Source organism: Chitinophaga varians (genome assembly GCF_012641275.1).
In the GTDB taxonomy this organism is placed as follows: domain Bacteria; phylum Bacteroidota; class Bacteroidia; order Chitinophagales; family Chitinophagaceae; genus Chitinophaga; species Chitinophaga varians_A.
Genome location: NZ_JABAIA010000001.1, coordinates 230,685 through 346,027, shown reverse-complemented (window position 1 = coordinate 346,027; position 115,343 = coordinate 230,685). Strand labels below are relative to the sequence as shown.

Sequence of the window (115,343 nt, the reverse complement as noted above, 5' to 3'; positions counted from 1 at the left end):
CTGTCAATAGCTTCGCCGAGGTTGCCTTGTTGTTGGTACACCATGGCTGCTTTATAGAGGTATTCGTCGCTGTTGATGGGCTCAGCGGCGGGAGGGGCTTCTTTTTTAGGCTGCGGTGCCGGTTCTTTGACTTCCTGTTTGGGCGCAGGTTGGGGTTCCGGCTTTTTATCGCCGCTGTCATTTCCCTTTTCCTTTTCTTTTTTCAGGGAGTCCTGTTGCTTCTGAAGGGCCTGGGCCTTGCGGATGCTGTCGGCGGCATGCTTTTTCTGCTGTGCTTTCAGTGCAGCGGCTTTGGCTTTGGCGATCGAGTCTGCGGCGGTGGGGCGTGGCGGCGCCGGGGTAGCCGTTGCAGGCGGATTAGCCGTTGTGGCGGCAGGCTTGGTGGCCGGAGTGATGGTGGCAGGGGTGGCGGCTGTCTGCCGACCGGGCGCCGGCGCTGGCTGTTCAGATGTTACAATAGGCTGATTGGTCACTTCTCCGGAAGGGGGAGTGGCCGTGTTCGAGTCTTTTGCGGCAGGCTGGGCGGCCGCCAGCATACGGGGCGGCGGCGGTGGCTGGTTGCGCAGGTGGCCGCGTAATACGTACACGCTGGCTACGCCGATCACCAAAAAGGCGATCAGCCAGAAATATACCAGCAGGCTTTCCTTGGTCTTTTCCTTTTTGGTGTACTGTGCTACCTTATGGACATGAGATACCGGTTGTATACTGTCATGTATAAAACGCTGGAGTTTTCCGGTCAGGTCCTGGTATTGCTCGTTGCCGGTTTCCTGTTCCAGCGCCTGTAGCGCGCCAAAACACAGGTCGCAGTCGGCAAGATGCTGCTCTACGAGGTGTTTTTCAATATCTGTCAGCCTCCCTTCCATATAGCGGGGCAACTGATCTTTACTAAGACAACGGATGCCGGAAAATACCTTTAAAATTTTTTCATTGTTTGGTTTACTACTAAACATATCCCTGATTCATATATAGCTTGGCAAGTTTTCCCTTGGCTGCTTTCAGCTGGTTCCTCAGTTTTTCACGTGTGATTCCCATGGCAGCGGTCAGATCGGCAAAGCTTTTATTATCAATATAGAACTGCGTTATCAGATCACGGTCGTCGGCATTCATCCGCTGAAGGGCCTGTTCCAGCCTTACGGCCAGATCCTGGCGGTCAATTATATTGGTACCTGCTTTTTCGACTTTGTTCTCAATATGCAAAAGGTCCCTGCCATCCCGTGACGGGTAGAAAGGGATATTTTTGTCAGGATTAGTGAAATATCCTTTCTGTATATGCAATATCCATTCGTTGGCTTTGTAGATCGTCTGGGTTTTGAGACTGGCGCTGAGCCGTTGCAAAAGGGTGGGAAAAACGATGTTGGGGTCTGGCTTGGGGGCTTTATCCAGATAAGGCAGTGTAATGGCAACCAGTAAATGACTATACCTGTCCATTAGTACACCTTCTGCTTCCCGGTCTTGTTTCCGGGCACGGGATATAAGTTCCTTGTCTGCTAAATTGGTTAACTGTTGGTGCATAAACTTAATACTCTATATTTACGTATAAAAGCGGAAAAAGTTCATTCAGACGCGAGATTATTGAATTAAAAAACGGAATTATACAATTAATATGCCATACGCGATCGTTGTTGTGCCTGTAGCACCCCTCAGGGCCACCGCCGCACACAGAAGTGAAATGATTTCCCAGCTGCTTTGGGGCGAAGGTGTGGAGATCATCAACACTGCCCCCGACGGATGGGTGGAAGTGGTGAACCAGTATGACGGTTATACCGGCTGGGCTTCCCAGTCTCACCTCGAGGAAGTGTCCGACGAGATATACCAGGCCCCGGCTACCCACTATCTGCCGGAATGGAACAATGAAATCCTGCTCAACGGTCAATCTATGATCGTACCCTTTGGTTGTTTGTTGAAAGGGTATACCAACCTTTCCGCAAAATGGGGAAATACACAGGTGACTTTATTGGAAAAACCACACGCACTGCCTGCAGCTGGCACTCCTGTCAATACGAAACATCTGCTGGCAGATGCTATGAAATTTCTGAATACGGCTTATCTCTGGGGTGGCAGGAATGTCTTTGGGGTGGATTGCTCCGGTTTTGTACAAAATGTATTTAAACTGTCCGGGATACCTTTGCTCCGTGATGCGTCTCAACAGGCTACACAGGGCGCCACGGTTGATTTTCTGCAGGAAGCCAGGCTGGGGGACCTTGCCTTTTTTGATAATCCTGAAGGAAGGATCACGCACGTAGGACTGTTGCTCAATGATCATGAGATCATCCACTCTTCCGGTAAGGTACGCATAGATCCGATCGATAACCAGGGCATCATTAATGCGGATACCCACGTCAGAACGCACCAGCTGCGGATCATCAAAAGACTTTTCTAAAACTTCCGGATTGTTGATGTTGGAATTTCGGGAGATGTCAACAACACCTAAAATTCCAACATCAACAATCCGGAAATTGATTTATTTAGCTCTGTTTGAAGATTTTTCTGTAATCTTCAAAGCTCTGGTTAATGATCTGTTCAGCTTTCTTCTTGTTCTGGAACTCTTCCACGATCACTGATTTTTTCTCCAGTCTTTTGTACTCTTCAAAGAAGTGTCTCATTTCATCGATAAAATGAGGAGGCAGTTCAGATATATCATTGATGTGGTTTACGCTCATATCGTTAGCAGCTACGGCGATGATTTTGTCATCTGCCTCGCCGCCGTCTATCATCTGCATAACACCAATTACTTTGGCTTCAATGATGCACATCGGCACACACTCCACCTGTGACAGTACCAGGATGTCCAGCGGATCATGGTCATCGCAGTAAGACTGGGGAATGAAACCATAATTGGCAGGGTAGTATACAGAGGAATATAAAACGCGGTCCAGCTTCAGCAAGCCGCTTTCTTTGTCCAGTTCGTATTTGGCACGGCATCCCTTTGGAATCTCGATAATGGCATTTACAATGTGTGGTACCTCAGATCCGGGACTCACACTGTGCCAGGGATTTGTCATCATAATAGTCTACTTTTCTGCTTTTAAGGTTTATTGTTCAATATTGTATTAATGTTTGAAAAGTGAATACAGTATTCACTTCACTTTTCATGAAGATATGGTCAGTGGTTTCCCTCGTTGGCCTTTGGAAATCAATCACCCCTGCCCATTCATGCATCGGCAAAATTAAGGCAACTGATGGTTAATAGCTAAAAATTATCCCTTTCTTACGCAAAAAAGCGTGGAAAGCGGCAAAAATCATTTAACTGCAGGAACTCCCATGCCGCCGGCAGTGGTGTCCGGCGTTAGTACAGTAGTGGAGTCCAGGCCCTGGCTGGCCGGGGGAATATAGTTAGGTATGATACTTTCAAATGTCAGTGAAATTTTCCATTGACCGCTTTCCTTTACCAGTTGCAGGATTTCCTGCTGGTTGGCCGAGGAGTTCTGGATGGTCACGGAAGCTTTGTTGCCGTTTTCTTCCACGCCAACGACTTCTATTTTGGCCTTCCGGATTTTTTCCCTTTCCGCATCGCTGCGGCGGCCGTCAAAAATCGAGTAAATCTGTATTACCTGTTGAGACTCTTTGGTGGCATAATCTCTGGCCTGGTCGAAGTTCGAATCCTGTATAGCGTGCATAAACGCCAGCGCTACCTCTTGAGGGGTGGCCCGTTTCTTACAGCTGCTCAGCAGCATCAATCCCATCACTGCCAGTGTCAGAATTCGACGATAATTGGTCATGCGGTCGATAATTATTATATCAGAACAAAAATAGGGTTAAACATTCAAATCTGCAAAGTACTATCACCGCAATGCTGAATCACAGGCTTCCGAACTGAATTATCCCCTTAAAAAACCAGGTAACTTACTGCAAAGACCGTTAAAAAAGCGTTAATATTCAAAAAATTTTTCATTTAGTCATTTATAAATTAAGGCGTAATAATTCAAGCCTTTCAATTTATAAATGACTAAATGAAAAAATTCGTCAATTATCCTTCTCTCTCTTTATCTGCGTCATACGCCCGGATAATGGCCTTCACCAGGCGGTGGCGCACCACGTCTTCTTCATCCAGCTCTACAGACCCGATTCCGTCGATATTACGCAGGATACGGGTGGCTTTTTCAAGGCCCGATTTCTGGTTCTTCGGCAGGTCGATCTGGGTGAGGTCGCCGGTGATGATAGCTTTGGCGGAGGCACCGATACGTGTCAGGAACATTTTGATCTGCAGGTCGGTGGCGTTTTGCGCTTCGTCAAGGATAATAAAGGAATTATCCAGGGTACGGCCGCGCATATAAGCCAGCGGCGCTATTTCTATGACACGGTTGGTCATATAGTAGCTCAGCTTTTCTGCCGGGATCATATCGTCCAGCGCATCATACAATGGCCGCAGATAAGGATCAATTTTTTCTTTCAGGTCGCCGGGCAGGAACCCCAGGCTTTCACCTGCTTCCACCGCCGGACGGGTAAGAATGATTTTTTTAACAGCTTTGTTTTTTAATGCACGTACCGCCAGCGCCACCGCCGTGTAGGTTTTACCCGTACCTGCCGGCCCTATGGCAAATACAATGTCATTTTTGTCCGCCAGTGCGACCATTTTTTTCTGGTTGGCTGTACGGGCCCGTACTGTACGGGCATTCGGACCAAATACCAGCACCTCGTTAGGGTTACGGTCACTGAAATGATCAACTGCCGTTCCCTCTTCATCCCCCAGGATCTGCTCAAAGTAATTCTCTGTCAGATTACCGTTACGTTCGAGATATTTTACGATTTGACTGATTTTTTCCTCCGCCGTGGCCACTTCTTCCGGTGCCCCACTCAATTTTAACTGGGTACCCCTGGACAGGATCTTCAACAGCGGGAATTTTTTCTTCAGCAAATCCAGTTTTCCGTTGTTAACACCGAAAAACTCAATGGGATTAATACTGTCTAAGTTAATAATGGATTCAGTCAATGATTCAACGATTTAAAGTCCGGGAAATTATTCAAAATTCTCACTCCTAATATAGGAATTTAAAGACAACCTGGAGAGCAGTATTGTTAAGCAATCACTAAATTCTGTAATCATTTTGCTTGAAACGCTTCCACTTTTCACGCTCAGGTTCCCCTAATAATCAGAACTTCATTAATTGATATTTTATTTTACTTTATTTGTAGCTCCGGCTCTGCCGGAAAATGAACGCAAAGATATTGATCAATCAACAAAATCTGAAAACTGAAAATCCACAACTGGTGGATAATTCCCTGAACAACAGGCACTACCGGTAAATAGTCCGTCTTGAAAAACACGGAAAATCATGCCGGAAGTTGTACCTTTTAGTATTGTAATGGCGCTTTTTTGTCATATAATGTCTATTTTGAGCTTAAATACACAACGATCTTAGAATCCCGCTAGTAATTAAATGAAGGACGTTATGCTGGAACAGCATTACCGGCATCTGCAGCATTTGGAAGCTGCCATCAATGCCTGCGCATTGTCTGTGAATCTGGATGCCGCTGAATGCATTACTACCCTGAACCCGCGAATGGCCAACGCTTTGCAGCAACCACCGGAACTCACCACCGGACGCTATTTCAGGGAACTGCTCTTGCCCGCCGATGAAAAACAGTGGGTCCGGATCTGGCAACAACTACAGACCGGACAATCCATACAAGAGCAAATCTGCTTTCTGCTGCATGATGGGAACACCCAGCTGTGGCTGGAATCAGCTATCTATCCGGTAATGGGCAACGATGGACGCCTGCAGGAATGCCTCCTTGTAGGCCTCGACATCACCGACCGTAAACTGCCCGAACTCCGGGTCATGGAAGACGAACAATATTTCCGCCAGATACTCGAAAACCTCCCCGTCGGCCTCCAACAGTTCGAACCGGACGGCACCTGCGTGGAGATGAACAGCCGCCAGCGCCAGATATGGGGGCCGCAACACGCCTTCCTTAATAATCCGGAATATAAATGGCTGCAAGACCCGTTCTATCGCCTCAACGGCCTCGCCCGCATGTTTGAAGAGGCCCGCGATACAGGCAAAACACTGAAACGCGAAATCCTCCTCAACTACGCGGAAAAAAACTATGGTAACGTTACCCGCCTCTTTCCGCTGTATTATGAAGCCACTATCTTCCCGGTGACAGACCGCCACAGCAGAATGGCCAACTACTTCCTCATCCTTGATGACATCACGGAGAAAAAGGTAGCAGAAATCAGCCTCCAGAAAAGCGAAAGACTGCTCGACAATATCATCGAAAATCTACCCATCGGCTATATCCAGTTTGACAACTTCGGCTTTATCCGCCGCATCAATCAAACACAAAGATTTTTCTTTAACTCCCCGCACCCCGCGGCCCGCCGCAACTTCAACGTCATGAACGATGACCTGGCCACCCGTTTTGAACTGGACAAACTGTTCCTCCGGGCACTCGAAGAAGGGAAACCGCTGCGCGTGGAAAAGAAAATAGATTTCAGCCAGGATGAACGCTGGACCACCGTCGGCCGCGAAGTATACTTCGACCTCACCGTCTTCCCGGTAATTGAACCGGTGGACAAAGAGATGATCGTGGTTGCGCTGGTAAACGATATCACCGATAAGAAAGTACAGGAACTGGAGAATATTAAAAACCAGGAATTCCTGCTGCAAACAGGCGAAATAGGAAAAATCGGCGGATGGGAAATGGACCTCGACACAGAAGAAGTCCGCTGGTCTTACGAATCCTATAAAATACACGATGTGGAACCGGATACGCCGGTCAACTACCGCACAGCAATGAGCTTTTTCTCGCCGGAATCCCAGCCGGTATTGGAAGGGCTCGTAAAACAATGTATTGAGACCGGCAAACCGTTCGATGCGCAGTTGACTATCATCTCTGCCAAACAGCAAACGAAAAGAGTGCGTTGTATCGGCCAGCCCGGATATGATAACGGCAGGCATACACGCCTGTTCGGCGTAGTGCAGGACGTAACGGAACAATCGGCCATCAGGGAGGCGTTGACCCGCAACACGGAACTGATGCGCCTTTTCTTCGACACGGTAGACATGGGCTACGCTGCCATGGAGAAAGATGGCAAGCTCAATTTCCTCAATCAGAAAGCCGAAAAAATGATCGGCCAGAAAGTGGAGATGGGCAGCAATATTTTCGAAGTGTTCCCCAAACTGTCGGGCACCGTGTTTTACGCACGCCTGCAGGAATGCATTCAGCAGCAACAATCACAATCTTTCGGTATTTATTTCCCTAAACCGGACAAATGGTACGACTTCCTCCTAACGCCCATGGAGGACGGCGGTATCTCGGTCTTCATGCGCGACATCACGGAAAGCCGCAAAATGCAGAAAGACCTGCGCAAAGCCAACGATCAGCTGTCTAACCTTAACAAAAACCTGGTCAACCAGAACAAACAACTGGAAGACTTCGCCCATATCACTTCCCATAACCTGCGTGCGCCCATCGCCAACCTGCGCGCGCTGATGCAGATGCATAACGAAGCCTCGTCCCAGCAGGAAAGAGAATTGTACCTGGGCATGTTGCATGAGGTGATCAAAAAAATAGATGAAACACTCAACGACCTGGTAGAGGTGGTGCAGATACGGAAAGACGTGAATGTGGAGAAAGAAAAACTGTTGTTCGCGGAGCGGGTACAAAAAGTGAAAGATATTCTGTTGGTAGATATTGAAACCAGTAACATCAAAATTACCTATGATTTTGAGCAGGCGCCGCAAATAGAGTATCCGCGGGTGTATCTCGACAGTATCCTGCAGAACTTCATTACCAATGCGATCCGTTACCGTTCACCCGAACGGGAGCCTGAGCTGCATCTACAGACATTTAGGGAGAACGATTACATCGTGCTCACGGTGCAGGACAATGGCATCGGTATCGATATGGAACGTTTCGGTAACAAGCTGTTTGGCTTCCGGAAAACCTTTCACCGTAACAAGGATGCGAAAGGCATCGGGTTGTTTATCACCAAAACACAGGTGGAGGCAATGGGTGGAAGTATAAAGGCGGAAAGCAGGCCGGGACAAGGAACCAAATTTATTATTACATTTAGGCCGGAATAATCCCTTTTATGAAGCTGATCAATATGATTTTTATAGTAGACGACGACCCAATTCACCAGCAAATTGCTAAAATCATGATAGAACGGCAGGGGATATGCACCAATATCAGGGTGTTTTCAGATGCGCAGGATGTATTGGACCATATCCGGCAGCATGCAGATATGGTGGAGGAGCTGCCCGACCTTATTCTGCTGGACCTCAATATGCCGATTATGGATGGCTGGGAGTTTCTGGACGAATACAGTGTTTTCCATGACCAACTGCCCAAACAAATCCGCATCTTCGTGCTGACTTCTTCCATTGATGAGAAAGACAAAGAGCGTGTCCGTCACTATCCGGTGGTAAATGGCTATCTTACCAAACCCCTGTCCAAAGAGATTATTGACCACCTCTCTGCTTAAGTGCTGCTATTGTTTTTTCGGGATCTGCTGAAGCAAAAATGGAGCTGCCTGCCACCAGCACGTTGGCGCCTGCCTGCACCAGCTGGCCGGCATTTTCTATACTGATACCCCCATCCACTTCTATCAGGGCTGTTGCCTGATTGTCTTTGATCAGTTGCCGTACCTGCCTTATTTTCTGATAGGTTTGTTCAATGAATGTTTGTCCGCCGAAACCCGGATTAACGCTCATCACCAACACCACATCTATATCACGTATCACATTTTCCAGCACCACTGCCGGCGTATGCGGATTGAGGGCCACACCGGCTTTCATGCCCAGGCTTTTTATCTGCTGGATGTTGCGGTGCAGGTGTATGCAGGCTTCTGCATGTACTGTAAGGATATCTGCGCCGGCTTTTTTGAATTCAGCGGCATATTTTTCCGGTTCTTCAATCATCAGGTGTACGTCGCACGGTTTGCGCGCCACCTTTTTGATCTGCGCGATCACCGGCAGACCGTAGCTGATATTGGGCACAAAACGGCCATCCATTACATCCAGGTGAAACCAGTCAGCTTCGCTGCGGTTCACCATTTCCACTTCTTTCCCCAGTTCAAGGAAATTGGCCGCCAGTAAGGACGGCGCTATCATTACAGGAGCGTTTTCCAATAGTAATCAGTTTTATATGCTAAATGTAAGCATTGCGAAGGACATAAACGCGGCTGGCCCGCTTAGCGGCTCAGCCGTTGCATGGCTTCTTTTGCTTCTTTAAAATCTTTCCGGAAAGACGCTGCTTTTGCATAATCGTCTATCGCCTCTTTTTTATTGCCCAGCTGTTCCTGGCAGCGGGCCCGCTGATAGTAGGCCTGTGCATCGGTAGGAGCGGCCTTGGCTGCCAGATTATAGAAATTGTATGCTTCTTTCCATTGGTTCCTGCTACTATGGATATTGCCCATCGCCATGTAAGCGGGGGCAAACCCCGGATCTGCCACGATACATTTCCGGTAGGTGTTCATGGCGGCGTTGGTGTCGCCCATTTCTTCCTGTACCTGTCCGGCATCATAGAGGGGAGCTGCATTGAGCGAGTCCTGATGCCACGCTGCTGTATAGTAACGCACGGCTTCCGGAGTTTTGCGGGCACGCAGCAAGTCGGCCAGTTCCATCACGGCTTCGTATTCTGCATGCGGGCCGGCGGCGGCTACGGCTGCCTTCAAATGTTCAATGGCGGCCGTAGTGTCATGACGGTCTTCTGCCATACGGGCTTTCAGGTAGAAAGCTTTGTCCCTTCCTTCGGCGGTGCCGGCCAGCACGTTGGCCAGACTGTCTGCCTGTGTGGTATGTTTGTTCTCCAGCATGGCGGTGGCCAGCTTGTACTGAAGATACGTATAGGTGGGGGCGTTAGCCAACGCTTTCCTGAAATAAAGCTCTGCTTTGTCGTAGTGGCTCTCCAGCAGTGCCGCTTCTCCGGCGCCTGCCCAATAGTCGGGATTGGCCGGCTTCAGGCTGGCTGCTTTTTCAAAGTCGGCCTGCGCAAGGTTCGGATTTGTATTGAACAGCAGTAATGCGCGGCGGTAATACAGCGCGTCCTGGTCCGGGAAATGTTGGATAGAGTCAGTTACCGGCCGGATAATGTCGCTGTACAGCACGGAGTCGGCGCCAGCCTGCTGTTCGGGCTTTTTGTGGTCATTGTTGCAGGCCACGGCGCCAGCCATGGCCACCAGGATAGGTAGATATTTCATACGCCGCCAAAACTAAGAAATCCTTAGCGCATTAACCAGTTTTTGAACGCGTCGTAATCTGCCGGCAGGAGCGTGGCGTTTTTTTCCCTGCCATAGAGCGACATCACGCGGGGCGGTGTGTGAATTTCGTCACGCACGGCTTTGGGCGCGGTGTCTTCAAACTTCACCGGGTGTGCTGTTTCCAGGAATACGCCGGTCAGCTCAGGTGCATCAGCAAGAAACTGCTGCAGGCCCAGATAACCCACGGCGCCGTGAGGGTCCAGCATATAATGGTGTTCTTTCCAAACCTGCTCCATGGTGCGGGCAGTGTCTTTGTCCGTGTATGCGTAAGCGGTAAATTTTTCCTTTAGTGCCGGCAGGCTGTTGCCAAATAACTGTAATACCCGTACGAAATTGCTGGGGTCGGCCACGTCCATGGCGTTGGACAGGGTAGGTACCGCTTTGCCCGGTTCGTACCGGCCGTTTTGCATGAATCGGGGCACGGTATCATTGACGTTGGTGGCGGCAACAAAATGAGATACCGGCAGCCCGATGGCGGCGGCCATCATGCCGGCGCAGATATTACCGAAGTTGCCGCTGGGCACGGCGAATACCAGCCGCGGATGAGCGGCTTTCATCTGTTTGTAGGCCAGGAAATAATAAAACATCTGCGGCAGCCAGCGGGCCACGTTGATGGAATTGGCGGAGGTAAGCTGCCGGTGCGACTGTATGTCTGCATCCAGGAAAGCGCTTTTCACCATGCGCTGGCAGTCATCGAAAGTGCCCTGTACCTCCAGTGCGCGGATGTTGCCGCCGAGGGTGGTCAGTTGTTTTTCCTGTAAGGTGCTTACTTTTTTGGAAGGGTAGAGGATGACCACATCCACGCCGGGAACATTATAAAAACCACTGGCCACGGCGCCGCCGGTGTCGCCGGAAGTGGCTACCAGCACGGTGACCGGCCGGCTGCTGCTGCGCCGGAAGTACCCAAGGCAACCAGCCATGAAGCGGGCGCCTACGTCTTTAAAGGCGAGGGTGGGGCCGTGAAAAAGCTCCAGGGCGTAAGTGTGACCGGTGACCTTTTGTATCGGAAAAGGGAAATGCAGTGTGTCGTTCACAATCTTTTTCAGTGCGGCTTCCGGTATCTCATCGCCGATAAACGGACGGATCACTTCATAGCCGATCTCCTGGTCCGTATAGGTATGCAGCTGACTAATAAATTCCGGGTCGAGTGAAGGAATCTGCGCGGGAAAGTATAATCCTTTGTCTGGCGCAATACCTTGTATAACGGCAGTTTCGAATGATGCTTTGTGCTGTGCGTCCTGTAAACTATAATACTGCATGCGATTTGGATTGGTGAAAAATTAGTCAATGATTTTAACGCCGGCGGTGTTGATGCGAGACACGTATATTTTGTAGTCCACTCCCAGTGGCGCATATACGTTGTTCATCGTGTCCGCGACCTTGCGAGCGTTGGCTTCGCCTTTGCTGAGCATGAACACGGACGGCCCTGAGCCGGAGATGCCGCCACCGAGTGCGCCGGCTTCCTTGCATTTGAGCTTCAGTTCCTGGAAAGCGGGAATGAGGATAGAGCGTACCGGTTCCACGATAACATCTTCCAGTGAACGGCTGATGAGGTCATAGTCTTCCTGGTAGAGCGCGGCTACCATGGCGCCTACGTTGCCCCACTGGCGGATGGCGTCTGTCATTAGCACTTTCTGTTTGAGTATTTCGCGGGCATCGGAGGTTTTGACTTCTATCTGCGGATGGATAACAGTCACCCACAATTCTGCGGGCGTATGCAGGGTAGTGATGTCCAGCGGGCGGTAGCTGCGTACGAGCGTGAATCCGCCGAGGATGGCCGGCGCCACGTTGTCGGCATGCGCGGAGCCACAGGCCAGTCTTTCTCCTTCCATGGCGAAGCGCACCAGTTGTTTTTTGGTGAACGGTTCACCCAGCAGGTGGTTGGCCGCCACGACGGCACCGGCGCTGCTGGCGGCGCTGGAGCCGATGCCGCTGCCGGGGTGGATATGTTTGAATATCTCTATTTCAATACCGGTATCGGGATGGTCATATTTTTGCAGCAATGCCTGAACCGCCACGCTGGCTACGTTTTTAGCCGGGTCAACGGGCAGGTCGGCGCCGTGTACGGCTTTGATGCGGATGCCGGGGGCACTGGTGCGGCGAAGGATCATCTCATCGCCGGGCGCGTCCATGGCAAGACCGATGACATCGAAGCCGCAGGCTACATTGGCAACAGTGCCGGGGGCGAATACTTTTATACTGTCCATATGGGAAGGGTTGCGTTCATTAATTTAATCATTCGGTGTTGCTTATGCAACGAGGTTACAGAGATTTAACAGGTCGTCATAAACGGGCCGACCGGATAATGTCTGCGAAAATTCCGGAGGCGGTCACGTCTGCGCCGGCCCCGGCGCCTTTTACAATCAGCGGTTGTTCCTGGTACCGGTTGGTGGTGTAAAGCACGATGTTGTCTTTGCCTTCCAGTTTGTAGAAAGGATGGTCGGGCGCCACACATTGCAGGCCTACGGATGCCTGGCCATCGGCATAGCGGGCCACGAACTTCAGCCTCTTGCCGGCACTGGCCGCTTCGTGGTACAACTGCTGGAAATGGTCCGCATGTTCGTCCAGCGTTTCATAGAAATCAGCTACGGACGGGGCGTCCAGGCAGGCTTCGGGCAGGAAGGAATGGTTGGTGATATCGTCCATTTCGATAGCGGCGCCACTCTCTCGTGCCAGTATCAGGATTTTTCGCATTACATCTTTGCCGCTGAGGTCAATACGTGGATCGGGCTCAGTATAACCTTCGTCCTGTGCTGCTTTTACTACGCTGCGGAAACTGTTGCCGTTCACAAAGTGGTTAAATACGAAGTTCAGGCTGCCGGAAAGCACCGCTTCAATGCTCTGTACCCTGTCACCGCTCCTTACAAGGTCATTGAGGGTATTAATAACGGGGAGGCCTGCGCCCACATTGGTTTCAAAGAGGAAGGAAGCGTTGTATTTACGGGCCAGGTCTTTCAGCTTTTTGTAATAGGCATAGTCCGATGAACAGGCGATTTTGTTGCAGGTGACCACGGAAATGCCATGTTGCAGGAACTCATGGTACACGGCGGCCACATCGGCGCTGGCGGTGTTGTCTACGAAAACGCTGTTACGCAGGTTCATGGCTTTGATGCGTTCCACAAAGGAGGCCAGGTCCATGGCGTCGCCTTGTGTCAGCTGGTTTTTCCAGTCGTGAAGGCCGATGCCATATTCGCTGAACAGGGCGTTTTTGCTGTTGGCCATACCGGCCACTCTTATTTGTAATCCCAGTTCTTCCTGCAGGTAATGCTGTTGTTGCTGCAGCTGTTCCAGTAATTTACTGCCTACATTGCCTACGCCGGCCACGAACAGGTTGACCTGTTTGAGCGGTGCTTCGAAAAACGCTTCATGTATCAGGTTGAGCGCTTTTTTGAGATCTGCTTTATTGATCACGGCGGAGATGTTTTTCTCCGTAGAGCCCTGGGCGATAGCCCTGACGTTGACGCCGTTGCGGCCGAGGGTGCCGAACAGCTTGCCGCTGGTGCCATGGTGGTTTTTCATTTTGTCGCCCACCACTGCCACGATGCAGAGGTCTTTTTCCACCTGCAACGGATCGATGCGTTTGTCGTGTATCTCCTGGGCAAATTCACTGTCTACCGCTGTTTTGGCTTTTAGCATATCAGCTTCGTGTATGCCCACGGTGATAGAGTGCTCGGAAGAGCTCTGGGTAATGAAAATAACGTTGATGCGTTCCTGTAGGAGCGCTTCAAACAGTCTTTTAGAGAAGCCGGGAATGCCGACCATGCCACTCCCTTCAAGGGTGAGCAGGGATATATGTTGAATGCCGGAGATGCCGGTCACCGGGAAAGAACGCTCTTCTGTGTCCTGTATCAGGGTGCCATAGTCTTCCGGGGCAAAGGTGTTTTTGATCCAGATGGGAATTCGTTTATCCATCACCGGTTGTATGGTGGGCGGATAAATTACTTTGGCGCCGAAGTGTGACAGCTCCATGGCTTCTTCATAAGAGATGTGGGCAATGGGAAGGGCCTGGGACACCAGCCGGGGATCGGCAGTCATCATGCCGCTTACATCTGTCCAGATGTCGAGCAGGTCTGCGTTTACAGCTGCGGCGATGATAGCGGCGGTATAGTCGGAACCGCCGCGGCCCAGGGTGGTAGTGTCGCCATCGGCGGCGGCGGCCACAAAGCCGGGAAGTACGAAATAGTCTGCCGGATGCTGCGCAAAATATTCTGTGATCAGGTGGTTGGTAGCGTGGAAGTTAACAGTGGCGTGGCCATAGTTGTTATCGGTTACAATCAGTTCCCGGCTGTCTTTGCAGGTAGCAGAGAAGCCTTGCTGCCTGAGCTTTTCCGCCACGATCACGCAGGAGATCAGTTCGCCGTAGCTCATGATTTTGTCGAGCGAGCGGGCGCTTAGCTCACCTACCTGGAAGATGCCGTCACACAGGTTTTCAAGGGCGTTGAGTTTTTTCTTCAGTTGGCTGATCATGCTGCTTTGCGCAGTGATAGGGAACAATTCGCGGATAGTGTCCAGGTGCCTGTTTTCTATTTCCTGTAATACGGACTTGTATTGTTCCTGACCTTCACCGGCCAGCTGTCCGCAACGTATAAGCTTGTCCGTAGTGCCGCCCAATGCCGATACAACGATCGCATAACGGCCTGCCGGCTTGTGTTTTTTGAGGATCTGACAAACCTGGTCTATGGCTTTGGCGCTTCCAACGGAAGTACCGCCAAACTTAAGTACTTGCATAGTGAATAAAATTTATACGAATGGATATTCCGGGTTTCCGGTTGTTACCACGGGTGTGGTCGCTGGATGATATGTGAAAACTAACCCCGCGCCGGGGTTGTAATGGTGGTCGTAATAATAGTGCTCAGGCATTCCCCCTGGGAGGAGGGAGTGGCGGAGGAGAGGTGATATGTAGCGATTGCTTGCACTATTATGACGATTGTGTAACAAAAGTCTGGAATTCTACCGGTAAATAAAAGGGTAGTGGGGATATTTATGAATATTCTAAATAATAAGTGTTTAATTAGTTTTTATTTAAAAAAATACATTTAACATGAATTTTTGTACGATATACTGCGTTTTTTTTAATTGGAATATCCTGGCTTAGGATCTGTTTGGATGTCAGAATGAATATTTTAAAGACAATTATGTGACAAATATGGCTAAAAATGAGCCACTAAATGATGTTTTATTTGTCATAGTTCGTATGACAAATAATCTTCGATAAAAAGAGATGGAGAATAACGAGCGGAATGCGGCTGATAAACTGAAACAAATCGTCGCCCAGGGCTTCAGCCCTGGGGACTCAATAATAAATCGTCTCCTTGCATCCCGGAATATGCAGCTGGTTTTCCCCTAATTCAAATTTATCCAGCAGAGGAAGGGTGGTAAACGTATGTTTGTATTGCTGGCGGCTTTTCTTTGGCTGGGTACTGTTCTCTTCGTCACAGCCGCCGTCGGGAACAACGGATACCACCACGTCACCGGTGGAAAAATTGATCTCGAAGATCTGTGCGCCCCAGCAGTTCGTGTTCATCGCGACCCTGGAACCGATCAGGTACCAGTCGTTTTGCTGGAAGCGGAAGATATGGGTGTATTGTGTGAGGTTCCTGCCACCGGGGTACTCTTCCTGTTTGAGCACTATCGTATTGCGATTGATGGCCAGGTCTTTTACCTCGGTGTACTGTGGCATGGAATGGGCGGGCAGCACAGCCAGCACTTTTTGTCTCCAGAGACTTAATCCTCCGTCAGTGACCCGGCAGATATATAATATCCTTTTAAAATTATCTTCCTTGTCCGGTTCCGTGTCATAGATCATCACCTGTTCATCCTTGCCGTCCTTGTCAAGATCGCCTGTGGCCTCAGCCACTTTTTTATAGCTTTTAGGGATGCTCAACGGCTGGTTGGGGCCTTTTGATTGTGCCAAAACAGTAAAGGGCAACAGAAACAATAACAATAAGTATTTCATGATATATATGCTAAAGAACACTAAGATAGTTTTTATAAGAATGACAAGGTAATGGCCAAAAAAACAAAGTGTACGGTTTTAGGTGCTAGTATTTTCCTGCTAAAACAATATTTTACTTGGAAGGAAATAAAATATCCTTAACTTTAGCTGACTAAATTATTTGCCACTTGTCCGTTTCACTGAAATATACAAGCAACAGTCAGCTTAACTACTACTTTCTCATGGCCACCCTCGCCATGGATTCGGCTCTGGCATAACCCTTCCGAAACAGCCCCTTCCGGCTGCTTTTCCTGTTTATATCGCGTAACTTTGTAATGGCTTTCTTATCGCTGTTGCTGCATGTGCGCACATCGTTTTACCTGGCAATTTGTCTTTTAGCATCAGCCTTTATTGTGCTGCGTGATAATATCCAATACAACAGATTTTTTAGCGTCATACACCAATTCAATATTACATACACCAAAACAGTCTTTTAATCAATAACGCGTTATGCCACATTATCATCAACTAGGACAAATCCCACATAAACGGCATACCCAGTTCCGCAAACCGGACGGGGGACTGTATTCGGAACAATTGTTTTCTACAGAGGGTTTTTCTTCCCATTCCAGCCTGCTGTACCACTGCCATCCGCCTACTGAAATCGTGAAAGTGGATGAGCCCTATGTGGTGGCGCCGAAAGTGGCGGAAGAGAAAATGCTGAAACACCGCAGCTTTCAGGGCTTTAATATCCAGCCGGAAGATGATTTCCTGAAAAGCCGCAAAGCCGTACTGGTAAACAATGACCTGCATATCGTACTGGCCGCGCCACGTAAAAGCATGGAAGCCTACTTTTACAAAAATGCCGATGCGGATGAAATGATTTTTGTGCACGAAGGAAGCGGATTGCTGAGAACACAATACGGTCAACTGGAATTCGGCTATGGCGACTACCTGGTGATTCCCCGCGGCACCATTTACCAGATCAGTTTCGCTACGGAAAACAACCGCCTTTTTATCGTGGAATCGTTTAGCCCTATGCGTTATCCAAAGCGGTATCTCAGCAAATACGGACAGCTGCTGGAACATGCACCCTATTGTGAGCGCGACATCAGGCAGCCTAAAAATCTGGAAACAATAGACCAGGAGGGAGACTTCCTGATCAACATAAAAAAGAAAGGGGTGATCTATCCCATTCATTATAAACATCATCCTTTTGATGTAGTGGGATGGGATGGTTGTGAATATCCTTTCGCTTTCTCTATTCATGATTTTGAACCTATCACAGGCAGGGTACACCAGCCACCGCCGGTACATCAGACATTTGAAGGCAACAATTTCGTAGTGTGCTCTTTCTGTCCGCGTCTGTTCGATTATCATCCGCAGGCCATACCGGCTCCCTACAATCACAGCAACATTGACAGCGATGAAGTGCTCTACTATGTGGACGGTGACTTTATGAGCCGCAAACACGTCACCCGTGGCATGATCACACTGCATCCTGCCGGTATACCGCATGGCCCGCATCCCGGAGCGGTGGAGAAAAGCATTGGCGCCAAAGAAACCAAAGAACTGGCGGTAATGGTAGACACTTTCCATCCCCTGCAAATCACCGAGGCGGCACTGGGCATTGAAGACGGCGGTTATGTGATGAGCTGGGCAGAATAAAATACAACAGCAAAACAATCAACAGATACACACCAAAACAACTTAAACAACAAAAATCTAAAACACTGAATTATGGAAACCGCAGTAGCAAACGCTTCCAACCTGACTGGGCAGGATTTTCTGCCATTGAACGGTACTGATTACGTTGAGTTTTACGTAGGAAACGCAAAACAGGCCGCACACTATTATAAGACCGCTTTCGGTTTTCAGTCAGTGGCCTACGCCGGCCCTGAAACCGGCGTGAAAGACCGGGCTTCCTATGTGCTGGTACAAAACAAACTTCGCTTCGTACTGACCACCTCCCTGTTGCCCGATGGCGATATTGCACGCCATGTGGCCAAACACGGCGACGGTGTAAAGGTACTGGCGCTCTGGGTAGACGATGCCCGTTCTGCTTTTGAAGAAACCGTTAAACGTGGCGCTACTCCTTACCTGGAGCCAGTAGTGGAAAAAGATGAATTCGGCGAAGTAGTGCGCAGCGGTATCCAGACTTACGGCGATACCGTACACCTGTTCATTGAACGAAAAAATTATAATGGCCCTTTCCTGCCAGGTTACAAGGAGTGGAAAACCGCCTATAACCCTACCGATACCGGTTTGCAATATGTAGACCACTGCGTGGGCAACGTAGGCTGGAACGAAATGAATACCTGGGTGTCTTTCTATGAGCGCACCATGGGCTTCAAAAACCTGATCTCCTTCGATGACAGCGATATCTCCACCGAATACTCAGCACTCATGAGTAAAGTAATGAGTAACGGTAACGGCCGTGTGAAATTCCCGATCAACGAACCTGCTGAAGGGAAGAAAAAATCCCAGATCGAAGAGTACCTGGATTTCTATGGTGGCCCTGGCGTGCAACACGTTGCCATCGCTACCAACGACATCATTCAGACCGTTTCCGACCTGCAGGGCCGCGGCGTGGAGTTTCTGACCGTTCCTGGTTCCTATTATGATACATTGCTGGAAAGAGTAGGTACCATCGATGAGTCTATAGAACCGCTGCGTAAGCTCGGTATCCTGGTTGACCGCGATGATGAAGGCTATCTGCTGCAGATTTTTACAAAGCCTATCCAGGACCGTCCAACCGTATTTTTTGAAATCATACAGCGTAAAGGTGCCCAGTCTTTCGGTAAAGGAAATTTCAAGGCACTGTTTGAGTCCATCGAAAGAGAACAGGCCCTGCGCGGTAATTTATAATTGTTAAGATAGAAACCCGGCTTTGGTTACAACCTCCATCGCAAGCCTGCTATATTGCTGAAGGCTAAAACAGAAACAACGCCTGCGCCGCACTGTGGAAACACAGTGCGGTTTTTTTATTTCCCCAGAGCAGGGTGGAACGCTTGATGCATCTTCCAGGCGACAAAATGTGGCTTCTGTTGTCTATAGCAAACTCATCAATTATAATCAGCCACTGTATTTATATCTTCTGAAATTATTATAAAAACAAAATATATGTTACAAATCATAATATATATTTATTATCTTCACTAAAACCATTCTGTGTTGTTTTCCGTAGATATACCGGTGAAAAATCAATGCTTTAAATAAAAACCATATTCCTGGCTTTTTTCCCTATTTGTATATATAATATTTTAAAATATTTAGATAGATAATTTTTTAAATATATACACCTATGCTACATTATGCCAAAGCCCAATGGGCTACCTGTGCCTTGTTGTTAACATCAATGGCCTTTGCAACAGCTTTCCGGGCAGACAAAGACACGCCCGGAGGCACTTATCTGCACAAAATATCCTCCCCGGCAGGCAACACGTCGCTGGAGTACAACCCGGATAAAACGCTCCGGAAAATCATCCAGGTACATCAGGCAGAAGACGGTACCACCTGGCAGGACATACAGCTGCCGGTATATGAAAACGGCCGCCTCGTCAGGGCACTCTCCACAGACGATGCCACGGCCCTCACCGGCGACCTGAACGCGACTTTCAGCTACATGCCCGGCAGCAGTCAATTGCAAACGATCAGCTACTACCGGAACAATGTGCTATATACTGTAGACTCCCTCGTATACAACGCCGACGGGAAAATCAGCGCCCGCTATCATCTGGCCGTACAGCCGGCTAAAACTGAAGTATCCGGCTATCAGCAGTACACCTGGGACAAGGAAGGTAATGTGGCCCGGATGGACAACTACGGCAAACAGCCCGGCCAAAACCGCTTTAACCTCACCTCCACCGTCACCTACACCTACGACCGCCAGCAGAACCCGCAACAGCTCTGCCCGGAACTGGCTTACCTGATGGATGTGACACCTGCCAACCTCTCAGCCCATAACGTACTGTCCGAAAGCATCAGTACTGCCTATTCCTCCCGTACTTACACCCATACCTATAGCTACGCCTACAACGCCAGCAGGTACCCGGTACGCGGCACATTCCGCAATGGTATGGACGAAGGAACTGTTAAACTGGAATGGACAAAACTCTGAGGATAACAATATTCGCGTAACTTTACAGTACAATATTCATATTAACTGTTTCGTTTTTTTTATGAGCATACAAACACTGTTTGGCGTACTGTTTTTATTAGGTGGGATTTTTCAGGCATTTACGGCGATATTGATCTATCAGGGGCACAAGCACTATATACTGAAGATAGCCAACAGAAAAGTAAGTATGGTGATATATTTCATTTTGTCATTCTTATTGTTTTATCTTGCTTACATAAATCTGGTGTAATTCTTAAAATTTTGTGAAAATCTGATATGAAGCGACTTGTTGTTTTGACTATGTTGTTGTTGGGGGTAGGAACCCTTTCAGCTCAACAGTCTTTCCTGGATAACCAGAAAATGTTCCCTAAAGTAGGGGAGGCGTACCGGGAAAAAGAAGAACTACTAAAGAAGGAATTTGAGAAAAAAGGCCTTACTTATCCCGCCAAATACATTTTCGTCCGCTCTTTCAAGCTGGACAGTGAAATGGAAATTTGGGTAAAGAACAGTGTGGCCGATACGTTCCGCCTGTTTAAATCGTACCGGGTGTGTACCCTGTCGGGTAAAATGGGGCCTAAAAGAAAAGAAGGCGACCGCCAGGTACCGGAAGGGTTCTATTATATCAACGACTTCAACCCAAACAGCAACTATCACTTGTCGCTGGGTATCAACTACCCTAATTTTTCTGACCGCATCCTGAGCGATCCGAAAAAACCGGGCGGCGAAATCTACATCCATGGCGATTGTATCACCGTGGGCTGTATACCGCTGACCAACGAATTCATCGATGAGGTGTACATTCTGGCCGTAAACGCCAAGAACGCCGGCCAGGACTTTATTCCCGTACACGTATTCCCGGTAAAATTCGGTAACAGCCGGTCACTGGAGTACCTGGGCAACTTCTCCCTGACCGACAACTCCTCCAAACAGTTCTGGACAGAGCTGCGGAGTGCGTACGATTATTTTGAGAAACACCACCGTCTGCCGGTCGTAATGGTAGACGACAGGGGCAAGTATATTATGTAGGCCGGGGCTATCCTGACCACTGGTAAAAATAAAACGAAGATCCGGGCATATAATAAATTGCCCGGATCTTCGTTTTTTTCAACGATTCGGTATCTATCACGCGTATTTCATCATTATTCTATTTGTTTTTTAGATTTTTTTTTTGAAACTTGTCCAAAGGTCAAATCAATATACTATTTATGCACAGAAGAGACGCAATCAGGAATGTGGCGATTTTGTTGGGGACTGCCATTTCCGCTTCCACGTTATCAGCATTAGAAAGCTGCACCGGTTCCGCACCGAAAAACTATGATTTGCACAAGCCTGAAACCAAAGCGTTACTGGCTGAAATAGCGGAAACCATCATACCCACCACCAGTACACCTGGTGCCAAAGCCGCCAAGGTTGACGATTTCATTGTAGTGATGATGAACGATTGCTACAAAAAAAGTGACCAGGAGGTATTCCTCGATGGCCTGAAGAAAATTGATGCTGCCAGTCAGAAACAGTTCAAAAAGAACTTTATGGACATTACCCCTGAGCAGCGTACCGAATTACTCACCCAGATCGATAAAGAGCGGGTGGAGTACAACAAACGGAAAGACAAGAAAGAAGGCGATCCTACCCATTACTTCCAGTACCTGAAGGAACTGACCCTGCTGGGTTATTTCACGTCCAAGGAAGGCGCTACCCAGGCATTGCGCTATGTGCCGGTACCTGGTAAGTACGAAGGCTGCATCCCCTACAAAAAAGGTGATAAAGCCTGGGCTGTTTAAGCCGTCATTACAGACAGGCGGAATGGCTGGCCCGCGCCGGCCGGTATCTTTCTTTTCAAACCCATAATGACATTCCATGAACTTAAATATCAAAGCACAGGAGCAGAACACCTATGACGCTATCGTCATCGGCTCCGGTGTAAGCGGTGGCTGGGCTGCCAAAGAACTGACAGAAAAAGGCCTGAAGGTACTGATGCTGGACCGTGGCAAGAAACTGGAACACGTGAAAGACTACGAAACAGCGACCAAAGACCCATGGGAATTTACCCATCGTGGCCGCATCACCGTAGACCAGCGCGAAACCCATCCCAAACTGAGCCGCGACTACCCTTATAGTGAGCACAACGAAAAATACTGGATCAACGACTCCCAGAGCCCATATAACGAAGTAAAACGCTTCGACTGGTACCGTCCTGACATCGTGGGTGGTAAGTCCATCATGTGGGGCCGCCAGTCCTACCGTTTGAGCGATATTGACTTTGAAGCCAACCTGAAAGACGGTATCGCCGTTGACTGGCCGATCCGTTATAAAGACATTGCGCCCTGGTACGACTATGTAGAGAAATTTGCCGGTATCAGCGGTCAGAAAGAAGGACTGCCCCAGCTGCCTGATGGCCAGTTCATGCCCGCCATGGAAATGAACTGCGTGGAAAAAGACGTGAAAAAAGCCGTTGAAAGCAAATATAAAGGCCGTATTATCACCATGGGCCGTGTGGCAAACATTACCAAGCCACTGCCCGGCCGTGAAAGCTGTCAGTTCCGTAACCTGTGCAGCCGCGGATGTCCGTTTGGCGCCTACTTCAGCACGCAGTCGTCTACGTTGCCTGCCGCCATGGCAACCGGTAACCTGACGCTCCATCCGGACGCCATCGTAAATTCCGTTATCTACGACGAAAAACAAGGCAAAGCAACCGGTGTAAGGGTGATCGACAAAAACACCAAGGAAATGGTGGAATACTACGCCAAGATCATCTTCATCAACGGTTCCACCCTCGGCTCCACCTTCGTGATGCTCAACTCCACTTCTTCCCGCTTCCCTAACGGATTGGGCAACGACAGTGGCGTACTGGGCAAATACCTGATGGACCATCATTTCCGTACAGGCGCCTCCGGTACCGCTGAAGGCTATGACGATAAATACTTCTTCGGTCGCCGTGCCAACGGTATCTATGTGCCCCGCTACCGCAATATCGGTAACGACAAACGCGATTATCTCCGCGGTTTCGGTTACCAGGGCGGCGCCGGCCGTGGCGGATGGAGTCGTGGCATCGCTGAAATGGGCGTGGGCAAAGACTTCAAGGAAATGCTCACCGAACCAGGCCAATGGAGCATGGGCCTCGGTGGCTTCGGCGAATGCCTTCCGTACGAAGACAACGTGGTGACCCTCGATACTTCCGTAAAAGACGCATGGGGCCAGCCAGTGTTGAAATTCGACGCCGAATTCAAAGAGAACGAAAAGAAAATGCGCGTGGATATGATGAACGATGCCGCCGAAATGTTGGAAGCGGCCGGTCTCAAAAACGTGAAAACATACGATAACGGCTCTTATCCGGGCATGGCCATCCATGAAATGGGTACCGCCCGCATGGGTCGCGATCCGAAAACTTCCGTGCTCAACGGCTTCAACCAGATGCACGCAGTGAAAAACGTGTTCGTAACAGACGGCGCCTGCATGACCTCCGCGGCCTGCGTAAACCCGTCCCTCACGTACATGGCCCTCACCGCACGCGCTGCCGATTATGCCGTGAAAGAACTGAAAAAAGGCAACATCTAATTATTTGATTATCGACATATTGATCATTTAATTTTTGATTTAGTAAAATTTAGGGAAACTGAAATGCAGCGGTGTCACTCGCTGCATTTCAATTTTTGATTCTGGACCACACATCAACATATCATGAACCTCAATATAAAAGCGACAAAGGAAAATACCTACGATGCCATCGTGGTTGGCTCCGGTATCAGCGGCGGCTGGGCTGCCAAAGAGCTCACAGAGAAAGGACTTAAAACACTGGTGCTGGAAAGGGGACGCAACGTAGAGCATATCAAGGACTATACTACCGCTACCATGGACCCCTGGGAGTTTAAACACCACCTGCAGACCAGCAACGAGATGCGGGAAAACCATCCCATCCAGAGCCGTTGTTATGCCTTTGACGAAGCTACCCAGCAGTTCTGGGTGAATGATAAAGAAAATCCGTACAACGAAGTAAAACCGTTCAACTGGCTGCGCGGATACCATGTAGGCGGCCGCTCCATCATGTGGGGCCGTCAGGTGTACCGCTGGAGCGACCTGGACTTCGAGGCCAACGCGAAGGACGGTCACGGTGTGGACTGGCCTATCCGTTACAAAGACATTGCGCCCTGGTACGCTTATGTAGAGAAGTATATCGGGGTAAGCGGCCAGGCGGAAGGACTGCCGCAATTGCCTGATGGCGTTTTCCTGCCTCCCATGGAAATGAACTGCCTGGAAAAGCACGTGGCTGCCCGTATCAAAGAGAAATATAATGATCGTATCATGACCATCGGTCGTGCTGCGCACCTGACCAAAGGCCTCAATAACCGCGGCCCTTGTCAGTACCGCAGCATGTGCGCCCGCGGATGTCCGTTCACCGGCTATTTCAGCAGCAACGGCGTTACTCTGCCGGCTGCCGCCGCTACAGGCAATCTCACCCTGCGCCCAGATTCCATCGTGCTGGAGGTACTGTACGATAAGGACAAAGGCAAAGCGACCGGCGTTCGTGTAATGGACGCGCATACCCTGCAAACAGTAGAATACTACGCGAATATCATCTTCCTCAATGCTTCTACGCTGGGCACTGCCTGGATCATGCTCAATTCCGTGTCTGACCGTTTCCCTAACGGCTTCGGCAATGCCAGCGGACAACTGGGCCATAACCTGATGGACCACCACTACGGCGTAGGGGCCGGCGGTGAATTTGACGGTTTTGAAGACCAGTATCATGGCGCAGGCCGCAGGCCCAATGGCATCTACATTCCCCGCTTCCGTAACGTCAACGATCAAACGAAACAGAAAGATTATGTGCGTGGGTTCGGTTACCAGGGAGGCGCCGGCAGAGGAAGAGGCGAGACCTTCGAAGGCATCGGCGTAGCATTAAAAGAAGCACAGACAGGCCTTGGCAAATGGAGCATGGGCATCGGTTCCTGGGGTGAGCACTTGCCATACTTTGAGAATAAAGTATCGCTCAACAAAGACAAAAAAGATAAATACGGCCTCGCTACCCTTGATATCGACTGTGAATTCAAGGAGAACGAAAAAGCTATGCGCAAAGACATGCAGCAAAGCGCCATCGAAATGCTGGAAGCAGCAGGACTGAAAAACGTACATGGTTACGACGGTGCGCCACCTCCCGGCCACTGTATCCATGAAATGGGCACCGCCAGAATGGGCAGAGACCCGAAAACCTCGGTACTCAACGGTTTCAACCAGGTACATGAAGCCCAAAACGTGTTCGTCACTGATGGTGCATGTATGACCTCTTCTTCCTGTGTAAATCCGTCAATCACCTACATGGCGCTCACTGCAAGAGCCTGTGACCATGCCGTAAGTGAACTGAAGAAAGGAAACATCTAAAAAAATAATGGTATAAAAAGCGAAGACCCTGGCAGGAAACATTTGCCTGGGTCTTCGCTTTTTTTATACTTTGCAACAGTTTAACAGTGAACCAATGAAAAAGACAATACTCGCACTGGCTTTGTCCTGCACCCTGGGACAGGCCGCCTTTGCACAACAAAAACACACTTTCGCTCTCAGCCAATCGGAGTTCCTGCTGGATGGCAAACCCTTTCAGATGATCAGCGGAGAAATGCACCCGGCGCGTATCCCGCATGAATACTGGCGTCACCGCATTAAAATGACCAAAGCCATGGGCTGCAACACCATTGCCGCTTATGTGTTCTGGAACTATCACGAGCAGACAAAAGGGCAGTTCGATTTCAGTACCGGCAATCACAATATTGCGGAATTTATCCGCATTGCCCAGGAAGAAGGCATGTGGGTGATACTGCGCCCCGGTCCGTACGTATGCGCCGAATGGGAGTTTGGCGGATTACCGCCTTATCTGTTACAGACGCCTGATATCAAGGTACGGTGTATGGACCCGCGTTATATGGAAGCCGTCACACGTTATGTAACGAACCTGGCTGCTGAAGTGAAACCCATGCTGGTGACCAACGGTGGCCCGGTAGTGATGATGCAGATAGAAAACGAATACGGCAGTTATGGCAATGACAAAAATTACCTGCATACGCTCAAAGACCTGTGGGTGAAGAATGGCATTGACATACCTTTTTATACCGCCGACGGCCCTACCGCCTTTATGCTGGAAGCCGGCACCGTTGACGGCGCCGCTATCGGCCTGGATTCCGGCGGGTCGGAAGCTGACTTTGCAGCAGCTAAAAAACAAAACCCTGACGTGCCGGCTTTCAGCAGTGAGTCGTATCCCGGCTGGCTGACACATTGGGGCGAAGCCTGGCAACGGCCGGGCACCGAAGGTATCCTGAAAGAAGTGAAATTCCTGATGGACACCAAACGTTCCTTCAACCTGTATGTGGTCCACGGCGGCACCAACTTCGGTTATACCGCCGGCGCCAACTCCGGTGGCAAAGGCTATGAGCCGGACGTCACCAGTTACGATTATGATGCGCCGATTAACGAGCAGGGAAGGGTTACGCCCAAATACGAAGCCTTACGCCAATTACTGGCGTCCTATCTCCCCAAAGGCAAAAAATTACCTCCTGTGCCGGCGCCTGTTCCCGTGATCAGTTTTCCGGAGGTGACCCTGACACCCTTCACCAGCCTGTGGGACCATCTGCCGAAGGCGGTACACGACGTACAGCCACGCCCATTTGAGGCCTATGGGCAGGATTATGGCTTTATGCTGTATAAAACAACGCTCATCGGCCATAAAAGCGGGAAACTGGTGATCAGGGACCTGCATGATTACGCGACAGTGTTCCTCAACGGACAATATGTTGGTAAAATAGACCGCAGGCTGGGAGAAAAGTCAATAGAGCTGCCTAAAACAAATGTGGCCAATCCTGTACTGGAAGTGCTGGTAGAAGGAATGGGACGTATCAACTTCGCTGACGCGATCATTGACCGTAAAGGCATCACCGAACGCGTGACACTCAATGGCATGACCCTGATGAACTGGGACGTATATGGATTGCCGCTGACAGAAAAAGAGGTGGCCGGCCTGACAGCTTCCTCCGGAAATACCGGCAGGCCCGGGCAGTTCTTCAAAGGCACATTTGCCCTGGCGCAAACCGGCGATACTTATATCGACGTGTCAGCATGGAAAAAAGGCCAGATCTGGGTAAACGGGCATAACCTGGGCCGTTACTGGGAAATAGGGCCGCAGCATCGTTTGTATTGCCCCGCTTCCTGGCTGAAAAAAGGCAATAATGAGATCGTGGTGCTGGACTTGCACCAGGACAAGCCCGCTATAGTCAAAGGCGTAGAGACGCTGTATTAACCATATGCCATCTTGCTTATTTATATAGGACCCCAGACCATCGTCCGGGGTCTTTTCATAAAAACAGCCTGAATAACATCATAGCCCAGGGGCTTCAGCCCCGGGAGCGCGGGCATATTTCATCCTTCCCGCCGGAGCCGGCGCCTACAGGGCTGTTTGAATTCTCCCTTGATATTCCCGGTTAAATTGCTTAACTTAGGTAAACAAGGTTTTTCATATTTCTTAACTCTCTAAAACAGGCTTGCCATGGGAAAAGTACGTAATATCCTGCAGGGCAAGGGTCACGCGGTTTACTCTATCCGCCCGGACAACACCGTTTTTGAAGCCCTGCAAATGCTGGTTGACCGTAATGTGGGCGCGCTCACTGTAGTAGACGAAAATGACAGATTCCTCGGGATTTTTTCTGAACGGGATTATGCCCGCAGAGTTATTTTAAAAGGTCGTGCTTCCAAGGAAACACTGATCCGTGAAATTATGACAGAGCGTCCTATTACTGTTACAGAAGAGGACTCTATTGAAGACTGTATGGTGAAGATGACAGACAAACGTATCCGTCACCTGCCTGTTACTGATGAGCAGGGAAGACTGATAGGCCTTATTTCTATCGGTGACGTAGTGAAATTTATCATAGACGATCAGCGCCATATCATCACCAGTCTGGAGTGTTATATAACCGGCACGCATACATGACGCAGTGAAAACATTTTTGTTTTATTGACGGATTAATTGTAATTTCAAATTAGCATATAGCCTATACCGTTATGAGGTTTCTGACGTTATGATAACTAACTACCGAAACAATATTTTCTTCCTGCCCCAAAACGGTTTTGATTAAAGACACAATTCTTCAAAAGCAGACTCAAAAGATTGGTAATAAACGGAACTTTAAAGTCAATCGCTCGGGAGGGCGAACACCTTGCAAAGCGCTGTTAATGATACCATCCCTGTTTGGCCATTTGTAGCATATGGCGGCATAGTATTGATACTGGTTAGTCTCATACTGGGGCTGTCTTATGTACTTGGGCAACGGCATAAAGACCGTGCTACCGGCGAAGCATATGAATCCGGTATAGTGTCCACGGGCTCTGCACGACTTCGCTTCCCTTCTCAATTCTACCTGATAGCCATGCTGTTTGTCATTTTTGACATTGAAACAGTAATGATCATTTCCTGGGCCATCGCCTACCAGGAAGTGGGATGGGTAGGCTTCGCAGGCGTATCCGTATTTATTCTCATCCTACTGGCCGTGTTGATATATGAGTGGCGGAATGGTGCGCTGGACTTCGGTCCGGATGGCCGGAAAATTTTACGCGCATACAAGAAACGAAAAAAAGAAAGCCAGGCACACAACGATTCTTTTACGCCGCTTCAACAGCAACAGGCCATGATGTAACACCGTATGCTCCGTGCTCATTGTTCAACAATAACACCTGCATAATATGAAATGGTGGTTAACAAAAGCCGGGGACCCCGCTGGTAAAATAGCTGGCAACACCTCCATGGAAGACGTGGTGCAACAAAGCGTGTTGTTCTCCAGCGTAGAACGCCTCCTCGGCTGGGGACGGCAGAATTCCATGTGGCCCTTTCACTTCGGTCTGTCCTGTTGTTTTGTGGAAATGGCCACTGCCATGACCCCCAAATACGACCTCGCCCGTTTCGGTGCTGAGGTGATCCGCGGCACTCCCCGTGAAGCAGACGTGATGATCATAGCTGGTACCGTATTCATCAAAATGGCGCCTGTCATCAAACGCCTCTATGAACAAATGATGGAGCCCCGATGGGTCATATCTATGGGCTCCTGCGCCAATTCCGGCGGTATGTACGATATCTACAGCGTAGTGCAGGGGGTGGACAAGTTCCTCCCGGTAGATGTGTACGTGCCCGGCTGCCCGCCACGCCCAGACGCTTTTATGCAGGGACTGCTCCTGCTGCGCGACAGCGTAGGCAAAGAACAACGGCCGCTCAGCTGGGTAATCGGCGACCAGGGCGTGATACGCCCCGAAAAAACATCTCAGCGGGAACGGCTACACGATCACAGGCAACAAATGACACAGTTTAAAACACCTGACGAAATATAAAATTGTTTACTAACAGTAACGGTTATATGAATAATACCTAAGCAAGAACGAACCAACAACAATCCTGTCCCTCACAGTCAAACTTAATACGCCATGCCAGAGAGCATTGTAGCGGAATTAAGCTCCCGTTTCGGCGAAGATATCATCACGCCGCTCACTACACGGGATGAGACGCCCACCCTCAGGACGCCACAGGAGAAGATTGTGGCCATACTGCAATACCTCAAACACGATATCAAAATGCCCTTTCGTATGCTCTATGACCTTACGGCCATCGATGAGCGTGCGTACAAAAAAGAGCAAAACGGCCACAAGCCATATGATTTCACGCTGGTATATACACTCTTCTCCTTTGACAGAAATCAGTTCTTACGCCTGAAAGTCGGCCTCCACGGCGAATTCCCTTCCCAGGACACCATCACCCACCTATGGCCTGCTGCCAACTGGTATGAACGGGAAGTGTTCGATATGTTCGGTATCCGGTTCAACGGCCACCCACACCTGCAACGTATTCTCATGCCCCGCACCTGGCAGGGGCACCCGCTCCGAAAGGAGCACCCCGCCCGCGCCACTGAAATGGGGCCATTTAAACTCTTCGATGAAAAAGTTGACCGTGAACAGCACGCCTTGCAATTCAGCCCCGAAGAATGGGGACTGAAGCGCCATAGCGACGATGCCGATTTTATGTTCCTGAACATCGGGCCCCAGCACCCGGGCACACACGGTGTGTTACGCATCATCCTGCAACTGGACGGGGAAAACATCATCGATGCGGTGCCGGATATCGGCTTCCACCACCGCGGTGCCGAAAAAATGGGCGAACGGCAGTCATGGCATACCTATATCCCTTACACCGACCGTGTCGATTACCTCGGCGGCGTCAATAACAACCTGGCTTATCTGCTGGCGGTGGAAAAACTGGCCGGTATTGAAGTGCCGCTGCGCGCACAGGTCATCCGCATCATGCTGTGCGAACTGTTCCGCATTGCCAGCCACCTGGTATGGTATGGCACGTTTGCGCAGGACCTTGGCCAGTTGTCGCCCGTCTTCTATATGTTCACCGACAGGGAACGTGTATTTGAAATCATTGAGGCCATCTGTGGCGGCCGCATGCACCCCAATTGGTTCCGCATCGGCGGCGTGGCACAGGACCTGCCCAAAGGATGGGACACGCTGGTTAAGAATTTTGTGGAATACTTCCCGCGTAAACTACGGGAGTATGATAAAATGGTCATGAAAAACTACCTGTTTAAAGTACGCACCAAAGGTATTGGTATTTATACACTGGAAGAAGCCATAGAATGGGGCGTTACGGGTCCCGGCCTGCGCGCCTGCGGCCTGGAATGGGACATGCGCAAGAAAAGGCCCTATGGCGGCTACGAAAACTTTGCTTTCGAGATCCCGGTCGCCCATAATGGTGATTGTTACGACCGCGCGGTAGTACGGGTGGAAGAAATGCGGCAGAGCCTCCGCATTGTGCAACAATGCCTGGAATACATGCCTGCCGGCGATTTTAAATCGCACCACCCGCTGGCTACCCCGCCGGTGAAACAACACACTATGCATGACATCGAAACGCTCATACACCATTTTCTGAATGTCAGCTGGGGACCGGTCATCCCGTCGGGAGAAGCCATGGTATGTACCGAAGCGACTAAAGGATGGAACAGCTATTACCTTATCAGCGATGGTAATACCGCTTCCTACCGTACCCGTATCCGGACGCCGTCATTCCCCCACATGCAGATGATACCGCTCATCAGCAAAGGGTACACTGTGGCCGATCTGTTGTCAATATTGGGAGGAATGGATTATGTGCTGGCGGATATAGACCGATGAAATTTTACTATTGGACTATTTGATTATTTCACTAATAAACGGCACCGTGGCCACGCAACAAAATATCAAAATAACAAAATATCAAAACCCGAAAATGATATGTTGTCTGCTATCGAAATAGAAAAGATCACACACGAGCTCCAACAGGTGCCTGTTAAAAAGGCGGCCTGTATTGAAGCGCTCAAGATCGTACAGCAGGAACGCCGCTGGGTGTCTGACGAAAGTGTGGCCGATATCGCTGCGATGCTGGAGATGAGCACCGCTGAAGTAGATAGCGTGGCAACGTTCTATAACCTCATTTTCCGCCAGCCGGTGGGCCGCCATGTGATATTGCTGTGTGACAGCATCAGCTGTTACGTGATGGGATATACGGTATTACGGCAGCGGTTACACGAAATACTGCTGATCGGTTACGGGCAGACAACAGCCGATGAACGGTTTACCCTGCTGCCCAACGCCTGCCTCGGTACCTGCGATCATGCGCCGGCGCTGATGATAGACGACGATCTGTACCGCGATATCCAGCCGGCCGACCTGGAACAGATACTGGAAAAATATCACTAACCCAATTTTATATACAATGGAAAGACCACTCACACAACATATTCCTGAAAACGGCGCTGCCCTGCATCTCCGGGAGTACGAGGCCGTGGGTGGTTATACCGCCCTGCGTAAAGCGTTGCGTGATATGGAGCCGGCGCAGGTCGGCGCCCTGGTCAAGGACGCTAACCTGAAAGGCCGTGGTGGCGCCGGTTTCGCTACCGGTGTGAAATGGAGTTTTGTGCCCATGAACGTGCCCGGTCCCAAATACCTGATCGCTAACGCAGACGAAATGGAGCCGGGCACCTTTAAAGACCGCTGGCTGCTGGAAGGCAATCCTCATCAGCTGCTGGAAGGCATGATCATCGCGGCTTATGCCATCCAGGCTACGGATGCGTTTGTGTTTCTGCGCTGGGCTTACAAGGACGCCGCCCGTGAAATGCGCCGTGCTATCGCCGACGCCTATACGGCAGGGTATCTCGGGAAAAACATCCTGGGCAGCGCCTTCAGCCTGGAAATGCAGCTGCACACCGGAGTGGGCAGGTATATGTGCGGAGAGGAAACCGCGCTGCTCAACTCCCTCGAAGGCAAACGCGCCACCCCTCGCGCCAAGCCGCCATTTCCGCAGGTAAGCGGACTATTCGGAAAACCGACCATCGTCAATAACGTAGAAACCCTCAGCTGGATTTCGCATATCGTCAATAACGGCGAAGCATGGTTTAAATCACTGAGTTACACAGCCGACGGAGGTACGAAAATTTATGGCGTCAGTGGCAGGGTCAATAAACCCGGTGCATGGGAGCTCCCAATGGGTATTACTATGCGCGAACTATTGGAAGAACATGCAGGCGGTATGCGGAACGGCTATCGCTTCCGCGGGGCCTTGCCAGGTGGCGCGTCCACCGATTTTCTGACTGATGCCCACCTGGACGTGAAAATGGATTTTGCAGGTGTGGCTGCCGCAGGCAGCAGGCTGGGCACCGGCACGATGGTGGTACTCGACGACCACACGTGTCCCGTCGGTTTTGTACATAACCTCGAACACTTTTTCGCACAGGAGTCCTGCGGCTTCTGTACCCCGTGCCGGGAAGGACTGCCCTGGACAGAGAAGATATTATGGTCGCTGGAAAACGGCACCGGTGAGCCGGCCGACCTGGAATTGCTGGAAAGACATACCAAACTGCTGGGACCCGGCAACACCTTCTGCGCCCTGGCGCCCGGGGCCATGGAGCCCCTGCAGAGTGCCCTGAAATATTTCAGGGAAGATTTTGAACAACATATCAAAGAAAAAAAATGTCCGTATGCCCATCATCAACATTGATAATATTCCATATGAGGTGAAAGAAGGGAAAAACCTGCTGGAAGCATGTTTGTCGCTCGGCCTCAACCTGCCTTACTTCTGCTGGCATCCGGCCCTCGGTTCGGTAGGCGCCTGCCGCCAGTGTGCTGTCAAAATTTTTAAAGACGAACAGGATACCCGCGGCAAACTGATGATGGCCTGTATGGAGCCGGTGAGAGACGGTATGCGTTTATCCGTTAACGATAGTGAGGCCGTAGCTTTCCGCGGCCATGTCATCGGCTGGCTGATGACCAACCACCCGCATGATTGCGCTGTATGCGATGAAGGCGGTTCCTGCCATCTGCAGGACATGACCGTTATGACCGGCCATGCCTACCGCGATTATCATTTCTCTAAAAGGACCTACCGCAATCAGCATCTCGGCCCTTTTATCAACCACGAAATGAACCGTTGCATCCAGTGTTACCGCTGCGTGCGTTTCTATAAGGATTTTGCCGGTGGCAAAGACCTCGATGTTTTTGCAGCGCATAACCATGTCTATTTTGGCCGTCAGCAGGACGGTACGCTCGAAAATGAATTCAGCGGCAACCTGGTGGAAGTTTGTCCTACCGGCGTGTTCACGGATAAAACGCTCAAACAGCATTATACCCGTAAATGGGACCTGACCACAGCGCCGTCTGTCTGCCAGGGCTGCGGGCTGGGCTGTAACATCATTGCCGGCGAACGTTACGGTTCCCTGCGGCAGATCACCAACCGGTACAACGGTGCGGTAAATGGTTATTTCCTGTGCGACAGGGGCCGCTACGGATATGAGTTTGTCAACAGCAAAGACCGTATCCGGGAGCCGCTGGTGGTACATGGTCCGAATGATAAAGCCAACGGCCTTCCCGTGCTGCAACACGTACGGAACCGCATGAAACCGGGAAAAACGATTGGCATCGGATCTCCGCGGGCTTCTGTGGAATCGAACTACGTGTTGAAAGAACTGGTGGGAGAAAATAATTTTTACCTGGGCATTGGTGAGATAGAACATGAGCTGGTGCAGCTGATGCTGAAGTTATTGAAAGAAGGTCCTGTGCGTTCCGCTTCCATGCAGGAAGCTGCCGCCGCCGATGCGGTGGTGATATTGGGAGAAGACCTGACCAATACCGCCCCTATGATGGCGCTGTCTGTACGGCAGGCGGTACGCCGTATGCCGGTGGAAAATGTGATCAGCAATATACACATGCCGGCGTGGCAGGATGCAGCGGTGCGGGAAGCCGTACAGGAAGACAAAGGGCCGCTTTTCATCCTCAACGTAGTGGAGACCAAACTTGACGAAGTGGCTACCGGTGCCTATCATACCGCGCCGGACAATATTGCGCGTATAGCCTTTGCTGTTAGTCATCTGTTGGACGGTACCCTACCGGAGGTGACGGGTATGTCTGATGAAGGGAAACAGGCCGCTGCTACCATCGCTGCTGCGCTCAAGGGGGCGAAGAGACCGCTGGTAATAGCCGGCTACGGAGGCGGTAGTGAACAGGTGATCAGGGCTGCGGCCAACCTGGCCTGGGCCCTGAAACAGCAAGGCGCCGACGCGATGCTCTCTTTCACCGTGCCCGAATGTAACAGCATGGGCCTGGAAATGCTAGGAGGCCTCCGCCTGGAATCAGCAGTGGACGCCGTATTAAACGGCAGCGCGGAGACAGTGCTGGTCTTGGAAAATGATTTGTACCGCCGGCTCGACCAGCATACGGCCAACCAGTTCTTCGGGCATTGTAAGGAAGTAATTGTACTGGACCACCTGCACAACCCCACTACAGAAAAGGCAAACATCGTGTTGCCTGCCGGCACTTTTGCGGAAGCAGACGGCACGCTGGTCAATAATGAAGGCCGTGCCCAACGTTTCCTGCAAGTGCTGAATCCTCAGGGCGCCGTACAGGAAAGCTGGCGCTGGCTGTTGCAGCTAGGCGATATCTGCGGCCATACCCACCTCCGCTCGCTATTACATTACGACGATCTGCTAAAAGCCATCGCGGCCCGTTATCAGGTATTTGCGGGCATTGATACGATCACGCCTCCGGCTGATTTCAGGATCGCGGGGCAGAAGATACCACGCGAACCACACCGTTACAGCGGCCGTACCGCCATGCAGGCCAATATAAACGTCAGCGAACCCAAACCGGCGGAAGATACAGACACGGCGCTGTCTTTCACCATGGAAGGATACCGCGGCGAACCACCTTCTTCTGTTATTCCCTTCTTCTGGGCGCCAGGGTGGAACTCGGTACAATCGGTCAACAAATACCAGGTGGAAACCGGTGGCCCCCTGCACGGCGGCAACCCCGGCAAGCGCCTGCTGGAGCCTAACGTAAACGGTCAAACGAAATTTTATACCAATATACCCGACCCGTTCATACCGGTGGGGGGCCACCTGTTACTGGTGCCGCTCTACCATATTTTCGGATCGGAAGAACTGAGCGTGCATACGCCGGGAATTGCCCAACGGATGCCTGCTCCATACATCATGCTGCACAGTGAAGACGCACGCCGTTTTCAGGTGGCAGCCGGACATCTGCTTTATTTCATGGACAACGGGCACCAGTATGCGCTGCCGGTCGTCATCAACGACACCCTGCAAAAAGGTGCCGCCGGTATCCCGGTAGGATTGCCACATATGCAGGTGGCGGAAGCGCCGCAACTGGTCAAAATTTAAAGCTATGATAAACGCCTGGTGGATTATAGGAGGAGTACTTTTTGTACTGTTGAACACAGCCGCAGGACTGATATGGCTGGAACGCAGGATGCTGGCCCTCTGGCAAGACCGTTACGGTCCCAACAGGGCAGGCCCTTTCGGGCTGTTCATTGTGCTGGCCGATACCCTGAAACTGTTTTTTAAGGAAGACTGGATTCCGCCGTTTGCGGACAAGGTGGTGTTTGTATTCGCCCCGGCTGTGGTAGTGGCCAGTGTGTTGATGAGCTTTGTGATCGTGCCTTTTGCGCCGGGCATTGTGGTGGCCGATCTGAATATCGGCATTCTCTTTTTTCTCGCCATGTCATCGTTGGGCGTGTACAGCATCGTGCTGGGCGGCTGGGCCTCCAACAACAAGTACGCCCTGCTGGGCGCCATGAGAGGCGCTTCGCAGATGATCAGCTACGAAGTGTTCATGGGACTGGCACTCATGGGCGTGGTAGTGCTCAGCGGCAGTTTTAACCTGCAACAGATAGTGGAATCGCAACGTACCGTGTGGTTTGTCATTCCACAGTTGCTGGGCTTCCTCATCTTCATGGTGGCAGGCATCGCGGAAACCCACCGGCTGCCTTTTGATATACCTGAAGCTGAAAGTGAGCTGGTGGCTGGTTTTCACTCGGAGTATTCCGGGATGAAGTTCGGTATGTTTTTCATCGGTGAGTACCTGGGCGTAACGCTTATCTCTGCCATGGTGGTGACGCTGTATTTCGGAGGCTGGCTGGGACCATCCTTTCTGCCACCTGTCGTCTGGTTCGCCATTAAAACGTTTGCTTTCATCTCGTTGTTCATACTGCTGCGGGCATCTATGCCACGGCCGCGGTACGACCAGCTGATGGAATACGGCTGGAAAGTGCTGTTCCCCTTATCATTACTGAATTTGCTGGTGACAGCGGCAATCAAGCTCTGGTTAGTATCCAAATAACTGAATATCAAAATACCCAAATGTATGTTTAGTCTATTGCGTAGTATGTGGCTGGTGTTTCTGCATATGTTCCACAAACGGGACACCTACCAGTATCCGGAACAGAAGGCGCCGCTGCCGGCACGGTGGAGAGGGCGTATCGCGCTCACACGCGACCCTGACGGAGAAGAACGTTGCGTGGGCTGTTACCTTTGTGCGGCAGCCTGTCCGGTAGACTGTATCTCTTTACAGGCGACAGAAGATGAACACGGGCGGCGGTACCCGGAATTTTTCCGGATTAATTTCTCCCGTTGCATCTTCTGCGGATTCTGTGAAGAAGCTTGTCCTACCTACGCTATCCAGCTGTTGCCTGATTTTGAAATGGCTGAATACAACCGTCAGAACCTGGTATATGAAAAGCACGATCTGCTGATCCCCAGTCAGGGTAAGTATCCGGGATACAACTATTACAAGGTGGCGGGCCTTGCTATTAAAGATAAAGACAAAGGAGACGCAGAGCATGAAGAACCACCGGTAGATATCAAAAGCCTGTTACCATAAATCTGAAGTGTTATGGACATCGCATTTATCGTTGCTGCGCTGATAGCCGTGGCGGCCACCGTAAGGGTCATCACCTGTTACAATATCATGCACGCCTTGTTATACCTCGTGGTATCGCTGCTGGCGGTAGCAGTTGTATTGTACACCTATGGCGCGCCGTTTATGGCGGTGCTCGAGATTATCATTTATGCCGGGGCTATCATGGTGCTTATTATATTTTTTGTGATGATGCTCAACCTGGGACTGGAGACTGCCGAGCATGAGAAGGCCTGGCTGCGGCCCCGGATATGGATAGTGCCGGGGATATTTTGTGTGGTGCTGTTAGCTGAGCTGTTATACCTGATCCTGCAAAACAGGCAGCCTTCAGCCGGTATTCAGGTGGTGCCGCCCAAACAGGTTGGCATGGCTTTGTTCGGTCCCTATCTGATAGCGGTGGAGCTGACCGGTATCCTGCTGATGGCAGGTATTGTAGGGGCTTATCACCTGGGACGGCAACATAAGAAAACACTACATCGATTTCTTGAAAATAACCTGAACACATGAACCTGCATCCAACAACGGCGGGCCTGTTACTGGCCGGTATCCTGTTTGTGCTCGGACTGATCAGCGTATTGATCCGGCGCAATATCATCTTTATGCTGCTGTCGGTAGAGATTATGCTCAATGCCGCGGGACTTGCTTTTGTGGTGGCCGCCTCGCACTGGGGGCAGGCCGACGGGCAGGTGATGTTTATGTTCATCCTGGCAATGGCTGCTGCGGAGGTGTCAGTGGGGCTGGCGTTGATTCTGCAGCTGTATCATCAGCTCCGTACGCTGGACAGTGATGAAGCCAGCAGGATGAATGGTTAATGAATCCTTATCACCATTAAAATTTTATCAGATGTTGCCTGCACTCATACCTGCTTTTCCTTTTCTCGGCGCATGCCTGCTCATGCTTTGCTGGAAGCGTGTAAGCCGTAGTGCCGTTACCGTTATCGGTTGCGGCAGCGTGGGCTTGTCGGCCATAGTGGCACTGGTGGTGGCTGCAACGGTGGCTGGCGCCGGGAAGGAGCCGTTGGTACAGCATGTATGGCAATGGATACAAGTGCCTGGCTTCGCTGCAGGCATCGATTTCCGGATGGACGCCCTGTCTGTGGTGTTTACACTGGTGATCACCATCGTTGGATTTTTAATACACGTATACGCCACCGGTTATATGCACGATGATGAAGATTATGGCCGGTTTCTCGCCTGCATGAACCTGTTTGTGGGGGCTATGCTGGTGTTGGTCATGGCAGATAACCTGTTGCTGTTGTATCTGGGCTGGGAAGGAGTGGGGCTTTGCAGTTATCTGCTGATCGGTTTCTGGTATAAAGATCCGGCCAATAACTACGCGGCCCGCAAGGCATTCCTGGTGACAAGGGTAGGCGATACCGCCATGGCTATCGCTTTATTCCTGTTGTTTGAATATATGGGCACGCTTAACATACAGCAACTGTTGCGGGAGGCGCCGCTGCTGTGGGATAAAGGAGACCCGATGGTGACGCTTATAGCCCTGTTGTTGTTGGGCGGCGCAGTGGGCAAGTCCGCACAACTGCCACTCCAAACATGGTTGCCTGATGCCATGGCCGGCCCTACGCCGGTGAGCGCATTGATCCACGCTGCCACGATGGTGACAGCCGGTGTGTACCTGATAGCGAGAATGCATGTGGTATTTGAGTTATCACCAGCCGCGCAAACCGCTACTGCCATTATAGGTGCTGTTACGCTGCTCATGGCCGGCGTCAGCGCGCTGGTGCAGACAGACATCAAACGGGTACTGGCGTATTCTACCATCAGCCAGATCGGGTATATGTTCCTCGCCCTGGGCTGTGGCGCCTGGTCGGCGGCCATTTTCCACTTTGTGACGCATGCGTTTTTTAAAGCATTGTTGTTCATGGGCGCCGGTGCAGTGATCGTAGCGCTGCATCACGAACAGGACATGTTTAAAATGGGGGGACTGAAAAAAATGCTGCCAGGTGTGTTCTGGATATTTTTGATCGGTTGTGCCTCGCTGACCGCCATTCCGTTTGTAACGGCGGGCTTCTATAGCAAAGACCAGATCATCTGGCTGTCATGGGCCGCCGTTGGCGGGCATAAAGCCTACTGGCTGGCCGGCGTGCTGGGTGCGCTGTTGACAGGCATGTATACTTTCCGCATGTTTTTTCTGGTGTTTTACGGCGAAGCCAAAACAAAAGTACATCATATACCTGGTGCCGTGATGATGGTGCCGTTGTACATACTCGCCGTGCTTTCTACCATAGCCGGATTTATCGAACTGCCGCATACGCTGGGACATGTAACGTTGTTCAGCAACTGGCTGGCGCCGGTATTGCCCGCAGTGCAGATGGCACAGGAAAGCGTGGCCCTGGAATGGGCTTCCCAGCTGATATCGGCGGTGTTGGCGTTGGGGGGCATATGGCTGGCCTATGTATGGGTTTTGAAAAGGCCGCAGGGCATGGTGGATTTCCTCAGTATGCCCGGCCAGGTATGGCTACAGGGCTTCTGGCGGCGTGGCTGGGACATCGATGCGCTCTATGACGCGCTGATCGTACGGCCGTTCGTGTACCTGTCCAACATCAACCGGAAAGATCTCATCGATAAAATATATACCGGAGCGGCACAGCTGACGGAAGCTTGCCATAACGTTATGGCACGTACGCAGAGCGGCATACTCCGATGGTACATCATGGGGGTGGTATTAGGTGCGGTGGCCATCTTGTCGGTATTGATATGGCGGTTGCATGAGATTTCCTAACGTTAACGGCTAAAATGTACAAACAATGATTCTCCTGTTACTGATCATCATTCCGCTGGCGGGTGCGTTGCTGTCCTGGATAGCGGCAGCGCGGAATCCGCTGTGGTCAAGGTGTATAGCGCTGGCATGCCTGCTGGTCGATCTGGCCATCACCGGTCAGATATGGGCTACACAGGAGGCTTCCGGCGGCCGGTGGTTATACCGGTACAAGGTGGACTGGGTGCCACATTTTGGTATCAGCCTAAACCTCGCTATGGATGGTTTGTCGCTGCTGATGCTGGTACTTACGTTTTTCCTGGGAGCATTGGCGGTATTGATATCGTGGAAGGAAATTAATCAGCGGGTAGGATTTTTTCATTTTAATCTTCTGTTCGTGCTGGCCGGTATTACTGGCGTGTTTCTGACCATGGACCTTTTTCTCTTTTATTTTTTCTGGGAGATGATGTTGATACCCATGTATTTCCTGATTGGTATCTGGGGACATGAAAACCGCGAATATGCGGCCAACAAATTTTTCCTTTTCACGCAGGCTGGCGGCCTGTTGATGTTACTGGCTATTCTGGCGTTGTACTTTATACATGGCGCTAACACCGGTGTATATACGTACGATTATTTTTCGCTGCTGCATACCCCTATGCAGCAGGAAACCGCCAGATGGCTGATGTTGGGCTTCCTCATCGCTTTCCTGGTGAAGTTGCCGGCCGTTCCTTTTCATACCTGGTTGCCCGATGCACACACCGAAGCGCCTACGGCCGGCAGTGTGGTGCTGGCGGGGCTGCTGCTGAAAACAGGCGCCTATGGCATCCTGCGGCTGGTGCTGCCGTTGTTTCCGGAGGCGTCCGTGTATTTTGCGCCGTGGATCATGTTCCTGGGGGTATTGGGAATTATTTATGGCGGTATGCTGGCCTATGCGCAAACAGACCTGAAGCGGCTGATAGCCTATACCAGCGTGAGCCACATGGGTTTTGTGCTGGTCGGTGCTTTTTCTTTCAACGCACTGGCTTATGAAGGGGTGGTGATGCAGATGATCGCGCATGGTATCAGCACCGGTGCCTTGTTTATCATCGCAGGTGCGTTGTACGAACGTATCCATACCCGTAACATACAGGAGATGGGCGGACTGTGGTCCAGGATGCCGGTGATGGGCAGCGCGGCCATGATATTTGTAATGGCGTCGCTGGGCTTGCCCGGGCTGGGCAATTTTGTAGCGGAATTTCTCATTCTGCTGGGCAGCTGGCAAGCCAACCGCTGGATCACTGTTTTTGCGGCCATCGGCCTGGTGGTGGCCACGGCCTATTCACTGCGTATCATGCAAAAAGTGTTCTTCGGGCCGGCCAACCGGCAATATGTTTTGCCGGACCTGAACAAACGGGAGCTGGTGATCATTGTAGCACTGGTGATGGCCATTCTTTTATTGGGGTTACATCCGCAACCGGTTTTGAATACTTCTCAAAAAAATGATTATGTCGTTCGCTGATTTCATAAGCCTCGGACCATTGATCACCCTGTTCACCGCGGTGGTGATTTCCATGCTGCTGATTGCTATCCGGCGCAATCACCGCATTACGTACGCCTTTTCCCTATTGGCCTACCTGATGGCGCTGACGGCTATCATACCGGCGATGTTGTATATCCCGCATACGGTGCCGCCGCTATTGGTGGTAGACGAGTTTTCTCTCTTTAATACCGGACTGGTACTGACGTCGGGTTTTATCATCTTACTGTTGTCCTACAACTATTTTGAAGAGCGGGAAGAACGGAAAGAGGAATATTACCTGCTGCTGCCGCTGGCCACCACAGGGGCTTTGGTGCTGGTGGTGAGCCGTCACTTTATGTCTTTATTCCTTGGCCTGGAAATACTCAGTATCAGCCTGTATGGGCTGATTGCCTATCTCCGGGCGCGTGAACGTTCAGACGAGGCAGGCATCAAATACCTTATCCTTGCGGCTTTGTCTTCCGCGTTTCTGCTGTTTGGCATGGCGCTCGTATATGCGTTTACGGGGCATATGGATTTTCCGGGTATCGGTGCGGCGCTGCGGCAGGCCGGATATATACCCGTTACCGTGCTGGCGGGCTTTGGTATGATGCTGATCGGCATCGGCTTCAAACTGGGCGTGGTGCCATTCCACATGTGGGCGCCCGATATTTACGAAGGCGCTCCGTTGCCGGTATCGGCGTTTATCGCGACTATCTCCAAAGGAGGGATGCTGGTGGTGCTGATCCGTTTTTATGTGGACATTCACGGCAACGACTACTCGATGATATGGTGGATGCTGGCCATTGTGGCGGTGGCTTCCATGTTTGTGGGCAACTGGCTGGCATTGACACAACAAAATATCAAACGTATACTGGCTTATTCTTCTATCGCCCATATGGGCTACATTCTGGTTGCTTTTCTTTCTGGTGTGCAGACAGGGCTGGAGGCGATTTCTTTTTATCTGGTAGCTTATTTCATTACCAGCATCGGGGCTTTCGGCGTATTGATCGTTATGAGCAGTAGTGTACAGGATGCGGAGACACTGGACGATTACCGCGGTATGTTCTGGCGTTATCCCTGGGTGGCCACGGTATTCACCGCCATGTTGCTGTCGCTGGCAGGCATCCCGCTGACGGCCGGCTTTATCGGGAAATTTTATATCGTGATGGCAGGGGTGAACGGGCACATGTGGTTTCTGTTGTTTATGCTGGTCATCAACAGTGTGATAGGTCTGTATTATTATATACGCATTATCGCCATGATGTTTAAAGCACCGGCTACAGGAGAGGTGACTTATATCAAGCCCTCGCTGCCTGTAGCCGGTAATATCACACTGATGCTGCTGACGCTGGTATTGATAGGACTGGGGATATATCCCACCGCGATGATGCAACTGATCCAGCAGATGATGAAAATGATTGTTTAACCTGCCCTTTTTTGTTCATCACTGGTACCTGTTTTTCTGTCGCGGGCAGCTTTGATACTGCTGTTGCCAAAGCGATAGCTGAAGTAAATGCTGGCTGTCCTGAACTGCCATGTGTTGAAAATGTGCAGCGCCAGGTTGCTGTATTGCGCAATACCTCTGTAGGATTCATTCCGCAGAATATTGTTATAATTGAATTTGACAGTAGCTTTTTTATCCCAGAAAGTTTTCTGGATGCCCAGGTTCAGATTGTATTCCGCGTAACCCTTGAAGATCGCATACACGAAAGGGGAGTTATAGTAACCGGCTACTTCCAGCTTAAAGTCCTTCGGCAGCGTGATGGTATTGGTGCTGTTGAAGCTATAGGTAAAGCTGCTGGTCATCTCCGCCTGGTTCTTGTTGTTGTTGAAGTAGTAGTCGTTGTAAGCAGCATTCAGGTTGTTGTCGCTCATCCACCATTTGGTGACCTGGAAAGGCAATGTCACCGCAAGGCTGTACACATGGCTTTTCTTATAGTTCATCAGGGTGCTGGTAGATGTTTTGGCGCTGTCGTCCTGGTAGAGGAACTCGTTGATCACATCGGTGGTACGGTTATATCCCAGCGTGGCGATGTATTTGTCTTTGAAGGTATACGCCAGCTCCACATTATTGGTGTATTGCGGCTGCAGGTATGGGTTGCCGCGGAAGAAAGTATACCTGTCGAGGTAGAACATGAACGGGTTCAGCTGGCTGTATTCCGGGCGTTCAATGCGACGGGAGTAAGCGAGACTGATTTTGTTGTTGTCGTTCAGTTTCTGATCGATGGTGAGGTTGGGGAAGAAGTCGGTGTAGTTACGCACCACCTGGCTTTTGAGCGTAACGGAATATCCGTCGGATTTGGTATTCTCCACCCTTAACCCGGCCTGGATACCGGTTTTAGGCGTCAGTTGTTTTTTGTAGCTGGCATAGGCAGCATATACATCTTCCTGATATTTAAACTCATTGCTTTGGCTGGGCGCAAAAATATATTCGCCGTTTTTGAGGGAATCATAAGCCAGTCTGTTGGTAGTGGTCACCAGGCTGGCTTTTAAGCCGGCTTCCACTTTTCCGTTTTTGCCCAGTGGCCAGGCAAAATCGCCTTTCAGGCTTTTGATGGTGATTTGTGTGCCGCCCTGGTTGCGAATGCCATTGGGGTTGCGTACACGCTGGCTTTTTACGTCCAGCATACTGTCGTTCAGTACGAGGGACCGGTCGGCGTTGAAGCGCGCATAATCCGCGTCCACACTGTATTCGCGCCCGGCGGTATCCAATACTGCCTTGTAATTCAGGTTGATGGCGATATTATTGAAATGGTTGTTGTTGGTCGTGTAGGAGTTTACAATGGAATCGGCCGGGGCGCCCGGGGTGTTCATGAAATTGGTATTGCTGTAAATCTGGTTATTGAAACGGTTCTTGAATCCGTTAACCAATACGCCTATCGTGTGTTTATCATTCAGGAAATAATCGAGCCCTATTTTGGCGGCATTGCGCTGGAACCGGTTCCGCTGGAAGATGTCCTGTGTCTGTTCGGTGGTAACGCCTTTGTCGTTAAAAGCCCTGCTGTATTTACGGGTGATCTGGGAATTACGGTCGGTCCTGCCGAGATCGCCGAACAGGTTGAACCTGGTGGTGCGCCAGTTGAAAGTGCCATTGGCGCTGTAAGTGCCGTAGCGGGACTGTGACAGGGTGGCATTGATGGTACCATTGATACCAGTGAGCTTGCCTTTCTTTGTTTTGATGTTGATGATCCCGCCATTGCCGGAAGCGTCGTATTTAGCGGACGGGCTGGTCAGGATTTCGATTTGTGCGATAGACTCGCCGGGCGTGTTTTTCAGCAGGTTGGTCAGGTCTTCGCCGCTGAGATAGGTGAGTTTGCCATCAATCATCACCGTCACTGTCTGCCCTTTCATTTTCACGTTTTCATTGTTGTCGATCTGTACGCCGGGGGCTCTTTTGAGGATGTCGAGCGCGGTATTGCCTACGGCGGTAACACTGTTTTCCACATTGAGCACGGTTTTACCGGCGCTTTTTTCGATAAAGGGTTTGGTAGCGGTCACATTCACCGTTTGCAGGCTTTTGGAGAGCGGCTGCAGGGCAATGGCCGGCAGGCTGACAGTGGCATGGGAGGCATCTATCGTAAAATTATCGGCGTAGTGGGTGGTAAAACCCATCTGTGATACCTGCAGGAAATACTGGCCAAAGGGTATTTTTTCAAAACGGCCTTCGCCGGATTCGGAGCTCATTTCCCCTTTTACCTGCGTGGAGTCTTTTGTTTTGCGTAAAAGCACGCTGGCAAAGGGAAGTGCCTTGCCGGTGGCGTCTGTTATTTTAAAGGAAATAGTGCCGGTGGTATTTTTTTGTGCGAAAGAACTCATGATAACGGACATAAGCATCCCCAGCACGACGATGAATTTTTTCATACTATCGTTTAGATTTTCTCAGAAGCGATCCAATAAGTGATTAGGAAGACAGTCTATCGGTTACTGCCGGATCTGGTTTTGTGAACGGTATATATCGAATATAGTTTTTACAGCATCTTGAATGGGTTCGGTTTTAAGCTGCGCATTATCAGGGGTAACGGAGGCATTGGCCTGGGCAGCGGTTGGAATACCAGGGCAATTGGCATGTGTTATCACAAATAAAGGCAGTATGTCTGGTGGACTGCTCTGTAACGGTGCCATATCTTTCAGGAGGCCTTTGCAGGCGACAACCAGTGCGATACAGCAGGTAACTATCAGCAACAGGGCGGCTTTTTTCATATCATAGCACATTTAACATCTTAAAGACGACCTGTCTGAAAAAAGGTTGCACATCCGGCGAAAAAAAATTTTTCCAGGGGGTGCGGGGGCACATGTCCAATCTCAAAGCAGTGGAAACCAATATAAAATTAAGCAGGGAGTTTGTTCTAAAACGGGGAATGGTATGGTTGTTAAAATCCGGGGATAAGCGGTTAATTTATGCGGGGTGTTATCGAGCGGGGAAGGCGATGGGAAAATTGGCCACCATCCCTTTCAGGGTGATGGCCGATGGTCTGTTTTATTTCTTTAAGAGCCGCTGTACGGTGATGTTGGAACGCTGTTCCAGCAGTACCGTGTGGTGGTTGCTGAGCTCTTCCAGGAGGCCGTCCTGGTAGTAGCGTACTGTCAGCAGTTCAAGGGATTCGTTATAAGAGATTTTAAAGTCATTGTGCAGTGTTTTGATCAGCAGCTCGATCTTTTCCGGGTTGTGGTCAATACAGCAGGAGAAGGTGATGGCGCCATTCTGCATCAGGTTGATCTTCACTTTCAGCCGGTGGAAAGTTTCGTAGATATCGCTGATTTTATCTTCTGTGATAAAAGCGTAGTCTTTGGAGGTAAGGGTCAGCAATACCTGGTTCCTTTTCAGTACAATAATGGGAGGCAGCTGTTTGGTGTCTGCCTGTTCCCTGATGACCGTGCCGGGCAGGTTCTTGTCAAGGAAACATTTCACCAGCAGCGGTATTTGTTTGTTCTGTAACGGCTTAATGGTTTTCGGGTGGATTACCTGGGCGCCGTAATAGGCCATTTCAATCACTTCCCCGTAGCTGATCTCCGGAATATTGACGGTATTGGGGAACAGTTTGGGATCGGCATTTTTGAGGCCTTCCACGTCTTTCCAGATGGTCTGGCTTTCAGCGTCGAGCATGTTGGCGAATACGGCCGCGGAGTAGTCGGAGCCTTCCCTGCCCAGGGTCACGCTCTCGTTCTGGTCGGTGCTGCCAATGAAGCCCTGTGCAATCACAATGCTGGTCTGATTGAACAGCGGCACCACTTTGTCGGTCACCTGTTTCTGGGTAAAGGCCCAGTCGATATTGGCATCCCGGAAGTTGTCGTCGGTACGGAACACGTCCCGGACGTCTACCCAGGTATTGGATAAACCTATGGTGTTAAAGAAGGCGCTGACGATAGCGGTGCTGAGCAGTTCGCCCATGCCCACCAGCTGATCGTAGTAGTAGTCATACGTCCGCAGTGGTTTCTCGCCGAGCGTCCATTCCGCTTCGGTAAAGAATTGCTGCAGCTGCTGAAAAAGCGGATGCTGACGGGTACCCAGCAGGGACTCGGCCACCTGGATATGGTGTTGCTCCACATTGTACAGCAACTGCGCGGCGATCTCCCTTTTACGCATGTAAAAGTTCTGCGCCACCTTTTCCAGTTCATTGGTCGTTTTCCCCATGGCTGAGATAACGATCAGGAGTTTATCGTCCGGAAATGACTGGACGATCTGTGCTACTTGCTTAATGCGTTCAACACTTTCTAAACTTGCGCCGCCAAACTTGAAAACCTTCATATGATAGTTTGTCCTTTTGAAAAATTATTTGGCAAAGTAAGGCAAGTTTAGAATTGTTTTAAAATCTGTTTACAGAGAAATGACATTTCCCTTAAAATAAGCGCGTATTCCGTTAATTTCGTTCCGGAAAACTGAAAAACGTTATGAATCACAAGGAAAAAGTAATGACCCTGGATGAATTCACCATTCAGGAATTACGGAACTATCCCGGTGCTACCGGCCAGTTGTCAGGTTTGCTGCGTGATATAGGTCTGGCGGCAAAAAGAGTGAATGTGGAGGTAAACAAGGCGGGCATCGCCGATATACTGGGTGAAGCCGGGAAAACCAATGTCCAGGGCGAATCCGTAAAGAAGCTCGACGAATTTGCCAATGCACAGTTTATCAATTCACTGCGTACCAGCATTTACTGCTGCGGCGTGGCCTCTGAAGAGGAAGAACACTTTATCGCCTTCACCGACGAACACTCAAAAAAATCCAAATATGTGGTATTGCTCGATCCGTTGGACGGCTCCAGCAATATCGACGTGAATGTTTCCATCGGGACTATTTTCTCCGTTTACCGCCGCCTGTCGCCGGAAGGGGAGGAATGTAACCTGGAAGACTTCCTGCAACCGGGCACGCAGCAGATTGCGGCCGGCTATATCATCTATGGTTCTTCCACCATGATGGTGTACGCCACCCGCCGCAGTGTGCAGGGCTTTACCCTCGATCCTTCCATCGGGGAGTTCTGCCTGTCGCATCCCAACCTGAAATGCCCCGCGGAAAGCGATATCTTCTCTGTCAACGTAGGTTACTATTACCTGTATGACGATAAGGTGCGCCAGTCCATCGATCATTTTATGGCCCGGGATGAAAACGACCGCATCTACCGGCACCGTTTCGTGGGCTGTATGGTAGCGGAAATACACCGTACGCTGATACAGGGCGGTATCTTTATGTACCCGGCTTTCGGCAAGTACAAGTCAGGCCGTCTGCGGCTCTGTTATGAGTGTAACCCCATGTCTTTCATCATGGAAAAAGCGGGCGGCATGTCGATGGCCAACAGCCGTCAGCGCCTGCTGGAACTGAAACCGGTACAGCTGCATCAGCGGGTGCCCATTTTCATCGGTTCCAAAAATATGATGGAGACCTGGAAAGACATTATGAACAAATAGCGGAACACGCTTTGTTAATTGCATATCAAAAGAGGCCCGGGCGTACAATAGCAACGTCCGGGCCTTCGTTTTTTAAACAGGCGCCGATAAAGTTATCCACGCTGGATAATTTGGTACAGCGCTTGCTTGCATGCTGGAAATTATCATTATTAACCATCAGTTTTATGTCCATTTTGAAAAGCCGCAGTATCCTTGTATTACTGCTTGCACTGTTTGCCGCATTTCAGGTAAGCGCGTGTTCACGTGCCGCCAGCCGTGCAGACAGCACCACAACAGGAGGAAGCCTTGAAGAGCAGATCCTCTATTACACCAACAAATTCCGTCAATCCAAAGGACTGAAACCGCTGCAGCTGGATGAGACCATCAGCCAGCAGGCGCGCCGCCATAGCCGCGACATGGCTAATGGAAGCACCGGCTTCGGGCACGAAGGTTTTGAGGACCGCGTGGCTATTGTCTCCAAAAAGATGGGCAGGGTAGGGGCCGCCGCCGAAAACGTGGCTTATGGCACCCTCGACGCCGAAGCCGTAGTGGATGGCTGGATCAAAAGCCCCGGCCACCGGCGCAACATGCTGGGTGACTATAACCTGATCGGGATAGGCACCGCCGGTAAAGGAAGGATCACTTTCTTTACGCAGGTGTTCATCAAACACTAAATCAATTACGAATTGCGAATGACGAATTACGAATGGGGAGTCCGTTAATTTTAGGATTTTATATTGATTGATAAGATAATATATAATCCTAATATTGCTCATACTTAAAAGAAGTAACGACTGAGCAACCCTTCATTCGTAATTCGTAATCCGTAATTCGTAATTCTTTTATAATTTGGTGGCATGGAAAAGAACAAGATCATTGAGGTGAAAAACCTGGTGAAAAAATACGGGGAATTCACCGCAGTAAAGGGTATCAGCTTTGACGTGTACGAACATGAGATATTTGGCCTCCTGGGCCCTAACGGCGCTGGTAAGTCTACTACCCTGGAGATCATTGAAACATTACGCGACAAAACAGAAGGCAGGGTGACCGTCGGCGGATTCGACCTGGACGCCGCGCCTAACGATATAAAAAAAATCATCGGTGTACAGCTGCAAAGCTCCGGTTATTACCCCGGGCTCAATCTGGTGGAACTGATCGAGATGTTCGGCGGACTGTACAACCAGCCGGTGGAACCCATGGAACTGCTGCGCCTCTTCAACCTGGAAGACAAGGCTAAGTCCAAATACAAAGAACTTTCCGGTGGCCAGAAACAACGTTTCTCTATCGCCACCACCCTGATCAACAAGCCCCGTATCATCTTCCTCGACGAGCCCACTACCGGCCTCGATCCGCAGGCAAGACGCAATCTGTGGGACCTCATCCTGCAGGTACGGTCACAGGGAACAACTGTTGTGATCACCACGCACTACATGGATGAAGCTGAATTCCTTTGCGACCGCTGCGCTATCGTGGACAGCGGCCAGGTGATCGCTATTGACTCGCCCGATGCCCTTATCGATAACCTCGTGTCCAAAGGGTTCGAGCGTAGTAAAGAAGTGAAGAAAGCTAATCTGGAAGATGTATTTATCCATCTTACCGGAAAAGACCTTCGCGAGTCTTAATAAACCCGCTTATGGAAGCATTACAATATCCTATCGGTCGTTTTGAACCGCTGCCGGATTATAGCCCCGCCATGTTGCGGGAGTCTGTCAATGACATTCGCGACCTGCCCACCCTGGTGGAAATGGCCGTGCAAAACCTGGACGCTTTCCAGCTGCAGAAGCCCTACCGGCCCGGCGGTTGGAACATTCAGCAGGTGGTGCACCATCTGGCAGACAGCCATATCAACGCTATTACCCGCATGAAAATGGCGCTGACGGAAGAAAAACCTATTATTAAACCATACGATGAAGCTGCCTGGGCTGAACTGGAAGATGTGAAAAATACGCCCATCAACGTGTCTATCACCCTGCTGCACGCCCTGCACACCCGTTGGGCCAACCTGATGGACCGCCTGACACCCGAACAATGGGAACGTTCTTTCATTCACCCGGAACACGGCCGGCGCTTTAACCTGAAAACCATGGCAGCCAACTATGCCTGGCACGGAAAGCACCACCTCGGCCATATACAGGGACTGAAAGAGCGCATGAACTGGTAAAGTATTATTATGAATATGGATTGGAAATTGCTGTCGTCTGAATATCTCTTCAAAGACGACTGGTTAACCGCACGCAAAGACAAATGCATTACGCCGCAAGGAACAATTGTTGAACCTTACTATGTACTGGAATATAACGATTGGGTAAATGCCGTGGCCATCACAGAAGACGGCCAGGTGATCATGATCCGCCAATACCGTCAGGGCATCGGTCAGACACTGCTCGAAATTCCCGGCGGCACCATGGACAAGACAGACCCTTCTCCTGAATTTGCGATGGGACGTGAACTGCTTGAAGAAACAGGCTATGAATTCAAGGAATTGATATTATTGGGAAAAGTGGCTGCCAATACGGCCTCCAGTAACAACTACACCCATATGTTCCTCGCTACCGGCGGCCGTAAAGTGAAAGAACAACAGCTGGACCACAACGAGGAAATCGAAGTGGTGCTGATGTCTGTTCCCGATGTGCAACAGCTGATACTGGACAATAAAATTGTTCACAGCCTGCATGTGACCGGCCTGATGTACGCACTGATGCACATGGGACGTATGGAAATGAAATAATTACATCGCTTCTGCCACAATAAAGAAGCTGCCGCATACCAGGATCATATCTTCCGGTTTGGCATGCTGGCGGGCTGCCTGCAACGCGGCTTGTACCGACTCGTAGGCCTTGCCCTGCAATCCGTGCCGGGCGCCCATTTCCGCCAGCGCTACTTCGTCCATGGCACGGGGTATCTGTGCCCTGCAGAAATAATACGTGGCCGTGGACGGGAAAAGCGGCAGCACATTGTCTACCTCCTTGTCTTTCACAAAACCCGTCACAATATGCAGCTGCTGGTAGTTGACATGCTCCAGTTGCTGCACCACCTCTTTGATACCGGCTTCATTATGGCCTACGTCCATCACCGTGAGCGGATGTTCGCTCACTACTTCCCAGCGTCCCCGCAGCCCTGTCAGCTTGCGTACATGCGATAAAGCCGTTGATATGTGCTCCCAGGTAATATGCCAGCCCTGTTGCTGCAATACTTTGACGGCAGATAAAACGCCCATCACATTTTTTTCCTGGTATTGACCGCTAAGGTCCAGGTGGAGATGGGACATTTTGTTTTGTCGTGTATCCAGTAGCGTTAGGTGCAGGTGGTTGTCCTTTATATCGCTGCCGTCCACCATCCATTCCTGGTCTGCAAAATGAACAGGGGAACCGGTTTCGGCGGCTTTGTCGCGGAATACCCATTGTATTTCCGCCTGCGTTTCGCTGACCACTACGGGCACACCGGCCTTGATGATACCGGCTTTTTCGGAGGCTATCAAAGGGAGCGTGTCTCCCAGGATATTTTTATGGTCAAAGCTGATATTAGTGATGACAGACAGTTCCGGGGTGATCACGTTCGTGCTGTCCAGCCGTCCGCCCAGTCCCACTTCTATAATAGCGATGTCCACTTTTTCCTGCGAAAAATATTGAAAGGCCATTGCTACGGTCAACTCAAAAAAGGAGGGCTCAATGGTTTCAATGAATGGCCGCATGTTATTGGTGAAATCCACTACAAAGTCTTCCGGCGCTACCTGTCCGTTAATACGGATACGCTCCCGGAAATCCAGCAGGTGCGGGGAGGTGTACAGGCCGGTCTTGTAGCCCGCCTGTTGCAGGATGGCCGCCAGCATATGACTGGTAGAGCCTTTCCCGTTAGTGCCGGCGACGTGTATGGTTTTGAAGGTATGCTGCGGATTGTTGAGCTGTTGCAACAGTGCGACCGTATTATGCAGGTCTGTTTTATAAGCACTGGCCCCTACTTTGGTAAACATGGGCAGTTGTGCGTAGAGATAGTCCAATGCTTCCTGATATGCGTTCATAAAGGTAAATTAATAATTTACCGGACATCCCAGCTGGCCTTTGCTGTTATTGCGCTTGCCCAGCATGCCCGGATTGAGCCGCAAAGCTACGAAAGCATCCGAATGGTTGATGCGGTGTTGGAAAAGCGTGGTAAAAAGACTGTAAGAACCCACTACCAACGGCCCTATACGGAAGCCGGCCCCTACATCAGCCTGCCCGTTGTGGTTAATAACAAACGGCATATAGGCGCCAAACAGTTCTGTTTCATAGCGTGGTGTAATTAACAACTGGGTCGTGGCATATGTTCTGGCCAGTCCGTTTTTTCCTGCGTTCAGGGCAATGACGGCATTGGCACTGACAAAGAAACGGCTGTCGATGTTGTAGTCGGCCATCAGGTTGAGCGAGGCAGGCAACACCATCACAAAGCTGCTGTCATCACCCGGAATAGGTGTGAAATAGCGGTTCAACCGGCGGGAGTATTGTTTCAGGCTTTCTTTGTCTTTGTAGGTAATATCGTTTGGATTGATATTTTGTTTCCGGAGATCGAGATCGGTATTGTAAGCGCCTTTTTGATATTTGATGCGGCCGATATCGTTGATGGAAAGGCCAAGGCGCAGTTTATATTCATCTGCATCAGAGCCTTCGAACTTGCCGAAGCCGCCGTTGTCCGGGCGGTATTCGTAGATAACGCCGAGGTCAAAGCCCAGGCCGTTGTTATGAAAGAGTTGCAGGTTGCGGGTATCGGGCTTTTGCCAGTGGTCCAGCTCTTCATTGTAGGCATAACGGAGCGTGCCGCTGGTGATGTCGGCATTGCGCCTGTTATTGAGCACGAAACTGGCGTTGGCCACCTGTGCATAGCCGGCGGCGATGCCGCTCAGCAGTTTCACTGTAACACCGGCTTTCCAGCGGCTGGTATATCCTTCATGGATGGTACGGGCGTAGCTAAAGCCTAGTTCATTCCAGATATGTGCGCCTACGCCCACTTTTTCAATATTCAGGTTTTTGCCGCGGTATTGCATGTTGGGAAAGTCGTTGCCAAAGAAATTGGCGAGCGGCGTGGGGAGGTTGCCCCCGCTGGCGCTGGCACGCACCCGCCACACAAAGGAAACGGATTGTTTTTCATCGATAGCGTATAATACAGAAGGCATCACTATCTCGGCCATTCCCCATCCGTTCTGTTTGCGGTTGGCGGTGGTGTCCAGGAAATAATCCTGGTTACGCACCCATTTGTTGCTCGGAGGAGGATTTAACAGGACGGATTTGGGCACTCTCACATAAGTGTTGCCGCCTTTTACGTCAGCGCCGATGATATTGACGTCCCACTTGTAACGATACCCTGCCGCACTGGCGGGGTTGGAGAGTACACCGTAAATACCCGCATAATTGCTGGTATTGTAACCGGGAAATGATTGGGCCATGGCCGCACAGGCCGGCCATAAAAATAGCATAGTGCTGAACAGGATTCGGTGCATTCTCATCGTTGGCGTATAAATACAGTTTCTCAAAAAGATTATGGTCCGCTTAGGATAGCATAGGATTAAAAAGGACATTTTTTGATTTCCTTACCGCTCAAATCAAAAAATCCATCAATCAAAAAAATCGTAAATGTTGGCTATTCTGCTTTAAAATAAAAGCGGATGGTACCGAACTGCACCTCAGGCGCGTCCGGATTTGCATTGTATTTTAACTGACCGTTGAGCGCAGCTTTGCGCGCAATGTCTATCAGTTGTGGATTGCTGAGGGTAGACCCTTTCATGCTGAACGTGGCAGCGATCACATTTCCGTGCTGGTCTACTTTGATATTGACAGCGATATAGCCGGACTCAGTGCCGTCGTAGGTAACGCTTGGCCGGCTGATAAGATTACGTCCGTTGAGGCGGAAATCGGAGCGTCCGCCACCGAGGCCGCCGCCCGTATAGCCTTTGGCGTTAGGGTCGCCATTGAGCTGGCCCCTGTCGCCGGGCTTGCCGGTATTACCTTCGCCTGTGGAATTGTTGGAGCCCTGTGCGCCGTTGCCGCTGTTGGCACTGGTGCTGGTACCGCCGGAATAAACCGCTTTAGGCTGCGGTTTGGGTGCAGGAGGTGTTGGTTTGGGCTCTGCTGCCGGTTTCTTTACCGGTTTTGTCACCGGCTTCGGTTCCAGCTTTTTAGGCAGCTCCTTTGGCTTTTCCACCGGCTTCTCCGGCTTTTTTATTTCCGGGGCTTCTTCATCATCCTGTGTGGCCACTTCCTGCGGGGCGCTGTTATCTTTTTCCGTGGCAGCGGGCTGCTCACTTTCTGCAGGAGCAGGCGTAGAGGTAGCTGCGCTGGGAGGGTTGGGGTTGAGCGGCTGTTCATCGCCCATCCCGTCATCGGAGGTACCGAGGTTTACTTCCATCCCCAGGTCCTGGTCGGGCAGGGGTGGTGGCGCCGAGAAACCGGCAAATACCAGTGCTACTAACAGCAGCGCATGTACGCCGATCGTTACTCCCAATGCCTGAATATTTTTTTTACGGTTGTTTTCCTCCATGATAGCTGATTAAGCGCCAGTAAGCGTCAAAGTTAAACTTTTGAATGAAAAAAAATATAGATACAGCGATCTGAATTTTATCTTTGCAAAAACTATGCTGTTAATCCTATTTGTTGCATTTTATTTTGCGGCCGTTGTATGAATCTGCTCAAACAAACTATCCGTCTTTACCAGAACGCCTATACGGGACTTTCGCCGGCTACCTGGTGGCTGTCACTGGTGTTGCTGATCAACCGCAGCGGCGCTATGGTGGTCCCCTTTCTGACAGTATACCTGACGGCTCATCTGCATTTTTCCATTGCCCAGGCCGGATTGGTCATGGCCTGTTTCGGTAGCGGCGCTATTGTAGGCGCCATGTTGGGCGGCTGGTTGTCTGATCGTATCGGCTTTTACCAGGTACAGTTCTGGAGCCTCCTCTCTAACGGTTTATTGCTCATTTTATTGGGACAGATGCGCACCTTTCCGCAGATATGCGGTTGTGTGTTTGTGCTGAGTTCCGTTGGGGATGCTTTCCGCCCGGCCAACAGCATTGCTATTGCGGCTTACAGCGCACCACAGAACCGTACCCGTTCCTATTCGCTCAACCGCCTGGCCGTCAACCTTGGCTGGTCGGTAGGGCCCGCGCTGGGCGGGATATTGGCCAGTATCAGCTACCAATGGCTGTTCTGGGTGGATGGCGGCACCTGTATCGTGGCGGCTCTGCTGATGCGTATTTTCCTGCCGCCGGTGCCGGCACCGGCCAAACCGGAAAAGACGGCCGCAGCCGGAAAAACGGAGAAAGTATGGGGAGACAGCCTGTATCTCTGGTTCCTGTTGTTTGGCATGATCAACGCTGTCTGCCTCTTTCAGTTTTCCAGCATGGTGCCGCTGTATTTCAAAGAGGTGGTCCACATGCAGGAATGGGCCATTGGGCTTAATATGTCTATCAACGGCCTGTTGATCGTGATGGTGGAAATGGTGATGATCCATCACCTGGACGGTAAACTGCCTAACCTGTCATATGTTTCGAGGGGCGCCATGATGGTGTGCCTGGCGTATGTGTTGCTCTGTGTGTTGCCACCGGTATGGGGTATTGCCGCCGTGTTCATGATAGTGGTCACTTTCGGGGAGATGCTCTGTTTGCCTTTTATGAACAGCTTCTGGATCAGCCGCAGCCAGGACCATAACCGTGGCCAATATGCCGCCCTCTATACGATATCTTATTCGCTGGCAACCGTCGTGTCGCCTACCAGTGGGGCTTTTGTAGTGCAGCATATCGGCTTTACCTACTGGTGGGCCATTACTGCCGGTGGCTGTGTGTTGTCGGCTTTAGGCTTCCGCTGGCTGCAACAGAAGCGGGCACGGGCAGAAAAAATGATAGCAGCGTAATTGTTCAAGACTTAACGAATATTGTCCGGGAATAACTAATTTTGCCCAAAAAGGAGTAAAATTGGTAAATGAAAGTAATTCAATTTACTGTTCCGGTAGCTGAGGAAGGGTCTGTGGTCATCCAGGAGGACATACTTCCTTATTTCTACAATTACCTGCACCGTCATAAAGAGGCGCAATTGACCCTTATTATCAAAGGGGAAGGCACCCTGATTGCAGGCAGCTATACCCAGCCGTTCAAAGCCGGCGATATTTATGTGATCGGCGCCAACCAGCCGCACATGTTCAAAGGCGATGCCCGCTACTTTGAAAACCTGAAAGAGAAAAACATCCACGCCATCCATATTTTCTTTGACCATGACAATGCGCTGAAAGGCATGCTGGCATTGCCGGAGCTGGAATCTGTCCGCAAGTTCCTGCAACTGACCCGTTCCAGCCTGCAATTGCCGGCGGCATATGAGGAGAAAACAGCGGCGGAAATTATGCGGCTCTGTAAGCTCACCGGGGCGGAAAGGCTGTTTGCCTTTATGTCGCTGCTGACTTATTTCTCCCGCCAGGTGAAGGACTGGAAATCATTGTCCACCGGCTTCCTGCGTCATGCCTACAGTGAATCGGAAGGGCTGCGGATGAACGATATTTATCAGTATACGCTGGAACACTACGCGGAAAATATTTCTCTCGCCAGAATCGCTTCGGTGGCGCATCTGACCACTTACGCCTTCTGTAAATATTTCAAGAAACACACCCGTAAAACATACCTCGAATTCCTCAACGAAATCCGTATCAACGCGGCCTGCAAGAAAATCATCAATGGTGATGCGGAAAGTATTGCCTCTGTGGCATATGCAACGGGATATAACAACCCTATCACGTTCAACCGGGTATTCCGGAAAGTGACGGGCATGTCACCGTCTGCCTATGCGCGTCAATACCGTTTCGGGCAAGAGAACGCGCATAGGAGCGGCTTTATCAGTGAGTGGGAGGAAGTAGCGCTTTAGTGAGCGAAATCGGCCATGTAGTCGCCTTTGATGCGTTCCATGGGCGGGTTGAAATATCCAAACTTCAGGTCCGGAAACTCTTCATGTATCATTTCCTGTAACTGCTTAATGCCCATGCAGGGGCCTGGCTCGGTAATGCCCAGTTTGCCCAGGTACCAGTCGGGATCAATATTGAAATTGCGCCACTGGATCATGTTCAGGCCGGTTTCCCGGATCAGTTTGCGCAGGGCCTCATATTCCTCTTCCGTGTCGGTCATTCCCGGAAAAACAAAATAGTTGATGGAAGTCCATCCGTTAAATTCCCGCACCACTTTCAGGCTTTCGATGATGTCCTCAAACACGTAGTTATTGGGACGGTAGTATGGCGTATAATATTTCTCCTGGGCGGAGTTGAGGCTCACACGGATACTGTTGAGGCCTGCTTCACAGAGGGCGCGCACCGCATCGGGTTTACTGCCGTTGGTGTTGATATTGATACTGCCTTTAGGCGTATGCTTGCGTATCTGAATGATAGACTCACGGATCGTTTCCCACATCAGCAATGGTTCGCCTTCGCAACCCTGGCCGAAGCTCACGATCGGGAAAGGGGCTGTTTCCAGGTGCGGTACGGTATATTCCACGATTTCTTCCGCGGTAGGCTTGAAACGGAGGCGGTCCTGTGTGGACACGATGGTCTCGTCTTCCGGCTGGAAGGAGATACAACCTACGCAGTTGGCGTTGCAGGCCGGAGAGGAAGGAATCGGGCATTCCCATCTTCCCATAAAATAGTTACGGGCGGCGGGGCATTCATACGTGAGGGCGCAGTTTTCTGCCAGGTGCTTTACCAGCCTGTTGTGCGGGTAAGCCTCTATCAGCTGGTTAACGCCTTGTTTTACCTTCTTGGCGTCAAAGCCGGCACATTCCTGGCGGATATCGGCTTCGATACGGGTAGCGGGCACGTAAAATTTGCCGTCGAGCCAGCCTACTGCGGTGTAACAAAACAGCGGCAGGGTGGGAGCGTCAGGCATGGTTTCATACGCTGCGAGGTAAAAACCGGTATGGGCAGGCGGAATAAACGCCGCTACGGCCCAACCTTTGTCACACAGGCCCATTTCGCCGGTAGCAACGTCGATTCCGATACCACGGCGGCCGGGCAGTTCATACAGATTACCGCCTTCAGGAAGCTCGATCCATTCTTCCGGATCAATAGGGAAAGCATCCCAGCCGCTGCGGCCCACTACCTCCATAGAGGTGTCTTCAAAGATGTTTCCTTTCCCGTCGGAGTATAATATGTAAGGTGTTTGTTTCAGCATAAAATTAGTTAAGTCTTTCCCGGAAAAATCCGTTCATTTTTTCACGTTCTTCCTGTCCGGGCTCATCCAGTATTTCCAGCTGGATGATCTTGTTGGATTTGAAATCCATGGTGAACAGGTCATTCCGCAAAATTACATTATTCAGCTCGTTCCAGCCAATGCGTTTCTCAGAGAACGTAGTGGGCAGGGTAATACCGGTATTGTCCATTTTCACGTAAACCGGCTGGAAGATCTTGTATTCCATCCAGCCGATGTAGGCGATACCAATGCCTACCACGAACATCAGCAGGCCGGTAAGCGGCTGCTGGTGCCCCAGGAAATACAGGCTGCCGCTTACGCAGATAAATGCCTGTATCAACCTCGCGATACTGTTGGTTTCACTGAATTTCCGCGTGCGCTTCACGATAAACGGGAAGGCGAGGGAAAGCAGTCCTACGGCCAGAAAAAAGCCTACCAGCAACCAGTTGGGCTGAGCTCCCCTGTAGCTGCCTATGGCATCGAAGAGGAACAGGATGCCTACAAGGCCGTGCATGACCGGCAACAGCCGGAGCCTGCTGGCTGTTGCCGGCTGCATGATACGCAAACTATACATATGTTTATGAATTAGCGCTGACCAGCAGGTTACAGAGTTTGAACAGTACGCGCGCACCTACGTTGGCGTCCCAGTCGTCATGAGAGGCACTCACCTCGTTGAGGTCAAAGCCAATCAGCTGACGGCCGCTGGCCAGCAGGCGTTTGAAAAGATAATATATCTGCTCTGCCTCAAAACCGCCGGCTACCGGGGTACCGGTGTGCGGGCACAGTTTAGGGTCGAGGCCATCGATGTCGAAGCTGATGTACACTTGTTGCGGCAGCGTTTCCACAATGCTGTCGCAGATGGATTTCCAGGTTTCACCTTCAAACTGGCGTTCTTTGATTTGTTTATCGAAGAATGTCACCACGCGGCCGTTGCTGTCGTTGATATAATCCACTTCTTCTTCGCAGTAGTCACGGATGCCCACCTGTACCAGTTTGGTCAGTTGCGGCACTTCCGCCAGTGCGTTGTACATAATGGAAGCGTGGGAGTACTGGAAGCCCTCATAGCTGTCACGCAGGTCGCAGTGGGCATCTATCTGAAGGATGCCAAAATCGCCTTTATGTTCGCCGATGGCTTTAAAGAAGCCCAGCGGGGTACTGTGGTCGCCACCGAGCAAACCTACCAGCTTGCCTTTTCCCAGTAGCTGTTTGGTCTGGTTGTATACCCACTCGTTCATGGCACGGGTGCCGTTGTTGACGTCCACCAGCGTTTTCTTCAGGAATTCATTTTCAGAGATATCTCCGCCTTCGGTCAGGAATTTCAGGTACAGTTCCGCTTCCTTGCGCAGGTAATCGCTGCGCAGCAGCAGATGTTTATCTGGTTCACGCATGAAAAAGCCCTGTTTCCAGCCATCCTTTACATCGGCATCGTACAGGTCCACCTGAAAGGAAGCCCTGAAAATACGTTCCGGGCCGCGGGCTGTACCATTACTATAGGATACGGTCACTTCCCAGGGTACAGGCAACAATACCAGCCTGGCCTCTTCTTCAGAAAAAGGTAAACCAAAAACGTTGTTGGACAACAGCCCCACCGAGTTAGGGTCAAATTGAGATAAATCAGCCATGATATAATCTTACTTTTCAAAATTCCGCGCAAAGATAGGATTATGTTTACTTACAGCCTTCCTTCCCATAAAAAGAATTGCCTTTTATATAAATTTTGTCGGAAGACGGTCATTTTGCGTTAATTTTGCCCCGTGAATTGGAAAGAGATAAATGCAGGTAGGGTAAGATAAATGGAGAATCGTTGCTGGTAGCGGATTTTACAACCTGTGTCACAACAATAGGGAAGATAATTTTCATATGAAAAAAACAAATATTATTCTGCTGGTGGTCATTGCGGTTGCAATTGGTGTGATTGTAACCATGGTAGGCGATTTTAGTACCTATGAAACATTTGCCACAGCACGCGAGAAAGAGGGGAAAGAGTTCCATGTGATCGGTAAACTGGACACCCTGCAGGCGATGCATTATGATCCTATAAAGGACGCTAACTTATTTAGCTTCTACGTTCACGATAAAACAGGCGAAACCCGCAAAGTCGTTTTCTACGGCGCCAAACCTACCGATTTTGAAAAAGCGGAGTCCGTGGTCCTCACCGGAAAAATGGATGGAAATGAGTTCCATTGCAGTAAAATTCTCATGAAATGCCCGTCTAAATATAAGGACGACCAGGTTGTCGTAGGCAACAAACAACTTTAAAAAATTTCGGATTTAGATATTTTGTCATTTAGTTATTTATTGATTTTCAATAATGAAATAGCTGAATAATAAAATATTTAAATTCTTCAATCTATATATCATTTCTCATGAAATTTGAAGGGGAACACTTATTGCCGGGCCAATTGGGCCATTTCTTCGCCATTCTGGCATTTGTAGCATCATTGGTAGCCACGATCTCATATTATAACGCTGTTAAAGTCAAAGAGCCGCTGGTACGTGATTCATGGAAAAAGCTGGCCCGCTGGGCATTTGTGATACAGTCAGCCGCCGTGATCGCCGTCTTTAGCTGCCTTTTCTATATCCTGTCCCATCACTATTTTGAATATAAATACGCCTGGCGCAATACTTCCCGCGACCTGCCAACACAATACCTGTTCTCCAGCCTCTGGTCCGATCAGGAAGGCAGCTTCCTGCTCTGGAGCATCTGGAACAGCATTCTCGGTATTATCCTGATCCGTACTTCCAAAAACCTGGAAGCGCCGGTGATGACAGTCTTCTCCCTCGCACAGCTGATAATGGCGAGCATGTTGCTCGGTATCTTCATCCTGGGCTATAAAGTGGGCAGCAACCCGTTCATGCTGCTCAGACAGGCGCCTGAAAACCAGGCTGCGCCCATCTTCCAGGAGGCCAACTACATGCAGCATATTCATGATGGTAACGGGCTTAACGTCACCCTGCAGAACTACTGGATGGTGATCCACCCACCGGTACTGTTCCTGGGCTTCGCTTCCATGATCATTCCGTTTGCTTTCGCCTTCGCCGGTCTCTGGACCCGCGATTATACCGGCTGGGTAAAACCGGTGCTGCCATGGACATTGTTTGCCGTGGCGCTGCTGGGCACCGGTATCATGATGGGCGCCGCCTGGGCGTATGAGTCGCTCAACTTCGGCGGCTACTGGGCATGGGACCCGGTGGAAAACGCCTCCCTTGTTCCGTGGCTGACCATGGTGGCCGGTCTGCATACGCTCCTGGCCTATAAACACACCGGCCATGCGCTCAAATCGACAGTCTTCTTTTTCTTTATATCCTATGTGTTGATCCTGTACTCCTCTTTCCTTACTAAGAGCGGCGTACTGGGCGATACTTCCGTGCACTCTTTTACCGATATGGGCATGACGGCACAGCTGCTGTTCAGCATGCTGGTGTTCACCATACCTTCCATCTTCCTGTTGATTGCACGCAGAAAAGAAATCCCGGGCAACAATAAAGAGGAAAGTACCTACTCCCGTGAATTCTGGTTGTTCGTTGGTTCCCTGATCCTGCTGATTGCCGCTATCCAGATCACTTTCACCACGTCCATTCCTGTATGGAACAAGCTGTTGTCTTTCACCGGCCTGAAAGGACTGTTTAAAATGGACGATATTGCGCCGCCATCAGACGTAATGTTCCACTACAACAAAATCCAGATCTGGATCGCCATTGTACTGGGCGTGCTCACCGCTGTGGTGCAGTTCCTGAAATACAAAGACACCCCTAAAGGTTTCTTTACCCGCAAAATCTGGGTGCCTACCGTGCTGGCGGTGGTGTTCACTGCCCTGATCGCCTGGAAAGGGCCCATCACTTACGATAACTACGGTGCAGGTTTCCTCACTGCTATTTATATCATGCTGTTTGCCAGCATCTATGCCATCACTGCTAACTTCACCTATATCTTCAGCGGCCTTAAAGGCAAACTGAAAAATGCAGGCGCCTCTGTAGCGCACATCGGTTTCGGTATGGTGTTGCTGGGCGCATTGATCTCTTCTTCCAAAATGGAAGTGATCTCCATCGACAGAATGAAGATGCTCAACGATGGCTTCTTCCGCAAGGAAAGCAAACAAAACCCGCGTGAGAATATTATGCTGCCGAAAGATGTACAGGTGCAGATGGGTGATTATCACGTGACCTATGTAGGCGATTCCACCGCAAAAGGAGATCCCAAAACCTACTACGTGATGCACTACGAGCGCAAAGACAAAACCACCGGCGAAGTGAAGGAAAGATTTACCCTTTATCCCGATGCATTTGTCAACCGCAAGGAAAATGCACTGTCGTCCAACCCGGCGTCCAAACACTATCTCACCAGGGATATCTTCACCTATGTGTCAGCTGCGCCTAACAAAGCGGAAGCTGCTGCTGCAGACACCACGGCTTATGTGGCACATGAGATAAAAGTAGGCGACTCCATTTTCTTCTCTAAAGGTTTCATGGTGCTGAAAGCACTGGAGCCGGCGCCTAAAAACAAAAACTACGTCGCTGAGAAAAATGATCTGGCAGTAGGCGCCAAACTGGAAGTACATACACAAACAGATGACCACTTTAACCTGCAGCCGATTTACTTTATCCGCGACAGCAGTTACCAGTACAGCGTGGAAGACACACTGGCCCCGCTGAACCTGAGCGTACGTTTTACGAAGATCATGCCCGCTGAAAATAAAGTCGAGCTGAAAGTGAAAGAGACAGCCGGTTTCAGTGACTATGTAGTCATGAAAGCGCTGGTATTCCCTTATATCAACGTGTTGTGGCTGGGTGTTATCATCACGATCGTAGGTACGGGTATGAGCATTGTGCAACGTACCAGGAAATCAGAAAGAAACAGCAAAGCACCAACGAAGAAAACACCGGTAAATATTTAAGGATTTTTTGATTAGTTAATACAGGGGGGCCGGATTGCTTGAAAATTTTACGTAGATTTTCAGGTAATTCAGGTCCCCTGGTCATTTAAATCAATTCATCCCGCTATGAAGCGATCGTTGCGCATATCCTTGCTCCTTATCGGCATCCTGTTGGCCGTATTGTTCTTTGTGGGGCCGCATCCCGCTACTCCGGTGTATTCGCTCACCCTGCCGCCGGTGCCGCAGGATGGCCGCGCGCTGGAACAATATATCCACGACCGGGAAGCCGCTCACCGGCTGAAGCCGGACAACGAAGCCCGCATTGTATGGGCAGATTCAGCTTTTCAGCCCACGCCTTATGCGGTGGTGTACCTGCATGGCTTTTCCGCCAGTCAGGAAGAAGGGGACCCTATCCACCGCGATTTTGCCAGACGTTACGGCTGTAACATGTTCCTCAGCCGGCTGGACGGCCACGGTATCGATACCTCCGATGCGCTGCTGACCATGACGGCCGACGGCCTGTGGCGGGATGCCAAAGAAGCCTTGCAGATAGGGAAGGCGTTGGGCCGTAAGGTGATCCTGATGGGCACTTCCACCGGCGGTACCCTGGCGCTGAAACTGGCTGCCACCTATCCGCAGGACGTTTATGCCGTTATTAATATGTCACCCAATATAGCCATCAACGATGACCTGGCCTTTCTGGCCAATGATCCCTGGGGGTTGCAGCTGGCCAGGCTGGTAAAAGGCGGCAAATACAAGGAGTCCGGCGATACCAATGCGCTCAAGGCACAGTACTGGAACAACAAATACCGCCTGGAGGCGGTGGTACAACTGCAAAACCTGCTGGAGACCTCCATGACGCCCGCTACTTTTAAAAAGATACATCAGCCGGTATTGAACCTGTACTATTATAAAGATGAAATGCATCAGGACCCCACCGTTCGTGTATCCGCTATCCTTAAAATGGAGCAGGAGCTGGGTACGCCCGACAGCCTGAAGGATGCAGTGCCCATTCCGGGCGCGGGCGCGCATGTGATGGGCAGCAGGCTGACCGGCCATGATCTGCCTGCTGTGGCCAATGCGATCAACCGGTTTGCCGATTCGGTATTGAAAATGAAGCCGGTGCATTGACCGCTTTTTCAAGCCCTTTTTAGTTGTTATTTAATCTGAAATGTTTTTTAACTTGTGGTAACATTTACCCATTAGCATCGTTAAAAATAGTATGCATCGTCGCCGTAAAATCCTTTTCTCCGCCATCCTGATCGCAGGCAGCTTTTGTTGCCGGCAGGAAGCCAGCGCACAGTCGCAGGCGCCTCATGGCGTGGATACCGTGGCCCTGCATGCGGTCGTTGTAGGGCATGACACCATCCCGGTGATCACCCTGGCAATTTTCGATGTGGTGGACAAAATGCCCAAAGCCCTGCGGAAAGAAAAGGAACGTTATAACCGCCTGCGCAACGCGGTATATGTTACCTATCCTTACGCCCGCACGGCAGCCCGTCTCCTCAAAGACGTGAACAGCCGCCTTGCTACCATGTCTTCCAAAAAGGAGCGTAAAGCGTTCCTCGCTTCCAAGGAAAAGGAAATGAAGGAACAGTTCGGGGACAAGCTGCAAAATCTCTCTGTATACCAGGGTAAAGTGCTTATGAAGCTGATTGACCGGGAAACCGGCCAGAACTGCTATGAGATCATCAAAGAGCTCAAAGGCGGTTTTAATGCCCGCGTATGGCAAACAGTGGCTTTTTTCTTTGGCGGCAACCTGAAAAGCGATTATGATAAGCAGGAGGACAAGGATATTGAAGTCATTGTCCAGGAGCTGGAAATGTACCAGCGGTACCGTGCTTATAATTAATATGGCTATCTTAGCTGTATGAAGAAAGCCAGGATATTGTTATGCGGCCTGTTGTTGACCACGCTCGGCGCAGTGGCGCAAAATGAAGAAAATGATGTGCCGGTGTATGTAATAGACAGTGTACCGGCCACGCCCGCCCTGATGGAAAACCTTCCCCCTGACCAGATTGGTCTGATCACCATTGCACACGGACAAAAAGCTATTCTGAAATATGGCAGCCAGGCTGCCAACGGTGTGGTATATGTGGAAACCAAGCCCTTTGCACGCAGAAGGGTACGGCGCCTGCTCAGTACCGCTTCGCCTGCATACGACAGCCTGTTGCGCCGTTATGGCAGCGACAGCAGCTTTCAGTATATCGTTAATGACCATGTCATCACGCCCACAGACGAAACCCGCCTGATGACGGTGGACAACAAGACCTTTGTTTCGCTGGAAATAGTGTCCCCTAAGGTCCTCGAAGAGCGCTATCACCTTAAAAACCGCCAGGCCGGTGTACTGATCGTCAGCACCGAAAAGTGATGCCGTAAGCAATTATTTCCCATCTTTGCACCTCAATTTATTTACAGCATGAAACTGGATATACTCGCAATCGCTGTACACCCGGACGATGTGGAGCTGGGATGTGCAGGTACATTGATGATACACGCGCAGCAAGGCATGAAAACAGGCGTTGTGGACCTTACCCGTGGAGAACTGGGTACCCGTGGCACGCCTGCCTTACGGGAAAAAGAAGCACAGGACGCTGCTAAGATCATGGGCCTGGAAGTAAGGGAAAACCTTGGCCTGGCTGATGGCTTCTTCAGAAACGACACTATGGAACAAATGGCGATCATCACCGCCATCCGTAAATACCAGCCGGACATTGTGCTGGCCAATGCGATGGATGACCGTCATCCGGACCATGGCCGCGCCGGCAAACTGATTGCCGACAGCTGCTTCCTGGCTGGCCTGCGGAAAATAGAGACGTCCGTGGATGGCGTGGCACAACAGGCATGGCGCCCTAAGCAGGTGTTTCATTTCCTGCAGGACCGCTATCATGAGCCTGATTTTGTGGTGGACATTACACCGGTCATGGAAAGAAAACTGGAAGCCATCAAGGCGTTCAGCTCGCAGTTCCTGGCGCCGAAAGACAACGAACCGCAGACTTACATTTCCGGTTCCGGCTTCTTCGACAGCGTTGTTTACCGCGCCAAAATGCTGGGCAAAATGGTGGGAGTGGACTACGCCGAAGGCTATACGTCTGCCAAAATGATCGGTATCCGCAATTTCGCAGACCTGATCAATGAAGTGACCTGATAACGGTCACGCCAATACGTAATTATGACCGGCACAGGCCGGAAAGATATCACCCCGGGGCCTTTGTGGCGCCCGGGGTTTTGTATTATATTGGACGACAGGACACACTGAATGTTTCATTCCCTTCGGGGTAAATCAACCAAAATATGCAAAAGACCCTCTTTTTCCTCTTTTTCGCGGTGGCAGTGCAGACTGCCCTGGCGCAGCAGACAGACAAGCGGCTGTATGACAAACTGGCGCCATTGCTGGCGGCGCATCATGGCCAGGCGGGTGTGTATGTCCATCACCTCAAAACCGGCAGTACGGTAGCTATCAACGCTGATACGGTATTTCCCACGGCCAGTATGGTGAAGATGGCGATACAGGTGGGCATATTCAACAAGCTGCAGGAAGGGGCGTTGCAGTACCGTCAGCAGCTGACATACCGCGACTCGCTGTTGTACCCGGGAGATGACATCCTGGGCGCTTTTCGTGACAGTCAGCAGATAACACTGGACAAGGTGGTGATGTTGATGCTGACGATGAGTGACAATACTGCCAGTTTGTGGCTGCAGGCGCTGGCCGGGGGAGGGGCGCAGATCAATGCGTGGCTGGAGACCCATGGTTTCGCGCATACGAGGGTCAATTCCCGGACGCCGGGAAGGGCAGGGGACTGGAAAATATATGGGTGGGGGCAGACCACTCCGCGGGAGATGGCTACGCTGATGGAGCAGATCTATAAGGGGGAAGTTGTCAGCCATGCGGCGAGTGAGCGGATGTACCGTAATCTTACCCGTAATTTCTGGGATACAGAAGGGTTGCGTATGGTACCGCCGAATGTACGTACCGCTTCCAAAAACGGGGCGGTAGACGCGTCCAGGTCTGAGGTGGTCCTGGTCAATGCGCCGCACGGCGACTATGTGTATTGCATCATCACAAAAAACAACGCGGATCAGCGTTGGGACCGGGATAACGAAGCCTGGGAACTGTTAAGGAAGGTAGGGGGTGCAATATGGCAGCATTACGAACCAAACAGCAAATGGAGTCCTGACCCCGGTCCGGGGCAGTTTTGATCGGCACAATGGGACCGGCTAAACACTAGATGAACAGATCTTTGGTAGCGTCAAATTCATCCTGTTTGATGATGCTGTTTTTAATAAACGGAATCAAAGCTAGTCCAATCGTAATAATCACCAGTAATACGTATTTCTTTTTCATTTCCATGCTGTTGTTGAATTTAAAAATCTCTGCTTATATAACTAAATAACGTGCCAAAAAGTTACAGAAATAGCATTAAAATGTTAAGTCAGGAAGAATTTTTTTGAGTATAGGGAAAATGGCTGCGGATATCCTTCCTGTGCCTGTTAAAAGGAACATATATAGACAAACTCAATGTCACATTTTAAAAATCTATTTGACTAATAATGAATGTAAAGTGATCTTTGCGCCGGTAATTGATAAAATGCCTGTTTGTAAATCAAAAATCGATATAGAATATGAAAAATGTTATCTTATCCGTAGGGTCTGAGTTTCCCGAATTCAAAAAAACGGCCGTTGTTTCCATCGAAAAGGGTAAAGAGTTTTATGATCTGTCTTCCGAAGAGCTGAAAGCTTCCGGTAAATGGATGGTGATGTTCTGGTGGCCTAAGGATTTTACTTTCGTTTGTCCTACTGAAATCGCCGAATTCAACAAACATGCACAGGATTTCGTTGACCGTGACGCGGTACTGATCGGTGCTTCTACCGACAGCGAGTTTGTACACGCTGCCTGGAGAAGGGACCACGAAGATCTGCGTGACCTGAAATTCCCGATGCTGGCTGATACTTCCAAATCCCTGGCTACTGAACTGGGCATCCTGGAAGCCAACGAAAAAGTGGCTTACCGTGCTACTTACATTGTAGATCCTCAGGGTATTGTACGTTGGGTGTCTCTGTACGACCTGTCTGTAGGCCGTAACGTGAAAGAAGTACTGCGTGTGCTGGACGCATTGCAGACAGATGAGCTGTGCCCTTGCAACTGGAACAAAGGCGAAGCTACCCTGGCTGTTTAATTTTATCTGAATAATAATCCGCAAAGCAGCAAAGTACCCTTTGCTGCTTTGTTTTAAATAAACAGAACAAATTATGTTTGCAACTACCAATCAGGATACGGCAGTACAGCTGCTGGAGGCCGTGGGCCTGGCAGGGACGACCCCTTCCGCAAGCCTGCAGGCGCTGGTGAATGCCGATGCGCGTTACCTGAAAGATTTAAAGATAAACGTTACCAATGCCCTGAATGCGGGCACACTGACCAAAAAAGAGGCTTACCTCATCGGGGTGGCCGTGGCAGTCAATGATAAACAGCCTGTGCTGCAGGCTTCCTTTGAGAAACTGGCCGCTGCTGAAGGAGCTTCCGAAAAGGAAATCGCCGAAGTGATCAGCTGTACATCCCTGATGAGCGCCAATAACGTGTTTTACCGTTTCCGCCACTTCGTTAACAAAGAGTTTTATACTGCTACGCCTGCGGGTATCCGGATGAGCATTATGGCCAACCCGGTTATCGGCAAAGAGTTTTTCGAACTGTTGAGTTTGGTGGTATCTGCTTTGAACGGATGCGAAATGTGTGTAACTTCGCATGAAGAAGCCGTACTGAAACAGGGTACAGAGCAGCTCCGCGTATTGGAGGCCGTTCGCCTTGGCGCAGTACTGCGTAGTCTGGTCGTATTGTTATAAAATTTATATAAAAAATATTGACCTCATCCGGACAGATGTAAATTCGTCCTGCGACAATTGATTATCAATAGTTTGCGCTGTGTTTGTTTTTAGACTGGACACCTGGGATTAAACGGATTTAGACGGGTTGTGAATAAATTCATCTAATAATATTTGCAAAATCGATAAAAAAGTTTGACTTTTGCATTCCTAAATTTTTTAAATCATGGCAAGAGTATGTCAGGTGACAGGAAAGAAGCCGATTACAGGTCACCATGTTTCCTTCTCCAACATTAAGACAAAGAGAAGGTTTCTGCCCAACCTGCAGAAAAAGCGCTTTTTCCTCGCGGAAGAAGACAAATGGATATCTTTAAAGGTATCTGCTGACGGTTTAAGAACCATCAACAAAAGAGGTTTGTATGCAGTAGTCAAAGAATTGCGTGCAGCTGGTACGGAAATCTAATTCTAAGGACTCACTTAATTTGTATACACAATGGCAAAAAAAGGTAACAGAGTACAGGTAATTCTGGAATGTACAGAGCATAAAAACTCTGGTCAGCCCGGAACTTCCCGTTATATCTCCAACAAGAACAAAAAGAACACTCCTGAACGTCTGGAGTTGAAAAAGTACAATCCTATTCTGAGGAAAGTGACTGTACACAAAGAAATTAAATAAGTAATTGTTAAATGGTGAATGGCTGTTCTGGATAGCCATAGCGCCATTAGACCATAAAAACAATCAATACAATGGCAAAAGCAGCTTCAAAGAACTCGAAAGTAAAAGATGCTAAGGCAGCAGCTGAATCTAAAGTGTGGACTAAGGTAATCAGAGCGGTACGTTCTCCTAAAACCGGTGCATATACTTTCAAAGAAGCAATTGTGCACAAGGACAAAGTTCAGGAGCACATCAATCAAAAGTAATTCGGCTTTACTAATAATACTGAAAAGCTGTCCCGTTAAAGGACAGCTTTTTGTGTTGGTACCAGCCGTATCCCTCATTTTACCATAAGATTGTCTCTTTATCCCCTTTGGGTGCGATTGTTAACACAAAAGCTGTATTTTAGCAGCCTGTTTGGAACAGTTCGAATGCTGCCTGCCAGCACCCGGATAATGCAGATAAGGGAATCAGAGATTCCAGCCCAATTAAACTAAACTATGAGCTTTTTCAACAAACTATTTTCCAGGGAAAAGAAGGAAAGCCTTGATCAGGGGTTACAAAAAACCAAAGAAAGCTTTCTCAGTAAGATAGGACGTGCTATCGCCGGTAAGTCGACCGTAGACACCGAAGTACTGGACAACCTGGAAGAAGCCCTGGTTTCTGCCGATGTGGGCGTTGATACAACGGTTAAAATCATTGACAGGATCGAACAAAGGGTAGCTAAGGATAAATATCTGGGAACCAGTGAATTAAACAGATTACTGAAGGAGGAAATTGCAGCTATCCTCGTGGATGCGCCCGATAGCGGCTTCCGTGAGTTTGATGTGCCCGCCGGTAAAAAGCCTTATGTCATCATGGTCGTAGGAGTGAACGGCGTAGGGAAGACCACCACCATCGGTAAACTGGCCTATAATTTCAAGAAAGCAGGTAAATCTGTACTGTTGGGCGCCGCTGATACTTTCCGCGCTGCCGCGGTAGACCAGCTGACCATCTGGAGCGAACGCGCAGATGTGCCCATCGTGAAACAACAAATGGGCTCCGACCCGGGAGCGGTGGCTTTTGATACGGTACAAAGCGGCGCCGCCCGTGATGTGGACGTGATCATTGTGGACACCGCCGGTCGTTTGCACAATAAAGCCCATCTGATGGAAGAGCTGGGAAAGATTAAGCGCGTGATGAAAAAAGTCATCCCCGACGCCCCCCATGAGGTGTTACTGGTGCTGGACGGTTCTACCGGGCAAAATGCCGTGGAACAGGCCCGTCAGTTCACCGCCGCTACAGAAGTGACCGCACTGGCAATCACCAAACTGGATGGCACCGCCAAGGGCGGGGTGGTACTGGCCATCGCCAACCAGTTTAAAATCCCGGTAAAATATATCGGTATCGGGGAAAAAATGGAAGATTTGCAAGTCTTTGATAAAGAAGCGTTTGTAGAAACGCTCTTTAGTATAAATGATTGATTGTTATAGTATTGTGTGTGCTGTTTTGAAATTTGAATCAAGCCCACTTGAAATTTTACTTTAGGTAAATGAGGTATCCGGGCTTAAATGGTAAGCCCGGATATTTAATTTTTGGCCACGTTTTCGCTCTTTACATTTTGTCCGTTTATAAGTCTGCATTTGTTACATTTGAATTATAGTATTTTTTTGTAATCCTACTTAACAATTCGTAGTTATGATCATAAACAACATAGACCGAGTTGACGACATTACACCTGAGGAGTTTCGCAAAAATTATTACTTACCCCGTAAACCCGTTGTCATCTCAGCAGCAGGGCTGAGTAAACAATCACCTGCCTACAGCAAATGGACCTGGGACTACTTTAAGAGTATCGTCGGGGACAAGCAGGTGGGCGTTTACAATAATGAACGTGCCGGAGCCAATACACTGGTGAACGGAGCGGATGACTATATTACCTTCGGAGAATATATTGATATGGTTAAAAAAGGCCCGGTACAACTGCGGATATTCCTGTTCAATATTTTCCAACACGCCCCCCAGCTGGTACAGGATGTTGTTTGGCCTGACCAGTACGCTAAAGGTTTCCTGAAAAAATACCCGATGTTGTTCGTCGGCGGCGCCGGATCAGTGGCACATATGCACTATGATATCGACATGTCGCATATCTTCCACACTCAGTTCATTGGCCGTAAGCGGGTATTGCTGCTGGAAAACAACCAGTCCCCCTACATTTACCGCATGCCTTTTACGGTGGAAAGTGCTGCTTCGTTTGTCAACTGGCACGAAAAGCTGGACGAGGAACATTTTCCTGCGTTGGCCCACGCGAAAGGACTGACAACGATCCTTAACCACGGGGATACCCTCTTTATGCCTGGTGGCTACTGGCATCACATGGAGTACATGGACGGAGGTTTTGCGATGAGCCTCCGGGCACTGGACGACCTGGCAGGCAAGCTAAACGGGCTATATCATATAGTCGGTCTCCGGGGCATCAATAACCTGATGATCAAACTGGCGCCGCAGTGGTGGTATCACAAGAAACGTGAACTGGCCCGCCAGCGTGCTGATAGGACCATGGCCCAGCTAGCTATTTAAATATTTAGGTATTTTACCATTTTATTACGGATTTTGGAGTTTTTGATGCCGGAATCCCGCCGTGGCGGGGGAGAACACCTGTTTGTCTATTTAAATATTGATAATGGAAGAATGGTCTCCCATGGCATTAAATTCCAAAATCCGTAACTTCCCCAATCCGTAAATCCAATAATCAGATACCCAAATATCCAAATAACCAAATATTTTCCCTACCTTTGCACCTTCCTTACTCAACCCCCACTAAGGCTCAAAGTCACGTACAGTAAGTCTGCTGTTTTATACAATTAGTGTCTGTGTGTCTTCGTGGCGGTAGCTGGCCGCAAAAACCGGCCGCATGCTCTAAAACATTCGCCCTTGAAGACGAAAACTTTAAAGAAAGACAAGGTTAACATTATTACGCTTGGTTGTTCGAAGAACATGGTTGACTCAGAAGTGCTGAGCGGGCAACTGCTGGCCAATGAGATCGATGTAGTACATGAAAGCACCAAACGGGACCACAACATCGTGGTCGTGAACACCTGTGGGTTTATCGACAAAGCAAAAGAAGAATCCATCAATACCATCCTGGAACAGGTAGAACTGAAGCAACGCGGAAAGCTGGACAAAGTATATGTGACCGGCTGTCTGAGCGAGCGCTATCGCGGTGACCTGGAATCCGAGATTGGCGGTGTAGATGCCTGGTTTGGTACCATGGAACTGCCCATGCTCCTGAAAAAATTTGATGCTGACTACAAATCCGAACTGATCGGCGAACGTTTACTGAGTACACCTTCCCACTATGCTTATCTGAAGATTGCGGAAGGTTGTAACCGTACCTGTTCCTTTTGTGCCATTCCCCTGATGCGCGGCGGCCACGTGTCCCGCCCTATCGAGGAACTGGTGAAAGAGGCGGAAAAGCTGGTCCGTTCTGGTGTAAAGGAAATCATGCTGATCGCGCAGGAACTTACCTATTATGGCCTGGACCTGTACAAGCAGCGCCGCCTCGCCGACCTGATGCGCGCACTGGCGCAGGTGGAAGGCCTGGAATGGATACGCCTGCACTACGCTTATCCTACCAAGTTCCCGATGGAAGTGCTCGACGTAATGAACGAGTTCCCTAACATCTGCAACTATCTCGATATGCCGCTGCAGCATGCTTCCAATGCCATGCTCAAAGCGATGAAACGCCAGATTACCCGCGAAGAAATCGAGGAACTGGTCCACCAGATCCGCGCCAAAGTACCCGGTATCTGTCTCCGTACCACCCTGATCGCCGGTTTCCCCGGTGAAACAGAAGACGATGTGGAAGAACTGAAAGGCTTCCTGGAAAGAATGCGTTTCGACAGAGTAGGCGTATTCACCTACAGCCATGAGGAAGGGACCAGCGCTTACGAGCTGGAAGACAACATCCCTGCCGAAGAGAAAGAGAGAAGAGCGCAGGAGATCATGGAAGTACAACAGGAAATCTCCCTGGAGAAAAACCAGGAAAGGGTAGGTAAAGTACTGAAAGTCATCGTAGACAAAAAAGAGGCCGGCAGATACCTGGCCCGCACCGAGTTCGACTCCGTGGAAGTAGACAATGAGGTGATCATCAGTACCACCAAACGCCTGAAACCCGGCGAATTTGTGAACGTACGTATCACCAAGGCGTTTGACTACGACCTCGAAGGTGAACTGGTATAGAAAATATTTCAACAGCCCGCCGCCCGCAGGCGAAGGGCCCTTACATGGCTCCCGACGGAGCCCGATTAATGCAAATCAATGACAACATTTGAATCACTGGGCTTACAAGAGCCTATTTTGAAGGGAATTACGGACCTGGGTTTCGTTTCCCCAACACCGATCCAGGAACAGGCTATTCCCGTTCTTTTAACCGGAGACCGCGACTTTGTGGGATTAGCCCAGACGGGCACCGGTAAGACCGCTGCCTTTGGCTTACCATTGTTGCAGCAACTGGACCTGAAAATCAACAAACCACAGGGACTGATCCTGTGCCCCACACGTGAACTGTGCCTGCAGATCACCAACGACCTCAAAAACTTCAGCAAATATCTCGGTGAAGTAAACATTGTGGCGGTATATGGCGGTTCCAGCATCGTGCAACAGCTGCGCGAACTGAAAAGAGGCGTACACATTGTGGTTGCCACTCCCGGCCGTCTGCTCGATATCATCGACCGTGGCGCCGTTAACTTCGACAACGTACGTTATGCCGTACTGGACGAAGCCGACGAAATGCTGAACATGGGATTCCAGGAAGACATCAACAGCATCCTGTCCAACACCCCGGAATCCAAAACGACCTGGCTGTTTTCCGCTACGATGCCACAGGAAGTGCGCCGTATCGCGAAAAAGTACATGGAAGATCCGTTTGAGCTGACCGTAGGTACTAAAAACAGCGGTAACGCCAACATCGAACACGAATACTATGTGGTGCGTCCACGTGATAAATATGCTGCCCTGAAACGTATTGTGGATTATAATCCTGATATCTTCGGTATCATCTTCACCCGTACCAAAATTGAATCCCAGGAGATCGCTGAATCCCTGATCAAGGACGGTTACAATGCCGACGCCCTGCATGGCGACCTGACCCAGCAGCAGCGCGACAAGGTGATGAAACGCTTCCGCGAAAAAGCCTTGCAGGTACTGGTAGCTACCGATGTGGCTGCCCGTGGTATCGACGTTGACAACGTAACGCACGTGATCAACTACGACCTGCCGGATGACGTGGAAAACTACACGCACCGTAGCGGCCGTACCGGCCGTGCCGGTAAATCCGGTGTATCCATTGCCATTATCAGCGGCCGTGATACCGGAAAAATCCGCCAGATCGAAAGAGTGATCGGCAAAAAGTTTGTAAAAGCTGAAGTGCCCGATGGCTTTGCTGTTTGCGAAAAACAACTGTTTGGCCTCGTACATAAAGTACACAACGTAACTGTCAACGAAGAACAGATCGAACCATACCTGGAACGTATATACGAAGAATTTTCTACGATGACCAAGGAAGAGCTGATCAAACGCTTTGCTTCCCTGGAATTCAACCAGTTCCTCGAATACTACCAGGATGCTCCGGACCTGAACACGAAAGAAGACAGACGCGTCGGTGATGAAGGCCGTGACCGCCGTGGTTCCGGTAAATACACCCGTCTGTTCATCAACCTCGGTTCCGTAGACGATTTCAACCGCGGCGACATGCTCCGTTACCTGTGTGACAACACCGGCGTTCGTGGCAACAAAATCGGCCGTATTGATCTGAAAGGTGTTTACTCTTTCTTTGAAGTGGAAAATGATGAGCTGGAAAAAGTGACCCAGAGCTTCAAAAAAGTGGAATACAACGGTCGTGCCGTGCGGATTGAAATGTCCCAGGACGGTGATAAACGTGGTGGCGGCGGTGGCCGTTTCAACGGTAACAACCGTGGCGAAGGCGGTCCGCGTAAAAAAACATGGACCTCCGGTGGTCCGCGTTCCGGCGAAAAACGTGAGTTTTCCGGCGGTGGCAAACCTCCCTTTAAACGTAAATACTAAGTCGTTTTAATATTCTGATATTTGGGTATTTTGATATTCAGGCTGCCTCGCGCACCTGGATATTGAGATACCCAAATTTTTTTGTGTCGCAGTGGGCCGGTCGGAAAATCTCTCAAATACCCTATTTTCGCAAATTCTTACATCTCAAATAACCAAAGATCTAAACGACAAATAGCCAAATTTAGACTATCTTGTTTATCCAGACACCCAATTTACACGTTACTATGACCGGAGTTATCAATCGCCCTTTGCAGTCAGTAGAACCATTTTCACTTTTTTCATCCGGAGATATCGCCCTGTTTCAGGCAGGGTCACATTACCGGCTATACGAAAAATTCGGTGCGCATACGCTCGAGTACGAAGGCGTAGCAGGCACCTATTTTGCCGTATGGGCTCCGGACGCCGCCTTTGTGGCCGTCATGGGTGATTTTAACAACTGGGACCATTACAGTCACACCCTTTTGCCCCGCTGGGACAGTTCCGGCATCTGGGAAGGTTTTATTCCCGGCGTGGAAGCCGGTAATCTGTACAAATACTTTATCCGCTCCAACAGCGGTGAAGAGCTTTTTAAAGGCGATCCTTATGCCACCCGGTGGGAGGTACGGCCTAAAACAGCTTCCGTTGTGCATCCGCTGGACCATACCTGGCATGACAAAAAATGGATGCAGGGCAGAAAGAAACACAACCATCTGAACAGCCCTTTTGCGGTATATGAAGTGCATTTAGGGTCCTGGCGAAAGCCCGACCCCAACAACGAAGAGAGTTTTTACTCCTACGGCGAAATTGCCGCTATGCTGGTGCCTTATGTAAAGGAGATGGGCTTCACCCATGTGGAGCTGATGCCGGTGATGGAACATCCGTTTGACGGTTCATGGGGGTATCAGTTGACCGGTTACTATGCCGCTACTTCCCGCTATGGTACACCACAGGATTTTATGGAGATGGTGGAAGCTTTTCACCAGGCAGGCATCGGGGTGATCCTCGACTGGGTGCCTTCCCATTTTCCGCATGATGCGCATGGCTTGTACCGGTTTGACGGTTCCCATGTGTATGAATATGCAGATATGCGCAAAGGGTACCATCCTGACTGGAACAGCTATATCTTTAATTATTCCCGCAACGAAGTGCGGTCGTTTCTGCTCAGCAATGCTGTTTACTGGCTGGACAAATTTCATATTGACGGCCTGCGGGTAGATGCAGTGGCCTCTATGATCCATCTCGACTATTCCCGGCAACGGGGCGCCTGGGAGCCGAACGAGCTGGGTGGCAATGAAAACCTGGAAGCGATCAGTTTTCTGAAAAAGCTGAATGAGACCATCTATGCCCTGTTCCCCGATGTACAAACCATTGCAGAAGATTCCACCAATCATTATGGTGTGTCAAGGCCCACTTTCGTAGGCGGACTGGGTTTTGGTATGAAGTGGATGATGGGTTGGATGAATGATACGCTGGATTATTTCAAAAAAGACCCCATTCACCGGAAATGGTACCAGAACGATCTCACATTTAGCCTGGTGTATGCCTTTAGTGAGAACTATATGCTGCCGCTGAGCCATGATGAAGTGGTACATGGCAAATCGCCGTTGCTGTATAAAATGCCGGGTGACGACTGGCAGAAATGCGCCAACCTGCGTTTACTGTATGGTTATATGTATACGCATCCCGGCACCAAGTTATTGTTTATGGGCGGGGAGTTCGGACAAACTTCCGAGTGGAACTACAAACGTGAGCTGGACTGGCATCTGTTGAAACATGCCACCCATAAGGGCATACAGGACTTTGTAAAAGACATCAACCGGTTGTACCGGGAATCCACCGCTTTGTATGAACTGCAGTTTGAAGGCGATGGTTTTGAATGGATGATCGTCAATGACTATGACAATTGTGTGCTTGCTTATATGCGCAAAGGCAAAGCGGCCGGCGATGTGATGCTGGTTGTGCTGAATATGACGCCGGTGCCCCGCGAACAGTATCCGGTGGGCATTCCGCTGGGAGGCTTGTGGGAAGAGGTATTAAACAGTGATCATCCCCGGTATTATGGAAGCGGGGTGATAAATACCGGTCAGTTGCAGGCCGCGAAACAATTTTATAATGGCCGTGAATATACCCTGTCCCTGCGTGTTCCGCCACTGGGCGTAACCATATTGAAACCCGTTACTGCATAATTGTTTGACATACATGTTATTTGAATCCGGTATCCGGCACTGTCCGTGTACCGGATTTTTCTTTTCATGTCTTTAAACCTTTTCCTTTTTATTCTATCTATAATCTTGACGTTTGAGAGACTGCAATAAGAGGAGAGATACAAGCGTTTTTGTATAGCATATAGCAACTAGTCATCGCCTGGTAAACGAATCCGAAGACACCAAAGAAGACCAACGATCCGGTGGTATTAACAGCCGGCTTCTATCTGCTAATAGCTATCATGCATCAGCCATAATTTTTTTATTGTATAAAAACCTACAAAGTATGAAAAGTACTCTCCTTAAACGGGGCTTGCTGGTATTGTCGATTCCAGTGCTGGCCGCCATCCTGTTGTACTCCTGTAAAAAAGACCAGTCTTCATCCACGGAGCCGATTCCCCAAAATCAGCAGAAGGTTAGTTTGTTTCTTTCAGATGATCCGGGCTTGTTCGACAAAGTAATGCTGGACATCCGTAAGGTAGAGGTATTGGTAGATACCTGCGGCAAGGCCGATGACGATAGCTGGAACGATAGCGACCGTTGCTGGTGGGACGAAGACCATGACCACGACCGTCAGGGCCGCGATTCCTGTCAGGTATGGGATTCCCTGAACATTCATCCGGGCGTGTATGACCTGCTGACGCTCCGCAATGGCGCTGATACTTTGCTGGCGGGCGGCCTGATAAAGAAAGGCGTGATGAAACAGATCCGTATTACGATTGGATCTAACAATTCCCTTGTGAAGAACAGTGTGACTTACCCGGTTACTTCCGTGTCCGGCCAGTCAAAAATTATTGTAAGGATCAGGCATAACGAATGGGACGAAGTGTCTACCGACAATCTGCAGCTGTGGCTGGATTTCGATATACAGCGTTCCATTATCCGTACCTGGAACGGTAAATTCATCCTGCGTCCGTACATCAACGTATTCACTATCCTGAAAATGGGCAGCCTCTCCGGCCGCGTTACGCCCTGGGATGCCTACCCTGTGATCTCCGTTTACAACAGCAACAAAGACACATTGTATGCTTTGCCCTGGAGAAGCGGTGAATTCAAAGTGCGCGGTTTGAAAACCGGTACCTGGAACGTGTATGTGAACACGTCCAACGGGTATAAAGACACTACCATTAACAATGTGACCATTGAGCGGGGTAAGGATACCAAGCTGGGAGATATTACATTACATAAATAGTAACGCAACTAAAAAGCAGCAAAGCCGGTGCACATCTCATGGTGCGCCGGCTTTTTTATTGCCCGGAGAAATGCATGTCAGAATTATTTAACTTGTGATAAAATAACAGCATATGCGAAAAATAATAGTGGGGACATTCATCGGGCTAATGGTGGCAACCGCAGGGTATGCTCAGGGGCAGGCCGGACAGCCACCTAAGCAGGCGAGGAACCAGAAAGATGCCCAGCAGCGCAAGCAGGGCTATTGGATAGAACAAGTGGAAGAGCTGCGTGGCGAACCAGGGTATATCTGGGAGGGGAATTATAAAAATGGCCGGAAAGAAGGCGTCTGGAAGAAAACGTCCCTTGGCGGGAATATCATTGCCGAAGAAACCTATAAGAACAATGTGCTGGACGGTTATTGCAAATACTTTTATCCTAACGGCAAGCGGGCCGAAGAAGGTGTTTATATGGCCACAGAAATAGAGGGGCAAAAAGATACCGTGATGGTGGTAGACCCTGTAAGTCAGCAGGAAACGCCGGTGGTGATTGTACGACAGGGTAATTCCGTGCGTAACGGCGTATGGAAGCTGTACGATGAAGATACCGGTAAAATGGCGAAGGCTTATTACAAAAGGGGAGAGCTTGTAACGCCGGAGGATATGGGGGAAGACAGCACCACTGTCGCAACGCCCCCTGCGGCACCTGCTCCTGCGACTTTGCCCCACCAGGCAGCGGAGAAGCGGAAAAAGCGGAATTAAAAGGGTTGAACAAAATGAACGGGTTTTTGCGTCAAAATGAAGGATAAAAGTTGTCCATTTTAGCTTTTTATTTTGTACTTTCAGCAAGGAGTAAATGATGAATAAGGCTCTGGTGGCAATGTTTACGCTATTTTATTGTGAATCCTTTAATTTGTTTGTATGAAAAACCTGATAATCAACCACGGAGATGGACCTCATGAATTGAATGGCCTGGAATCCACTCCTGACAGAACTGAAATTTTATTCCGCGCCATTTTTGTGTTGCTGGTTTTTTGCGCGCTGATTTCCATTTTCTTTTTGTCGATTTTTTATTGAGCAGCATATACCGGATATTTTGATATGCAGATATGATCGGTAACGTTCCTTCACTATCCCGACAAATTTTGCATAGCAGGATATCCGGATTTTTTTGTGTTGGTTGCTAAATGGATTTTGTTGCTGAAATGCTTTGCTGGCCTGCGTTTTGGGAGACTTAAATTTTAAATTGCCGGAAGCCTGACCTTCTTATAGTGCCGATTTCTTAATTCAATGTTAACGGATTCGTTCATTTTGTTCATTCTGCCTTCCGGGGCTGCCGGGATTTTGTGCATAGCATTTAAGCCATTAATTTTATGGTCTCTAAAGTTGGCATAGGTTAGGAACCCGGCGGCAGATCTCTATCTGAGAGCCTTTTTCTTTTAAAACCTTCTTTCGCCAGTTGTAATAATTTTCCTTCTTTTATTTGATCATTCATCATTGACAGTTAAGCTGTTGCGGCTATCCGTGTAGACATGGCAGACGATGTGCTGTCCGTGTGTTTGCCGATTAGGTAGCCCCGGCAAAACGCCATCCTTTACCATGTAGATCAGGGTGATGCATGTGTGTCCCTGGGATTGCTGATACCCTGCACGGCATACGCGCGACCTGCCGCGCCTTTACGATTCTGCCTGTGACTTAATACTTTGCAGGAAGCCGCTGATGAGCGGGTGCGGATGCGTAGCAGTGGAACTGGTTTGCGGCACAAAAAGCGTAGCGACATAAAAAGGATGCCCTTCGAGCTCCAGTATCCTGGCTTCCCCGGCAGCGTCAATACCAACCACCTGAAAACCATGCTCATGCAGCAACGTCTGGTAATCCGGATTTAATCCGAAGTTGCAATAATACCGTTCTGTTATCTGGTCTGTTTGTAAAGACCGGCCTGCCTTTGAATGCTGGTCCCTGATGTGAATTTGCAGTGTTTGCCCCACCAGTGAGCAGCTCAACGGCGTCACTACCAATCTGGAAGCATAGGGATCATACTCTGCGTGCGTCGCATCTTCCAGCTGCAGCACATGCCGCGCATATTCGATCACCATATGCTGAAATCCGCCACAGGTGCCAATAGCAGGCACACGGTGCTCTCTGGCGTACCGGATGATCTGTAACACACCGGCAAAATCTTTGTACGGGCTCCCCGGGGCAATCCAGTAGGCATCATAACCATTACAAATAGTTTCAAACTGCGGTAAGATGTTTTCTGTGGGAACCCAATCAAAGGTGACGGACATGCCCAGTTGACCGGCAGCATGCAGTATCGCATCGCCGGTGGCGATATGGGTGGCCGCCTGTGGGTCGTAATCTCCAATAATGGCAACTCTCATAAAAGGTAAATATTGATCTTCCTAAAAAAGACAAACCGGCCATGGGCATCCATCAGGATTCACATGACCGGTCTTGCAACAAAAAAGCACTACGCTTTGTGGATCGTAATATTTTCAAACCCACGGTCAACGATAAACGAAATAGTGCCGTCAGGTAAATAATGATCGTTCGTCAGTGTCAGCGACGTACCGTCTATCAGTACGGTGGCTGCTTTGAAAGGGAGTCCGTGCAGAATGATACGGTGATGGGTATACGCTACTTCATAGTTGACATAGTATTTTTTCTTCAGCGTAAATTGTTCCGCGGAAGAAGCCTGTTTGAAGTTGATCACATTGTACTGGCCGTTTTTGTAGCCGTAGTGATCGCCGGCATCTTCATAGAGCGTGCTCTTTGTGATTTCTTCGCCGTAATACACATGCAGCAGCATCTCAGTCACAGGAGATTCATAGGTATGCTGCATAACAGGGTAACGGGGAACAACCGTGCCGGCTTTGACAAACAGCGGCATTTCCTCCAGGGGTGTAGGTACGGTGGTCTGTTGGCCGCCGTTATATACAGTATCATTCCAGAAGTAGTACCATTTTCCCTGAGGCAGGTACACTGCTTTTTCCTTCATGCCTTCTTCACTGACATGGCTGATCAGCAGTGCGTCGCCCATCATGAATTCATGCGTACAGTTGTGGGTGGCCGGGTCATGCTGGGCCACGAAAGCGAGCGGACGCAGCATGGGAGTGCCGTATGTGGCGTACTGCCAGAAAGTGGTGTACAGATAAGGCAGCAGTTCATAACGCAGGGAAATGAATTTGGCGACTATTTTTTCATAGTCAGGGCCAAAGCTCCAGGGTTCCTGATTGAAACCGGTTTCGTTGCTGGCGGAGTGGGTACGCATCAGCGGATGAAAAGTGCCCAGCTGTATCCAGCGGGTATAAAGCTCTCCGTCGGGTTCACCGATAAAGCCGCCGATATCACTGCCCGCGAAAGAGAGGCCGGAGACGGCGAGGCGCTGACATTGTATGCTGGCCAGCCACAGATGTTCCCAGCTGGAAACATTGTCGCCGGTCCATACGGAAGACCAGCGTTGTGCGCCGGCATAGCAGGAGCGGGTGATCAGGAAAGGCCGGTTTGGCAGCAGGTATTTTTTCATGCCGGCAGCTGTGGCCTTGCTCATCAGATGGCCGTACACGTTGTGGGCTTTACGGTGGCTCACTTCTTCGCCGTCATAGTCATGCCGTACGTCTTCCGGGAAAGTGCCCATTTCAAAGACAGCGGGTTCGTTCATATCGTTCCAGACGCCACGGACGCCGGTTTCGGCGAGGCCTTTAAAAAGACTGCTCCACCATTCCCTGACTTCCGGATTGGTGAAGTCGGGGAATACACATTTACCCGGCCATACATCGCCTTCCATGAGGGCGCCGTCGGCCCGCTTGCAGAAGTAGTTGTTTTTCACACCTTCCTGGTAGATGCTGTAGTCCGGGTCTACCTTGATGCCGGGATCGATGATCACCACTACTTTAAAGCCTTGTGCTGCCAGGTCTCTGATAAGTCCTGCAGGATCAGGGAAATATTCTTTGTTCCAGGTAAAGCAGCGGAAGCCTTCCATATAGTCGATGTCGAGGTAGATGACATCGCAGGGAATGCGGCGGTTTCTGAATTCTGCGGCAATTTCCCGCACCCGTTTATCGGGGTAATAGCTCCAGCGGCACTGATGGTAGCCGAGCGTCCACAGGGGCGGCAGTTCAGGCGTACCGGTGATGCGGGTGTAAGTGGCGGCAACATCCAGCAGTTCGGGACCGTAGATGAAATAGTAGTTCATTTCGCCGCCGCGGGCCCAGAAGCTGCAGGCGTCTTCCCGTTCCTTGCCGAAGTCGAAGATGGTGCGGAAAGTATTGTCGAAGAAGATACCATACCCGATACCGTTGTGCAGCCCGTAATAGAAGGGAATGTTACGGTACAGCGGGTCGGTGTCTTTCTGGTAACCGTAGGCGTCGGTGCCGTAGTTTTCGAGGCGCTTGCCGCGAAGGTTCAGGTCTGTGGGCTTGTCACCGAGACCGTAAAAACATTCATCTTCCTGGACGAGCTTGCTACAATAAACGATTTTACCGCCTTTTTGCAGATAGTGCTGCCAGTGGAAGCCCATTTCATCCTGATTGATCACCTTCCCGTCTTTATCGGTGATGGTGATACGAAGATTGTCCCTGGCAATGAATACTTTCAGGACGTCGGTATATATTTCAAATGTTTCCTCCCATTCTTTAATGCCAAAGGAGATGGGGGATTCTTCGAGGGTATCGCTGGTAGCGTAGGAAAAATCACGCTGGAAAGTGCCGTCAGCAGCGTAACGGAAACGGATGATCTTGTCTGCGATCACCCTTACTTCCAAAATGGTTTCGCTGGTATAAAAACAAAAATAGTTTCCTTCTTTCTTCCATTCCCGGATAGCATCAGGGTAATGTTTAATACCGTATTTACTGGACGAGGTTTCAACTTGCATAGTCTCTTTTTGTGAATCACGGGCAACAGCCTGTGTTATTACCGGATTAATTTTCCCGGCTGTTGCATGGTCTTAAATTACATAAAAAAATCAGAGTAGTACAGACATTCGCGTTAGATGCGATAATTCCTGCGTTTACGATTTAAATCACTCGTTTGACAAAAAAGAGTGAAAATTGACTTGATTAGTTAGTAACTTCATATGGTAAATGTACTTTTTGCTTTAACCTATTTTTCCGGTGCGCCTTTCCAGGAGCACCTTTTTATTTGGTGTTTTGGGTTCCCCGTTTCTTATTCTACCTTTTCCAAACGCGCGATGGATTTGCCCGCCAAAAATAGGCGTTTTCCATTTCCCGATTTTGCCGCGCAGTGAAATCCTTCTCCAATCTTCTGCCAGTTTTTACCACCGTCCGTAGAAATATCCGTGCCGGAGGTGCCAGTGGCCACCAGTATTTGCGGCGTGAGCCAGGCAACAGCGGACTTGAAACCGCCGAGCGCCGTTACGGGGGCGGACCAGGTACGGCCGCCATCGCCGGTAAGCAGACAGTTTTGTTGACGAATAGTGTCTTGCCTGTAATCACCGCCCACCACGATGCCGGTGCGGTTGTTCAGGAATGCCACAGAAAAGGCGCCTGTGCTGGCTTGTCCCTGCAGCAATGGCAGCGGCCTGCTGTTCCAGCGGGTACCGGACAGCTGATGGAAGCGCGACACAGTGCCACCGGTAACGAAGACGGTCAGCCCATTGCGGGCAATGAGACTGGTACCGCTGGCAGCGAAAATAGATTCGCCGGCAAGCGCTTCGGGAGATTGCGCCGGTGTATCCTGTTGCCAGGTGTGGCCACCATCGTGTGTGCGGAGCATGGCAAAATGTTGTTGCAGCGGGTCGCCAATAGCGATGCCTTCCTGATCGTTATAAAATGCCACAGCATCAAAGAAGATACCAGGCGTGGCGTTGAAGTACACCTGTTGCCAGGATTGGCCACCGTCTTCGGTAAGGAATACATGTGCCGGTTCTCCGGCATTGATCACCACCGCTTTCCGGTCATTGAAGGCATAAAGGGAGCGCCAGTCGCAGCTGTCGCAGGCTTTTACCTGATGCCATTCCCAGGTGTCGCCTCCATTGATGCTGCGTCCTACCATGCCGCCCGTGCCGGAGGCCCATACAACATCGTCTGTAACGGCGCTAAGGCCACGTATGCTTTTCAGGGGCGGATGCGCCTCCAGTACATGTATTGAATAAGGTTGGCCGTTTTGTGCCGATGCCTTGAGGCATGGGATTGTCAGCATCCATAATAGGAGGCTGGAGGGCAGCATTCGCTTCGCGAAAATCATCAACCGGAAGGCAATGGAAAACGGAAGTTGCCTGTAGTGAGAAAGTATGGACATTAATTATAATATTTATTTCCAATCTGTTAAACCGCAAGAAAAATACAAAATAGCTAGAAAGTGTGGCGCAGAATTATATATTTGCAAAAACAGCCTAAACCAGCTTACTGTCAATAACTAAATCAGCGTGCTTCATTCCCGCCACTTGAAAAAACTTTTTCACCTGAGCCTATGCGCCCTTCTGTTGGGTACCAGCATGCTATATGCGCAGGAGAAGCCGTATATTTTTGACAGCTACAGCGTAAATGACGGGCTTTCCCAAAGCACTGTTTTTGATATCACGCAAGATGACCAGGGGTTTCTCTGGATTGCCACCCGTGATGGCATCAACCGTTTCGACGGGTACACTTTCAACGAATACCGTTACAAGCCCAGCTCCCAGCTAAGGGCGGGAGAGGGGAAAGGAGAACTGGTACCACGCGGCAGCAATGGTAACCGGGCGGTGATCAACCGGTTTGACCTGAAAGGATACAAAGGATACTCATTCTATCGTGACAGCCGACATCAGCTGTTGCTGGCCCATAATAATGGTATCAGCCTCTACGATAAATACCGCAATAATTTCCGCACCGTATTGGTAGACACCTCCAATGTGAATGCACAGGAACGGGATGCCAATGTCAAATTCAGGATACTGGGGGAAGACACCGCTACCCGGAGCCTTTGGGTGTGGCGGCCCATGAAAGGGCTGTACGTACTGGATGACAGTACCTACGCGATCCGCCGTATTATCCTGTACCCGTCCCAGTTTCAACGTATGGGCATCATCCCCTCCGCGCTGCTGAAAGACGGTAATACCATCTGGATGAGCGGCGACGAAGGAGAGCTGTTGGCACTGGACATTAAAACATTGCGGTTGCAAACCTACTGTCTGCCGGGTGTGGGCAAAAGCCCTATCATGCGTGACCTGAACGCGGATTCCCTGTTGATCGTCAGTGAAGGCCACGTTATCGTATTCAACAAGCGCCGGAACAAATTCAGCGACCTGAGCTATGATTACCGCAATGAATGGGGCGATGAATTTACGCCCAATGTGATGGAGATCGATCATGAAGGCAACGCCTGGATCGGCGGAACAGACGGTATTCTTATCTATAGCATCGCCCGCAATGAAATTATCCGGCATATTGTCAGCTTCAATACATTTGAAACACGCTCTTTTAACCTTGTCAGCTATCTCTACCGCGATGGTTCTGATAATATGTGGGTGGGTACAGACGGAGACGGACTGAAGAAATATTCCCCGCATAAAAAGGTGTTCAACCTGTACCGTTCTCCTTATATTTCTCACAACATGGTGCAGGCGGTATATAAGCACGATGACGGCAAACTGTATGTAGGCCTGATGCGTGACGGGCTCAACATCTACGGGGACCAGGGCAAGTTCCTTGAACGTATCAGCAATGAGTTATACCCGCATAAGTTCCCGGGCAACGATCTGGGCGCTATCTGCCGTGAAAATTTTGAACATCTGTGGCTGCATTTTGCCGGGATGCATATCGGATTGTTCAATGTACAGACCAAAGGCTTCCGGGACCTTACCGCCAAAGTGGAGGCGTTAAAACTGCCGCCGCAGAAAGATCCGTTCCCTTTCCTGTTCAAGCGTGCCAACGGGGAGTTGTATTTTAATTACGGCCGTTACCTGTTGCGTTTTGAAGAACATGGCGGGTTTGATTATACCGTGTCTGTGGTACATGACTTCCAGGACGAATTGCTGACCACCTACTTTGAAGACCATATGGGCAATCAATATGTGGGGACCAAGTCTGCCTTGTATATCAAACATTTGGCTGATTCGCACTGGCGGTATGTGCGGCTGCCGGAAGGCACTACAGTAAAGGGGATCAACAAAACCCCGCATAAAGAGCTGCTGATAGCCACCAATAAGGGGCTGTTTGTATACGATGCTTCGGAGCGGTTAAAAACACATTATAACAGTTACGACTATCCGAAACTGATCAATGACTACATGTACGGCGTGTTACTGGATGATAAAGACCGTATCTGGGTGAGCCACAACAAAGGTGTTACACAGATCAATCCGGTAACCAAGGAGATCACCACGTTTAATCATGAAGACGGGCTGCAATCCAACGAGTTCAATACCGGCGCCTTTTATAAGTCGATTGACGGTGAGTTGTTTTTTGGCGGTACCCGTGGCGTAAATGGTTTTTATCCGAAAGATTTCCGGAAAAACCCTTTCAATTCCAAGGTGATCATCCGCAGGATGGAAGTGCTGGACAAGCCCTATGAGTCAGATACGGCGATATCACTGCTGAAGCGGGTAGAGCTGCCATATAATCAGAATACGATCGCCATAGAGTTTGTGCCGCTGGAATATACCAATCCATTGAAAAACAAGGTGCAGTATAAGCTGGAGGGTGCCGATGAAGACTGGGTGGAAGCCGGCGCGTTCCGGATGGCGCGTTATACGAACCTTCATCCGGGCAGTTATGTATTTAAAGTAAAGGCTTCTAACAATGATGACAGCTGGAATACCACGCCTACCATGCTGGAGATACAGATCAGGATACCGTTCTGGCAATCGTTGTGGTTTAGATTTTTATTGTTGTTGTTGCTGTTAGGCATTGCATATTATTTTTCTACGTTGTATCTTGATTATAAAATAAGGCATGAGAAGCTGAAACTGGAAAAGGAGCAGGCAGTAGATCAGGAGCGGGCGCGTATTTCCAGTGACATGCACGATGATTTGGGGTCTGGTTTGTCCACGATCAGGCTGCTGAGCGAAATAGCCAAAAGAAAGATACCGGATACATCACAAACGAAAGAGATTGAGCGAATCAGTGAAACCGCCGGGGAGATGATCGACAAGATGAGTGAAATCATCTGGGCGATGAATTCCTCCAATGATTCCCTGGCCAATCTGATCGCGTATATGCGCAGTTTTGCTGCCGATTTCCTGGAGCATGCGCACATCTCGCATCAGTTTTTCTTCCCTGAAGTTATCCCGGACATCAAACTTAGCGGCGGTACCCGGCGGAACATTTATCTGGCCGTAAAGGAATCATTGCATAATGTGATGAAACATGCCAAGGCCAGTGAGGTAATCATAGAAGTGAAAATGCATAAAAACATGACGATCATGATCAAAGACAATGGCAAAGGGTTTGACCAGGAGAAAGTCCGTTTGTTTGGCAATGGCTTGAAAAATATTCAGAAGCGGATGATGGCAGTGGGAGGTAATGCAGATATCACTTCCAACAATGGGACAATAGTTTTTCTCGATATCCCACTAAATTAACATACATTTGTTTTAAGTAACATTTAAGTGTTATAATTCCTATAAACATGACGGTATACTCAAAGAAGAAGTCCCAGGATAACATGGACATCATTTCTATTGCGATAGTAGAAGATAACCATGATATCCGCACGGCTATGGAATTGCTGATTAATGGTTCTGACGGTTATGCCTGTGTTGGCACCTTCAATAATGCAGAAACCGCACTGGAGCAAATCCCTCAATTGCTGCCCAACGTAGTACTGATGGATTTTAATCTTCCCGGTGGGATGAACGGTATTGAATGTATTGCCCGGTTGAAAGCAGAGTACCAGGATATGCAGTTTATGATGCTCACTGTATATGAAGATGACGACAAAATTTTCATGGCACTGGAAGCCGGTGCAAGTGGGTACATCCTCAAAAAAACCTCTCCCGGTGAGCTGTTGGAAGCCATCAGGGACCTGCATGAAGGCGGTTCGCCTATGAGCTCGCAGATTGCCAGAAGGGTAGTGGCCTTTTTTCAGAAACAAGCCAAACCTAATCCGGCTCTGGAAGCACTGACCACGCGTGAAAAAGAAATTCTGGACCAGTTGTCCAAAGGTTTCCTGTATAAGGAAATTGCCAGCAATCTGTTTATCAGTATAGAAACAGTAAGAAGGCACGTTCATAATATTTATGAGAAACTGCATGTCCGTAGCAGGACTGATGCGGTAAACAAATACTACAACCGCTAAACATATCAGGGGTGGGCCTGAAGCCACTAAGGCTTTCAGGCCCGCTCAATTTTATTTAAACGATAGTTACGCCCCAGTCTTCATCTGTCTCCCGTATTTCTAATATACTATCCTGCGGAAAACTATTCATGAAATAACTTTTACATGATAATATCATTTTATTATTAATGTGTTGGCTGTAAGCGCCTAAAATTGGTTAATTTGCAGGTTTGGTAATTAATAAACACAGAAAATGGCAATTGAAGAGAACAGGGATGCCAACTTGAGCGGAGATCCATATGAGAATTTTCGGACGTTATTGCAACAGTCTATCGTCTCTCCTACAATTTATACCTTTAAGTTTATCGTGAAGGCGGAGGAAGAAAAGATCGCCGCGTTGAAATCGGTGTTTGCCGGTACTCCGGCGGAGATCACTGCCATCAATTCATCTAACGGGAAATACAGGTCATTTACCATAAAGCTGCTGGTGCAGAACGAAGAAGAAGTGATCAGCTATTACAAGGAAGTGTCGAAGATCGACTCTGTCATTATGTTATAAAGACCATACGTTTTAATTTTTTATAAGTGAAGCGATTATTGTTCTACTTTCCGGTCAACCCACTGGCGAAAAATGCAGGCAATGTGACCAGGGCTTTAGGTTTCCTGGAATATTTCAAAAAAAGAAACCTGGAAGTCGATTTTGTATCTGAAAAACACTGGGGTACGTTTACTGATGAAGGGATCACCGGGTTGAAAGCAACAGGCCTGGTAAATGAAGTATACCTGCTGGAAAGAAAACCGAAGAAAGGAAATCCCGTTTCTTATTTTTTTGGATATAAACTCCCGAACAAAACATTAATCAGGAAGACCAGTCCGAAAGGAGGGATTCTTAACCGCGTGACTTTACATCTGCAGCAGCAGTTCAATGAAGTGCTTTCCCGGAAGCATTACGATTATATTATCATCAGCTACGCTTTCTGGGCCGACCTGATCTATAAAAATCCCCTTGCTGCCAAATCGCTGACCATCATAGATACACATGACCTGGAATCCTCGCTGCTCCAGCATGAGCCGGGGTTTGACGTAAGCGTGGCGCTGGGCGATGAGTTAAGGCGCCTGGAGCTTTATGACCAGGTATGGGCCATTTCGCCGGAAGAGAGTTATTTCTTCTCCCAGTTTCTTGGCGACCGCGTAAAATACATTCCCATGATGCTGCCTGATCCCATACCCGTCAGCAGCAAGACGACGCCGGAATATGATCTTGTGTATGTAGCCAGTGACAACGCTAAAAATATTATGTCGGCCGCCTGGTTCTTCAATGAAGTGTATCCATTGCTGTCTCCTGATATCAGGCTGGCAGTGGTAGGCACCATTACCGCCCATGTGCCCAAAGACCTGCCAAATGTAACACTCGTTCCCTACGTTCAGCACCTGGAAACGATGTATGTCAATGCGCGTGTGGCTTTGTCACCCATGCTGGAGGGAACAGGCGTGAAGGTAAAAGTGGTGGAAGCCCTGTCGCACGGCCTGCCGGTAGTATGTACGGAAAGAGGAACGGACGGCTTACCGTTTAAAAGCAATAACGGTTGCCTGGTGGCTGAAACGCCCGGCCAGTTTGCACAATTCGTAGAGCAGCTTTTGCAGGACCATGATTTCTATAAAAAGCAGTGTGAGATGGCGAAGAATACTTTTCTGCAATGTTTCTCCGCTGAAGAAGTTTCCAAACGCCTGGACGCAGCCTTGTCAATTACCGGATGAGGGCCGGTCGAACGCGTATTTTTTTTCATAAGTCCTGAAGTAACGGTCAGCCAGTCGCGGACTGATCCTGCTCAGGAATAAGCCGATATGAAGAACAGGGACTCTTTTTCTGTAGGTCTTGAAGAGGGAAGCTCTTTCCCATCCCAGGTCTGCACTGTGTTTTTGCAGCAATTTTATAAAGGCGCGGTATGCTTCTTTTGTAGCAGCATGGCTGTACCGGTACAATTCGAAATAACCACCGTAAATAATCACACGGGCATTATGGTAACGGCTGAAATCATTGCGGTACCTGGACCATACCCCTTTGGAAAGAAGAAATGATTTCATTTGCTGGTCTGCCTGATAAAAGAGCGCTACTTTATCTGCCCTGAAACCGCTGTTCATGGTAGACGCTTCTCCTTCTGTTCCCCTTTGAAGATAGTAGTAGAAATAACCGCTGATACAGGTCAGCCTGGTAGCGTGATAAACCGCTTCCAGCATAAAAGGGGAGTCTTCGAAAATACGTTGACGGAACCGGATATGATGTGTTTCGATCAGTGAGCGTTTGTACAGCTTGCCCAGTGTGGCGGTGTTCACTGCATCTTTCCTCACGGTGTTTTCCGCAAGAAAACAGGAAACGAGGTCTTCATGGAAGACAGCCGGGTCGTATTCAAATTTATACAGTTCTTCCAGCTTGCCATCGGCTTGCTTTTTTACGCTTTTGTAGCCAAAACAAACTATGTCTGCGTTTTCCTTCAACGCCGCTTCCACTGCCCGTTCCAGGGTGACGGGGTCCAGCCAGTCGTCGCCATCCAGGAAGAGGACGAATTCGCCGGTGGCGTTATCCAGCCCGTTGTTCCGGGCGGCACCCTGTCCTGCGTTTTCCTGGTGCAGGGACCTGATATTCGGGTATTTCTCCGCTGCGGCCTTGAGTATCTCCGCTGAGTTGTCCGTAGAACCATCATTCACAAAGAGCAGCTCCGTATTGGGATAGGTTTGCCCCACCAGCGACTGGATGGTGGTTTCCAGATATGGAGCGAGGTTATAGACCGGTATGATGACTGTTACTAGCGGAGATGGCATGCTGAAATATTTTATGGCTGGTTAACCTTTAAAGCGGCATCAATTCGTTGGTACACTTTTTCTGCTGCAAATGTTTTCCTGAAAGAGGCGGCGCTCCATGCACTTTGTTCTGCAAACAGTGCGGGATCGGTCAGCAGGCGGGTGATGTGATCTGCAAACCCGGCAGGGCTTTCTGATACGAGGCAGCCATTGTCGGTTTTTTCCGGCAGCCCGTCCAGTCCCCTCTCGTTACAAACAACGGGCTTGCCGTAAGAGAAAGCTTCCAGTACTTTTATTTTGACGCCGGTGCCGGCCAACATAGGACATATCACTACTTTCGAAGCCAGGTAATAATCGCTCAGGTCTTCCACGAATGGAAGACAAGTTACATTACTGAGGCCTTGTGGAATATGTGCATTGATCTTGCCTATGATGCAAAGGCGGTACGACTGTGGCAATAAGGGGTATACCTTATCAAAAAACCAGGCGGCTGATTTTTTATTGTTTTCATTATCTGATGCCACATAGATAATATCGTATTTCTTTTCTGTCCGGCCATCGTCTTGCCTTGGCTCTTCCACCATGGTAGGGATGTAGAGCGTTTCTTTCCGAATGAACTGGCTGAAAAAATAATTCTCCTCACCCGAACAGGCCCATATCTGGTCGTACAGGGAAAGTCTTCTGATCTCATCTCCGAGGGCGGCGCCTACGTTCACGTTTTTATCCAGCTGGTGTTGTGAGGCCATCAGGTCATGCGTGTCCATGATGGTGCAGGCACCGTTGATAAATGGGTTGTCTTTGATCAGATCTGCATAATAGGCATAGGAGATAATGATATAGTCATATTTATTTTGCTGAAGCAGTTTGTCGAATTCCCTGCGCAGGTGCAGATTCACCAGGTTGGGCAGGCCACCTTTTATGGGGTTGAGCTTGCGGTTGAACAGCATGTGCGGCAACTTGTACTGGAAAAAGTAAACAAGCGGATTTTTTTTGGGTGGCTTACGGGACCAGAACCAGGCATTTTCTACAAACCCGCTGTTTCTCACCATGTCCATTTCTTCAGGTGTAATTTTCTCCCAGTCGCCCTGGCGGGACACCAGGTCTACTTTCATGCCCCTGCTCTTAAAATACCGGAGAAGGGTGATGGCCCGGGTTTGGGCGCCACTTTGCCTGCCGATAGGATTATAAGGGAAGAAGTATAAAACGCGTTGCTGTTTAGCCATGCTGATGGTGATTTTACAAGATGAGTGTTAGTTGGCGCTGGTGTAGTTGAGTGCTTTGTCCAGTTTTTTGTATACGTTGGCTGCTGCGAAATTATTCCTGAAGGAAGCGGCACTCAGTTCGCTTTGTGTTGCATGAAAGGCCTTGTCTTCCAGCAATTTCAGTATATAACCGGCAAACTCGCGCGGGTCCTGTGTTACGAGGCAGCCGCAATTGTTTTTGTCCGGCAGTCCGTCCATGCCTCTTTCGTTACATACAACAGGCAGTCCGAATAACATGGCTTCCACCACTTTTATTTTCACGCCGGTTCCGGAAAGCATAGGACATATCACTACTTTCGACGCCAGGTAATATTCGCTGAGGTCTTCTGCAAACGGTACCAGCGTAATATTTTTATGGCCACCAGGAATAAAACGGCAGATCGATCCGACCACACAAAGCGTGACGTGGCCAGGAATCAAGGGAAATACCTGTTTGAAGAACCAGTCAGCCGCCGCAAGATTGTGCGGGTTATGCGAGGCTACATAGATCAGGTCGTATTTCACGGGAACATCCTTTTTTATATTCGCCGGTTCTTCCACCATGGTCGGAATATATTTCACCTGGTTTTTCAGGAACTGGCTGAAGAAATAGTTTTCTTCCGGAGAGCATAGCCAAACCTGGTCGAACCGCGATAATCTTTTTAATTCGTCACCCAATGCTATGCCACGTTCCACGCCTTTGTCGTGTTGGTGTTGCGCGGCCAGCAGATCGTGCGTGTCGGCGATAGTAACGGCATTTCCTATGCGTGGGTTGTCTTTTATAAGGTCAGCCCAGTAAGCATAACTGACAATGATATAATCGTACTGGTATTGTTCCAGTATGTTGTTGAATTTCTCCTGTAGATAAGGGCTTACGTGGTTAGGGATTGCGCCTTTTACACGGTGCAGCAGTTTGGGTATTTTATACGAGAAAAAGTATTGAAGGAAATTTTTCTTGGCCGGTTTTCTGGGATAAAACCATGCGTTCCTGACTTGTCCGCTTTCTTTGAATGCTTTGATATTTTCCGCTGAGGTCACGCCCCAATAGTCGGTCAGCGAAAAAAAATCAACCTCCATGCCCCGTTCCTTAAAATACTGTAGCAACGTAATTACACGGGTTTGTGCGCCGCTGGTTTTTTCTATCGGATTTAAAGGAAAAGTGAAAAGGACTTTACTCATGTCAGGCTTGCGATAAATTCGCGGCAAAGCTAGAGAAAATAAGTTAAATATTCTAAATGTTTGTTTTATAATTTGTTAGATATGTGTATTGATTTAATAATATACTTTTCCAGTGGAATACCAGAAGTGAGGGAACGATCTTGACAATGATCGGGTGAGTATATTAAAACGAAGACGGGATGTAGAAGTTACAGGTAAAGGTGATTTACCGGTCAAATAAAATTGGGCGTATGGGAAAGCCCCTTTAAGACTTTCCCGTACGCCCTTTATAGTTCTTTACTTCGTTGCGTGTTTGCGCAACAAGTGAGCACAGAGTACCACTGCGGCAATGATAAGACATGCCGTTTTGAATAACAGACCAGTTTTCATAGGATGGGATTGTATGGTTAAATAATTTTTCCCTGTGTACAAAAACATGACACTCCTCTGAAGGCGATAGCCAGACTGATGCTCTTTTGCTGATAGTAATGTAGAAAGACCTTGCTGTGGGTGACAGATTACCGCATCATTTGCCAGGAATCAAATTTCCGGATGAGGCGGAGGAATTTATTACCGATATTGTTTTCCTGTTCCCGGCGAATCATGTAAGTTGCGATAACTGCCGCGACCAGGGCGATTAAAACGAGAATGATAAAAAGTGTTTTCATAAGGACATAGGTTAGGATGTTTTCAATAAATGTGTGTGTCTTGAGTAAATATAATGAATTATTTAAATAAAAAATATTTTTTATAGAAATTATTGAATAACCCAATGGAAAAATATGATAATATATAGATGTGCCCCTTCTTACCCCAAAAATTAACATGATCAATACATTGATAATTAATAATCTAGACATATTGTATAACTAATACTTGGGATGATTCACTGAATCCTTTATTTTTGCCAGCAATCGGATTTTGCTAAAAGATTTAGTATCCTTGCAGCAGCTTTTTAAACCCTAGGAAAATAAATATTTAGGAAACTTTAATATAATATGGCAAACACGGATAAGACGGATAACAAAGATCTATTTGCTTCCTATACGGAAGACTCCATACGGTCACTGGACTGGCGGGAGCATATCCGGCTCCGTCCAGGTATGTACATCGGTAAGCTGGGCGACGGTTCCAGCATGGACGACGGCATTTACATCCTGCTGAAGGAGGTGGCCGACAACTGTATCGACGAGCATACCATGGGCTTTGGCAAGCAGATAGACCTGAAAGTGACCGAGCACAATGTGACTGTGCGCGACTTTGGTCGTGGCATTCCGCTGGGCAAGGTAGTAGATGTGGTGAGTAAGATCAATACCGGCGCCAAATACGACAGCAAGGCCTTTCAGAAATCTGTAGGCCTTAACGGGGTGGGTACCAAAGCGGTGAATGCCCTCTCCAGCTATTTCCGCGTGCAGTCAGTGCGTGATGGCCGCATGAAAGTGGCAGAGTTTGAACGTGGCGTACTGATCAAGGAACACAAGGAAACCGCTACTTCTGAACCCAACGGGACACTGGTGACCTTTACACCGGACGATACTGTTTTCAAAAACTATCGTTTCATCCCAGAATTCCTGGAAAACCAGATCTGGAACTACTGCTTCCTGAATGCCGGCCTGACAGTGAATTTCAACGGGAAAAAATATCTCTCCAAAAACGGTCTGCTGGACCTGCTGCAGCGTAAAACCAACGAGGAAGACCTGCGCTATCCCATCATCCACCTGAAAGGAGAAGACATTGAAGTGGCCATCACCCACGAAAACCAATACGGTGAGGAATACTATTCCTTCGTCAACGGTCAGCATACTACCCAGGGCGGTACGCACCTGGCGGCTTTCCGTGAGGCTTTCGTGAAAACGGTACGTGACTTCTACAAAAAAGATTACGAAGCCACCGATATCCGGTCATCCATCTGTGCGGCTGTTTCCGTTCGGGTACAGGAACCGGTGTTCGAATCACAGACCAAAACCAAACTGGGCTCCCAGGTGGTATTTGAAGGCGGTCCTTCTGTCAAGGCGTTTATACTGGACTTTCTGTCCAAACACCTGGACGACTTCCTGCATCGCAATCCCGCTGTGGCCGATGCCATGAAAAAACGCATCGAGCAAAGCGAACGCGAAAGGAAAGAACTGGCCGGCATTAAAAAACTGGCCAACGAAAGAGCGAAAAAAGCCAACCTGCATAACCGCAAACTGCGTGACTGCCGTTTTCACCTCAACGATGAATTTACCGGCAAAGAGAAAGCTGAACTGGAAACAAAACGACTGGAAACTACCATCTTCATTACGGAAGGTGATTCCGCCAGCGGTTCCATCACCAAATCCCGCAACGTGGAAACACAGGCGGTGTTCAGCTTACGGGGTAAACCGCTGAACAGTTTCGGCCTCACCAAGAAGATCGTATACGAAAACGAGGAGTTCAACCTGCTGCAACACGCCCTCAATATTGAAGAGGGGCTGGAAGGGCTGCGCTACAACAACATCGTGGTAGCTACCGATGCCGACGTGGACGGTATGCACATCCGCCTGCTGATACTGACTTTCTTCCTGCAGTTTTTCCCTGACCTGGTGAAAAACGGGCACGTATATATCCTGGAGACACCGCTGTTCCGCGTACGCAACAAACAGCAAACCATTTACTGTTATTCCGAAGAGGAGAAACAGAAAGCGGTGAAAAAGCTGGGGAACAAACCAGAGATCACCCGGTTTAAAGGATTGGGTGAAATTTCCCCGGACGAATTTGGCCGCTTCATTGGTGATGATATCCGCATAGAGCCGATCATCCTGTCTAAAGACATTCACATCCAGAAGTTACTGGAATACTACATGGGCAAAAACACCCAGGCCAGACAGGAATTCATCATCAACAACCTGCGGTACGAAAAGGACCTGATTGAAGAAGAAATTTAAATAAACGAAGATGGGGCTTTTACACATTGTGTTTGGCGAGGCATCTGTACCGGTTTTGACAGAAGCCGTCAACATGGACGAAAAAATGCAGGGCGAACTGCTTTGCTTTGAAGACGACCTGTCTGTTGGCCCGTTGTTTATACTGGACACCAAAGAAGGACAAGCCAACCGTCGCCAGTGGTGGCTACAGCTGGCGGCTGTTCCGCAGGCGCCGGTGCAGCAACCGGAGTTAACACCGGAAACAACCGGGCAGGAAGCTCCTGCAGTGCCGGCCGTGGAAGAAGCGCCCGGTGACGCAGACAGGCTGAAAGCCCTGAAAACACAACTGAAAGAAGAGCAGGACCTCGAAGTATGGATATGGGCAGGTCAGAATGCCCGCGATGTATGCGGTTATTACTGGCTGGTAAGCCAGCTGTATGATTTCGCAGGCCGCATCTATATCATCTACCTGAACAACCTGCCTTTCCTCAATGAAAAAGGCGCTGTTTTTTATCCTACCCATCTGCACCAGATATTGCCTAAAGAATATCTTAAAGCAAAAAAACTCGCCAGGGCTATCTCCCTCGCGGAGTTTGAACTGGACGGGGAAGAGTGGCACCGCCTTATGAATGAAAACGCCGGTATCCGGATGCTGGAAGGCGGAAAAAAAATCAAGGGAGAGCCTACGCTGTTTTATGACAAGGAGCTGCTGGCACAAACCGGTAAAGAGTTTGTCAAAGCGTGGCGTGTGGTACAACAGGTTACCGGTAAACTGAAATATCCGGTGATGGACCAATTCCTGGGATGGCGCCTGAAAGAACTGGTGAAAGAGGGTAAAGTGGAAAGCAAAGGAGACCTGAAAACAATTCGTGACTTTGAAGTGAAGCTGCCGGGAGAAGACAATAACACTGCAAATCCTGTAACGGAATGATAAAAGTAACCACCCTGTCTCTCGCCGGGGAAGACGACCGGGGAAGCAACTATCTCTGGGACTGTACCCGCACCGGGGAATTTATGCTCTGTTACCGGCATGCCGGCAGCAGCAGCGGCCAGCATTACCATACCGGCATCAGCGACAACAAAAATCCGGAGATCATGTTCCTGCTCACCGGTAAAGCGCTGATCCACTGGTGCCCGGTAGGAGGAGATGAAATCCGTACCATCGAAGTAGTGGCGCCGGCCCGCGTGGAAGTGCCTGTCAACGTATGGCACCAGCTGATCGCGGAAACGGACTGCTGCTTTATAGAACTGAACTCCATGGCCGATGTACAGAAAGACAGCGTACGTGTCTGGAGAACAGATCTTGAAAAAATGTTTATCGAAAAATAGTAAGCGTATTATACATGGATATTGAAAATACAACATCAGACGAATCGCTGCATAATATCACCCACGTGGGTGGCATGTATGAAAGCTGGTTTCTGGACTATGCATCCTATGTAATCCTGGAGCGCGCCGTACCCAGCGTGGAAGACGGGCTGAAACCCGTACAGCGCCGTATCCTCCATGCCATGAAAGAAATGGACGACGGCCGTTTTAATAAAGTGGCCAACGTGATCGGGCAAACCATGCAGTACCATCCGCATGGCGACGCCTCCATCAGCGATGCCATCGTAAACCTCGGCCAGAAAGACCTGATGATAGACACGCAGGGTAACTGGGGCGATGTGCGCACCGGCGATGATGCGGCGGCGGCAAGGTACATCGAGGCACGCCTCTCCAAGTTCGCACTGGACGTGGCTTTTAATCCCAAAACGACTACCTGGCAGCTGAGCTATGACGGCCGTAAAAACGAACCGCTGGCCCTGCCGATGAAGTTCCCGCTGCTGCTGGCACAGGGCGCCGAAGGTATCGCGGTGGGATTGTCCACCAAAATATTGCCGCACAACTTCAATGAGCTGATAGACGCTTCCATCAAATATCTTAAAGGAAAGAAATTTGAACTGTTCCCCGACTTCGCTACTGGCGGTATGATCGACGTGGCCGCCTATAACGACGGCAAACGCGGCGGTAAGGTAAGGGTACGCGCGCACATCGAGGAGAAAGATAAAAAGACGCTGCTGGTCAAAGACGTGCCTTATGGCATCACTACCACCCAGCTGATGGAGTCTATTGTAAAAGCAAACGACAGCGGCAAAATCAAAATCCGTAAAGTGGTGGACAATACCGCCGCTGAAGTGGAAATTGAAGTGCAGCTGGCGCCCGGCATCTCTCCGGACATCACCATCGACGCGCTCTACGCATTTACGGACTGTGAAATATCCATTTCACCCAACGCCTGCGTGATCGTTGATGATAAACCACACTTCCTGACCGCTTCCGAACTGCTGAAAGCATCTGCCGACTTCACCAAAGAACTGCTGAGACAGGAACTGGAAATCAGGCTGGCAGAACTCCAGGACAAATGGCATTACACCTCCCTTGAAAAAATCTTCTTTGAAAAAGGAATTTACAAGGAACTGGAACAAAAGCATAAAGACTGGGAAACAGTGCTGAATGCGATCGATAAAGGTTTCGCTCCGTATAAAAAACAACTGAAACGCGACATTACCCGCGAAGATATTGTGAAACTCACGGAGAAGCCTGTACGCCGTATTTACCGCCTCGATATCAATGAACTGAACGAACAGATCAAAGGCCTCGAAGCAGACATCAAACAGGTGAAAAACGACCTGCAAAACCTGGTGGACTACGCTGTGTCCTACTATGAAGGACTGCAGAAGAAATACGGCAAAGGCCGCGAACGTAAAACGGAAATTAAGACCTTTGATACCATCCAGGTACAACAGGTGGCCATCGCCAATACCAAGATATACGTAAACCGTGCGGACGGCTTCATCGGCACGTCCCTCAAGAAAGACGAGTTTGTGGCTGACTGCTCCGATCTCGACAATATCATCGTATTCCGCCGCGATGGTAAAATGATGGTCACCAAAGTGGCCGACAAAACCTTTGTGGGCAAGGATATCATTCATGTGGACGTGTTCCGCAAGAACGATGAACGCACTACCTACAACATGATTTATGTGGAAGGTAAAACAGGCGTAAGCTACGCCAAACGCTTCAACGTTACCGGTGTTACCCGTGACAAAGAATATGACCTGGCACATAAAGGAGAGAAAAATTCCAAGGTCCACTATTTCTCTGCCAACCCGAACGGGGAAGCGGAAGTGGTCACTATCAAACTGAGCCCAAACTGCTCTGCCCGTAACAAGGAATTTGACCTGTTCTTTGAAACCATTGCCATCAAAGGCCGTAGCTCTATGGGCAACCAGGTGACCAAATACCCGATCCGTGGCGTGAAATTCAAAGAGAAAGGCGTGTCCACCCTGGCCGGCCAGAAAATCTGGTACGATTCAGAAACAGGCCGCCTGAATACAGAAGAAAGAGGCGTGTACATCGGCAGCTTTGAAGGTGACGATAAAATATTCGTGGCATTCAAAAACGGCACTTATGAGCTGACAAACTTTGAGCTCACCAACCGTTATGAATCCAATGATGTGGTGTATATCGAGAAATTCAACCCGGAAAAAATAGTAACGGCTATTTACTTTGACGCCGATAAAAAGCAGTTCAACGTAAAACGTTTCCGTATTGAAACACAGACCTTAAACAATAAATTCCTGTTCATTAAGGAAGGCAACGGCAACTACCTGGAAATGGTGACCACTCACACACAACCGGTGGTGTTGCTGAAAACCGGCAAGAAGCGCAGCCCCGAAGAAGAAGAGATCGATCTCTCCGAATTTGTGGAAGTGACCGGCTGGAGAACAGTAGGTACGCGTATTGCAGGAGAAGACCTCATCAGTGCCGAGTTGTTGTCAGAGGATGAAGACCCCGACCCGAATGACGACTCACAGGTGCAAGGTGAGCTGTTCTAAATGTTGAGATTTTTTGATTTGCGATTTTTTGATTTCGGAAATCATCAGAGCGAATAAAAAAAGAAGACCAAAGCGAGTGAATCGCTTTGGTCTTCTTTTTTATTATCATCCACGAAAATCAAAAAATCGCAAATCAACGAATCCCTAAATAGCTATTGTTTCTTTTTCGCGGGTTGTTTGTTGTTTTGCTCCGTTTGATAATCCTCTGCGGAACGCGGGTTGGTCATGCTTTTCTTTTTCTGGTCCAGCGGTTGTGGCACCGGCGCGCCTTTACCTAATGGAATAGCGTCATGGAATATTTTGTTGACGTGCGTCCATTTCCCGCCTTTCCATTTAAAGCCTTCGTAATCCATATCTGATACGTAGGTGTATTTTTTTGCCGGCTCATTGGTTTCGGATATCAGGTGATCAAATACGATCATGTCCAGTTCCTTGTTATAGTTGAGCGTGGCGGTGCTTTCCTTTTTATATTCAAGGATAAAGCGGTTCCGGGTCGGTTTGGGCACGGAGTCTTCCGCATAGCTGAAGAAGGGGCCGCCGAAAACAGGAGTGCCTTTTTTAAAGGTGAGCATTTCCACCAGTTTTTTCTGGCTGCGGGGATTATTGGCGTCCCAGCCGAAGAGCGTGTAATACTCCTGGTTAAAATAGTGCCGTTGTACGATGTTATAATACAGGCAGCCGTACCAGGCTTTGTTGCCGGCGATAGTGTCCGTATTCGTGATATAATCGGATATATCAAACAGCGGGAACAGCTTCAGCTGGCCATCCGGCGTATTCATCTGAATGGCGCCATAGTGGCGGTAGAAGCCTGTTTCCCTTTCCAGGGCCCAGGTGAAAATACGGAAGCTGCTGTCTTGCGGATATTGAATAGACACAGTACGCAGGGAGTCGAACGGAAACCGGAACGAGTAAGGTGTTTTAAGGGCACGTACCAGTGCCGGGATAAACTGTTCGGTCGCGGCTTCCCTGCCGGCGTCGCCTTTCCCGGCGAATATTTCCCGGCTGAGCTGCTGCAACGTGTCCTGATCTTTCCGCAGGCGTGCATAGCCGGCAGCATCAGGCCTTTGCGCCCATATACCGGCGGTTGGTACAAGGAATAGCAGTGACAGTATTATTTTTTTTATCATATCTATAATACGGTTCTGGCTTTAAATTATTGTATGTCTTGTGCAAACCGCAGCAGGTCGGGATATTTTTTATCGATCAGCGGATGGGGAAAAGGCGTGTCCGGCAGGGTAGAGGCGATAAACACGGTCTGCATGCCGGCGTTACGGCCAAACTGCATATCGCTGAGGGTATTGCCTGCCATGACGGCTTTGGTGAAATCAATTTCCGGGAAATCGTTTTTTGCCTGCGTGGCCATGCCGGCGTTGGGTTTGCGGCATGGGCTGTTGCTCTCCACGTCGGGGCAGAAATAGATGTGGTCTATCCGGCCACCTGCCTGTTGGATGGCGGCCAGCATTTGCGCATGGATTTCCTGCAGGCCGTCAATGGTGAGCAGTCCCCGTCCGATACAACGCTGGTTGGTCACCACAAAAATCCGTTCAAAGCGTTGGGACAGCAGGGGCATGGCTTCCAGCACGCCTTCGCTGAAGCGGAACATGCCGGGATTGAGCACGTACCCGTCTTTTATTTCGTCATTGATAACACCGTCCCGGTCAAGAAAAAGGTACATATCTATATTTTGGAAAAATGATCGATCGCCTTGTTATAGTCTTCCGGTATACCGATGTCGATAAAATAGGTATCGCTGATATAGCCATTGAGGTTACCCCGGGCGGCCTGTGGTTCGAGTACTGTTTGTTCGAAAGAGAATTTCACCGGCAGGGACAGGCTTTGAAGGAAAGCGGCGCTGGTCAGGTAGATGCCGCCGTTGATCAGGCCCTGGTCGCAGTATTGTTTTTCCCGGAACGCCTCGATTTTATTGCCGGCGCTGAGCACAATACTGCCGTAGCGGTCAAACTGCTGCATGGGCTTCAGTGCCAGCGTGAGCGGGCTTGGGTTGTTGCGGTTGAACCGGACCATTGCCAGCAGGTCCACGTCGAAGAAGGTATCACCGTTGACGATGAACAGCTGATCGCCTTCCAGCAGCGGCAGGGCATGCAGGATGCCGCCGCCGGTGCCGAGTGGTTCCTGTTCCACGCTGAAGGATACACGTAGCGGCAGTGGTGTTTGCCGGCACCAGGCGATCACCTGTTCAGACAGGTAGCCGAGTGACAGCACCACATGGCGGATGCCTTGCTGGTGCAGGTATTGTAACAGGAAGTACAGAAAAGGTTTATCGCCGATGGGCGCCATGCATTTGGGCTTGTCGGCTACGGCGCTGCGCAGGCGCGTGCCCAGGCCTCCGGCCAGTACGATACATTCCATACTCATTCGCCAAAGAGGTTATTTTCCACTATTTCGCAGATGATGTGGCCTACCGTGATGTGGGCTTCCTGGATACGGGGCGTATCAGTGGAAGGGATATTGATCAGGTAGTCGCTGCCATCTTTCATTTTGCCGCCGGTGGCGCCGGTGAAGCTCACTATCGTCATGCCTTTTTCCCGCGCCACTTTCATGGCTTCGAGGATATTGGCGGAGTTGCCAGAGGTGGAAAGTCCTACCAGCACGTCGCCGGGCTGGCCCATGCCGCGCAGCATGCGGGCATATACATGTTCATAGCCATAGTCGTTGCCTACAGCGGTCATATAAGACGTATTGCAATGCAGGGCTTCTGCATAAAGCGGTTCACGGTCTTTATAAAAACGGCCGGAGAATTCAGCGGCCAGGTGCTGTGCATCGGCAGCGCTGCCACCGTTGCCGCAGAACAGCACTTTGTGGCCTTGTTTCAGGCTGAGGCCGATCACTTCGGCTACCTGCTGAATAGTATGTAACAGCCTTTCATCCTGACAAATAGCCTCTTTCACGGCAATGCTTTCACGGATGGTCTGGGCGATTTTTGTTTTCATGTCGGATTGTTTTAAAATTAGATACTCCAGGTTTGAATACCATGATGTGTGAAGGTATAACGTTTTACATCGCCGCCAAAGCTGTTGAGGGCGTCTACCACTTTAAAACGGGTGTTTTTCGGGCAGTAGAAGATCATAAAGCCACCGCCTCCGGCACCGGAGATTTTGCCGCCGCTGGCGCCTGCCTTGCGGGCCGCTTCGTAGATCTCATCGAGCTGGGGGTTGGTGATACCTTTGGCCATCTGTTTTTTATATTCAAAACCGTAGTTGAGGATTTCTCCTATTTTATCGATGGAGCCGCGCAAAAGGGCCTCTTTCATCATCACGGCCTGTTCCTTCAGGTGGTGCATGGCCGCAATGGAGTCGTCCTTTTTGTCGTTCACGTTTTTCTGTTGTTCGGAGATGATCGTGGAAGACAACCTGCTGGTGGAGGTGTAAAACAATACGAGATTGTTTTCCAGCTCATGCAGATGTACTTCTTTGATACGCAGCGGGTTCACGATCACTTTATCGCCACCATAGAACTCCATGAAGTTCACGCCGCCGAAAGTGGCCGCATATTGGTCCTGTTTGCCACCGGCCTGTTGCAGGTCTTCCCGCTCAATGGAATAGGCGAGGTGTGCCATATCGTATTCTCCCAATGGCAGTTTAAGCCATTCGGCGAAGGCGCCGAGCACAGCTACTACTAGGGTGGAAGAGGTGCCCAGTCCGGAGCCGGGAGGAGCGTCTACGTAGGTGGTGAGCCTGAAACCGGAAGAGGGCAGGCCACCATAGTCTTTTTGTACTCTGTTGATAACGCCTTTGAGGATGTCCAGTTTGCCGTCTAACGGCAGCGGGTATACGGCGTCGTAACTCAGTTGTTCTTTTCTGTCGGCGGATTCAAAAATGATTTTTCCATCAGACAATGGTTCTATGGAAGCGCGGGCATACAACGAGATAGTAACGTTGAGAATGGCGCCGCCATACAGATCGGAATAAGGGCTTACATCGGTGCCTCCACCGGCCAGGCCTATACGTAATGGTGCTTTACTTCTGTAGATCAATTTTTTTACTTTTTAAGCGGATGATCAGGATGCTGCTAATGTATGAATTTCCCGGGCGAGGCGCGACCAGGAGTATTGTTGTTTTTCCAGTTGCAGGGCAGCGGTCATATCCGCTTCCCGGTTGTCGACGAAATATTTTTCGATGGCCGCGGCGATGGCCGCTGGTTCAGGATCGCACTGGAAGCCTACCACGCCGTCAGGCACCATTTCCACGAGGCCGCCCACGCGGGTGACCACCATCGGTTTTTCGAAATGGTAGGCGATCTGGGAGATGCCGCTCTGGGTGGCGCTTTTATAGGGTTGTACGACCAGGTCGGCTGCACAGAAATAGTTTTTTACGGCTTCTGTGGGAATAAAATCGGTGTGCATAAGCACCCGGTCGCCCAGTTGCAGTTCCTCCAGCAGTTGCAGGTACGGGGCTGCATCTTCATAATACTCGCCGGCCACGATAGCATGAACGTCCAGTTTTTTCATGCGCTCGTCGGCCATCGCTTTCAGCAGCAGGTCGAGGCCTTTGTACTGACGGATAAAGCCGAAGAACAGGATATACCGTTTGCCTGGTTGCAGTTGCAACCGTTGGCGTGCTGCTGCTTTGGAAATGGGTGTGCCGTAGTTGTCATAGATCGGGTGGGGGATGAGCGACGCCTTTTTGGTGGGCTCAAACACCCGCAGATCATCGAGCACCGACTGGCTCATGGCGATAAAAGCATCTACCGGTTTCAGGAAATATTTGGTGAACGCCACATCGCCGGGGCGTTTTTCATGTGGCACCACATTGTCCAGTACCGCGATTACTTTGGTATTGCGGCGTTTTCCCAGGCGGAGCAGTGTGCCCAGCGCCGGGCCCATCACGGGCAACCAGTATTTGGTGATGATGATATCGGGTTTCATTTTCCGGATCTTGCGCCCAACGATCAGCCAGTTGAGCGGGTTTACGGAATTGATCAGCCGTTTTATCCGCAGGTGTTGCGGCGGCGGGTCGGTAGAGTACTGGCTTTTACCGGGGAAGAGAAAGCCGGGGTATTGCACGGTGAACGTGAATATCTCCACGTCGTCTGTCAGCTGCAGCTCTTCCGCCAGTCTTTCATTATAAGCAGCCAGCCCACCCCGGAAGGGATAGGCTGTACCGAGTATGAGTATTTTCTTTTTGGTGTTGGCCATTAGTTGATTGATTTGTCCATTCTTGCCTCCACGAGGTAGCTATTCCTTTCGGGAGCGTTACGGGTAACCAGTTCACCGATAAACCCGGTCAGGAACAGTTGGGAACCGATGATCATAAAGAGCAGTGCCAGAAAGAAGATCGGTCTGTCCGTCATGTTATACTGGTCGTAGAAAATTTTTGCGAAGGCAAGGTAAAAGGCGATCACAAAACCGAAGAAAAAGAACAGGGTGCCCAATGCGCCAAAGAGGTGCATGGGGCGTTTGCCGAACTTACCGATGAACATGATGGATGCCAGGTCGAGGAAACCGTTGATAAAACGTTCCAGTCCGAATTTGCTGACGCCGTATTTACGGGCGCGGTGTTCCACCACTTTTTCACCGATGTTGCGGAAGCCGTTCCATTTGGCTATGACGGGGATGTACCGGTGCATTTCGCCATATACTTCGATGGATTTCACCACTTTTTTGCGGTAGGATTTGAGCCCGCAGTTCATATCATGCAACCTGACACCGCTCATGCGGGTAGTGGTGTAGTTGTATAATTTGGACGGCAGGTTTTTCGTGAAAGCATTATCGTAACGTTTCTTTTTCCAGCCGCTGACCAGATCGTATCCATCTTCCACGATCATGCGGTACAGTTCCGGAATTTCATCCGGGCTGTCCTGCAGATCGGCGTCCATGGTGATCACCACGTCGCCCTGGGCGGCGTTAAAGCCTTCGTTGAGAGCGGCGGATTTACCATAGTTGCGCTGGAACTTGATGCCTTTGATGCAGGGGTTGGCCATGGCCAGTTGCTGGATCACTTCCCAGGAGCCATCAGTACTGCCATCGTCCACCATCCATACTTCGTAGGTGAAACGGTGCTCCTGCATTACCCGGTCGATCCAGGCGGCCAGTTCAGGAAGTGATTCTTCTTCGTTTTTTAAAGGAACGATTACGGATATGTTCATCTTAATAGAATAGTATTATGAGTGTTGTTGCTCCGGCGCTTTTTTGCGCAGGAAAAGCGATACGATGGCAGCAATGCCGAAATAGAAAATAAGCACTTTCAAATAATCAAGAAATGATTTGGCGATGCTTACAGAAAAATCAGCCGCTTTAATACCTTCCAGCTGCTGGTCGATGATATCCTGAGGCGCCTTTAAATACCGCATGGTACGTTCTGTAGAAACAAGCGTATCGGCCTTCAGTGCGGCGGACAATGACGGATCAATGTACTTATATAATACAAACTGGTACACTGTTACCATTAACATGCTGAGGACAAAAGTTGTGTATACAGGTCTGATAACGGTTTTAAATCCAATGTATTTTCCTACCTGTTTTTTGCGTTCTCTTCCGGCCAGTACGGCGAAAATGATGAGCAATACCAGCTGGCTGATGCTGTTCCAGAAGGAAAACAGCACCTGAGGACCTGCCTTCCAGGTCGCCACATTCAACAAAATAAGAACAGCTCCGGCGATGAAACCCCATTTCACGCCGGGATTAGGAGATTCTTGCATACAGGTTTATTTGTTGATGTGAAAAACAGGACCATTCACTGTCGCAATAACCCTGCCTTTCAGTGAGCTGCCAATATAAGCCGAATTTTTTGATCTGGAGGCGATGTGGGCGGTGGTGAATTCCCAATCAGCTGCCGGGTCAAAGATGGTGAGGTTGGCGGCGGCGCCTTCCTGTACCACGGGTTGCGGCTGTTTGAAGATGGCGCGCGGTTTTTCTGTCAGCATAGCAATGTGTTGTTCCAGCGGGAGTTGCGGCAGGTACTGACGAATGACGCCGAAGCTGCTCTCCAGGCCTATCATGCCGTTTTTCGCATATTCAAACTCGACAGTTTTGGCGTCCCACTCGTGTGGCACGTGGTGGGTGGCAAAACAATCTACGGTGCCATGCACAATGGCTTCCTGTATGGCTTTCACATCATCTGCGGTGCGCAGCGGCGGATTTACCTTCAGGTTAGCGTCATAGTTGACCAGTTGCGCATCGGTGAGCGACAGGTGGTAGGGGGTAACCGAGCAGGTCACCTTGATGCCATCTGCTTTGGCGGCGGCTATCAGTTCTATGGATTTGCGGGTGCTTACGCCCGTGATATGAATGCGGGAGTCTGTGTATTTGGCCAGTTCCAGGTCACGTTGTATGATCAGCTCCTCTGCCAGCGCCGGTTTGCCGGGCATGCCCAGCTGGGTGGAATAAATGCCTTCGTGCATAAGTCCGTGGGCGGAGATGCTCTGATCGTCTGGCAGCTGTATCAGTGTGCCGTCGAAAGCCTTGATGTATTGTAAGGCTTTGAGCAGCAGGCCGGGCGACTGTACCGGTTTAAGTCCGTCGGAGAAAGCCACGGCGCCGGTTTGCTGCATTTCATACATTTCAGCGAGGCTGGAGCCTTCGAGGTTTTTGGTAACGGCGCCAATGGGCAGCACTGTGGCGGCGGCATGGCGGGTTTTGCTCAGTACGTACTCGATTTGCGGCTTGGTATGCAGGGCCGGCTGGGTGTTGGGCACCACCATGACAGTGGTGTAACCGCCGGTGGCCGCAGCTTTTACGCCGGTATACAGATCTTCCTTGTGTTCCAGCCCGGGATCGCAGAAATGGGCGAAAATGTCCATCCAGCCCGCAGACACGTGCAGGTTCTCTCCGGAGATGACCGTTGCCCGTGCATCTTCCAGGTGGTCGCCCACCTGTTGGATGATACCGTTCTGTATGGAAATGTCTTTTTGCTGCCCGTGAAAGGGGGAGGAAGGTGCTATTACCTTTACGTTTTTGAGTAGTATGTGCATGCTTTTCGTTCTATTCAGTATCAAAACCTGTCCAAAAAATACAGGGGCAAATGTAACATAAAACTGTTAATTGATAAAGCCCTCCCGTAGCCCTTTTCCAGCTTTTGTTCAGGTTGGTATGATAATTGAAAATAGAGGGTAGCAGATCAAAATAACTCTAGGATGAATGATTATCTCATTAACCTTGTCACACGTATATGCGACCGCTCGGAACAGTTAAATAACTCCCAAACGATCAGCTGGCAGGCGCTCCGGGAGGCCGAACAACTGGCCAACCACGCGTATGTGCCGATTCTGTACCAGTACATTGCAAACGAATCTGATAAGGAAAGACGCCGCGCCGCCGGCTTTATTATTATTCAGCTCTCCAGGAACACCAACGACCCTGAAGTGATCCGGTTTATGCTGGACCGCCTCCGGATAGAACAGGAGCCTGATATCATTACCGCTATCCAGCAGGACCTGGAACGCGGCCTGCCTATCCCCGGGTATATGAACCTGGACCCGCTGCTGAACAATGCCCAGTCGCTTAATAACAATGTGCGCCGCTCCGCGCTGTTTGCCCTCCGCTGCACGAACAACCCGCAGGTGGAAGAATTTGCGCTGAACTTGCTTAAACGGACTGTAAATGAATATGATATATATTATATAGCCCTGCTGTTGAACAAAGTGGCCACCAAAAAAAGCCTGCCGGCGCTCAAACGCCTGCTGGAACATCCGCGCCAGGACGTAAAAGGACTGGCATTCGCCACAATAGCGGACATTGAAAAAGAGAAAGAAGCCCTTTTCTATGCCCGCTGTCTGCTCCGCGGCCAGCTGAAATCGGAAGCCATGGAGGCGGTTTATAAATATGCGGACGAAAGCGCCATACAGGCAGTCATTACCCGTATCACCGAAATGCTTACCAAAAGGCGCAACAGTGGCCGGCTTTCCCTGGAAACGTTCAAAAACGGCTTCACAGACCTGATGCTCGGGATGGAGTTCCTTTTCCGCTTCCGCACCGCTAAAAGTGAAGTGAAGAAGACCTTCTCCTGGATCACCGAAAAAAGAGCAGAATACCTGTTGCCCGAAGAGCGCGAATGGCTGCAACGCAAGCTTGTCATGAACAAAGGCTGATACCCCGTCTACCCCACATCTTTCCTCCTTTTATCCTGATATTTATCCGCATAGCTCCCCTAACGGTGGTGCATACCTCGTAATTCTTTACATTTGGAACCTTAAAATGTAAGGATGAAAAGAGGACTGATATTGCTTTTGACTGGTTGCATGGCCGCCGGGGCACAAGACGCCCGTGCCCAGCAGCAGCTGTACACCATGGCACAGGCCACCAATGGACTTCGTGCGGACCTGGCGCCTGAAAGACTAAAACAATTTGAATGGATACCCGGCGAAAATGCCTACACCAGAGCAGTAATAGCCGGCGGACAGCAGGTTTGGGTGAAATATACCGTGTTGGGCGGCAAAGCCCTGCCTAAAACAGATACCCTGCTGACCCTGAACACCCTCAGCCAGCAGCTTTCGTCCAAAAGCCCTTTACGTGGTTTACCCGCGTTGCACTGGACAGACAATGCCCACGCCTGGTTCAGCATCGGCAATGACCTGTATAACGGTGCTGTTCAAAACGGTACCATGCAGTTCAGCAAGTGGTGTTCCCTGCCTTCAGACGCAGAGAATGTAACGGTCAACCCTAAAAGCCGTTCCATTGCCTATACAGTGAAAAATAATCTCTTCCTGCGTGCCGCCGATGGCCAGGAACAATCCATCACACAGGATGCTGACATCAATATCGTGAATGGCAAAAGCGTTCACAGAGAGGAGTTCGGCATCGACAGAGGTATTTTCTTTTCTCCTAATGGCGACCAGGTGGCTTTCTACCGGATGGACCAGCGCATGGTGAACGACTACCCGGTCGTAGACTGGTCTGTAGTGCCTGCCCGTGCCAATATCATCAAATATCCCATGGCCGGTGGCAAATCACACGAGGTAACACTGGGCATTTATCAGCCATCTACCCGCAAAACCATCTTCCTGAAAACAACCGGAGAAGCAGATCATTACCTGACCTGCGTTACCTGGGCGCCTGATCAGCAGTCTGTTTACGTGGCGTTGCTCAACAGGGACCAGAACCACCTGTGGCTCAACCAGTACAGCGCCACTACCGGAGAACTCATCAAAACACTTTTTGAAGAAACAGATCCCAAATACGTGCATCCGTCGCATCCGCTCACTTTTGTGCCCGGCAAACCTGACCAGTTTATCTGGTGGAGTGACCGTGACGGCTATACGCACTTGTACCTGTACAATACCAACGGGCAGTTGCTAAAACAACTCACCAAAGGGAACTGGGTCGTAAATGAATTACAGGGTTTTCATGCCGCCGGCAATGAAGTGATCATCACAGCCGCGAAAGAAAGCCCGATGGAAAAACATGCCTATGCCGTAAACCTGAAGAGCGCTGCCCTGCGCCGCCTTGACCAGGCGGCCGGCTGGCACGATATCCAGGTGAGCAGCAATGGTGAGTATGTATTGGACAGTTACAGTTCCAAAGACGTGCCTTCTTCCGCCGTCATCACGGGCCTGAACGGTAAATACACCGAAACCGTTCTGCAAGCCGCAGATCCCCTGAAAAATTTCAAACGGCCGGAAATCAGGCAGGTAACGCTGAAAGCGGACGATGGCACCCCGCTGTATGGTAAGCTCATATTGCCGGCGGACTTCGACAGTACCCGTCAATATCCGGTGATCGTATACCTGTACAACGGGCCTAATGTGCAACTGATCAAAAATACTTTCCCCTACAGCGGAAACCTCTGGTACGAGTACATGGCACAACGTGGATACATTGTATTTACGATGGATGGCCGTGGCAGCGCCAACAGGGGCATGGCTTTCGAACAGGCCACCTTCCGCCGGCTGGGCACTGTGGAAATGAATGATCAGCTCCAGGGTGTTGCCTGGCTGAAATCACTGCCTTATGTGAATCAGCAGAAATTGGGCGTACATGGCTGGAGCTTCGGTGGTTTTATGACCACTTCGCTGATGTTGCGTCATCCGGACGTGTTCAAGGCAGCAGTGGCCGGCGGCCCGGTGATCGACTGGAGCATGTATGAAGTGATGTACACCGAACGTTATATGGACACGCCACAGCAGAATCCCGAAGGGTATGCCGATTCCAACCTGCTTACCAAAACCAAAAACCTGAAAGGCCATCTGATGCTGATACACGGCACCAACGATGACGTAGTGGTATGGCAACATTCCATCAATTTCCTGAGGGCCTGCGTGGATAACGGCGTACAGGTGGATTACTTTGTGTATCCCGGTCACCTGCATAATGTACTGGGCAAAGACAGGGTACACCTGATGCAGAAAATCACTGATTATTTCGACGCACAGCTGAAATAAAACAATATCAGTCTTTATAAAAAAAAACAGCGAAGGAGATTTCCTTCGCTGTTTTTTTATAAAGATAAATGACTGATTTTACATGCCTCCTGTTTTGGCGTCTTTAAATACGCCCGGCGTATAAACAATCTCAGAGAACGTGCTGGTGCAGTTGTCTCCCAAAGGCGACTGGGATGAAAACCCAATTTTAATCGGTGCTTTGGGCACAAAATTTACGAGTCGTACCGCTTCCCAGTTTTTTCCTTCAAGAGAATAGAAGAGTCCGAACATGTTACCTGATTTGGCCAGCCGGAAATACACTTCGTTTTTGCCGGTAACGGCGTTGTTGCTGTCGTCGGTATAGGTGTTGGTAACGCCGGAGCAGACTGCGAGTTTACCATAATGACTGTTTTCAAAGAGGAATTTGATGTATTGGGTAGAATCCACCATTACATAGATGGCGCCACCGTCGTACGTTTTTTTGAAGTCCACTTTGATTTTAGCGGTGAGCACGAAATTTTCATCCGGTTTAAAGGCCAGGATGGGAGCAGTGGCGATGTTGTAGTTGCCACCGGGATAATTGTAAAAATCGGAGCCTTGCGCAGCAGTGATAGAGAGGCTGTCAGCAGCGACGTTAAAGCTTTGCGGTGTGTTGATCCAGCTACAGGGATAGGGGATGCCTTTGATCCGGACGCTGTCTGCCGGGTTGGCTAAAGCGCTGAAAAATGCCAGGACCAGGCTACCGAGTACAAAAAGTTTCTTTTTCACTATCGTGGTTTTAAATAAATACTGGCACCCAATATATAAAAAAAATTCCCGGAGCTAAAGCCCCGGGGCATGATGTTAAAAAACAACGACCTGGCCGGTGATGGCCGGGTCGTTTAAGCAGGAGATGACAAACTGTTATTGCACAACAGTATTACCATCGGAATTGACCACAAATGTTTGTACAGCGCCGTTTTTAATCACGCGTACAGTATAACAGTCACCACCATTGTTGCATTTCATGGAAGTCACATCATACAGATCGGAGCCGTAGGTTGTTTTCAGATTAGACAGGATATCGGAAGGAATATAGTCTTCCATTACCGGCAATGCTGCCTGCGGGTACCACATGGTGTTGTAACTATTGACAGGCATGGGGCTGGTGGTATTCATGTTGGACATGGTCATACCTGTTCTTCTTTCTTCTCTTTTTTCAGCTCTGGCTTCTTTCCTTTCGGCCCTGGCTTCCCGTTTTTCTTCTTTGGTCCTGTGCCGGTGACGGCTTGCCTCATTGGCATGAGTAGGAATCGCTGCAAACACGCTGACTCCTGTGGCTAACAGATAAATCATCATCTTTTTCATAATCTTAAGATTTACAGATGAATAGATTTTTTGCGGTATAAAGTTCGGCCATTTGGCCGGAAAATAGCTCAGGGCGGGAACTTGGGCGATGTCGGGGAAAATGGGGCTGACGGTGGAGAAGGGCGGGCGGAAGGCGTTACCAAGGAAGAGAGAGCTAACGCCGGATGATAATTTTAACATTCATTAAATAGGGAAATTAACATATGTAAGGCTTATCATCCGGCATAGGCTGTATTTATTGGTCTTTCGTGAGTTTGCGCAGGGTGGGAAGAATGTGTGCGGCGAAGCGTTCCATGCCAACATCGGTGGGGTGTACGCCATCCACTGTGCCTTCGTGGTCATCGCCGAGGAAGCCGTCGCCGGGCAGGTAATAAAGGTTTTTAACGCCGGCTTTCAGCAGGTCGTCACAGGCCTTTTTCAGTTCCGCTCTTTTGCGGAATACGATGTCATGCACGTCTTTTTCGAAATAACCATGTTCATACATGTAGTTCTCCACCAGCAATATCTTTGTTTGCGGTTTACAGGCGCGTATTTGCTGTACCAGTTTCACCGCTCGTTCATGTATCAGCTCCGGGGAAGTATTCGGATTACAATCGATGACAATAAGCGAAGGATCTGTTTCACAGATGGCTTCGCCTACAGCCGTTTCAAACATGCCGTTGCCGCTGAAGCCGAAGTTGACGATGGGGCGTTGCAGCTGGCGGACGAGTATGTTGGTATAAGCCATGCCTGGCCTGGTAGCGCATCCACCCTGTGCGATACTGCTGCCATAGTATACGATAGGCTTTTTGTCCGGCAGCAGGGACTGCTGTGGTTTTTCAAGCACCGCGCCTGCGTTGACGCCGATGGAGAGGGAATCTACGCCGTCGTACAGCGGGAGGAAGAGCACATATTCCCGCCAGGTGCTGTCGCCTTTTTTGAGTATCGTACGTTCAGA

General features: G+C 49.8%; 101 protein-coding genes (2 of these 101 cut by a window edge). 62 read left to right on the top strand and 39 right to left on the bottom strand.

The window, feature by feature from the left end:
* Both HGH92_RS01365 and HGH92_RS01360 read right to left on the bottom strand, forming a co-directional pair.
* On the bottom strand, positions 1-950 hold the 5' portion of the coding sequence (locus tag HGH92_RS01365) for a tetratricopeptide repeat protein (protein WP_168868975.1). It extends 178 nt beyond the left edge of the window; 950 of the gene's 1,128 nt are visible here — the first part of the coding sequence; it begins with the start codon at positions 948-950; its stop codon lies beyond the left edge, outside the window.
* Positions 943-1,512, bottom strand: a complete 570-nt coding sequence (locus tag HGH92_RS01360) for an RNA polymerase sigma factor (protein ID WP_168868974.1) — start codon at positions 1,510-1,512, stop codon at positions 943-945. Before HGH92_RS01360 ends, HGH92_RS01365 begins: the two co-directional genes overlap by 8 nt.
* 91 nt (positions 1,513-1,603) lie before the next feature.
* On the opposite strand from HGH92_RS01360, the gene HGH92_RS01355 reads away from it, so the two are divergent.
* Positions 1,604-2,380, top strand: coding sequence for a C40 family peptidase (locus HGH92_RS01355; RefSeq protein ID WP_168868973.1), 777 nt, complete (start codon positions 1,604-1,606; stop codon positions 2,378-2,380).
* 85 nt (positions 2,381-2,465) lie between these two features.
* On the opposite strand, the gene HGH92_RS01350 is transcribed toward HGH92_RS01355, so the two are convergent.
* The 3 genes from HGH92_RS01350 to HGH92_RS01340 form a co-directional block, all read right to left on the bottom strand.
* Entirely contained in the window at positions 2,466-3,005 is a 540-nt protein-coding gene (locus HGH92_RS01350; protein ID WP_211092508.1) for an inorganic diphosphatase, read from the bottom strand.
* 234 nt (positions 3,006-3,239) lie between these two features.
* Positions 3,240-3,719, bottom strand: coding sequence for a DUF4878 domain-containing protein (locus tag HGH92_RS01345; RefSeq protein ID WP_168868972.1), 480 nt, complete (start codon positions 3,717-3,719; stop codon positions 3,240-3,242).
* 248 nt (positions 3,720-3,967) lie between these two features.
* Complete coding sequence (locus tag HGH92_RS01340) at positions 3,968-4,930, bottom strand: PhoH family protein (protein WP_168868971.1); 963 nt, start codon at positions 4,928-4,930, stop codon at positions 3,968-3,970.
* 448 nt (positions 4,931-5,378) lie between these two features.
* Between HGH92_RS01340 and HGH92_RS01335 the strand changes: the two genes are divergently transcribed.
* Both HGH92_RS01335 and HGH92_RS01330 read left to right on the top strand, forming a co-directional pair.
* The gene (locus HGH92_RS01335; RefSeq protein ID WP_168868970.1) at positions 5,379-8,030 is read left to right on the top strand and encodes a PAS domain-containing sensor histidine kinase; all 2,652 of its coding nucleotides are present in this window, start codon (positions 5,379-5,381) and stop codon (positions 8,028-8,030) included.
* 8 nt (positions 8,031-8,038) lie between these two features.
* Complete coding sequence (locus HGH92_RS01330; RefSeq protein ID WP_168868969.1) at positions 8,039-8,431, top strand: response regulator; 393 nt, start codon at positions 8,039-8,041, stop codon at positions 8,429-8,431.
* Here HGH92_RS01330 and rpe read toward each other — a convergent pair.
* The 6 genes from rpe to HGH92_RS01300 form a co-directional block, all read right to left on the bottom strand.
* On the bottom strand, positions 8,409-9,077 hold the full coding sequence (rpe, locus tag HGH92_RS01325; RefSeq protein WP_262888714.1) for a ribulose-phosphate 3-epimerase: 669 nt from the start codon (positions 9,075-9,077) through the stop codon (positions 8,409-8,411). The two genes, HGH92_RS01330 and rpe, sit on opposite strands and share 23 nt — an antisense overlap.
* Positions 9,078-9,139: 62 nt before the next feature.
* On the bottom strand, positions 9,140-10,147 hold the full coding sequence (locus HGH92_RS01320) for a tetratricopeptide repeat protein (protein ID WP_168868968.1): 1,008 nt from the start codon (positions 10,145-10,147) through the stop codon (positions 9,140-9,142).
* Positions 10,148-10,170: 23 nt separating this feature from the next.
* Positions 10,171-11,466 (bottom strand): threonine synthase, encoded by a 1,296-nt coding sequence (gene thrC, locus HGH92_RS01315; protein ID WP_168868967.1) that lies wholly within the window; start codon positions 11,464-11,466, stop codon positions 10,171-10,173.
* 21 nt (positions 11,467-11,487) lie between these two features.
* Positions 11,488-12,414: a homoserine kinase gene (locus tag HGH92_RS01310; protein WP_168868966.1), complete on the bottom strand. Its 927-nt coding sequence runs from the start codon at positions 12,412-12,414 to the stop codon at positions 11,488-11,490.
* A 76-nt stretch (positions 12,415-12,490) separates the two neighbouring features.
* Positions 12,491-14,935 (bottom strand): bifunctional aspartate kinase/homoserine dehydrogenase I, encoded by a 2,445-nt coding sequence (gene thrA / locus HGH92_RS01305; protein WP_168868965.1) that lies wholly within the window; start codon positions 14,933-14,935, stop codon positions 12,491-12,493.
* A 565-nt stretch (positions 14,936-15,500) separates the two neighbouring features.
* Positions 15,501-16,163: a hypothetical protein gene (locus tag HGH92_RS01300; protein WP_168868964.1), complete on the bottom strand. Its 663-nt coding sequence runs from the start codon at positions 16,161-16,163 to the stop codon at positions 15,501-15,503.
* Positions 16,164-16,652: 489 nt separating this feature from the next.
* On the opposite strand from HGH92_RS01300, the gene HGH92_RS01295 reads away from it, so the two are divergent.
* From HGH92_RS01295 to HGH92_RS01190, 22 genes are all read left to right on the top strand, one after another.
* The gene (locus HGH92_RS01295; protein WP_168868963.1) at positions 16,653-17,810 is read left to right on the top strand and encodes a homogentisate 1,2-dioxygenase; all 1,158 of its coding nucleotides are present in this window, start codon (positions 16,653-16,655) and stop codon (positions 17,808-17,810) included.
* 72 nt (positions 17,811-17,882) lie between these two features.
* Entirely contained in the window at positions 17,883-19,010 is a 1,128-nt protein-coding gene (gene hppD, locus HGH92_RS01290) for a 4-hydroxyphenylpyruvate dioxygenase (protein WP_168868962.1), read from the top strand.
* Between the two features lie 436 nt (positions 19,011-19,446).
* Positions 19,447-20,262: a hypothetical protein gene (locus HGH92_RS01285; RefSeq protein WP_168868961.1), complete on the top strand. Its 816-nt coding sequence runs from the start codon at positions 19,447-19,449 to the stop codon at positions 20,260-20,262.
* A 276-nt stretch (positions 20,263-20,538) separates the two neighbouring features.
* Positions 20,539-21,288, top strand: coding sequence for a murein L,D-transpeptidase family protein (locus HGH92_RS01280; RefSeq protein ID WP_168868960.1), 750 nt, complete (start codon positions 20,539-20,541; stop codon positions 21,286-21,288).
* A 179-nt stretch (positions 21,289-21,467) separates the two neighbouring features.
* Complete coding sequence (locus tag HGH92_RS01275; protein ID WP_168868959.1) at positions 21,468-22,043, top strand: gluconate 2-dehydrogenase subunit 3 family protein; 576 nt, start codon at positions 21,468-21,470, stop codon at positions 22,041-22,043.
* 76 nt (positions 22,044-22,119) lie between these two features.
* Positions 22,120-23,817, top strand: a complete 1,698-nt coding sequence (locus tag HGH92_RS01270) for a GMC oxidoreductase (protein WP_168868958.1) — start codon at positions 22,120-22,122, stop codon at positions 23,815-23,817.
* A gap of 123 nt (positions 23,818-23,940) precedes the next feature.
* A complete protein-coding gene (locus HGH92_RS01265) occupies positions 23,941-25,638 on the top strand; it encodes a GMC oxidoreductase (RefSeq protein WP_211092507.1) in 1,698 nt (565 codons plus the stop codon).
* A 94-nt stretch (positions 25,639-25,732) separates the two neighbouring features.
* On the top strand, positions 25,733-27,541 hold the full coding sequence (locus tag HGH92_RS01260; protein WP_168868957.1) for a glycoside hydrolase family 35 protein: 1,809 nt from the start codon (positions 25,733-25,735) through the stop codon (positions 27,539-27,541).
* Positions 27,542-27,787: 246 nt separating this feature from the next.
* A complete protein-coding gene (locus tag HGH92_RS01255; RefSeq protein ID WP_168868956.1) occupies positions 27,788-28,231 on the top strand; it encodes a CBS domain-containing protein in 444 nt (147 codons plus the stop codon).
* Positions 28,232-28,457: 226 nt separating this feature from the next.
* Positions 28,458-28,934 (top strand): NADH-quinone oxidoreductase subunit A, encoded by a 477-nt coding sequence (locus HGH92_RS01250; RefSeq protein WP_211092506.1) that lies wholly within the window; start codon positions 28,458-28,460, stop codon positions 28,932-28,934.
* Positions 28,935-29,040: 106 nt separating this feature from the next.
* Positions 29,041-29,619 carry an NADH-quinone oxidoreductase subunit B gene (locus tag HGH92_RS01245; protein ID WP_281392592.1) on the top strand — a complete coding sequence of 193 codons (579 nt, stop codon included), beginning with the start codon at positions 29,041-29,043 and terminating at the stop codon, positions 29,617-29,619.
* Positions 29,620-29,712: 93 nt separating this feature from the next.
* Positions 29,713-31,458 (top strand): NADH-quinone oxidoreductase subunit C/D, encoded by a 1,746-nt coding sequence (gene nuoC / locus HGH92_RS01240; protein WP_168868954.1) that lies wholly within the window; start codon positions 29,713-29,715, stop codon positions 31,456-31,458.
* Between the two features lie 99 nt (positions 31,459-31,557).
* On the top strand, positions 31,558-32,022 hold the full coding sequence (gene nuoE, locus HGH92_RS01235) for an NADH-quinone oxidoreductase subunit NuoE (protein WP_168868953.1): 465 nt from the start codon (positions 31,558-31,560) through the stop codon (positions 32,020-32,022).
* Between the two features lie 16 nt (positions 32,023-32,038).
* Positions 32,039-33,319 carry an NADH-quinone oxidoreductase subunit NuoF gene (gene nuoF / locus HGH92_RS01230; protein ID WP_168868952.1) on the top strand — a complete coding sequence of 427 codons (1,281 nt, stop codon included), beginning with the start codon at positions 32,039-32,041 and terminating at the stop codon, positions 33,317-33,319.
* Positions 33,300-35,993 (top strand): NADH-quinone oxidoreductase subunit NuoG, encoded by a 2,694-nt coding sequence (nuoG, locus tag HGH92_RS01225; protein ID WP_168868951.1) that lies wholly within the window; start codon positions 33,300-33,302, stop codon positions 35,991-35,993. Before nuoF ends, nuoG begins: the two co-directional genes overlap by 20 nt.
* Positions 35,994-35,997: 4 nt before the next feature.
* Positions 35,998-36,951: an NADH-quinone oxidoreductase subunit NuoH gene (gene nuoH, locus HGH92_RS01220; RefSeq protein ID WP_168868950.1), complete on the top strand. Its 954-nt coding sequence runs from the start codon at positions 35,998-36,000 to the stop codon at positions 36,949-36,951.
* A gap of 24 nt (positions 36,952-36,975) precedes the next feature.
* On the top strand, positions 36,976-37,491 hold the full coding sequence (gene nuoI / locus HGH92_RS01215) for an NADH-quinone oxidoreductase subunit NuoI (protein WP_168868949.1): 516 nt from the start codon (positions 36,976-36,978) through the stop codon (positions 37,489-37,491).
* A gap of 12 nt (positions 37,492-37,503) precedes the next feature.
* On the top strand, positions 37,504-38,034 hold the full coding sequence (gene nuoJ / locus HGH92_RS01210; protein WP_168868948.1) for an NADH-quinone oxidoreductase subunit J: 531 nt from the start codon (positions 37,504-37,506) through the stop codon (positions 38,032-38,034).
* Positions 38,031-38,339 (top strand): NADH-quinone oxidoreductase subunit NuoK, encoded by a 309-nt coding sequence (gene nuoK / locus HGH92_RS01205; protein WP_078670908.1) that lies wholly within the window; start codon positions 38,031-38,033, stop codon positions 38,337-38,339. The genes nuoJ and nuoK overlap by 4 nt, the downstream gene beginning before the upstream one ends.
* Positions 38,340-38,370: 31 nt before the next feature.
* On the top strand, positions 38,371-40,266 hold the full coding sequence (nuoL, locus tag HGH92_RS01200; RefSeq protein ID WP_168868947.1) for an NADH-quinone oxidoreductase subunit L: 1,896 nt from the start codon (positions 38,371-38,373) through the stop codon (positions 40,264-40,266).
* 25 nt (positions 40,267-40,291) lie between these two features.
* Positions 40,292-41,743 (top strand): NADH-quinone oxidoreductase subunit M, encoded by a 1,452-nt coding sequence (gene nuoM, locus HGH92_RS01195; protein WP_168868946.1) that lies wholly within the window; start codon positions 40,292-40,294, stop codon positions 41,741-41,743.
* Positions 41,730-43,169, top strand: a complete 1,440-nt coding sequence (locus tag HGH92_RS01190) for an NADH-quinone oxidoreductase subunit N (protein WP_168868945.1) — start codon at positions 41,730-41,732, stop codon at positions 43,167-43,169. Before nuoM ends, HGH92_RS01190 begins: the two co-directional genes overlap by 14 nt.
* On the opposite strand, the gene HGH92_RS01185 is transcribed toward HGH92_RS01190, so the two are convergent.
* From HGH92_RS01185 to HGH92_RS01175, 3 genes are all read right to left on the bottom strand, one after another.
* A complete protein-coding gene (locus HGH92_RS01185; protein ID WP_168868944.1) occupies positions 43,166-45,604 on the bottom strand; it encodes a TonB-dependent receptor domain-containing protein in 2,439 nt (812 codons plus the stop codon). The genes HGH92_RS01190 and HGH92_RS01185 overlap by 4 nt on opposite strands.
* 60 nt (positions 45,605-45,664) lie before the next feature.
* Positions 45,665-45,943, bottom strand: a complete 279-nt coding sequence (locus tag HGH92_RS01180) for a hypothetical protein (protein ID WP_168868943.1) — start codon at positions 45,941-45,943, stop codon at positions 45,665-45,667.
* A 277-nt stretch (positions 45,944-46,220) separates the two neighbouring features.
* A complete protein-coding gene (locus HGH92_RS01175) occupies positions 46,221-47,489 on the bottom strand; it encodes an aspartate kinase (RefSeq protein WP_168868942.1) in 1,269 nt (422 codons plus the stop codon).
* A 143-nt stretch (positions 47,490-47,632) separates the two neighbouring features.
* Between HGH92_RS01175 and fbp the strand changes: the two genes are divergently transcribed.
* From fbp to HGH92_RS01150, 5 genes are all read left to right on the top strand, one after another.
* Positions 47,633-48,643: a class 1 fructose-bisphosphatase gene (fbp, locus tag HGH92_RS01170; RefSeq protein ID WP_168868941.1), complete on the top strand. Its 1,011-nt coding sequence runs from the start codon at positions 47,633-47,635 to the stop codon at positions 48,641-48,643.
* A gap of 164 nt (positions 48,644-48,807) precedes the next feature.
* Entirely contained in the window at positions 48,808-49,296 is a 489-nt protein-coding gene (locus HGH92_RS01165; protein ID WP_168868940.1) for a CAP domain-containing protein, read from the top strand.
* A 183-nt stretch (positions 49,297-49,479) separates the two neighbouring features.
* Positions 49,480-50,244: an ABC transporter ATP-binding protein gene (locus HGH92_RS01160; RefSeq protein WP_168868939.1), complete on the top strand. Its 765-nt coding sequence runs from the start codon at positions 49,480-49,482 to the stop codon at positions 50,242-50,244.
* An 11-nt stretch (positions 50,245-50,255) separates the two neighbouring features.
* A complete protein-coding gene (locus HGH92_RS01155; RefSeq protein ID WP_168868938.1) occupies positions 50,256-50,783 on the top strand; it encodes a YfiT family bacillithiol transferase in 528 nt (175 codons plus the stop codon).
* A gap of 15 nt (positions 50,784-50,798) precedes the next feature.
* Positions 50,799-51,350: an NUDIX hydrolase gene (locus HGH92_RS01150; protein ID WP_211092505.1), complete on the top strand. Its 552-nt coding sequence runs from the start codon at positions 50,799-50,801 to the stop codon at positions 51,348-51,350.
* On the opposite strand, the gene HGH92_RS01145 is transcribed toward HGH92_RS01150, so the two are convergent.
* The 3 genes from HGH92_RS01145 to HGH92_RS01135 form a co-directional block, all read right to left on the bottom strand.
* Positions 51,351-52,640: a bifunctional folylpolyglutamate synthase/dihydrofolate synthase gene (locus HGH92_RS01145; protein WP_168868937.1), complete on the bottom strand. Its 1,290-nt coding sequence runs from the start codon at positions 52,638-52,640 to the stop codon at positions 51,351-51,353.
* Positions 52,641-52,649: 9 nt separating this feature from the next.
* Positions 52,650-54,098 (bottom strand): DUF5723 family protein, encoded by a 1,449-nt coding sequence (locus tag HGH92_RS01140; protein ID WP_168868936.1) that lies wholly within the window; start codon positions 54,096-54,098, stop codon positions 52,650-52,652.
* A 134-nt stretch (positions 54,099-54,232) separates the two neighbouring features.
* Positions 54,233-55,129: an energy transducer TonB gene (locus HGH92_RS01135; RefSeq protein WP_168868935.1), complete on the bottom strand. Its 897-nt coding sequence runs from the start codon at positions 55,127-55,129 to the stop codon at positions 54,233-54,235.
* A 138-nt stretch (positions 55,130-55,267) separates the two neighbouring features.
* Between HGH92_RS01135 and HGH92_RS01130 the strand changes: the two genes are divergently transcribed.
* Together HGH92_RS01130 and HGH92_RS01125 are read left to right on the top strand one after the other, a co-directional pair.
* Positions 55,268-56,497 (top strand): MFS transporter, encoded by a 1,230-nt coding sequence (locus tag HGH92_RS01130; protein ID WP_168868934.1) that lies wholly within the window; start codon positions 55,268-55,270, stop codon positions 56,495-56,497.
* 68 nt (positions 56,498-56,565) lie between these two features.
* Entirely contained in the window at positions 56,566-57,495 is a 930-nt protein-coding gene (locus tag HGH92_RS01125; protein ID WP_168868933.1) for an AraC family transcriptional regulator, read from the top strand.
* On the opposite strand, the gene HGH92_RS01120 is transcribed toward HGH92_RS01125, so the two are convergent.
* From HGH92_RS01120 to HGH92_RS01110, 3 genes are read right to left on the bottom strand one after another with little or no spacing between them, the layout of a single operon-like run.
* On the bottom strand, positions 57,492-58,787 hold the full coding sequence (locus tag HGH92_RS01120) for a radical SAM protein (protein ID WP_168868932.1): 1,296 nt from the start codon (positions 58,785-58,787) through the stop codon (positions 57,492-57,494). The two genes, HGH92_RS01125 and HGH92_RS01120, sit on opposite strands and share 4 nt — an antisense overlap.
* Positions 58,788-58,791: 4 nt before the next feature.
* Positions 58,792-59,379 (bottom strand): hypothetical protein, encoded by a 588-nt coding sequence (locus tag HGH92_RS01115; RefSeq protein WP_168868931.1) that lies wholly within the window; start codon positions 59,377-59,379, stop codon positions 58,792-58,794.
* A gap of 4 nt (positions 59,380-59,383) precedes the next feature.
* Positions 59,384-60,427 carry an agmatinase family protein gene (locus tag HGH92_RS01110; RefSeq protein WP_168868930.1) on the bottom strand — a complete coding sequence of 348 codons (1,044 nt, stop codon included), beginning with the start codon at positions 60,425-60,427 and terminating at the stop codon, positions 59,384-59,386.
* Positions 60,428-60,665: 238 nt separating this feature from the next.
* On the opposite strand from HGH92_RS01110, the gene HGH92_RS01105 reads away from it, so the two are divergent.
* The 20 genes from HGH92_RS01105 to HGH92_RS01010 all read left to right on the top strand — a co-directional run bounded on the left by HGH92_RS01105 (position 60,666) and on the right by HGH92_RS01010 (position 80,644).
* Positions 60,666-61,064, top strand: coding sequence for a cytochrome c maturation protein CcmE (locus HGH92_RS01105; protein ID WP_168868929.1), 399 nt, complete (start codon positions 60,666-60,668; stop codon positions 61,062-61,064).
* A 107-nt stretch (positions 61,065-61,171) separates the two neighbouring features.
* Positions 61,172-63,700, top strand: a complete 2,529-nt coding sequence (ccsA, locus tag HGH92_RS01100) for a cytochrome c biogenesis protein CcsA (protein ID WP_168868928.1) — start codon at positions 61,172-61,174, stop codon at positions 63,698-63,700.
* Between the two features lie 105 nt (positions 63,701-63,805).
* Positions 63,806-64,810, top strand: coding sequence for an alpha/beta hydrolase (locus HGH92_RS01095; RefSeq protein WP_168868927.1), 1,005 nt, complete (start codon positions 63,806-63,808; stop codon positions 64,808-64,810).
* Positions 64,811-64,901: 91 nt separating this feature from the next.
* Positions 64,902-65,531, top strand: a complete 630-nt coding sequence (locus HGH92_RS01090) for a DUF4294 domain-containing protein (RefSeq protein WP_168868926.1) — start codon at positions 64,902-64,904, stop codon at positions 65,529-65,531.
* Positions 65,532-65,549: 18 nt separating this feature from the next.
* Positions 65,550-66,050, top strand: a complete 501-nt coding sequence (locus tag HGH92_RS01085) for a hypothetical protein (protein ID WP_168868925.1) — start codon at positions 65,550-65,552, stop codon at positions 66,048-66,050.
* A gap of 48 nt (positions 66,051-66,098) precedes the next feature.
* Positions 66,099-66,827: a bacillithiol biosynthesis deacetylase BshB1 gene (bshB1, locus tag HGH92_RS01080; protein WP_168868924.1), complete on the top strand. Its 729-nt coding sequence runs from the start codon at positions 66,099-66,101 to the stop codon at positions 66,825-66,827.
* Positions 66,828-66,973: 146 nt separating this feature from the next.
* On the top strand, positions 66,974-67,879 hold the full coding sequence (locus HGH92_RS01075) for a serine hydrolase (RefSeq protein ID WP_168868923.1): 906 nt from the start codon (positions 66,974-66,976) through the stop codon (positions 67,877-67,879).
* Positions 67,880-68,314: 435 nt separating this feature from the next.
* Positions 68,315-68,857: a peroxiredoxin gene (locus HGH92_RS01070; protein ID WP_410493904.1), complete on the top strand. Its 543-nt coding sequence runs from the start codon at positions 68,315-68,317 to the stop codon at positions 68,855-68,857.
* 73 nt (positions 68,858-68,930) lie between these two features.
* Positions 68,931-69,518 carry a carboxymuconolactone decarboxylase family protein gene (locus tag HGH92_RS01065; protein WP_168868921.1) on the top strand — a complete coding sequence of 196 codons (588 nt, stop codon included), beginning with the start codon at positions 68,931-68,933 and terminating at the stop codon, positions 69,516-69,518.
* Between the two features lie 205 nt (positions 69,519-69,723).
* Positions 69,724-69,960, top strand: coding sequence for a 50S ribosomal protein L28 (gene rpmB / locus HGH92_RS01060; protein ID WP_078670880.1), 237 nt, complete (start codon positions 69,724-69,726; stop codon positions 69,958-69,960).
* A gap of 30 nt (positions 69,961-69,990) precedes the next feature.
* Positions 69,991-70,173 (top strand): 50S ribosomal protein L33, encoded by a 183-nt coding sequence (gene rpmG / locus HGH92_RS01055; protein ID WP_074238941.1) that lies wholly within the window; start codon positions 69,991-69,993, stop codon positions 70,171-70,173.
* A gap of 71 nt (positions 70,174-70,244) precedes the next feature.
* The gene (locus tag HGH92_RS01050; RefSeq protein WP_078670879.1) at positions 70,245-70,418 is read left to right on the top strand and encodes a DUF4295 family protein; all 174 of its coding nucleotides are present in this window, start codon (positions 70,245-70,247) and stop codon (positions 70,416-70,418) included.
* 234 nt (positions 70,419-70,652) lie between these two features.
* Entirely contained in the window at positions 70,653-71,615 is a 963-nt protein-coding gene (gene ftsY, locus HGH92_RS01045) for a signal recognition particle-docking protein FtsY (RefSeq protein ID WP_168868920.1), read from the top strand.
* Between the two features lie 214 nt (positions 71,616-71,829).
* On the top strand, positions 71,830-72,711 hold the full coding sequence (locus HGH92_RS01040) for a cupin-like domain-containing protein (protein WP_168868919.1): 882 nt from the start codon (positions 71,830-71,832) through the stop codon (positions 72,709-72,711).
* A 354-nt stretch (positions 72,712-73,065) separates the two neighbouring features.
* Entirely contained in the window at positions 73,066-74,373 is a 1,308-nt protein-coding gene (gene rimO, locus HGH92_RS01035) for a 30S ribosomal protein S12 methylthiotransferase RimO (protein WP_168868918.1), read from the top strand.
* A 78-nt stretch (positions 74,374-74,451) separates the two neighbouring features.
* A complete protein-coding gene (locus HGH92_RS01030) occupies positions 74,452-76,215 on the top strand; it encodes a DEAD/DEAH box helicase (protein WP_168868917.1) in 1,764 nt (587 codons plus the stop codon).
* A gap of 224 nt (positions 76,216-76,439) precedes the next feature.
* Complete coding sequence (gene glgB / locus HGH92_RS01025; RefSeq protein WP_168868916.1) at positions 76,440-78,380, top strand: 1,4-alpha-glucan branching protein GlgB; 1,941 nt, start codon at positions 76,440-76,442, stop codon at positions 78,378-78,380.
* A gap of 304 nt (positions 78,381-78,684) precedes the next feature.
* On the top strand, positions 78,685-79,590 hold the full coding sequence (locus HGH92_RS01020; RefSeq protein ID WP_168868915.1) for a DUF4382 domain-containing protein: 906 nt from the start codon (positions 78,685-78,687) through the stop codon (positions 79,588-79,590).
* A 112-nt stretch (positions 79,591-79,702) separates the two neighbouring features.
* On the top strand, positions 79,703-80,329 hold the full coding sequence (locus HGH92_RS01015; RefSeq protein ID WP_168868914.1) for a toxin-antitoxin system YwqK family antitoxin: 627 nt from the start codon (positions 79,703-79,705) through the stop codon (positions 80,327-80,329).
* A 159-nt stretch (positions 80,330-80,488) separates the two neighbouring features.
* Positions 80,489-80,644 carry a hypothetical protein gene (locus HGH92_RS01010; RefSeq protein WP_168868913.1) on the top strand — a complete coding sequence of 52 codons (156 nt, stop codon included), beginning with the start codon at positions 80,489-80,491 and terminating at the stop codon, positions 80,642-80,644.
* A 599-nt stretch (positions 80,645-81,243) separates the two neighbouring features.
* Here HGH92_RS01010 and HGH92_RS01005 read toward each other — a convergent pair.
* The 3 genes from HGH92_RS01005 to HGH92_RS00995 form a co-directional block, all read right to left on the bottom strand.
* Positions 81,244-81,948 (bottom strand): glutamine amidotransferase-related protein, encoded by a 705-nt coding sequence (locus HGH92_RS01005; protein ID WP_168868912.1) that lies wholly within the window; start codon positions 81,946-81,948, stop codon positions 81,244-81,246.
* An 89-nt stretch (positions 81,949-82,037) separates the two neighbouring features.
* Positions 82,038-84,440, bottom strand: coding sequence for a glycoside hydrolase family 31 protein (locus HGH92_RS01000; protein ID WP_168868911.1), 2,403 nt, complete (start codon positions 84,438-84,440; stop codon positions 82,038-82,040).
* 290 nt (positions 84,441-84,730) lie between these two features.
* Entirely contained in the window at positions 84,731-85,825 is a 1,095-nt protein-coding gene (locus HGH92_RS00995) for an oxidoreductase (protein WP_168868910.1), read from the bottom strand.
* Positions 85,826-85,970: 145 nt separating this feature from the next.
* Here HGH92_RS00995 and HGH92_RS00990 point away from each other — a divergent pair, with 145 nt between their 5' ends.
* From HGH92_RS00990 to HGH92_RS34130, 4 genes are all read left to right on the top strand, one after another.
* Positions 85,971-89,087 carry a triple tyrosine motif-containing protein gene (locus HGH92_RS00990; protein WP_168868909.1) on the top strand — a complete coding sequence of 1,039 codons (3,117 nt, stop codon included), beginning with the start codon at positions 85,971-85,973 and terminating at the stop codon, positions 89,085-89,087.
* A gap of 47 nt (positions 89,088-89,134) precedes the next feature.
* Positions 89,135-89,803, top strand: a complete 669-nt coding sequence (locus tag HGH92_RS00985) for a response regulator transcription factor (RefSeq protein ID WP_113614132.1) — start codon at positions 89,135-89,137, stop codon at positions 89,801-89,803.
* Between the two features lie 232 nt (positions 89,804-90,035).
* A complete protein-coding gene (locus tag HGH92_RS00980; RefSeq protein WP_168868908.1) occupies positions 90,036-90,341 on the top strand; it encodes a DUF493 domain-containing protein in 306 nt (101 codons plus the stop codon).
* A gap of 26 nt (positions 90,342-90,367) precedes the next feature.
* The gene (locus HGH92_RS34130; protein ID WP_168868907.1) at positions 90,368-91,540 is read left to right on the top strand and encodes a glycosyltransferase; all 1,173 of its coding nucleotides are present in this window, start codon (positions 90,368-90,370) and stop codon (positions 91,538-91,540) included.
* Here the strand turns inward: HGH92_RS34130 and HGH92_RS00970 are convergent.
* The 4 genes from HGH92_RS00970 to HGH92_RS00955 form a co-directional block, all read right to left on the bottom strand.
* Complete coding sequence (locus HGH92_RS00970; protein ID WP_168868906.1) at positions 91,526-92,602, bottom strand: glycosyltransferase family 2 protein; 1,077 nt, start codon at positions 92,600-92,602, stop codon at positions 91,526-91,528. The genes HGH92_RS34130 and HGH92_RS00970 overlap by 15 nt on opposite strands.
* Positions 92,603-92,613: 11 nt before the next feature.
* Positions 92,614-93,804 carry a glycosyltransferase gene (locus HGH92_RS00965; protein WP_168868905.1) on the bottom strand — a complete coding sequence of 397 codons (1,191 nt, stop codon included), beginning with the start codon at positions 93,802-93,804 and terminating at the stop codon, positions 92,614-92,616.
* 27 nt (positions 93,805-93,831) lie between these two features.
* A complete protein-coding gene (locus HGH92_RS00960) occupies positions 93,832-95,001 on the bottom strand; it encodes a glycosyltransferase (protein ID WP_168868904.1) in 1,170 nt (389 codons plus the stop codon).
* A 497-nt stretch (positions 95,002-95,498) separates the two neighbouring features.
* Entirely contained in the window at positions 95,499-95,648 is a 150-nt protein-coding gene (locus HGH92_RS00955) for a hypothetical protein (RefSeq protein ID WP_168868903.1), read from the bottom strand.
* Positions 95,649-95,978: 330 nt separating this feature from the next.
* Here HGH92_RS00955 and HGH92_RS00950 point away from each other — a divergent pair, with 330 nt between their 5' ends.
* The 4 genes from HGH92_RS00950 to HGH92_RS00935 are packed head-to-tail and all read left to right on the top strand — an operon-like array spanning position 95,979 to position 101,746.
* Entirely contained in the window at positions 95,979-97,886 is a 1,908-nt protein-coding gene (locus HGH92_RS00950; RefSeq protein ID WP_168868902.1) for a DNA topoisomerase IV subunit B, read from the top strand.
* Positions 97,887-97,896: 10 nt separating this feature from the next.
* Positions 97,897-98,796: a DUF1835 domain-containing protein gene (locus HGH92_RS00945; protein WP_168868901.1), complete on the top strand. Its 900-nt coding sequence runs from the start codon at positions 97,897-97,899 to the stop codon at positions 98,794-98,796.
* Positions 98,793-99,194, top strand: a complete 402-nt coding sequence (locus HGH92_RS00940) for a hypothetical protein (protein WP_168868900.1) — start codon at positions 98,793-98,795, stop codon at positions 99,192-99,194. The genes HGH92_RS00945 and HGH92_RS00940 overlap by 4 nt, the downstream gene beginning before the upstream one ends.
* 14 nt (positions 99,195-99,208) lie before the next feature.
* Complete coding sequence (locus HGH92_RS00935; RefSeq protein WP_168868899.1) at positions 99,209-101,746, top strand: DNA gyrase/topoisomerase IV subunit A; 2,538 nt, start codon at positions 99,209-99,211, stop codon at positions 101,744-101,746.
* Positions 101,747-101,898: 152 nt separating this feature from the next.
* Here the strand turns inward: HGH92_RS00935 and HGH92_RS00930 are convergent, their stop codons facing one another.
* Genes HGH92_RS00930 through HGH92_RS00890 form a run of 9 tightly spaced genes read right to left on the bottom strand, consistent with a single transcriptional unit; the run spans position 101,899 to position 109,675 of the window.
* Complete coding sequence (locus HGH92_RS00930; RefSeq protein ID WP_168868898.1) at positions 101,899-102,873, bottom strand: hypothetical protein; 975 nt, start codon at positions 102,871-102,873, stop codon at positions 101,899-101,901.
* A 26-nt stretch (positions 102,874-102,899) separates the two neighbouring features.
* Positions 102,900-103,421 (bottom strand): D-glycero-alpha-D-manno-heptose-1,7-bisphosphate 7-phosphatase, encoded by a 522-nt coding sequence (locus tag HGH92_RS00925; RefSeq protein ID WP_168868897.1) that lies wholly within the window; start codon positions 103,419-103,421, stop codon positions 102,900-102,902.
* A 2-nt stretch (positions 103,422-103,423) separates the two neighbouring features.
* Positions 103,424-104,122, bottom strand: coding sequence for a nucleotidyltransferase family protein (locus HGH92_RS00920; protein WP_211092504.1), 699 nt, complete (start codon positions 104,120-104,122; stop codon positions 103,424-103,426).
* Positions 104,119-104,697, bottom strand: coding sequence for an SIS domain-containing protein (locus HGH92_RS00915; protein WP_168868896.1), 579 nt, complete (start codon positions 104,695-104,697; stop codon positions 104,119-104,121). Before HGH92_RS00915 ends, HGH92_RS00920 begins: the two co-directional genes overlap by 4 nt.
* 17 nt (positions 104,698-104,714) lie before the next feature.
* Positions 104,715-105,740 (bottom strand): dehydrogenase, encoded by a 1,026-nt coding sequence (locus HGH92_RS00910; RefSeq protein WP_168868895.1) that lies wholly within the window; start codon positions 105,738-105,740, stop codon positions 104,715-104,717.
* Positions 105,741-105,764: 24 nt separating this feature from the next.
* Positions 105,765-106,901 (bottom strand): glycosyltransferase, encoded by a 1,137-nt coding sequence (locus HGH92_RS00905; protein WP_168868894.1) that lies wholly within the window; start codon positions 106,899-106,901, stop codon positions 105,765-105,767.
* Complete coding sequence (locus HGH92_RS00900; RefSeq protein ID WP_168868893.1) at positions 106,901-107,851, bottom strand: glycosyltransferase family 2 protein; 951 nt, start codon at positions 107,849-107,851, stop codon at positions 106,901-106,903. The genes HGH92_RS00905 and HGH92_RS00900 overlap by 1 nt, the downstream gene beginning before the upstream one ends.
* A 15-nt stretch (positions 107,852-107,866) precedes the next feature.
* A complete protein-coding gene (locus HGH92_RS00895; protein ID WP_168868892.1) occupies positions 107,867-108,403 on the bottom strand; it encodes a DUF4199 domain-containing protein in 537 nt (178 codons plus the stop codon).
* Positions 108,404-108,409: 6 nt separating this feature from the next.
* Positions 108,410-109,675, bottom strand: coding sequence for a dihydroorotase (locus HGH92_RS00890; RefSeq protein WP_168868891.1), 1,266 nt, complete (start codon positions 109,673-109,675; stop codon positions 108,410-108,412).
* Positions 109,676-109,837: 162 nt separating this feature from the next.
* Here HGH92_RS00890 and HGH92_RS00885 point away from each other — a divergent pair, with 162 nt between their 5' ends.
* The gene (locus HGH92_RS00885; protein ID WP_168868890.1) at positions 109,838-110,791 is read left to right on the top strand and encodes a hypothetical protein; all 954 of its coding nucleotides are present in this window, start codon (positions 109,838-109,840) and stop codon (positions 110,789-110,791) included.
* Between the two features lie 114 nt (positions 110,792-110,905).
* Entirely contained in the window at positions 110,906-113,080 is a 2,175-nt protein-coding gene (locus HGH92_RS00880; RefSeq protein ID WP_168868889.1) for a S9 family peptidase, read from the top strand.
* Positions 113,081-113,158: 78 nt separating this feature from the next.
* Here HGH92_RS00880 and HGH92_RS00875 read toward each other — a convergent pair whose 3' ends face one another.
* The 3 genes from HGH92_RS00875 to HGH92_RS00865 form a co-directional block, all read right to left on the bottom strand.
* A complete protein-coding gene (locus HGH92_RS00875) occupies positions 113,159-113,827 on the bottom strand; it encodes a DUF1349 domain-containing protein (protein ID WP_168868888.1) in 669 nt (222 codons plus the stop codon).
* Between the two features lie 135 nt (positions 113,828-113,962).
* Positions 113,963-114,406, bottom strand: a complete 444-nt coding sequence (locus tag HGH92_RS00870) for a DUF1682 domain-containing protein (RefSeq protein ID WP_168868887.1) — start codon at positions 114,404-114,406, stop codon at positions 113,963-113,965.
* Between the two features lie 235 nt (positions 114,407-114,641).
* A protein-coding gene (locus tag HGH92_RS00865; RefSeq protein ID WP_168868886.1) for an SGNH/GDSL hydrolase family protein crosses the window boundary here: on the bottom strand, positions 114,642-115,343 show its 3' portion. Its footprint extends 384 nt past the window's final position; 702 of the gene's 1,086 nt are visible here — the last part of the coding sequence; the start codon falls outside the window, past its right edge; it ends in the stop codon at positions 114,642-114,644.

Coding starts and splice junctions, on each gene's coding strand:
- HGH92_RS01360 (WP_168868974.1), bottom strand. CDS start 1,512: ATGCACCAACAGTTAACCAATTTAGCAGACAAGGAACTTATATCCCGT.
- HGH92_RS01355 (WP_168868973.1), top strand. CDS start 1,604: ATGCCATACGCGATCGTTGTTGTGCCTGTAGCACCCCTCAGGGCCACC.
- HGH92_RS01350 (WP_211092508.1), bottom strand. CDS start 3,005: ATGATGACAAATCCCTGGCACAGTGTGAGTCCCGGATCTGAGGTACCA.
- HGH92_RS01345 (WP_168868972.1), bottom strand. CDS start 3,719: ATGACCAATTATCGTCGAATTCTGACACTGGCAGTGATGGGATTGATG.
- HGH92_RS01335 (WP_168868970.1), top strand. CDS start 5,379: ATGAAGGACGTTATGCTGGAACAGCATTACCGGCATCTGCAGCATTTG.
- HGH92_RS01330 (WP_168868969.1), top strand. CDS start 8,039: ATGAAGCTGATCAATATGATTTTTATAGTAGACGACGACCCAATTCAC.
- HGH92_RS01320 (WP_168868968.1), bottom strand. CDS start 10,147: ATGAAATATCTACCTATCCTGGTGGCCATGGCTGGCGCCGTGGCCTGC.
- thrC (WP_168868967.1), bottom strand. CDS start 11,466: ATGCAGTATTATAGTTTACAGGACGCACAGCACAAAGCATCATTCGAA.
- HGH92_RS01310 (WP_168868966.1), bottom strand. CDS start 12,414: ATGGACAGTATAAAAGTATTCGCCCCCGGCACTGTTGCCAATGTAGCC.
- thrA (WP_168868965.1), bottom strand. CDS start 14,935: ATGCAAGTACTTAAGTTTGGCGGTACTTCCGTTGGAAGCGCCAAAGCC.
- HGH92_RS01300 (WP_168868964.1), bottom strand. CDS start 16,163: ATGAAATACTTATTGTTATTGTTTCTGTTGCCCTTTACTGTTTTGGCA.
- HGH92_RS01295 (WP_168868963.1), top strand. CDS start 16,653: ATGCCACATTATCATCAACTAGGACAAATCCCACATAAACGGCATACC.
- hppD (WP_168868962.1), top strand. CDS start 17,883: ATGGAAACCGCAGTAGCAAACGCTTCCAACCTGACTGGGCAGGATTTT.
- HGH92_RS01285 (WP_168868961.1), top strand. CDS start 19,447: ATGCTACATTATGCCAAAGCCCAATGGGCTACCTGTGCCTTGTTGTTA.
- HGH92_RS01280 (WP_168868960.1), top strand. CDS start 20,539: ATGAAGCGACTTGTTGTTTTGACTATGTTGTTGTTGGGGGTAGGAACC.
- HGH92_RS01275 (WP_168868959.1), top strand. CDS start 21,468: ATGCACAGAAGAGACGCAATCAGGAATGTGGCGATTTTGTTGGGGACT.
- HGH92_RS01270 (WP_168868958.1), top strand. CDS start 22,120: ATGAACTTAAATATCAAAGCACAGGAGCAGAACACCTATGACGCTATC.
- HGH92_RS01265 (WP_211092507.1), top strand. CDS start 23,941: ATGAACCTCAATATAAAAGCGACAAAGGAAAATACCTACGATGCCATC.
- HGH92_RS01260 (WP_168868957.1), top strand. CDS start 25,733: ATGAAAAAGACAATACTCGCACTGGCTTTGTCCTGCACCCTGGGACAG.
- HGH92_RS01255 (WP_168868956.1), top strand. CDS start 27,788: ATGGGAAAAGTACGTAATATCCTGCAGGGCAAGGGTCACGCGGTTTAC.
- HGH92_RS01245 (WP_281392592.1), top strand. CDS start 29,041: ATGGAAGACGTGGTGCAACAAAGCGTGTTGTTCTCCAGCGTAGAACGC.
- nuoC (WP_168868954.1), top strand. CDS start 29,713: ATGCCAGAGAGCATTGTAGCGGAATTAAGCTCCCGTTTCGGCGAAGAT.
- nuoE (WP_168868953.1), top strand. CDS start 31,558: ATGTTGTCTGCTATCGAAATAGAAAAGATCACACACGAGCTCCAACAG.
- nuoF (WP_168868952.1), top strand. CDS start 32,039: ATGGAAAGACCACTCACACAACATATTCCTGAAAACGGCGCTGCCCTG.
- nuoG (WP_168868951.1), top strand. CDS start 33,300: ATGCCCATCATCAACATTGATAATATTCCATATGAGGTGAAAGAAGGG.
- nuoH (WP_168868950.1), top strand. CDS start 35,998: ATGATAAACGCCTGGTGGATTATAGGAGGAGTACTTTTTGTACTGTTG.
- nuoI (WP_168868949.1), top strand. CDS start 36,976: ATGTTTAGTCTATTGCGTAGTATGTGGCTGGTGTTTCTGCATATGTTC.
- nuoJ (WP_168868948.1), top strand. CDS start 37,504: ATGGACATCGCATTTATCGTTGCTGCGCTGATAGCCGTGGCGGCCACC.
- nuoK (WP_078670908.1), top strand. CDS start 38,031: ATGAACCTGCATCCAACAACGGCGGGCCTGTTACTGGCCGGTATCCTG.
- nuoL (WP_168868947.1), top strand. CDS start 38,371: ATGTTGCCTGCACTCATACCTGCTTTTCCTTTTCTCGGCGCATGCCTG.
- nuoM (WP_168868946.1), top strand. CDS start 40,292: ATGATTCTCCTGTTACTGATCATCATTCCGCTGGCGGGTGCGTTGCTG.
- HGH92_RS01190 (WP_168868945.1), top strand. CDS start 41,730: ATGTCGTTCGCTGATTTCATAAGCCTCGGACCATTGATCACCCTGTTC.
- HGH92_RS01185 (WP_168868944.1), bottom strand. CDS start 45,604: ATGAAAAAATTCATCGTCGTGCTGGGGATGCTTATGTCCGTTATCATG.
- HGH92_RS01180 (WP_168868943.1), bottom strand. CDS start 45,943: ATGAAAAAAGCCGCCCTGTTGCTGATAGTTACCTGCTGTATCGCACTG.
- HGH92_RS01175 (WP_168868942.1), bottom strand. CDS start 47,489: ATGAAGGTTTTCAAGTTTGGCGGCGCAAGTTTAGAAAGTGTTGAACGC.
- fbp (WP_168868941.1), top strand. CDS start 47,633: ATGAATCACAAGGAAAAAGTAATGACCCTGGATGAATTCACCATTCAG.
- HGH92_RS01165 (WP_168868940.1), top strand. CDS start 48,808: ATGTCCATTTTGAAAAGCCGCAGTATCCTTGTATTACTGCTTGCACTG.
- HGH92_RS01160 (WP_168868939.1), top strand. CDS start 49,480: ATGGAAAAGAACAAGATCATTGAGGTGAAAAACCTGGTGAAAAAATAC.
- HGH92_RS01155 (WP_168868938.1), top strand. CDS start 50,256: ATGGAAGCATTACAATATCCTATCGGTCGTTTTGAACCGCTGCCGGAT.
- HGH92_RS01150 (WP_211092505.1), top strand. CDS start 50,799: ATGGATTGGAAATTGCTGTCGTCTGAATATCTCTTCAAAGACGACTGG.
- HGH92_RS01145 (WP_168868937.1), bottom strand. CDS start 52,640: ATGAACGCATATCAGGAAGCATTGGACTATCTCTACGCACAACTGCCC.
- HGH92_RS01140 (WP_168868936.1), bottom strand. CDS start 54,098: ATGAGAATGCACCGAATCCTGTTCAGCACTATGCTATTTTTATGGCCG.
- HGH92_RS01135 (WP_168868935.1), bottom strand. CDS start 55,129: ATGGAGGAAAACAACCGTAAAAAAAATATTCAGGCATTGGGAGTAACG.
- HGH92_RS01130 (WP_168868934.1), top strand. CDS start 55,268: ATGAATCTGCTCAAACAAACTATCCGTCTTTACCAGAACGCCTATACG.
- HGH92_RS01125 (WP_168868933.1), top strand. CDS start 56,566: ATGAAAGTAATTCAATTTACTGTTCCGGTAGCTGAGGAAGGGTCTGTG.
- HGH92_RS01120 (WP_168868932.1), bottom strand. CDS start 58,787: ATGCTGAAACAAACACCTTACATATTATACTCCGACGGGAAAGGAAAC.
- HGH92_RS01115 (WP_168868931.1), bottom strand. CDS start 59,379: ATGTATAGTTTGCGTATCATGCAGCCGGCAACAGCCAGCAGGCTCCGG.
- HGH92_RS01110 (WP_168868930.1), bottom strand. CDS start 60,427: ATGGCTGATTTATCTCAATTTGACCCTAACTCGGTGGGGCTGTTGTCC.
- HGH92_RS01105 (WP_168868929.1), top strand. CDS start 60,666: ATGAAAAAAACAAATATTATTCTGCTGGTGGTCATTGCGGTTGCAATT.
- ccsA (WP_168868928.1), top strand. CDS start 61,172: ATGAAATTTGAAGGGGAACACTTATTGCCGGGCCAATTGGGCCATTTC.
- HGH92_RS01095 (WP_168868927.1), top strand. CDS start 63,806: ATGAAGCGATCGTTGCGCATATCCTTGCTCCTTATCGGCATCCTGTTG.
- HGH92_RS01090 (WP_168868926.1), top strand. CDS start 64,902: ATGCATCGTCGCCGTAAAATCCTTTTCTCCGCCATCCTGATCGCAGGC.
- HGH92_RS01085 (WP_168868925.1), top strand. CDS start 65,550: ATGAAGAAAGCCAGGATATTGTTATGCGGCCTGTTGTTGACCACGCTC.
- bshB1 (WP_168868924.1), top strand. CDS start 66,099: ATGAAACTGGATATACTCGCAATCGCTGTACACCCGGACGATGTGGAG.
- HGH92_RS01075 (WP_168868923.1), top strand. CDS start 66,974: ATGCAAAAGACCCTCTTTTTCCTCTTTTTCGCGGTGGCAGTGCAGACT.
- HGH92_RS01065 (WP_168868921.1), top strand. CDS start 68,931: ATGTTTGCAACTACCAATCAGGATACGGCAGTACAGCTGCTGGAGGCC.
- rpmB (WP_078670880.1), top strand. CDS start 69,724: ATGGCAAGAGTATGTCAGGTGACAGGAAAGAAGCCGATTACAGGTCAC.
- rpmG (WP_074238941.1), top strand. CDS start 69,991: ATGGCAAAAAAAGGTAACAGAGTACAGGTAATTCTGGAATGTACAGAG.
- HGH92_RS01050 (WP_078670879.1), top strand. CDS start 70,245: ATGGCAAAAGCAGCTTCAAAGAACTCGAAAGTAAAAGATGCTAAGGCA.
- ftsY (WP_168868920.1), top strand. CDS start 70,653: ATGAGCTTTTTCAACAAACTATTTTCCAGGGAAAAGAAGGAAAGCCTT.
- HGH92_RS01040 (WP_168868919.1), top strand. CDS start 71,830: ATGATCATAAACAACATAGACCGAGTTGACGACATTACACCTGAGGAG.
- HGH92_RS01030 (WP_168868917.1), top strand. CDS start 74,452: ATGACAACATTTGAATCACTGGGCTTACAAGAGCCTATTTTGAAGGGA.
- glgB (WP_168868916.1), top strand. CDS start 76,440: ATGACCGGAGTTATCAATCGCCCTTTGCAGTCAGTAGAACCATTTTCA.
- HGH92_RS01020 (WP_168868915.1), top strand. CDS start 78,685: ATGAAAAGTACTCTCCTTAAACGGGGCTTGCTGGTATTGTCGATTCCA.
- HGH92_RS01015 (WP_168868914.1), top strand. CDS start 79,703: ATGCGAAAAATAATAGTGGGGACATTCATCGGGCTAATGGTGGCAACC.
- HGH92_RS01010 (WP_168868913.1), top strand. CDS start 80,489: ATGAAAAACCTGATAATCAACCACGGAGATGGACCTCATGAATTGAAT.
- HGH92_RS01005 (WP_168868912.1), bottom strand. CDS start 81,948: ATGAGAGTTGCCATTATTGGAGATTACGACCCACAGGCGGCCACCCAT.
- HGH92_RS01000 (WP_168868911.1), bottom strand. CDS start 84,440: ATGCAAGTTGAAACCTCGTCCAGTAAATACGGTATTAAACATTACCCT.
- HGH92_RS00995 (WP_168868910.1), bottom strand. CDS start 85,825: ATGTCCATACTTTCTCACTACAGGCAACTTCCGTTTTCCATTGCCTTC.
- HGH92_RS00985 (WP_113614132.1), top strand. CDS start 89,135: ATGACGGTATACTCAAAGAAGAAGTCCCAGGATAACATGGACATCATT.
- HGH92_RS00980 (WP_168868908.1), top strand. CDS start 90,036: ATGGCAATTGAAGAGAACAGGGATGCCAACTTGAGCGGAGATCCATAT.
- HGH92_RS00970 (WP_168868906.1), bottom strand. CDS start 92,602: ATGCCATCTCCGCTAGTAACAGTCATCATACCGGTCTATAACCTCGCT.
- HGH92_RS00965 (WP_168868905.1), bottom strand. CDS start 93,804: ATGGCTAAACAGCAACGCGTTTTATACTTCTTCCCTTATAATCCTATC.
- HGH92_RS00960 (WP_168868904.1), bottom strand. CDS start 95,001: ATGAGTAAAGTCCTTTTCACTTTTCCTTTAAATCCGATAGAAAAAACC.
- HGH92_RS00955 (WP_168868903.1), bottom strand. CDS start 95,648: ATGAAAACACTTTTTATCATTCTCGTTTTAATCGCCCTGGTCGCGGCA.
- HGH92_RS00950 (WP_168868902.1), top strand. CDS start 95,979: ATGGCAAACACGGATAAGACGGATAACAAAGATCTATTTGCTTCCTAT.
- HGH92_RS00945 (WP_168868901.1), top strand. CDS start 97,897: ATGGGGCTTTTACACATTGTGTTTGGCGAGGCATCTGTACCGGTTTTG.
- HGH92_RS00940 (WP_168868900.1), top strand. CDS start 98,793: ATGATAAAAGTAACCACCCTGTCTCTCGCCGGGGAAGACGACCGGGGA.
- HGH92_RS00935 (WP_168868899.1), top strand. CDS start 99,209: ATGGATATTGAAAATACAACATCAGACGAATCGCTGCATAATATCACC.
- HGH92_RS00930 (WP_168868898.1), bottom strand. CDS start 102,873: ATGATAAAAAAAATAATACTGTCACTGCTATTCCTTGTACCAACCGCC.
- HGH92_RS00925 (WP_168868897.1), bottom strand. CDS start 103,421: ATGTACCTTTTTCTTGACCGGGACGGTGTTATCAATGACGAAATAAAA.
- HGH92_RS00920 (WP_211092504.1), bottom strand. CDS start 104,122: ATGAGTATGGAATGTATCGTACTGGCCGGAGGCCTGGGCACGCGCCTG.
- HGH92_RS00915 (WP_168868896.1), bottom strand. CDS start 104,697: ATGAAAACAAAAATCGCCCAGACCATCCGTGAAAGCATTGCCGTGAAA.
- HGH92_RS00905 (WP_168868894.1), bottom strand. CDS start 106,901: ATGGCCAACACCAAAAAGAAAATACTCATACTCGGTACAGCCTATCCC.
- HGH92_RS00900 (WP_168868893.1), bottom strand. CDS start 107,851: ATGAACATATCCGTAATCGTTCCTTTAAAAAACGAAGAAGAATCACTT.
- HGH92_RS00895 (WP_168868892.1), bottom strand. CDS start 108,403: ATGCAAGAATCTCCTAATCCCGGCGTGAAATGGGGTTTCATCGCCGGA.
- HGH92_RS00890 (WP_168868891.1), bottom strand. CDS start 109,675: ATGCACATACTACTCAAAAACGTAAAGGTAATAGCACCTTCCTCCCCC.
- HGH92_RS00885 (WP_168868890.1), top strand. CDS start 109,838: ATGAATGATTATCTCATTAACCTTGTCACACGTATATGCGACCGCTCG.
- HGH92_RS00880 (WP_168868889.1), top strand. CDS start 110,906: ATGAAAAGAGGACTGATATTGCTTTTGACTGGTTGCATGGCCGCCGGG.
- HGH92_RS00870 (WP_168868887.1), bottom strand. CDS start 114,406: ATGAAAAAGATGATGATTTATCTGTTAGCCACAGGAGTCAGCGTGTTT.